Source organism: Novosphingobium sp. SG751A (assembly GCF_013149295.1).
Taxonomy (GTDB): domain Bacteria; phylum Pseudomonadota; class Alphaproteobacteria; order Sphingomonadales; family Sphingomonadaceae; genus Novosphingobium.
On record NZ_JABGCB010000016.1, the window covers coordinates 1 to 115,343 of the forward strand.

Below are 115,343 nucleotides of genomic sequence, written 5' to 3' on the forward strand. Positions count from 1 at the left end.
GGCTTCATCTGCATTCCTTCGTCATTACGACGAAGCCCCAATCCTCCTTAAATCACAACATCAAATCTGTGCCATGGGTGCTGACGGGGGACAGAAGCCAGCAGTACCACTGTCAAATATGACAACTTTTACTTGACTATCCTGCGACAGCTTCAGGACGACGTCGTTTAGCTGAACCAACGTCTCCGGCTCAATGAAATTGAAAGGCCCATTGAGATAAGTCACCTCACGTATTTCCGGCGAGATGGATTTTACGGTGAACAGGCTTTTGTCCGCCTTGCTGGTAGTAGTTGACACTGCGGGCTGCTGAGCTTGAGCTGGCGCGGTTGAACTGAGCGCAGCCGCTGACAACAGCATGACGGTAAACGCAAGGCGCTTCATGAACGTCTCCATTTAATCTGTATGAGGCACTCGCATTTGCACAGCGCGAAAGACTTTCGGTATTGCAATGCGACAGGACATCGATCGCGAGCCTGGGAGACGTTATGACCGCTGACAGAGAAAAACTCTCTAGCTGATCACGCCAACCAACGCGCAGATGGCGCCAATTCTTTCAAATGGAGCTCATTATTTAGGCAGATCCGCAGGCAAGGCGCTCAGTCCCTGAAGAGGTTGCAAGCTGCAAAACACTCTCGAGCGTGACGCAGGCCGTTTCGTCGGTCGTTGCCTACTCATCCGGTGAAGCGCAGCATTCCACGGCGACCCAACACGTCCGAATTGCACGCTATGGCACGATATCACCGCACCCGGTCATTCCAGGTCTTCCAAATTTCGATGGCTATCGCTCTCTATTGAAAGTCGAGAAGCGAAAGGACCTGATTTTGAGAACCCAATCCTTGATAAGCGAACTGCGCAGGACCATCAGGCGTCAACAGCTGCGTGAGATGATCCCGCTTGCTGACAGCACTATCTACGAAATGGAACAGCGTGGTGAATTCCCGCAACGCTTTGCGCTTTCTGCCCGATGTGTTGTTTGGGATCTGGCCGAGGTTGAAGCTTGGCTGCAGCAGCGCCGCACCACACCCATTCGTCGAGCTCAGCATCCAGATGTCGCGAAGCGAAAGACACGACCGGTCAAAGGGCGGGATCGAGTTCCATAAGGGGCATGGCTGGCGGCAGGAGAACGGGCGTGTGCTTACGTCCCTCCACCCACGCATCCACGATGTCTGACCATTCCTGCATCATATGACGGCGCTGAACTTCATACTCAGCCTTGTTGTAGACGCCGCGCGACGATCGGCCATCCTCGTGCGCCAAGCACTTTTCGATCCAGTCGCTATTGAAGCCCAACTCGTTAAGTAGCGTCGACCCAGTGCGACGAAGGTCGTGAACGGTAAACGCCTGTAACGGAAGCCCCTCCTTTGCCGCTTGCTCAACGACAGCATAGGTCACCCGGTTAAACGTGGCGCGCGACATGGGCGCGTCGGCATCGTACCTGGACGGCAGAAGGTATCGCGAGTTGCCGGCACAGGTCTTCAACGCAATCATGATGTCGAGGGTTTGGCGCGAGAGATAAACATTATGCGCCTTCGATCGTTTCATGCGCTCCTTCGGGATCGTCCAGACTGCGTTCTCGAAGTCCACCTCGTCCCAGACCGCGTCTTGCAACTCGCTCTTGCGGACCATCGTCAGCAAATAGAGCCTCATCCCCAGTCGGATTGTCGGCAGTGTCGCAACCTTCTCAAGCTGTCGAAACATGATCCGAATCTCGGTGGGAGATAGCGAGCGATCCTTCGGTGTGAAAGTCGCGATCGATGCCGGGCCGACATCGTCGGCCGGGTTTGCGACCTTCTCCCCATGCAGGATCGCGAACCCATAAATTTGCTTCAGGATGTCGCGCACATGGATCGCGGTAGCGGGTGCGCCGCGATCAACTATCTTCCCGCAATGTGCGCGCAGGTCGTCCGGTGTGATCTCAGTGAGAAGCCGATTACGCCATACAGGCAGTAGCTCCCTCTCGAAGATTGATCGTCTCATGGCTCGAGTGCTATCGGCCATCGGCGCATTCACGAGCCATTTCTCGCCGAACTCGCCGAAGCTCTTAGCCTCCTTGATCCGTCGCTTCTCGCGCTGTTTCTCGATCGCGGGAGACCGCCCTTCGCTGACGGCCCTTTTTGCGTCGATGCAGAGTTCGCGAGCACGTGCCAGTGAGATCCCGTCGCGGCCGTACTTTCCAAGGTAGACGGTCTCGCGGCGCCCATTCAGGCGATAATCGAGGCGAAACGATACCGCTCCCGACGGCATAACGCGGACGTACATGCCGTCGCGATCTGAAACTTTGTACATCTTGCTTTGCGGCTTCAGCGCCTTGATCGCAGCATCCGTCAACATTTCCGTATTACCTCCAAAAAGTACCGTCATGCGATTTCGGGCATGCCTAGACGGAGATTTCTGCGTATTTTCAAACGCTTAAATCAAAAAAAGTACCGTCAAGGACCTTCTCTCCCTGACGGTACTTCGGATTTTGGAGCTGATCAATATGAGCAAGGCCCGTCACACGGACCGTCAATGCCGATCTCTACCCACCGATAGCTATCGATAGATGTCGACAGCTTTTTTATTATTTATCATAGGGTTAGAGCGTAATATAGCGTGCTTCTGGATACGCCCGGATAGGCGAAAATCATTCCCACTCAATCGTGCCGGGCGGCTTCGACGTATAGTCATAGACCACACGGTTGATGCCCTTGACCTCGTTGATGATCCGGGTCGCCACGCGCGACAGGAAGGCCGCGTCGAAGGGATAGATGTCGGCGGTCATGCCATCGGTGCTGGTCACGGCGCGCAGCGCGCAGACATGGTCATAGGTGCGCCCGTCGCCCATCACCCCCACGGTCTTGACCGGGAGCAGCACGGCAAAAGCCTGCCAGATGGCGTCATAGAGGCCCGCATTGCGGATTTCCTCAAGATAGACCGCATCGGCCTTGCGCAGAATGTCGGCGCGCTCGCGGCTGACTTCGCCGGGGATGCGGATGGCCAGACCCGGCCCGGGGAACGGGTGGCGGCCCACGAAAATGTCGGGCAGGCCCAGTTCGCGGCCCAGATCGCGCACTTCGTCCTTGAAGAGTTCACGCAAAGGCTCGACCAGCTTCATGTTCATGCGCTCGGGCAGGCCGCCGACATTGTGGTGGCTCTTGATCGTCACGCTCGGCCCGCCGGTGAAGCTGACCGATTCGATCACGTCAGGATAGAGAGTACCTTGCGCAAGGAAGTCGGCGCCGCCGATCTTCTTGGCCTCATCCTCGAACACGTCGATGAAGGTCTTGCCGATGAACTTGCGCTTGGCTTCGGGGTCGGAAACCCCTTCCAGACCCTTCATGAACAGGGTCGAGGCATCGACATGGACCAGCGGAATGTTGAAATGGCCGCGGAACAGGCTGACCACCTGCTCGCTCTCGCCCATGCGCATCAGGCCATGGTCGACATAAACGCAGGTGAGCTGCTCGCCGATCGCTTCGTGGATCAGCACCGCCGCCACCGCCGAATCGACGCCGCCCGACAGGCCGCAGATCACGCGGCCGCTGCCGACCTGTTCGCGGATTTCCGCGATCTTGGTCTTGCGGAATTCCGCCATCGTCCAGTCGCCGGTCAGACCGCAGACGTGACGCACGAAATTCTTCAGCAGCTTGCCGCCATCGGGGGTGTGGACCACCTCAGGGTGGAACTGCATCGCATAGATGCGCTTTTCATCATTGGCGATCACAGCAAAGGGCGCGCCCGCGCTGGAAGCCACCGGGCGGAAGCCGGGGGCAAGGCTGGTCACCTTGTCGCCATGGCTCATCCACACCTGATGCTTTTCGCCCACCGACCACAGGCCGTTGAACAGAGCGCAAGTGTCATTGATGTCGATGAAGGCGCGGCCGAATTCGCCCGAATCGCCGCCGGTCACTTCGCCGCCCAACTGGTGCATCAGGCTTTGCTGGCCATAGCAGATGCCAAGGATCGGCAATCCGCTGTCGAGCAGCACCTGCGGGATGCGCGGGCCATTGGCGTCAAGCACGCTGGCGGGCGAACCCGACAGGATGATGCCTTTTGGCTGCATCCGCGCAAAGGCGGCCTCGGCCATGGTGAAGGGGGCGATTTCGGAATAGACGCCCGCCTCGCGCACGCGGCGCGCGATCAGCTGGGTCACCTGGCTGCCGAAATCGACAATGAGGATGGAGTCGGAGGGCTGGACAGTCATGGCAGGCCCGTAAGGTTTGCGGGGGCAAATGTCCAGATAGGGCGGGACGCAGGCGTCAGAAAAGCGTTGGTGCGGGCCATGCATGCGGCAGTTGCGTAAAACGCAATCGCGTGCGCCCTCTTCGCACGTGCAAAATAAAACTTTGGTCGTATATGCCACCTCACAGACGGCAGTCACTACGCCAAACAGCGTAAGCAGACGCCGCCATAACAACAAACCAGGAGTAATCCCATGTCGCGCAATATCGTGGCTTTTGCCGCAGCTATCAGCGTCAGCGGCCTGTTTTTCGCCGCTGTTCTGGCTTGATCGCCGGCACAAAACTATAGCTTCAATGGTCCTCTCACCCAATGAAGCATCAAAGGGCTGCCCCGCTTCGGCGAGGCAGCCATTCGCATTTGCAGCATAGAAATCCGCCGCAGCGCAACAATCACACCGTCAGGCGCACCGACAGGCGAATGTCACGCCCGGCCAGCGGGGCATAATCTTTCAGGAAACTGGCGGCGCGGCGCGCATCGACATTGAACAGATTGCGCGCGCCCAGCGTAAAAGACACCCGCCCGTCCTTGCCGCCCGGCTTATAGCCAAACTCGGCATTGACCAACGTATAGGCTGCCGTGGGGGTTTCCTGCTCGGCAATGCGGTTTTGCGCCGTCACATGCTCGACCTCGCCGCGCAGATCCCAGCGCGGATCGCTCAGCGTTACGCCGCCCAGCACGCGCAGGGGGGGAATGCGCGGGGCCGGGCCAACGCCCGAAATCGTCGCCTTGACCGCATCGCCCATCGCATCGGCCTGCAAACGCCACGCCCCGATTTCGGCCAGCGTGACCGCGCCCTGCAATTCGAAGCCGTAATAGCGCGCCGGGGCCTGACGCATCTGATAGACGGGCAGGCCATCCTCGACGGCGCCGGTGGGGTCTTCATAGATGAAATTGCCGAACCAGCTGTGATAGACCGAGGCCTCGATCGAATAGCCCTTGCCGCCGCCGCGCAAAATCGCCTCGACGCTGGTTGATCGCTCGGTTTTCAGGTTCACATCGCCGATTTCAAACGCCTGCGTCCCCGCATGCGGCCCATTGGCGAACATTTCCTCGGCCGAGGGCGCGCGCTCGGTGCGCGAGGCCGAGAGGCCCAGCGTCCAGGCCGGATTGACCCGCCATGTCGCCCCGCCCGAGAAGGAGAAAGTGTCAAAACTGCGCTGGCCGCCCCAGAATTGCGTCTGGTCGGGCAGAGGCATCGCGGAGAGCTTGGAATGCTCATAGCGCCCGCCCGCCTCGAATTTCACCGCGCCCGCGTCATAGCTTTGCAGCGTAAAGAGGCCCAGTTGCTGGGTGCTGTTGCGCGGCAGGAAGGCCTCATCACCGATCACGTTAAAATCGCGGTTGACGAATTGCACCCCGCTTGCCCCCTGCCAGCCCCCCATTTTGGTCTGGGTGACTTCGAGACGGCCCTCGATACCGTGATTAAAAAATCGCGTGCCGACCGATCCATCGGGGGCCAATTCGGCATGCTGATAGGCGGCATAGCCGAAACGCGCGGCGATCTTGTCGATTGCGCCGCCGACCGGGCGGATTTCCGCACGCGCGTCCCAGCGGTCCTGTTGCAGCTTGATGCGCGGGCTTTCCTGATCCTGATCCGCCGCCGTGGCCAGACGGCTGGGGACGCCATAGAGGCTGTCCTTGTGGCTATAGGCGATGCCGATGCTGCCCTGCGCGCCAATGTAGGCCAGACCCGCGCCCGCATCCCAGCTTTTCGCCGCCGTATTGGCCAATCGCCCCTTGGCATTGGCATTGGCGGTGTAATCAATGTCGGGATTGCCCGCGCTGCTGGCCGCCGTGGCCAAGGCCTGCGCCCGCAAGGCCGGGGTCAGCGCATAGCCCGCGATCTTCATGTCATCCGACACCGCGCGGCTGCCATCGGCATGGGCCACCCAGCCACCGCCCAGCGGCACATCCACTGTCCCGGCAAACGACTTTTCATTGGCCGCCGAACCATAGGAGGCCAGCGCACCGATATGGATCGGCTCCTTGGGCACTTCGGTCGGGATGCGGCGGTCGATCACATTGACCACGCCGCCCACCGCCGCCGAACCATAGAGCAAAGCCTGAGGCCCGCGCAGCACCTCGATCCGTTCGGCCAGCAAGGGGTTGACCGCAGGCGCATGGTCGGCGCTGGTGTTCGACACGTCGATCGAGCCGATGCCGTCGACCAGCACGCGCACCCGCTCTCCCTGCATCCCGCGCAGCACGGGGCGCGAGGCGGTGGGGCCGAAAGAGGTGGCCGTCACGCCCGGCGTATGGGCCAGCGTTTCGCCGATGGAGGAGCGCAGGGCCTGATCGAGATGGGCGCCTTTCAGCACGGCCACGCCCGAAAGCACGTCCTGCTGGTTGCGGGGCAGCACACCCGAGACGACGATTTCAGCAGGGGGTGCGGAATGGATGGCGTCCTGTGGGGCGTCGGCGGCGGTATCATCCGCGGCAAGGGCGGGAAATGCCAGACCGGCGGCGATGGCCGCAATTGCGCAGGCGGGGGTGTTGCGCGTGAATTTCATGGGGAAAGCCAGACCCTTGTTCTTGTTGCAGCGCAGCTTCGCCGCGCCCTCATGCGCGCCTTCCTAACAGCCCCCCGAAAATGATACAATATTACATATCGTAAAATCTGCCCATTCGCCGCCATCCTGCGGCCAATCGAGGATCGGGGGCGGAATTCGGCCCGCCCCCGGCCCCGCAGATCACTTGTTGGCGTATTCCGTCACCAGTTCGTTGAGGAATTCGCGCCCCGTATAGACCGCCTTCACAATCGCACGTTCGTTGAGCCCATGCGCCCCGCTGCCATCGGGATCGCCATAAAGGCCCGGAGGACCATAGGAGGGAATGCCCACCGCCTCCAGATAGATGCCATCAGTGGCCCCGGTCGACATCACCGGCACCAGCGGCACGCCGGGGTAATATTTGGCCACCAGACGCTCCGCAGGCCCGACGATAAAGGGCGTGAGCGGCGGCGATTTGGCCAGCGGGCCGCGATCATCGACCTGCTTCACCGTCATTTTCGGATCGGCGATCACCTTGGCCAGCGTGGCGCGGACTTCCTCGGCGGGCACGCCGGGGAAGATGCGGCAATTGACATTGGCCCCGGCGCGCTGGGGCAGCGCATTATTGGCATGGCCGCCGTCGAGCAGCGTCGCCACGCAGGTGGTGCGCAGCATCGAGTGATAGGAGCGGTCGGTGTTCAGCAGGGTTTCGGCGGCTTTCGATTCCGGGCTGCCGATGGGGGCGGTGGCGATGGTCACCATGGCCTTGCCCATATCGCCGCCCCGCGCGGGGCCTGCCTTAGAGAAAAACGCCTTGGTCGTGTCGTTCAGCATCAGCGGAAAATCGAAGGCGCGCAATTTAACCAGCGCGTCGGACAATTCATAGATCGCATTGTCGGGGATCGGGATCGAGGAGTGGCCGCCCGGATTGGTCGCCTCGATGCGATAGTTCACGACCGTCTTTTCGCCGACATGCATGTTCTGCACGATGACCTTGCCGCCCGACCCGCTGGTGCGCCCGCCGCCGCCTTCGTTCAGGGCGAATTCGGCGTCAATCAGGTCACGCTTGTTATTGGCCAGATATTGCGCGCCATTAAATGCCCAGCTCGTTTCCTCGCCGCAGGTCAGCGCCAGTTTGAGCGTGCGCTTGTTCTTGGCGCCTTCTTTCTTCATCCGCGCCATCATGTCGATCCAGATGGCGTCCATCGCCTTCATGTCGGACGTGCCGCGACCATAGAAATAGCCGCCCTCCTCGATGAATTCATAAGGATTGCGGGTCCAGTCCTCACGCTTGGCCACCACCACGTCGAGATGGCCCAGCAGCAGGATCGGCTTCAAGGTCTTGGACGTGCCGGGCAGGATCACCACCAGCCCGCCCTCCTTGGGATGATCGGGCACGGCAAAGCGGGTGATGTCGCCGTCGCCATAACCGGCGGCGCGCAGATGCTTTTCCACCTTGTCGGCCAGCAGCGTGCAGGAGCCGGTGGTGATCGAACTGTCGGTTTCCACCAGCTCCTTATAAAGCGCGCGGAAGGCTGCCTGATCGGGGCGCAGAGGCGCTTCCTGAGCCGCAGCGATCCCGCCCGCCATCACCCCCGCCAGAGCCGCCGCGTATCCAAGCCCCTGGGCCAGCAACTGCCTACCATGCTTCATTGATGCCTCCTGCTTCGCCCATTTGCGAGTTTCGCGGCAATTCAGCAGGAAAACTCTGTGGAAGGAAGAGGTGAAAGCGCCTTTCGGTCCTGCGCCAAAATGCCTATAGGCCATCTATGAGCACCGAAAATCCGAACACCGGCCAGTCAGGCACCAATCAGTCCAGCATGGGTCAGCCCAACACCAACGCCTATGGCGCAGACTCGATCAAGGTCCTCAAGGGGCTGGATGCGGTGCGCAAGCGGCCCGGCATGTATATCGGCGACACGGATGACGGCAGCGGCCTGCACCACATGGTGTTCGAAGTGTCGGACAATGCCATTGACGAGGCCTTGGCCGGCCATTGCGATCTGGTGCTGATCGAGATCAACCCGGACGGGTCGGTGTCGGTCGAGGACAATGGCCGCGGCATTCCCACCGGCCTGCACTCCGAAGAAGGCGTCTCGGCGGCCGAGGTCATCATGACCCAGCTGCACGCGGGCGGCAAATTCGAGAACACCAGCGACGACAATGCCTATAAGGTTTCAGGCGGTCTGCATGGCGTGGGCGTTTCGGTGGTCAACGCGCTTTCGGAATGGCTCGAACTGACCATCTGGCGCGAGGGTCTCGAACATTGGATGCGCTTCCGCCACGGCGATGCGGAAAATCCGCTGATCGTCAAGGGCGAGGCGCCGATCTATGACTCGGGCACCCGCAAGGGGCAGAAGAAGAACGGCACCCGCGTGACCTTCCTGGCCAGCGACGAGACGTTCAAGAATGTCACCGTCTATGATTTCGACAAGCTGGAGCATCGCTACCGCGAACTGGCATTTCTGAACAGCGGCGTGCGCATCCTGCTGCGCGATCTGCGCGGCGAGGAGGTCAAGGAACATGACCTCTATTACGAGGGCGGCATCGCAGCCTTTGTGCGCTACCTTGATCGCAACAAGCAGGCGCTGATCCCCGAACCTATCGCCATCACGGCGGACAAGGACGGGATCGGCATCGACGTGGCGCTGCAATGGAACGATTCCTATTACGAAAACGTCCTGTGCTTCACCAACAACATTCCCCAGCGCGACGGCGGCACGCATCTGGCCGCCTTCCGCGCCGCGCTGACGCGCACGCTCAACAATTATGCCGAGCGTTCGGGCATGTTGAAGAAGGAAAAGGTCTCGCTTTCGGGTGAGGATATGCGTGAGGGCCTGACCGCGATCGTTTCGGTCAAGCTGCCCGATCCCAAGTTCTCTTCGCAGACCAAGGACAAGCTGGTCTCCTCCGAAGTGCGTCAGCCGCTGGAAGCGCTGATGGCTGACAAGATGACGCAGTGGCTGGAGGAAAACCCCGCCCATGCCAAGTCGATCATCCAGAAGGTGATTGATGCCGCCGCCGCGCGCGAGGCGGCCAAGCGCGCCCGCGAACTGACCCGCCGCAAGGGGGTGATGGACATCGCCAGCCTGCCCGGCAAGCTGGCCGACTGTCAGGAGCGCGATCCCAGCAAGTGCGAACTCTTCCTGGTCGAAGGTGACTCGGCAGGCGGATCGGCCAAGCAGGGGCGTGACCGCCATTATCAGGCGATTCTGCCGCTCAAGGGCAAGATCCTCAATGTCGAGCGCGCGCGTTTCGACCGGATCATCTCGTCCAAGGAAGTCGGCACGCTGATTCAGGCGATGGGCACCGGCATCCGCGATGAATTCAATCTTGAGAAGCTGCGCTATCACAAGATCGTCATCATGACCGACGCCGACGTCGACGGCGCGCATATCCGCACGCTGCTGCTGACCTTCTTCCACCGGCAGATGCCCGACATCATCCGCGCGGGCCACCTCTTCATCGCCCAGCCGCCTTTGTACAAGGTCGCCAAGGGCAGGTCCGAGGTTTACCTCAAAGACAATGCCGCGCTCGACCGCTATCTGGTCGAAGCGGGTCTGGCGGGCCGGATGCTGGAGACGGGAACGGGCGCGCGCTCGGGCCGCGATCTGGAGGATCTGGTCGAACATGCGCTGCGTTTCCGCAACCTCATGGCCTTTGTTCAGCGCAAATATAACCCCGCCGTCATCGAAGCGATGGCCCTGGCCGGGTCGCTCGAACATGGGATGGCGCCCGATGAACGCAAGGTCGCGCTGGACAAGGCCGCAGCATGGCTGGGCCGCGCCGACCGCGAGGCCAAGTGGGAAGCGGTGCTGACCGAGGATGGCCATGTCGAGTTCCTGCGCCATTGGCGCGGCGTGACCGATTATCACAAGATCGAGGCATCCTTCCTGATCAGCGCCGAAGCGCGCAAGCTGGCGCGCCTCGCCGCAGAGCAGGCCGAAGTCTATTCCACCCCGGCCAAGTTCAGCCGGTCGAGCGCGGCCGTCGCCGAACCCGAACCGGTGGTCGAGGAAAACGAGGATGCCCCCATCGCCGCCCGCCCGGTCGATCTGGACGGATCGATCACGCGCCCCTCGCAATTGCTCGAAGCCGTGCTGGCCACCGGCCGCAAGGGCCTCTCGATCCAGCGCTACAAAGGCCTTGGCGAGATGAACGCGGAACAGCTCTGGGAAACCACGCTCGACCCGAACAACCGCGCCCTGCTTCAGGTCAAGGTCGAAGACGCCGACGTGACCGACGAAATCTTTACCCGCCTGATGGGCGATATCGTCGAACCGCGCCGCGAATTCATTCAGGAAAATGCTCTTAACGTGGCCAATCTCGATGTCTGACGAAGAAACCCCCAAGCGCGACTTCACCCACGCGGAGGCCTATATGCCCAGCGAAAGCAACCGTGCGACCATCGACAATATCCCGTGGGACCAGCCCGCGACGATGATCGACCTCGAAGGCCGCGTGCCGGTGATCGCCCATGTGCGCGAATGCGTGACCCATTTCACGCTGTATAAGCCCCATGCGCGCGAAAACGCCCGCCTGCTGCTGACCGCGCCGGTGCATCGCGCCGGGCGGATCACGCGGACCTGGCTGCTGGAGCCGGTCGAACTGGAGGCTTTGGCCGAGAGGTTGAAGCGGGAGACGCATTAAGGGGTGTGCGGGGATTGGTGTGCCTCCGGCGGGCAAAGGGTCTCGACCCTTTGCAATCCCATTACTGTAAATGTTACGCTATAAATTCGGCCTTGGGTGCCGGACTCAAATGTTTGGTATTGAAAGCCTGCGGCGCCGATCGGCCCGACATGGCGCCGCAGGCTTTATAAACCACTTCAAGCGCCCGTTTCTTCGCCATCCATGCACAACCCATTAACGGGATTGCAAAGGGCCCCGCCCTTTGCCCGCCGGAGGCATAAAACCGCCCCCAAAAATCACCCCTTGGTGAAATCAAACCTGATCCGCACCCATGTTCCGATCTGCGGTTTGCCATCCACGCGCGGCGGCCAGACGAGGAACTGCCACGAGGCGCGACGCAATCCGCGCGCAAGGCCGGAACCCAGCGGATATTCGTCCAGCTCCTGACAATTCTCGACATGGAAATGGTCGATGGTCTGGCAGGCGATGGTGGCCCATGATCCGGGCGGCGCATTGGCCCCGGCCAGAAAGGGTCGCAATTCGGCGTCGTTGGGCTCACGATACCACTGCGCGGCATAGAGATGGACGCCCTTGGGGCCTTCGCCCGGCCCGGTGGCGGCGGCGCGCGCGGCGGCGGCATCGGCGGCCGCGACCGCCTCGGTGCGGCGCCCGATCGCGCCAATGTCCGAGGCCATGAAATCCTCGTGGCTCAGCTTGATATAGTTGGGCGGCGGGGGCGTGGTGGGCACGGGCTGCGGCGGGCTGGGCACCGGGGTTTTGGGCGGCTCGGCCATTTTTGCCACTTTGGGCGATGACACCTGCTGCTGTGCCTTGGCCTGTGCCTGCTGCTTGCCATCGTCCATCTGGATCGAGACCAGACGCGGCTCGCCCGGCTGCTTGTTCGCTCCCGCCAGCCCGAGGCTGAGCAAAGCCGCGATGAACAACGCCATGATCGCCAGCGACAAGCCGATGGCTGTCGCGCGGCTGCGCAACCGCGATTGCTGGGCAAAGGAAGGCTGGGCAGAGATGGCGGGACTTTCGGAGCAGGATTCGGTCGGTAAGCGCGGGAGTCTATGCGCAGGTAAAGCTGTATCGCAGATTTACGAAACCGGCGCAGCAGGCCCAAATCCTGCGCCATCGGGCCATTCGCGCCCCGCCAGCCCCAGCACTTTGAACAAAACGCCCATATGATCGGGCGCGGTCAACCGGTGATAGGCCGCCTCAACCTCCTTGGCCTGATCGGGTGCGGCCCTAGCCAGCGCCGCTGCCCGCTCGGCCATGCCCAGCGCCATCAGCCATCCGCCCTGCCCGGCAATCCCCATCACGCGCGCGCCCTGCACCTGCGCCACCTGCGCCGCGGTGACGAAATCGACCAGACAGGTCAGATCCGCCTCGCCCGGCGCTTTGAACGGATCGACATGGGCATGGGCGCGCAGGGCCTGAAAGGTCGAGCCCATCTGCCTTGGCGCATAGCCATAATCGATAATCAGCGCCGCCCCGCCTTGCGCGGCCAGCCTCGCGCCGATTTCGCCCATCACCGCGCCGGCGGCGGGGCTGGTTTCGACAATCGCCCCCGCCTCGGCCTCGCGCCATGCCTGCGGCACCGCGCTGTCCATCGGCAATCCGCCCGAGACGGGGACGAAACGATCCCCATCCAGCCCGACCATCCGCTCGCGCCAGCCCTGCGGCGTTTTCACCAGTTGGCGCACCGGCAGCGCGTCGAGAAATTCATTGGCCACCAACAGGATCGGCGCATCATCGGGCAGGGTCGAGAGATCCTCATGCCACACCGCCTGTGGGAAAGCGGCAGCCTGCGCGCGGCGCAATTCGGGCGAGCCTTCGATGAAATGCACCTCCGGCACCAATCCAAAACGCGCCGCCACGCGCAAGGCATCGCGCGCCAGCGTGCCGCGCCCCGGCCCCGGCTCGGCATAGATCACGCGCGCGGGCGATCCCGCCCGCCGCCACACATCGGCGATCCACACCCCCACCATCTCGCCAAACATCTGGCTGATTTCGGGCGCGGTGATGAAATCGCCGCCCGCGCCCAACGGATCGCGCGTGGAGTAATAATGGGCATTGGCCTGCGCCATGTAGAGCGCGAGCGGGATCGGCCCCTGCATCGCGATCAGGCGGCGCAGACTGTCCGACAGATCAGCCATCGGCGCCCGACCGCACCGGCACCCGCGCCCCCAGCATCGGCCGCGTCAGCGCCCGCACGATCAGGAACAAGCCCAAGAGGATCATCGGCACCGTCAGCCATTGTCCCATCGACATATGGGTGCGGGCGGCGAAATCCTGCAATTGCTGATCCGGCTCGCGGAAAAATTCGACGATGAAGCGCGCCAGACCATAGCCCAGCGAGAAAGTGCCCATCAGCATCCCCGGCCGCCAGCGCGCCCGCGTCAGCCAGAACAGCGCAAACAGCACCGCCCCAAGCGTCAGCCCCTCAAGGCCCGCCTCGTAGAGCTGGCTGGGATGGCGGGCGAAATTGCCTGCTGCCTCATCGGGAAAGACCATCGCCCAAGGCACATCGGGGCCTGCCACCCTGCCCCACAATTCGCCATTGATGAAATTGGCGATGCGCCCAAAAAACAGCCCTACCGGCGCGCAGGGCGCGACATAATCCATCACCCGGATAAAGGACAGGCCGCCCGCCCGGCACACGCCCCAGACCGCCACCAGCACGCCAATCAGTCCGCCGTGAAAACTCATGCCGCCCTCCCACAAGCGCAGCATTTTCAACGGTTCAGTATAAAGCGTGTGGTCATAGAAGGTGGCATAGCCCAGACGCCCGCCCAGAATGATGCCCAGCGTGCACCAGAAGAACAGGTCATCGACATGGCGCTGCGCCAGCGGGCTGCCCGGTTGGCGGATCATCCGCGTCATGTGCCAATAGCCGAACACGATCCCCGCCAGATAGGCCAGCGAGTAGAAGCGCAGGGTGAAAAACCCCAGACTGATCCCCTTTTTCAGCCCCAGATCGGCCCAGAAGATCGGCTGCTTCACCGCGCTGGCCCCGGCGGACAGGACATCGGCCAGAGGCAGAATATGCGGCAGCGAGGCATGCACAAGGTCGCTCAACATGGGAAACAGGGTCCGTGGCTGGGGCAAAAAGCCCATTTTTTTCCTAATGAGCCGCGCGATACAACAAGGCGATGACAGAAGTCACCTTTTTCTGCGTCAAACCTCTGGCGCGGCCATGGTCCCACGGGGTAGAGTGATAAGTGTCGCTTAAGTAGAGATGTTTAGACTTGGCCTGCAAGCCTCCTGTTGAAAGCCGCCGATGAACGCCATTCGCATCCCCAACCAACGCGCGGTGATCGACCGCCGCGCTTTGACCATCGCCATTGCCGATGCGATGGATGCGGCGGGCAACAAGGCCAGTGCCGCGCGTCAGCCCATCGTCGAACTGTTGCGCAAGGCGCTGGCCGATGGGCGCGAGGAGATCAACCGCCGCCTGATGGAACGCCCCGGCGCGGGCCATGATTGCGCCGAGGCGCAGGCTTTCCTGACCGACCAATTGCTGCGCGTAATCCACGATCATGTGATTTCCGATGTCTATCCTTCGGTCAACCGCACCACGGGCGAGCGGCTGACGATCATGGCCGTGGGCGGCTATGGGCGCGGGGAAATGGCGCCCCATTCCGACGTCGACGTGGCCTTCATCACGCCGTCCAAACAGACCCACTGGTGCGAGCAGGTGATCGAGGCCATGCTCTATTTCCTGTGGGATCTGGGGCTGAAAGTCGGTCATTCCAGCCGCAGCCTGGACGATACGGTCCGCATGGCCAAATCGGACATCACGATCTGCACCGCCCTGCTCGAAGGGCGTTATGTCTGGGGCGATCAGGCGCTGTTCGACGAATCCCGCCGCCGGTTCTTCGCCGAGGTGGTCGAGGGCAGCGAGCGCAATTTCGTCACCGAGAAACTGGCCGAGCGCAACGAGCGGCACAAAAGGCTGGGCGACAGCCGCTATGTGGTCGAGCCCAATGTGAAAGAGGGTAAGGGCGGCCTGCGCGATCTCCACACGCTCTACTGGATCGGCAAATATCTGCACAAGGTGCGCAGCCCGGCCGAGCTGGTCGATGTGGGCCTTTTGACACAGGACGAATATCGCGCCTTCCGCCGCGCCGAGAGCTTTTTCTGGGCCGTGCGCTGCCATCTGCACACGATCACCAACCGCGCCGAGGACCGGCTGACCTTCGACCTGCAACGCCAGGTGGCCCAGCGCATGGCCTTTGCCGACCGGCCGGGCAAAAGCGCGGTCGAGCGTTTCATGCAATATTTCTTCCTTCAGGCCAAACAGGTCGGCAGCCTGACCGGCGTGTTTCTGGCCCAGTTGGAGGAGCAGACCGAGAAGAAGAAGCGCAAGGGCTTCCTTGCCTCGTTTCGCGGGCGCACACGCACGATCAAGGGCTATAAGGTTTCCCATGGCCGCATCGCCGCGCCATCCGACGACTGGTTCGAGGCCGATCCGGTGCGTTTGCTCGAAATCTTCACGATTGCGGACGCGGAAAGTTTCGAGATCCACCCCGAAACCATGCGCCACATCGCCCGCGACGCGAAGCTGATCGACGCCGAGGTGCGCAAAAACCCGCGCGCCAATGAATTGTTCATGGAATTGCTGACCAGCCGCCATGATCCCGAAACGGTGCTGCGCTGGCTGAACGAGGCAGGCGTGTTCGGCCGCTTCATTCCCGATTTCGGCAGGGTCAATGCCCAGATGCAGTTCGATATGTATCACCACTATACGGTGGACGAACATACGATCCGCGCGATCGGCCTGCTGGCCAAGATCGAAAAGGGCGAGCTGGCCGAGGACCATCCGCTGGCCACCGCGATCATCGGCAAGGTGCATCACCGCCGCGCGCTTTATGCCAGCGTGCTGATGCATGACATCGCCAAGGGGCGCGGGGGCGACCATTCGGTGCTGGGCGCGGAAATCGCGCTGCGCCTGTGTCCGCGGCTGGGCATGACCAGCGAGGAGACCGAACTGGTCAGCTGGCTGGTACGCCAGCATCTGTTGATGAGCGCGACCGCGATGAAGCGCGATCTGGCCGACTGGAAGACGATCACCGATTTCGTCGCCGTGGTGCAATCGCTCGAACGGTTGCGGCAATTGACGCTGCTGACCATTGTGGACATTCGCGCGGTGGGTCCGGGCGTGTGGAACGGGTGGAAGCGCCAGTTGCTGACCGAACTCTTCGCCAGCGCCGAGGAACGGTTGCGTCTAGGCCATGTCGAACGCCACCGCGTCGAGCGCATCGCGGCCAAGCAGAAGATCGTCACCGAAAGGATGGGGGAGCAAGGCTCGCTGGTGGCGCGCTATGGCAAGCAGTTCACCGACGCCTACTGGATCGCCGAACCAGACGATGTGATCGCGCGCAACCTTGTGCAATTGCATGAGGCCAAGGGCGCGCCTTTGTCGATCACCACCAGCTATGACGAAACGCGCGGCGCCACGCTGGTCATGGTCATCGCCTCGGATCACCCCGGCCTGTTCTATCGCATCGCGGGCGGCATCCACCTTGCGGGCGGCAACATCATCGACGCGCGCATCCACACCACGCGCAGCGGCACGGCGGTGGACAATTTCCTTGTGCAGGACCCGCTGGGAAGGCCGTTTTCGGAACAGTCGCAGTTGGAGCGTCTGCAAAAAGCCATCGGCGATGCGCTGGCCAACCGGGTCAAGCTGCTGCCTCAACTCGTCGCCCGGCCCCTGCCCCGCCCGCGTCAGGAAGCGTTTGAAGTGCGCCCGCGCGTCGAATTCGACAATGACGCCTCCAACCGCTTCACCGTGGTCGAAATCTCGGCCCGCGACCGGCCTGCGCTTTTGAACAGACTGGCCCGCGCGCTGTTCGAATCGCGCCTCATCGTCCATTCCGCCCATATCGCCACCTATGGCGAGCGCGCCGTCGACACCTTCTATGTCACCGACCTGTTCGGCGGAAAGGTCGATGGCGGCGGACGGCAGAAGACGGTTGAGAAGCGGTTGCTGGAAGCGGCAAGCGAGGAAGTGGTGGAGGTGGTTGCCTGATGATGCCTCCGGCGGGTTAAGGGCGGGGGCCCTTAACAATCCCGATACTGTCATTGTTGCGCCGAGGGATCGGCCTTGAGTGTCGGACGCGACGTTAGAATTTGAAAGCCTGCGGCGCTTTTGGGCTGAGCTTGCCGCGCCGCAGGCTTTCATCCCATCGGATAAACACCCCACCAGCGAACCATCTGCCCCCCATTAACGGGATTGCAAAGGGCCCCCGCCCTTTGCCCGCCGGAGGCAAATCTTACCCCTTCAACCGCGCAACAACCTCATCCCGCCCGATCAGCGGCAAAAGCGCCCCCATATCCGGCCCATGCTCCATGCCGGTGATGGCCAGACGCAGCGGCAGGAACAGGGCCTTGCCCTTGCGCCCGGTGGCTTCCTTCAGCGCGCCGGTCAACGCGGCCCATGGCCCCTCGGCCCAATCGAGCGTGGCAGCAACCCCGGCGGCCTGAGACAGGAACGCGCGGGCTTCATCGTCCTGCGCGGGGGCATTGATCGGTCCCTTGACCACAGCCCACCAATCCGCCGCCTCGGCCACGGTGTTGAGGTTGGGGCGGATCGCCTCCCACGCCTCCTCGCCCACGCCCTCGGGCAGGCGGTCGGCCACGCGGGCATAGGGCATGCGGTGGATGATCTGGGCGTTGAGACGCGCCAGTTCGGCCTCGTCAAAGCGGGCGGGGGCGCGGCCAAAGCGCGAGAGGTCAAACGCCGCGCACAATTCCTCGACCGAGAGCGCCGCATCGACCGGATCGCTGGTGCCAAGGCGGGCCAGCAGGCTGATGATCGCTTCGGGCTCGATGCCCTGCTCGCGCAATTCGGCCACGCCCAGCGACCCCAGACGCTTCGAGAGCTTGCCCTCGGTCCCGGTCAGCAGCGCGCTATGGGCAAAGGCGGGCACGGGCGCGCCAAGGGCGGTGAACATCTGCACCTGCGTTGCAGTGTTCGACACATGGTCCTCGCCGCGCAGGATCTGGGTCACGCCCATGTCGATATCGTCAATGACCGAGGGCAGCATATAGAGCCACGACCCATCGGCGCGGCGGATGACCGGATCGGACATGGTGGCGGGGTCGAAATTCTGCGCGCCGCGCACGCCATCCTCCCACGTGATCGGCTCGTCACGGTCCAGCAGGAAGCGCCAGTGCGGCGCCTCGCCTGCCGCCGCCTTGGCCTCATGATCTGCCTCGGTCAGCGCCAGCGCGCCGCGATCATAAATCGGCGGCAGGCCCCGACTGAGCAGCACCTTGCGCTTGAGATCCAGCTCCTGCGCCGTCTCATAGCAGCGATAGACACGGCCGCCTTCGATCAGCTTGGCAAATTCGCGCTCATACAGGGCAAAGCGCGCCGACTGCCGCTCCTCGCCCTCATAATTCAGGCCCAGCCACGCCAGATCGGCGCGGATACCATCGACATAGTCCTCGCGGCTGCGCGCGGCATCGGTATCATCGATGCGCAGCAGGAACTTGCCCCCGCTCTTTTGCGCCAGCATCCAGTTGTGCAGCGCGGTGCGGATATTGCCGATGTGAAGCATCCCCGTGGGGCTGGGGGCGAAGCGGGTTACGGTGGTCATGGGGGGGCGTATAGGGGGGATCGGAGGGAGAGGGAAGATGCCTCCGGCGGGCAAAGGGCGGGGGCCCTTTGCAATCCCGATACTGTCGATGTTGCGTGTGCGCCGCAGCCTCGTGCAAAATGGAGGTTTTTCGATTTTAAAGCCTGCGGCGCTTTTAAGGATAAGCTCACCGCGCCGCAGGCTTTCAAAACCATCACCAATAGCGCCGTGCCACGAATCAGGCACAACCCATGGACGGGATTGTTAAGGGCCCCCGCCCTTAACCCGCCGGAGGCAAACCTTTCTAAGCCGTCCGAAACGCCTGCGTTATCGGATAGCGCCGATCCCGCCCAAAATTGCGCGAGCCCAGCTTGACCCCCGGAGGCGCCTGCCGCCTTTTATATTCGGCCAGATGGAGCAGACGCTCGATCCGCCCCACCACGTCGCGGTCGAACCCTTCGCTCACCAGTTGCTCGACCGACTTTTCATGCTCGACCAATCCGAGGAGGATCGCGTCCAGCACGTCATAGGGCGGCAGGGAATCGGAATCCTTTTGATCCGGGCGCAGCTCTGCGCTGGGCGGCTTGGAGATGATATTTTCGGGCATCACCGGCCCATCAGGGCCAAGGCCGATGCGCGGCTTGTTCCAGTTGCGCCATTTCGACAGGGCAAAGACGGTCATTTTATAGACGTCTTTCAGCGGGTTATAGCCGCCGTTCATGTCGCCATAGATCGTGGCGTAACCCACGCTCATCTCGCTCTTGTTGCCCGTGGTCAGCAGCATCGGCCCGAACTTGTTCGACAGCGCCATCAGCGTCACGCCCCGAATGCGGCTCTGGATATTCTCCTCGGCCAAATCGGGCGCACGGCCCGCAAAGGGGCTGGAGAGCATCTCGTCAAAGGCCTTTACCGCAGGGACGATCGGCACCGTGTCATATTTCACGCCCAGCATATGCGCGCATTCGGTCGCATCGATCAGGCTCTCGGTGCTGGTATAGCGGCTGGGCAGCATCACGCACCACACGCGGTCCGCGCCCAGAGCATCGACCGCAATCGCCGCGCACAGCGCCGAATCGATCCCGCCCGACAGGCCCAGCACCACGCCGGGAAACTTGTTGCGGTTCACATAATCGCGCAGCGCCAGCACCATCGCGCAATAGACATCCTCGGGATGCTCGGCCTGCGGCTCGATCTCGCCCCGGTCACAGCGCCAGCCCTTGGCGGTCTTGGTCCAACGGGTCAGAACCTCCTGCTCCTCCCAGTCCTTCATCTGGACCGCAAGACTGCCATCGCCATTGACCACGAAACTGGCCCCGTCGAACACCAGCTCATCCTGCCCGCCCACGCGGTTCAGATAGGCCAACGGCACCCCCGCCGCCGAGGCGCGACGCTTGGCCACGCCGTCGATACGGAGCGTGTCCTTGTCGATCTCATAAGGACTGCCATTGGGGCACAGGAAAATCTCGGCCCCGAAATCAGCCAGGTGGCGGCAGACATTGGGGTGCCAGATGTCCTCACAGATCGGCACGCCGATCATCGTCCCGCGAAAGATGATCGGCTCGGGCAAAGGACCGGGCTGAAACAGGCGCATCTCGTCAAACGTGCCGTAATTGGGCAGCTCATGCTTGAAGCGGATCGCCGCCACCTTGCCCTGATCCAGCAAGGCCACGCCATTATGCAGCGCTCCATCGGCCACGAACACGCTGCCTACCAGCATCGCCGGGCCGCCGGCCGCCGTGGTCTCGGCCATCTTCTGCAACTCGGCCGCCGCGCGCTCCACCAGGCTGGGTTTCAGCACCAGATCCTCGGGCGGGTAGCCAACCAACTGCAATTCCGGGAAAGCGATCAGATCCGCCCCCGCCTCTTTCGCACGGTCGCGCGCAGCCAACATGCCTGCAGCATTGCCGGCCAAATCGCCAACGGACTGGTTCAACTGGGCGAGGGTGATTTTCAACGTATCGGGCATAGGCGCAGGTTTAGGAGGGGTTTGCGCGAATGGGAAGGGTGCAAGAGGGATTTATGGGTTCAATGGATTCATGCCTCCGGCGGGCAAAGGGCGGCGGCGCTTCTAAGGACGATTTCGCCGCGCCGCAGGCTTTAAACCACCGCCCAGGACACCCCGCTGCGAACCTGGCGCCACCCCATTAACGGGATTGTTAAGGGCCCCCGCCCTTAACCCGCGGGAGGCAAAACGCCCCCTTTCTCCAAACAACAGAAACCCCGCCGGATCGCTCCAGCGGGGTCTTCTGTTTCAACCCTGAGGGTCAGAACGCTTATTCAGCGCCGTCGTTCAGGTAATCGCCTGCATCGGCGTCCAGACCATGGGTTTCGCCCTCGATCGGCGCCAGCGGATCGACCAGACCAGCAGCCTCAGGCCCCTGTGCCAGTTCGGCCGCATGCTCTTCGGCTGCGGTTGCCGGAGCGATCAGGTGCTCCTGCAGCTTGCGATACGAGGCGCGCAGCGCAGCATCGCGGCTGGAGGCGGCCACGCGGATACGGTTCATGCCCGCGCCGGTACCGGCGGGGATGAGACGACCCACGATGACGTTTTCCTTCAGACCGATCAGGCTGTCCTTCTTGCCTTCGACCGCCGCCTGCGTGAGCACGCGGGTGGTTTCCTGGAACGAGGCCGCCGAGATGAACGAACGCGTCTGGAGCGAAGCCTTGGTGATGCCAAGCAGCACCGGCTTGCCTTCGGCGGGACGCTGACCTTCGGTCAGCTTGCCGTTGGTTTCCAGCATCTCTTCCAGATCGACCTGCTCGCCCGGCAGCAACGTGGTGTCGCCACCAAACGTGATCTCGACCTTTTGCAGCATCTGGCGAACGATCACCTCGATGTGCTTGTCGTTGATCTTCACGCCCTGCAAGCGATAGACTTCCTGAATTTCCGCGACGAGATATTCGGCCAGAGCCTCCACGCCGAGAACTTCGAGAATGTCATGCGGGTTGGGCGAGCCCGAGATCAGGTTGTCGCCCTTCTTGACCCAGTCGCCTTCCTGAACGTCGATCACCTTGCTCTTGGGGATCAGGTATTCGACGGGTTCGCCTTCCTGCGGCACAATGGCGATCTTACGCTTCGCCTTGTAATCGCGAACAAATTCAATGCGGCCGGCGATCTTGGCGATCACCGCATTGTCCTTGGGAATGCGCGCTTCGAACAGCTCGGCCACACGCGGCAGACCACCGGTGATGTCGCGGGTCTTGGCAGCTTCGCGCGAGGCACGGGCGATAACGTCGCCCGATTCCACGAACTGACCATCCTCGACCGAAAGCGTCGTGCCCGGCGCCAGCATATAGCGTGCCGCCTCGCCCGAACCTTCGTCCAGCAGGGTCAGACGAGGACGCAGATCCTCCTTCTTGCCGCGGCTGGTCGAGCGGTTTTCGGTGATGATGCGCTGAGTCATACCCGTCGCTTCGTCCACCTGTTCGGTCAGCGTACGGCCGTCGATCAGGTCCTGATACTTCACGCTGCCCGACTTTTCGGTGATGATCGGCGTGGTGAACGGATCCCATTCGGCCAGACGTTCGCCCTGCTTCACGGTCGCGCCGGTCTTGTGCAGCAGATGCGTACCGTAAGGCACGCGGTGCATAGCGCGCTCGCGGCCGTCGGTGTCGATCAGCGCGATTTCGCCATTACGGGCCAGCGAGAGCAGGCGCCCGCGCTTGTCCACGATGGTCGGAATGTCGCGATATTCGACGTGACCGTCGCACAGCGCCTCAAGGTTCGACTGCTCGTTCACCTGCGCCGCGCCACCGATGTGGAACGTACGCATGGTCAGCTGCGTGCCGGGTTCACCGATCGACTGGGCGGCGATAACGCCGACCGCTTCACCGATGTTGACCGGCGTACCGCGCGCAAGGTCACGACCATAGCAGGTGCCGCAAACGCCCTGAGTCGCCTCGCAGACCAGCGGCGAGCGAATGCGCGCCGATTGGATGCCATGCGATTCGATCAGCGCTACCGCCGGCTCGTCCAGCAGCGTGCCCTTGGCCACGATCACACTGCCGTCCTTGGCAAGGATATCATCGGCCAGAGTACGGCCAAGGATACGCTCGCCCAGCGAAGCGATGGTGCTGCCGCCCTGAACGATCGCGCGCATTTCCAGCGCGCGTTCGGTGCCGCAATCGTTGATGACCACGACGCAATCCTGCGACACGTCCACCAGACGACGGGTCAGGTAACCCGAGTTCGCCGTCTTCAACGCGGTATCCGCCAGGCCCTTACGAGCGCCGTGGGTCGAGTTGAAGTATTCAAGAACGGTCAGACCTTCCTTGAAGTTCGAGATGATCGGCGTTTCGATGATTTCGCCCGAAGGCTTGGCCATCAGACCGCGCATACCGGCCAGCTGCTTCATCTGGGTCGGCGAACCACGCGCGCCCGAGTGGCTCATCATGTAGATCGCGTTGATCGGCTTTTGACGGCCGGTTTCCGGATCAATCGGGCTGGACTTCAGCTCTTCCATCATGGCCGCAGCCACCTGATCGCCGCAACGGCTCCAGGCGTCGATGACCTTGTTGTACTTTTCCTGCTGCGTGATCAGACCGTCCTGATACTGCTGCTCATAGTCAGCCACCAGTTCCTTCGTCTCGGCAACCAGCGCATCCTTGCTGTCGGGGATGATCATGTCATCCTTGCCGAAGGAGATGCCCGCCTTGAACGCGTGACGGAAGCCGAGGCTCATGATGGCGTCGGCAAACAGCACCGTGTCCTTCTGGCCGGTGTGACGATAGACCTCGTCGATCACGTCGCCCACGTCCTTCTTGGTCAGAAGACGGTTGACGACGTCGAAGGGCACCTTGTGGCTCTTGGGCAGGCATTCGCCGATCAGCATACGGCCCGGAGTCGTTTCGAAACGCTTCAGGTAGGTCTTGCCGTCTTCGTCGGTCTGCGGAACGCGGGCGATGACCTTCGAGTGCAGCGTGACGGCCTTGGCCTCCAGCGCCTGATGCACTTCGGCCATATCGGCCAGCAGCATGCCCTCGCCCGGCTCGCCTGCGCGGTCCATCGAGAGGTAATAGATGCCCAGCACCATGTCCTGCGACGGCACGATGATCGGCTTGCCGTTCGCGGGGCTCAGGATGTTGTTGGTCGACATCATCAGCACGCGCGCTTCCAGCTGGGCCTCAAGGCTCAGCGGAACGTGAACGGCCATCTGGTCACCGTCAAAGTCGGCGTTGAAGGCCGAGCAGACCAGCGGGTGAAGCTGGATCGCCTTGCCCTCGATCAGCACGGGCTCGAACGCCTGAATGCCCAGACGGTGCAGCGTGGGCGCACGGTTGAGCATGACGGGGTGTTCGCGGATCACCTCGTCCAGGATGTCCCAGACTTCCTTGCGTTCCTTTTCCACCCACTTCTTGGCCTGCTTCAGGGTCATCGACAGACCCTTGGCATCCAGGCGGGCGTAGATGAACGGCTTGAACAGTTCGAGCGCCATCTTCTTGGGCAGACCGCACTGGTGCAGCTTCAATTCCGGACCGGTCACGATGACCGAACGGCCCGAATAGTCCACGCGCTTGCCAAGCAGGTTCTGACGGAAACGGCCCTGCTTGCCCTTGAGCATGTCGGACAGCGACTTCAGAGGACGCTTGTTGGCACCCGTGATGACGCGGCCGCGACGGCCATTGTCAAACAGGGCGTCAACCGCTTCCTGCAACATGCGCTTTTCGTTACGCACGATGATGTCGGGCGCGCGCAGTTCGATCAGGCGCTTCAGGCGGTTGTTACGGTTGATCACGCGGCGATACAGATCGTTGAGATCCGAGGTCGCGAAACGGCCACCGTCCAGCGGCACCAGCGGGCGCAGATCTGGCGGAATGACCGGCACCACGTCGAGGATCATCCATTCGGGGCGGTTGCCCGAATCGATGAAGCTTTCCACGACCTTGAGGCGCTTGATGATCTTCTTGGGCTTCAGTTCCGACTTCGTCTCGGCCAGTTCCTTGAGAAGGTCTTCCTTCTCCTGAACCATGTCGAGGCTCATCAGCATGTGCTTGACCGCCTCGGCGCCGATCCCGGCGCTGAACGCGTCCTCGCCATACTCGTCCTGATAGTCGAGCAGCTCGTCTTCGGTCAGCAACTGGTACTTTTCAAGCGGGGTCAGGCCCGGCTCGATCACCACATAGGATTCAAAGTACAGGATGCGTTCCAGCTGCTTCAACTGCATGTCAAGCAGCAGGCCGATGCGCGAGGGCAGCGACTTGAGGAACCAGATATGCGCAACCGGGGCGGCCAGTTCGATATGACCCATGCGCTCGCGGCGCACCTTGGTCACGGTCACTTCGACGCCGCACTTTTCGCAGACGACGCCCTTGTACTTCATGCGCTTATACTTACCGCAAAGGCACTCATAGTCCTTCACGGGGCCGAAGATGCGCGCGCAGAACAGGCCGTCACGTTCGGGCTTGAACGTGCGATAGTTGATCGTTTCCGGCTTCTTGATTTCGCCGAAGGACCAGCTGCGGATGCGCTCGGGCGAGGCCAGACCGATCTGGATCTGGTCGAAGGTTTCCGGCTTCGCCATCTGATTGGTAAATTTGGTCAGGTCGTTCATATGTCGTCCCTCTAAGGGGTCAAATCTCTGGGGCAAAGGACGGGCGGCCCGTTAAGGCCGCCCGGTCCCCTCACTCCGCCGCGTCGGCCAGATCGTCGCCATCCTCGTCAGTCAACGAAGACAGTTCCACGTTCAGGCCCAGCGAGCGCATTTCCTTGACGAGCACGTTGAAGCTTTCAGGGATACCGGCCTCGAACGTGTCGTCGCCCTTGACGATGGCTTCATACACCTTGGTGCGGCCCACCACGTCGTCCGACTTGACGGTGAGCATTTCCTGAAGCGTGTAGGCGGCGCCATAAGCCTGAAGCGCCCACACTTCCATTTCACCAAAGCGCTGACCACCGAACTGCGCCTTACCGCCCAGCGGCTGCTGGGTAACAAGCGAGTAGGGCCCGATCGAACGGGCGTGGATCTTGTCGTCGACAAGGTGGTGCAGCTTGAGCACATACTTCATGCCCACGGTCACCTTGCGGTCGAACGCCTCGCCGGTGCGGCCGTCGAACAGGGTCACCTGACCCGATTCATCCAGCCCAGCCTTGCGCAGCATCGCGGTCACATCAGCTTCCACCGCGCCGTCGAACACCGGCGAACCCATCGGCACGCCGTTGCGCACGCTCTGGGCCAGCTCGACGATTTCCAGATCACTGCGCGAGCTCAGCTCGGCCGTGTAGTTGTCGCCATAGATGTCCTTGAGCAATTCGCGCACCGCTTCGGGGGGCTCGCCCGCCTGCGGGTTCGGATTGGCTTCGCGCCATGCATCCAGTGCAGCACCGATCTTGCGACCCAGACCGCGAGCGGCCCAGCCCAGATGGGTTTCGAAGATCTGACCCACGTTCATGCGCGAAGGCACGCCCAGCGGGTTGAGCACGAAGTCCACCGGAGTGCCGTCCTCGAGGAAGGGCATGTCTTCCTGCGGCAGGATGCGGCTGATGATACCCTTGTTGCCGTGACGGCCGGCCATCTTGTCGCCCGGCTGAAGCTTGCGCTTCACGGCCACAAAGACCTTGACCATCTTGAGGACGCCCGGAGCCAGCTCGTCGCCGCGTTCCAGCTTTTCCTTGCGATCTTCGAACTTCTCGACGATCGCCTTGATGGCCGTGTCATACTGCGCCTTGGTCGCTTCCAGCTGCTGCTGGCGCGCATCATCGGCCACGGCGAACTTCCACCATTCGTAGCGCTCGACCTCGGCCAGCACTTCTTCGGTGATCTCGATGCCCTTCTTCAGCCCCTTGGGAGCAGCCGCAGCCACCTGGCCCAGCAGCATGTCCTTGAGACGGTTGAAGGTGGCGCGGTTCAGAATCGCGCGCTCGTCCTCACGGTCCTTGGCGAGGCGTTCGATTTCCTCGTTCTGGATCGCGCGGGTACGGTCGTCGATTTCGATACCGTGACGGTTGAAGACGCGAACGTCGACAATGGTCCCTGCCACGCCCGGCGGCAGACGCAGCGAGGTGTCGCGCACGTCGCTGGCCTTTTCACCGAAGATCGCGCGCAGCAGCTTTTCTTCCGGCGTCATCGGGCTTTCGCCCTTGGGCGTGATCTTGCCGACGAGGATATCGCCCGGATGCACTTCGGCGCCGATATAGACGATGCCCGCTTCGTCGAGGTTGCGCAGCGATTCTTCGCCCACATTCGGGATGTCGCGGGTGATGTCTTCAGGCCCAAGCTTGGTATCGCGGGCCATGACTTCAAATTCCTCGATATGGATCGAGGTAAAGACGTCTTCCTTCACGATGCGTTCGCTGATCAGGATGGAGTCTTCGTAATTGTAGCCATTCCAGGGCATGAACGCGACCAGCACGTTGCGGCCCAGCGCCAGTTCACCCAGCTCGGTGCTGGGGCCATCGGCAATGATGTCGCCCTTTTCGACGCTGTCGCCAACCTTCACCAGCGGACGCTGGTTGATGCAGGTCGACTGGTTCGAACGCTCAAACTTCTGCAGCGTATAGATGTCCACGCCAGACTTGCCCGGCTCGATATCGCCCGACACGCGGATCACGATACGGGTGGCGTCCACCTGATCGACGATGCCCGCGCGGGCAGCAGCGATCGCGGCACCCGAATCGCGCGCCACGGTTTCTTCCATGCCCGTGCCGACGAAAGGCGCATCGGCCTTCACCAGCGGCACAGCCTGACGCTGCATGTTCGAGCCCATGAGCGCGCGGTTGGCGTCGTCATTTTCCAGGAAGGGAATGAGCGAGGCGGCCACCGAAACGAGCTGCTTGGGGCTGACGTCCATCAGCGTGATGGTTTCACGCGGAGCCATCACGAATTCGCCGTTCTGACGTGCGCTGACCAGTTCCTCGACGAACGAACCATCACCGTTGGTCGCGGCCGAAGCCTGCGCCACCGTGTGCTTCTGCTCTTCCATCGCGGACAGGTAAACCACGTCCTTGGTCACATGACCGTCGATCACCTTGCGATAAGGCGTTTCGATGAAGCCATACTTGTTGACCCGCGCGAAGGTCGAGAGCGAGTTGATCAGACCGATGTTCGGGCCTTCAGGCGTTTCAATCGGGCAGATACGGCCATAGTGGGTCGGGTGAACGTCGCGGACTTCAAAGCCTGCGCGCTCACGCGTCAGACCGCCCGGCCCGAGCGCCGAAACGCGGCGCTTGTGGGTGACTTCCGAGAGCGGGTTGGTCTGGTCCATGAACTGCGAGAGCTGCGAGGAGCCAAAGAACTCGCGCACAGCCGCCACGGCGGGCTTGGCGTTGATGAGGTCGTTGGGCATCACGGTCGAGACGTCAACCGAGCTCATGCGCTCCTTGACGGCACGCTCCATGCGCAGCAGGCCGACGCGATACTGGTTTTCCAGCAGTTCGCCCACCGAACGCACGCGGCGGTTACCAAGGTTGTCGATGTCGTCGACTTCGCCCTTGCCATCCTTCAGGTTCACCAGTTCCTTCACAACGGCAAGAATGTCGTTGGTTTCCAGCGTGGTGACCGTATCTTCGACGTTCAGGCCAAGACGCATGTTCAGCTTGACGCGGCCCACGGCCGAGAGGTCATAGCGGTCGGCGTCAAAGAACAGGCCTGCAAACAGCGCTTCGGCGGTTTCGCGCGTCGGCGGCTCGCCGGGGCGCATCACGCGATAGATGTCGGCCAGAGCGTGATCGCGGTCCTCGGCCTTGTCGGCCTTCAGCGTGTTGCGGATCCACGGACCGGTCGACACGTGATCGATGTCGAGCAGTTCGAAAGCGTCGATCCCGGCAGCGTCGAGCGCCGCGACATTCTCCGCCGTCACTTCCTCGCCGGCCTCAATATAGATGCGGCCGGTCGATTCGTTGATGACGTCATTGGCGCTGTAACGGCCAAAGATTTCCTCGGTCGGGATCAGCAGGGTCTTGAGACCATCCTTCTCGGCCTTGTTGGCAGCGCGAGGAGAGATCTTGGTTCCGGCGGCAAACACCACCTCGCCACTGGTCGCATCGACAATGTCGAAGGTCGGCTTGGCGCCGCGCCATGCTTCGGCCACGTAGGGGATCTTCCAGCCACCGCTCGCGCGGTTCCAGACGATCGTCTGATAGAAGTAATGCAGGATCTCTTCGTCGTTCAGACCCAGCGCATGCAGCAGCGCCGTCACGGGCAGCTTGCGCTTGCGGTCGATACGGACGTTGACGATGTCCTTGGCGTCAAATTCAAAGTCCAGCCACGAACCGCGATACGGGATCACGCGGGCGGCGAACAGGAACTTGCCCGACGAGTGCGTCTTGCCGCGGTCATGGTCGAACAGAACGCCCGGCGAACGGTGCATCTGCGACACGATCACGCGCTCGGTGCCGTTGATGACGAAAGTGCCGTTCTCGGTCATGAGCGGCATGTCGCCCATGTACACGTCCTGCTCCTTGATATCGAGCACCGACCGGGTTTCGGTCTCGGCGTCGACTTCAAACACGATCAGGCGCAGCGTCACCTTCATCGGAGCGGCATAGGTGATCCCGCGCTGACGACATTCGGTGATGTCGTACTTGGGCTCTTCCAGCTCGTAATGCACAAAGTCCAGCTCGCTGGTGCCGGCAAAGTCGCGGATCGGGAACACCGAACGCAGCGTCTTTTCCAGACCCGAGACGTAACCCACAGCGGGGTTCGAGCGCAGGAACTGCTCATAGGATTCGCGCTGAACCTGAATCAGGTTCGGCATCTGCGTCACTTCGTGAATATCACCGAAGATCTTGCGGATCCGGCGCTTGGCCGAAGCGCGGGAGATGGGCTGGGTTGCCATAGGGCTTGACTTTGCCTCTTTCGTTGGTGGCCTTCGCGGATCTTTTTCGCGGAAAAAAGAGCCGTTAAGCCGAAAAATAATGCCATGCGCGGGGTAAATGGCGGCACCGTTAAACGCACAAAAGGCCGCTGGCGAATCACCCCGCAATCGAGATGAAGGCCCGCAGCCCCTGGCGTCAGATGCAACACCACCGCCTCCTTTCGTGGATGACCCCCGCGCTGGGCCGCCCTTGCTCGAAGCGATGGAACCGGCGGGCATTAGGCGCGTGGGGGCGGTTTGTCAATTGTCGGAGGAAAGGAAGGGTTGCCTCCGGCGGGCAAAGGGCGGGGGCCCTTTGCAATCCCGTTATTTGGGGGTGTGCCCGGTTGGCAGGGTGGCTTTTATCCCATCAAAGCCTGCGGCGCGGGCAAGCAGCGCTGATCGGCGCCGCAGGCTTTCAAATTCAAACGCCGCGCCCAACACCAAAGGCCGAACCCATAACGCGACATCGACAGTAACAGGATTGCAAAGGGTCGAGGCCCTTCGCCCGCCGGAGGCAAACCTTCACCCCCCCAAAAAAACCTACCCCCGCAAATCCTCGATCATCAGCCCAGCGGTCGCCTTGGCGCTGCCCACAACGCCCGGAATCCCCGCCCCCGGATGCGTCCCCGCGCCCACCAGATAGAGGTTGGGGATCACATCGTCGCGATTATGCCCCCGGAACCACGCGCTTTGCGTCAGGATCGGTTCGAGGCTGAAGGCGCTGCCCATATAGGCCGAGAGGTCGGTTTCGAAATCGGTGGGGGCATAGTGGAACTTGGTGGCGATGCGGTCGTGGATGTCGGGGATCAAGCGGCGCCCCACCTCGTCCAATATCCGCTTTTCCAGGATCGGCCCGACCTGATCCCAATCCACCGCCAGCTTGCCGCGATGGGCCACCGGCACCAGCGCGTAAAAGGTCGAACGCCCCTCCGGCGCCATGGACGGATCAGACGCGGTGGGATGGTGCAGATAGATCGAGAAATCGCGCGGCAGCACGCCATTCTCGAAAATATCCTCCAGCAGGCCCTTATAGCGCGGCCCGAACAGGATCATGTGGTGGGGGATATGGGGAAATTGCCCCTCCAGTCCGAAATGGACGACGAACAGGCTGGGCGACCAGCGTTTGCGCGCCAGCGACCGAGCATATTCCACCCCGCGCGGCGTATCGCCCAGCAGGTCGCGATAGGTGTGCATCAGATCGCCATTGCTGGCCACCGCATCAAATCTTTCGCGCCACCCGCTCTTGGTTTCGACCTCATGCGCGCGATTGCCGATCGTGTGGATCTTGACCGCCCCATCGCCCAGCCGCACCGTTCCGCCCAGCCGTTCAAACAGCGCGACCATGCCCGCCACCAGTCGATTGGTGCCGCCCCGTGCCCACCACACGCCGCCATCCTTTTCCAGCTTGTGGATCAGAGCATAGATGCTGCTGGTGCTCATCGGATTGCCGCCGACCAGCAGGGTGTGGAAGGACAAAGCCTCGCGCAGCTTTTCCGACTGAACAAAGCCCGAAACGCGCGAATAAACGCTGCGCCACGCCTGATGCTTCATCAGCGCGGGGGCCGCCTTGATCATGCTCTTGAAGTCAAGGAAAGGCACATGGCCCAGCTTGACGTAGCCCTCGCGATAGACCTCGCCCGCGAAATCGAGGAATTGCTGATAGCCGGCCAGATCGCCCGGCGCCACGCGGTTGATCTCGCTGCGCAATTTGGCTTCATCGTTGGAATAGTCGAAATGGCTGCCGTCGGTCCATTGCAGGCGATAAAAGGGCATCACCGGCATCAGATCAACATCGCCCGCCATGTCCTGACCCGTCAGCGCCCACAGTTCCGACAGGCAGGACGGATCGGTGATCACCGTGGGGCCCGCGTCGAACGTATGCCCTTCACGCTCCCACACATAAGCGCGCCCACCCGGACGCTCGCGCGCCTCGACCAGCGTCGTGGCAATTCCGGAGGATTGCAACCGGATGGCCAGAGCCAGACCGCCGAATCCGGCGCCAATCACACAGGCCTTTTTCATGTTCCCTCGGTTTCCCCGGCAAAGGCCGGTATCGTGGTATCGTGCGAAAGGCGCCCGGGCGCCCCCAGATCAGCCAGCACCCGCCCCCGCCCGACCAGACAGGCCAGCGCCGCGATCAGCGGCACCGGCGGACGCCCGATCAGCAGACGGAGCCGGTCCTTCCAGGTCGATTGCCCGGCATAGAAACGTTCAATCAACCTGTCATTGAGGCGATAGAAGCGGGCGAACACCCGGTACCGCTTGTCCGGCGGCGCCGCGCCAAACAGCATCCGAGCCAGCAGCCGATAAAACCGCCCCGAGCGCCAATGGGCCCGCGCATAATTCTCGACCGCCCCGGCAATCGCCTCGCCCGACATATCGGGCAGATCGGCAATCATCATCGCCACGCGCACCGCCGTAGGCAGCGAATAGCCGGTCAGCGGATGAAACAACCCAGCCGCCACGCCGATCCGCGCCGCGCCATGCATGCCCTCGATCAGGGCATGAGGCTCGCCATCGGCCACCACCGGCAAAACGCCCTGCTCCTCATCCAGCACCTCGGCAATGGTCCAGCTGCGACTGCGCGCATAGGCCGCGATGCGTTCGCGCAGGGCCGGGGCATCAATGTCGGGCGTGTCGGAATAATAGGTGTCCTCGATGAACACCGTATCCTCCGAAAAGGGCAGGACATAGACAAAGCGGAACCCGTCATATTGGGCCCGGTTGCCATCCATGATGATCGGCGAGGTGAGGCCATGGGGGGCCCCGGTCCGCACCATCTGGCCCACGAATTTCTGCCATCCGCCGCGCAGCCCCGGAAAAGCCGCCGCGCCGCGCGCATCGATCACCGCCCCGGCGCGAAACTGCCGCCCATCGGCCAGCGTAAAGCCGCGTCGGTCAAAAGCCGTCACCGTCGCTCCGGTCAGGATCGAGCCGGCGGGCAAAGCCTCTCGCAGGGCCGCATCGAAGCGAGGGCTGGAAATCGTGCGATAGGGATTGCCCAGATGGCGGCGGTTACCGGAAAAGCGCACGCTGTGGCTGTTCCATTTTCCCGCCACTAAAGGTTTGAGCAACCAACGCGCAGCCACCGGAATATCACTGAGAAAAAAGGACCAGAGGTGATGCCCCCCCAGCTTCTCCTCACGCTCAACCAACAGGATGCGCAAATCGGGCCGTCGCGCCGCCAGAGCCAGCGCTACCAGCCCGCCTGCCAATCCCCCCCCGAGGATGGCAATATCCGTGTCATTTCCCGCCATGGCCCAAGTCTATGTTAGCAACCGCTTTCCGGCAACCGACCATACGGGCATATCCGGGAGAAATTTCCCGATGGCCGGACCAGCGCCAAAACCGCGCCCAAAACCGGGAGCCGGCGCTTGCCAAGGCCATCGCCTTCGCATAACCTGCCCTGCATATCCCCGGGGAGCCATGTGGCTGAGAGGTGGGCGTCACGCCCCACGACCCGCTGAACCTGAACCCGTTAATCCGGGCGTAGGGAGGGAAGCGTCTGTCGGCCCGGTATGGTGCCCCCCGCTCCTCCTCTCCTGACGCCGCAGAACATGAAGGCGAGATAAAACGATAAAAAACAGGAGAAGGTATGCAAGAAGCTGGAGATCCGACTGCATGGAGCGCCCTCATTCTTGGTCTGGCCGCGCTGGCCGCGGGAGCAGGGGCACTTAGGCAACCGGGAGTTTGGCAAACCATGATCGGCGAGGTGGAAGGCTCGCCCGCCCTGCAATTCCTATGCGGAATGCTCGAATTGCTGGTGGGCAGCGTGGTCTATCTGGCCAACCCATGGATACCGCATGACCTTCTCACCTGCATCATCAAGGCGCTGGGCGGATTGATGATGGCCGAAAGTCTGGCCATCCTGTTCGCTTGTGATCTTTACACCCAGATGTGGCTGAAAACCCTTGGCAATTTTCACAAGGGCTGGGCCGGCATCACCACTCTCATCGGGCTGGCTCTGACCGTGATTGGCATGGCCCGCTTCGGATAAACAGCAGAAAGCACCCCATGGCCGACATCAACTCCCCCCTTGAAATAGGCGTCACCACCGGCGCGATCCGTGGCTCGAAAAAGATCTACGTCCCCTCGCCCAGTCACCCCGAAATCAAGGTTGCCATGCGCGAAATCGCGCTGGAGTCGTCGGCCAAGGAACCAGCCGTGCGCGTCTATGACACGTCCGGCCCCTATACCGATCCCAATGCCACGATCGACATTTCGGCGGGCCTTGCCCCGCTGCGCCGCGAATGGATCATCGCGCGCGGCGATGTTGAGGAATATGACGCCCGTGCGGTCAAGCCCGAGGACAATGGCCTGAAAGGGCCTGATCGCAGCGGCGGTGTCCCCGCCTTCCCGGCGGTTAACCCCCGCCCCCTGCGCGCCAAGGCGGGCGCCAATGTATCGCAGATGCATTATGCCCGCCGCGGCATCGTCACGCCCGAAATGGAATATGTGGCGCAGCGCGAAAACCTTGGCCGCGCGATCCTGAAGGAAAAGCTGGAGCGGGACGGCGAAAGCTGGGGCGCGGAAATCCCCGATTTCGTCACCGGCGAATTCGTGCGCGATGAAGTGGCCCGCGGCCGCGCCATCATCCCCAACAACATCAACCACCCCGAATCCGAACCGATGGCGATTGGCCGCAATTTCCTGGTCAAGATCAACGCCAATATCGGCAATTCGGCGGTGGCCTCCGATGTCGCCGCCGAAGTGGACAAGATGGTCTGGGCCATCCGCCACGGCGCGGACACGGTGATGGACCTGTCCACCGGGCGCAACATTCACGACACGCGCGAATGGATCCTGCGCAATTCGCCCGTTCCCATCGGCACCGTGCCGATCTATCAGGCGCTGGAAAAGGTCGGCGGTATTGCCGAAGACCTGAACTGGGAAATCTTCCGCGACACGCTGATCGAACAGGCCGAGCAGGGCGTCGACTATTTCACCATCCATGCGGGCGTGCGCCTGCCCTATATCCCGCTGACCGCCAAGCGCGTGACGGGCATCGTGTCGCGCGGCGGTTCGATCATGGCCAAGTGGTGTCTGGCGCATCACAAGGAATCGTTCCTTTACGAGCGTTTCGACGAAATCACCGAGATCATGAAGGCCTATGACGTGGCCTATTCGCTCGGCGATGGTCTGCGCCCCGGCTCGATTGCCGATGCCAATGACGAGGCGCAGTTTGCAGAACTCTATACCCTTGGCGAGTTGACCAAGCGCGCTTGGGAGCAGGACGTTCAGGTGATGATCGAAGGCCCCGGCCACGTGCCGATGCACAAGATCAAGGAAAACATGGACAAGCAGCTTAAGGCCTGCGGTGAAGCTCCGTTCTACACGCTCGGGCCGCTCGTCACCGACATTGCGCCGGGTTATGACCACATCACCAGCGGCATTGGCGCGGCGATGATCGGCTGGTTCGGCACGGCGATGCTCTGCTATGTCACGCCCAAGGAGCACCTTGGCCTGCCCGACCGCGATGACGTCAAGGTCGGCGTGGTGACCTACAAGCTGGCCGCCCATGCAGCCGACCTTGCCAAGGGCCACCCGGCGGCCAAGCTGCGCGACGACGCTCTGTCGCGCGCGCGCTTCGAATTCCGCTGGCGCGATCAGTTCAACCTGTCGCTCGACCCGGATACCGCCGAGCAGTATCATGACCAGACCCTGCCCGCCGAAGGGGCTAAGACCGCCCACTTCTGCTCGATGTGCGGGCCCAAGTTCTGCTCGATGAAGATCACGCAGGAAGTGCGCGAATTCGCCGCCAAGCAGAACGCTCCGATTGAAACGTTTGCCGCCGCAGAGGACGCCGAAGCGGGCATGGCGCAGATGAGCGAGAAGTATAAGGAAGCGGGCGATCTCTACATTCCGGCTGCGGAATAAGGGCACGTTTGGGATTAACGGAAGGGTCGGGGGCCGGGGTGGCTCTCGGCCTTTTTTTGGGGGCGAAAGGGGGCCTCCGGCGGGCAAAGGGCGGGGGCCCTTTGCAATCCCATTAATGTCTAGGTTACGCTATGGGTTCGACCTTTTGTGCTGGGTGCGGCGTTGGGGAATTTAAAGCTTGCGGCGCTTTTGGCGCTTCTTGGCCGCGCCGCAGGCTTTATGAACCATCGCGCATGGCGCCACCTCGCAAACCTGCCCCACCCAATTAATGGGATTGCAAAGGGCCCCCGCCCTTTGCCCGCCGGAGGCAAACCTGCCCCCCCCAAAAAAACACCCCTTTCATAAACCCGAAAAATCGCGCAGCGATGACACCCATGCATAGCCCCACCGCCGACCTCGCCATCCGCCTTGCCCGCGCGGAATTCAACCGCGCGCTGGAACAGGGCGATCTCAACGCTATTACGCCTTTGCTGGCCCCGAATGTGACGCTGATCACGGGGACGGACAGCGCGCTGCTGAACGGGCGCAAGGCGCAATTGCTGGCATGGAAGCGCGAGTTTTCCGCTCCGCTTGCCCAGCGTACGACCTATGCACGAACCACTGAGGCGATTACAATTAGCCGAGTTGAACCAATCGCGATGGAGCATGGCGCATGGCAGGGCGTGGGCGCTAATGGCAAAATTCAGGCTTCGGGCACTTATGCGGCGAAGTGGCGCAATCTGGCGGCCAATGCCCCGCAACCGCGCTGGGTGCTTGAGGCCGAGATTTTCGTTACGCTGAAGTGATCAATCGGCTCGCGCGGCCCTTCAACCAACCCCGTCATAAAAATTCATAAAATTCGCCAATGTGGCCATTTCATTCATGGATTTGTCAGACGCGCCCTGCCATATCGACCTCGCGGCCTAGCCGGCTCTTTTAGAAGAGGCTACCAACCCGGCTGGGCCGCAACTCCCCCATATGCGCATATGCAAAAGGGCGGCCGGAATGATCCAGCCGCCCCTTGCGTATCTCAGCATTCAGAACCGGCCCAGTGACGGGCCTAGCCCTTACTGGCCTTCAACAACGTCCTTGTTGTCGAGGTGCTGGACTTCGTGCATGTCGAAGTTGACGGGAGCGCGGTTGAACGTGCCCGACACGCCGTTCTTGGTCACCTTCAGTTCGAAAGGCACCTTGCCGTTATAGGCCGAGCCCTTGAGAACCTTGACGCCGTTCTGCACTTCCGAGGTGTAGGTGTAGGTCACGCCCTGATAGGTGAAGCTCTGCTTGGGTGCTTCTTCAGCGAAAGCGACGGTGGGCAGAAGAGCGAAAGCAGCGGCAGCGATAACAGTCTTGATCATGGCAATATTCCCTATTTGGTTAGGAGCAATTGCCTCGAAGCACCCTTTATGTTGTTGAATACCGTTTAACGTGAATGGTGGGAATGTAGCAATTGCATTCACCAACGATATGATTGCATTTTTTGCAATTTTGTCAAAGCTTACCGATGAAGAATCTCCACCTATCCCATTATAATTCGGCATATTTCCGCTAAATGCCCGAGATTGCGGGCCTGAAACGCCCCACCGCCCCGCATCGACCTTGAATAGGAATGCATACAAGTTCGCCCTGCCTGTTCCGACGAAAAGTGCCAGAACCACCCCGACATTCCTGCGGCGAATCACACCACAGGGATCATCGAAAAACCATTATGGAATGATGAGGCGCAACATCGAACCATTACCCACCCGGATGCCACCCCGGCGGCGCCAATTCGAACCCGTCAAAGGTGAAACCCGGCGCCACCACGCAACTGACCAACGCCCAGCCATCGCCCGCCCGCGCCGATTGCCAATGCCCGGTCGGGATCACCCCCTGCGGAGCCTCGCCGTTCAGCACATCGCCGCCCAGACGAATCCAGCGTACCGGCCCTTCATCCCCCGGCGCCACGCCCAGATCCAGCGCCGAGCCGCCATGCCACAGCCAGAGCTCGGCCGCGTCGATGCGATGCCAATGCGAGGTCTGCCCCGCCTCCAGCAGGAAATAGATCGTGCTGACGCTCCCTCGCCCATCGGCCCCGCGATCCGCGCCCTCGCGCCATAATTCAACATACCATCCGCCTTCGGGGTGCGGCTGCATCCCCAATCGCTCGATAATCGCCACAGCCTGCGGATCACGCATCTCCCAAAGCCTCCCACATCTGCCGCACCGCCTCCGGGTGGCACAGGTCGGTGCCCGGCGACATCACCGCCGCCGTCCCCGCCGCCATGCCCCAGCGGAATGCGCCCGCCGCATCCTCGCCGCGCAAAAAGCCATGGACCATCCCGCCCACGAAACTGTCGCCCGCCCCGGTCGCGCTTTTGACCGGCACGTCCAGCGCAGACCGTACAATCACCCCGCCTGCGTGGGCCAGCACCGCGCCCTCATGCCCCATGGACACGGCTACATGCGCCGCCTTGCCGCTGCGCACCATCTCCATCGCCGCCTCGCCCACGGCCTGCGCATCGGGCAACTTGCGCCCGATCAGCGCCTCAAACTCGCCCTGGCTGGGCTTGACCAGATAGAGCCCGCCCTGATCCAGCGCCGCCGCCAGCGCCGGGCCGGACGTATCGACCACCACCCGCACATCGCGCCCGGCCAGAGCCGCCGCCATCCGCGCATAGAAATCCACCGGCACCCCGCGCGGCAAAGACCCGCTGGCCACCAGCCAGCCATGACCGAGCCGACTCACATGATCGAAAGCCGCCTGCCACTCTGCCTCATTCACCAGCGGGCCATCGGGGACAAAGCGGAACTCCTTGCCGCTCGACCTTTCATAGACCGCCAGCGATTGCCGCGTATGGTCATGGATGGCGATGCGGTGCCGATCCAGCCCATGCTGGTCCAGCAATTCGTCAAGCAAGGCCCCGGTGGCCCCGCCCGCCAGATAGATCACCTCGACCGCGCCAAGAGATGAAGCATGGCCCATCCGCGCCAGCACGCGCGCCACATTGATCCCGCCCCCGCCCGGATCGTAACGCTCGTCATGCGTACGGATCTTGTGGGTGGGAAACACCGCCTCGGCCTCGCAGGCGCCGTCGATGGCGGGGTTCATCGTCAATGTGGTGACGCGCATCCTTACCTCTTGCGCCTTATCTCTTGCGGACGAATTCGGCGCGCAGCACCAGACCCTTGATCCCGTCATAGCGGCAGTCGATCTCCTGCGGGTCGCCCGTCAGGCGGATCGATTTGATCAAGGTGCCGCGCTTCAACGTCTGGCCCGCGCCTTTAACCTCCAGATCCTTGATCAGCGTCACCTGATCGCCATCGGCCAGCAGATTGCCCACCGCATCGCGCACCTCGACCGTATTGGCGGCGGCCTGTTTCGCAGCCAGTTCGGAAGCCGACATCCATTCGCCGCTTTCTTCGTCATACACATAGTCTTCATCAGCGCTCATCGTCTGGCTCCTTTCATTCGGCCCTTGGCACGCCATCGCGGCCTTGGCCATCGGCTCCTTAATCATCCGGCCTCTAACGGGTAACAAATTGTCGCGCTTTGCGCTGTGTCAGCCTGTGTTCACGCGGATCATGGCAAATGTTACAGCAGAATTTCAGACAGGCCACCAATGGCCGATCACCGAGGATAGGCACATGACCCATTCTTTGCAAAAAACCCTGATCGCCGCCAGCGCGATTGCGGTCGGCCTTTCGCCGTTCGCGGCCAGCTATGCCTCGGCCCAGATCGGCGCGCCCTATCCATCCGCGTCGACGGGCCAGCCCTATTCCAATCAGGGGACCTATTCCAATCAGGGCAACTATCCCACTCAGGGCGGTTATCCCAATCAGGCCCCCTATCCCAATCAGGGCGCCAATGCCCAGCAGGGCGGTTATGATTACCGCAATCCCCCGCCCGAACCCGGCGAGCCGCAGGGCTATGACGGCCGCACCCCGCCCCCGCCCCCGCAAGGCTATGTCTCGGGCGGCGAGGATTATGGCGCGGATGCCCGCTATGCCGCCGACGCGGAAAACTGGGCGCGCAACAATTGTGTGAAGTCGCGCGGAAACACCGGTGCGGGCGCCTTGGTGGGCGGCGTGCTGGGCGCGATCATCGGCGGCGGATTGGCCGGGCGCCATGACACGGGCGTGGGCATGGCGGCGGGCGCAGCCATCGGCGCCGTGGGCGGCGCGGCCGTGGCCAGCAGCAGCGGCGGAGAAACCAGCCCCGGTTGCCCTCCGGGCTATGTCACGCGCAATGGCGCCCCCGCCTATGCCTATGCCCAAAGCGATTATGTCTATGCCGCGCCGGGCTGGTATCGCCCGTGGGTCTATGTCGACAATGCCTGGGTCTATCGCCCCTATCCCTATCACAGCTGGTATGCCCGTACCTATCGCCCGATGCCGCGCGCCTATTATGGCGGGCCGGGCCGGGGCTATTATGGCGGGCGCGGCGGATATGGCTGGCGCGGCGGTTATGGCGGCCATCATCGCTGATCGTTGAAAGCCAGTTCGTCAGAAGGCGGAGGGCCGGTCATCGCGCCCTCCCCCTTTTTGTATCATCCCTTGGTTGCTCCCCGATTGCTATCGCGCAGGCCATGGTTTGGATTGGCCGCGCAATGCCTGTATCCCTAACGCTCCCCCCTTGCCCGATCCGTGATGAGGGGGCCATCATGGCCGGATCGGCACAGTTCCTCCTCGACGCGGCCTGCCCGCGCTGATAGCCGGACGACCATGACGCAAGCGCCAAAGCATCCGCTGCATTACCGCGATTTCCAATTCTACTGGCTGGCCCGGCTGACCGCCATGCTGGGGCATAATGCGATGGTGATGGCGCTGGGCTGGGCGGTCTATGACGTGGCGCGCAGCACGTATGGCGTACGCGCCGCCGCGCTGCGGCTGGGGCTGGTTGGGTTGGCCCAATTCCTGCCTTTCCTGATCTGCAACCCGATGGCCGGGCTGGTGGCCGACCGGCATGACCGGCGCAAAGTGGTGCGCGGCGCGCTGATCGGGCAATTGTGCTTTCTGATCCCGCTGTGCCTGCTGGCGGCGCGGGGCGGCCTGTCGTTGATGGTGCTCTATATTGTCGCTGCGGGCTTTGCCGCCTCGCGCGCCTTTTACATGCCGGCGATGAATGCGCTGCTCTCGGCCACGGTGCCGCCCGAAACATTGCCGCGCGCGATTGCGCTGGGGGCGATTGCCGGGCGCGTGGGGGGCATTCTGGGGCCGGTGCTGGGCGGCTATGCCTATGCGGTGTCACCCGGCGCAGCGTTTGGCTTTGCCGCGGTGCTGCTGGTGCTGTCGCTGGCCGCGCAAATGCTGATCAGCGCGGACGCCAGCCATTCGCGCGGTTCGCGGGGGCGCCCGCTCGACCTGATGCGCGAGGGGCTGGCCTATGTCCGTTCGAACCGGCTGCTGTTCGGCACGATCACGCTCGATATGTTCGCCACGCTGCTGGGCGGGGTGACAGCGCTGCTGCCGGTCTATGCGCGCGATATTCTCCATGTCGGGCCCGACGGGCTGGGACTGCTGCGGGCGGCCTCGTCGGTGGGGGCGCTGGGCACGGCGCTGTTCGTGTCATGGCGGCCGGTGGGCAGCCATGTCGGGGCCAAGATGCTGGGGGCCGTGGGCATTTACGGGGCGGGCACGGTGGTGTTCGGCCTGTCCACCTCGTTTTGGCTCTCGGCGGGCTGTCTGGCGCTGCTGGGGGCGGCCGATATGGTCTCGGTGCTGATCCGGCAGACCTTGATGCAGCTTTCCACCCCCGATGAGATGCGCGGGCGGGTGGGGGCGATCTCGACGCTGTTCGTTTCGGCCTCGAATGAATTGGGAGAGATGGAATCGGGTCTTGCCGCCGCGCTGCTGGGGCCGGTGGGGGCGGTGGTGTTTGGCGGGATCGCCTCGATCGCGATTGCGGCGGGATGGGCGCGGCTGTTCCCCTCGCTGCTCGGCGCCCATGGGTTTGAAAACCGCCCGGTGGCCTAGGACCGGGCGGTTTCCCGCCTTATTTCAACACGCCATCAAAAAACGGGATCAATGTCTGCCAATGGCGCTCGGCCTGCTCCGGGTTATGCACGGGCATATCCTCGGGCACCCAGCCATGGCGCGCGGGATAGGTTTCCACCGTAAAATCCGCCCCGGCCTGCTCCATCGCGGCGATCAGGCGGGCCTTTTGCGCATCGTCGAAATTGGCATCCTCAATGGCGCCCGCGACATAGATCTTCGCCCTGATCCGCCCGGCCAGCAGATGCGGGCTGGTGGGCGTGTCATTGGCCAATCCGCCGCCGTGAAACGAGGCCACCGCCGCGATCTGCTCCGGATAGGTGCCCGCCGCGATCAGCGCCAGACGCCCGCCCATGCAATAGCCGGTCACACCATAGCCGCCCGGTGCCACATCGCCGCGCGCATCCAGAACCGCAAGGAAGGCCGGAAAATCGGCCATCACCGCCTTGGGCCCGGCCTTGGCCATGAAACGCTCGCGATGCGCCTCGCGCAGGGTCTTGTCGGTGAACACCACCTTGGGATCGACCGGATCATAGGGCCCCGAACGATAGAACAGATCGGGCAGCAACACGACATAGCCATGGCCCGACAATCTTTGCGCCATATGATGCACCGCAGGGCGCATGCCCGGCCCGTCCATCAACAGGATCACCCCCGGCCATGGGCCTTTGCCCTCGGGGGTATAGGCCCATGCCGGGGCGGTTCCCTCCGCCGCTGTCACCGCGATCTGTTCAACAGCCATGTCTTGCGCCTTCCTCATGAAACCTTGCGGGCGGAATATCGATCAGCCCGCCCGCAGAAGCGATAAGGTTGCCAAAGCGCGCGCGCTCATAGACACCGCCCCACGAGCTATTGAATCTGCGAAGGAGCCATCATGTCGTCTGCCTATCTGATCGGGGCGCAGCGCCGCACCGGTGCCGCCAGCTTTACCGGAATCGAGGCCGCCACCGGCAAGGCGCTGGACGGCGATTTCGCGATCACCACCCCCGATGATATTGCCGAGGCCTGCGCGCTGGCCGGGGCGGATTTCGACGCCTATCGCGAAACCACCCCCGAGGCGCGGGCCGCATTCCTTGAAGCCATCGCCGCCGCGCTGGAGGCCCGCGCCGAGGCGATCGTGGCCCGCGCAATGCTGGAAAGCGGATTGCCGCAAGGCCGCCTGAATGGCGAACTGGGCCGCACCACCGGCCAATTGCGTATGTTTGCCAAGGTCTTGCGCGAAGGCGACTGGGCGGGCGCGATCATCGAACCGGCGCTGCCGCAACGCCAGCCCCTGCCCCGCCCCGACCTGCGCGCGCGCCAGATTGCCGTCGGCCCGGTCGCGGTTTTCGGCGCCTCGAACTTCCCTCTGGCCTTTTCGGTGGCCGGCGGCGACGCGGCTTCGGCGCTGGCCGCCGGTTGCCCGGTAGTGGTCAAAGCCCATCCGGCCCATCCCGGAACCTCGCTTCTGGCGGGCGAGGCGATTGCCGAAGCGGTCGCCGCCTGCGGCCTGCCCGAAGGCGTTTTCAGCCTGATCCAGGGGCCGGGCAACGACATCGGCACCGCCCTTGTCGCGAATCCCCATATCAAGGCAGTGGGCTTTACCGGCTCGCGCGGGGGCGGTTTGGCGCTGATGACGGTGGCTGCAAGCCGTGCGGAGCCCATTCCGGTCTATGCTGAAATGTCATCGATCAATCCGGTTTTGCTCTTCCCCGCCGCTCTGGCCGCTCGCGCCGAAGATCTGGGCCGCGCCTATGTCGGCTCGCTCAGCCTGTTTGCGGGCCAGTTCTGCACCAACCCCGGCGTGGTGGTGGCGCTAGACAGCCCCGACCTCGACCGCTTCCTTGGCGCGGCCTCCGAAGCGCTCAAGGGCGTTGCCCCTCAGGTGATGCTGACGGGCGGGATCGCGGCCGCCTATGCGCGCGGGATCGAGGCGCTGAGCGGGGCCGATGGTGTGGCCGTGCTGGCCGCAGGGCCGGATGGGGATACGCAATGCGGCGCGGCGCGCCTGCTGGCGGTCGATGCCGATGATCTGCTGAGCAATCCGGTGCTCACGCATGAGGTTTTCGGCCCCTCCTCGCTGGTCATCCGCTGCAAGGATGCAGAACAGATCGTCGCGGTTCTCGAAGGGCTGGAAGGGCAGTTGACCGCCACGCTGCATATTGACGAGGCCGACTATCCGCTGGCCGCCCCCCTGCTGCCCATTCTTGAGCGCAAGGTCGGGCGCATCCTTGCCAATGGCTGGCCCACGGGGGTCGAGGTTTCGCGCTCCATGGTTCATGGCGGGCCGTTCCCGGCCACGTCCGACCCGCGCACAACATCGGTGGGGGCCATGGCGATCCACCGCTTCCTGCGCCCGGTCTGTTATCAGGCGCTGCCCGATGCGTTGTTGCCCGATGCGTTGAAGGCGGCCAACCCCCTGGGCCTGCCCCGCCGCCAGTTCGATTGATAGAGAGAGGCCCCGCAACGCCAATTGCGGGGCCTTTTTTTAGATACTTTCCATTTCCAGCGCGGCGGCGGCATTAAGCCGGGCATTCACACTCGACACCGCCATCTGATCGCGGATGATCTGCATGAACATGGCATGGGCGCGCGTGGGCAGCCACCCCGCGCGAGTGGTGATGCCAAAGGCGGGCACCGGCACGATCGGCCCAAAAGGCAGCGCGACCAGACCTTCGCCCTCATGCTGGATCTCGAAAGATGTCATCAGCGTCAGCCGGTCGCTGCCCTTTAACAGATGTTTGATGATTGAGAGGGCCGAAGTCGCCACCGGCGCGCGCGCCTCGGTCCGCCCTTCGAACAGATTGGCGAAACAGGTGCGGCGGCTCGACCCCGGCGCGCCGACCAGCCATTCATAACCGGCCAGATCATCGAGCGTCACCTTCTCACGCGCGGCCAGCGGGTGGTCCTTGCGCGCAACAATCGCATGGGGGGTCCGCGTCAGCGCCTCATGCGCCAGATCATCGGGCGTGTCGGCCGGGATCAGGCCCACCACCATATCGACATCGCCCGCGCGCAGGCTCTTGATCATTTCCACCGCGCTTTCATTGCGCACCAGCACCTGCGCGCGCGGCTCGCGCGCCAGATAGGCCTCCAGCACCGCCCCCAGCAGCACATTGCCGCCCAACGGCATCGCGCCCATGGTGATCGGGGTGATCGCCTCGCCCTGCGCGGCGTTCAGCTCGCGGATGCCCCATTCGATTTCCTGAAGCGCCAGTTTGAAGCGGCGGCCCAGTTCGATCGCCTCGACCGTGGGCACGGTGCCCGCTGCCGTGCGATAGAACAGGGGCTTGCGCAGATTGCTTTCCAGATCGCGCGCGGCGCGTTGGAGCGTGGCGGGTGAAAGGCACAACTGTTCGGCGGCGGGGCCGATATTGCCCGCCTCGACAATGGCGATCAGCACGCGCACCTGCGAGCGCAGCAGCCGGGCCGCTGCCGAGCGCGCTCCGTTGCGCCCGCCCTCGACGTTGAACACGCTGAGCGCTTCCTCGAACTGGGTCAGAAAGCGCGAGACGCGGGCGTAGAAGGCCTCGCCCTCTTTGTTGAGATAGCTGCCGCTGGCCCGCCTTTCGACCAGTCGCGCGCCCACCAGCACCTCCAGCTTGGACAAGGATTGCGTGACCGCCGGCTGCGATAAGTTGCAGTCCTCCGAGGCCCGGCGGACACTCTGCAATCTGCCGATGCTTTCGAACAGTCGCAACTGCCTGAAACTGATCGCATCAATGGCCCCAAAATCATAATTTTTTGTGCTTTTCATGGCCTAAACAACCTGACTCCCCACATCCTTTTTATACCTATTCAAAAGAATGCGCCAGCCCCGATGCGTAAACATCCCGATGGGCGGTTTCGGCAAGGGACGGGAATTGGCAACGAATTGAATTTGCGAAACATCTTTTTCCACCCCTTCGCGCGCCATGCGCAAGGCCCCGCGTCGGCCCGGTCGATTCTCCCCATCCGCGATAAGGATCATTCCCTGAATCGCAACGCCTCCCACGCGCCCGCGCATCACGCGCCTTTCGACGCACCAGAGCGAAACCAGCGAAAATCAGCGCCTAAACGCAGAGGCCCTCGTGCCTACCTCGCGCATTACGGGCCATAATAGGGTGATTGAAAATCCGCCGCGGGTCTTTGGTATCGAGGCACCCACGATTGCCTTTGACGCGGGCTGAGAGGAAGGCATTCTGCAAGTCAGATCAGGAGAGCCTCGTGTCTAAAGTCCACCTGAAAATCGCGGTTGCCGAACATCCGCACACCGCCGCGATCCGCAGCGGCGAAATCGCCATCGAAGGCGTCGATGCCGAAATCGTCACCGTCAAGCCGCAGATCGGCGCGTTCCGCCGCATGGTGCGCGACCTTGAATTCGACGTCTGCGAAATCGCGCCCACGACCTATATTATCGCGCGCGCCTATGGAAAGAAGTTCAAGGCGCTGCCGATCTTTGTCGTGCGCCGTTTCCACCATTCGGGCCTGCTGGTGCGCCCCGATGCGGGCATCAAGACCCCCAAGGATCTGGAAGGCAAGAATGTCGGCGTGCGCGCCTATTCGGTGACCACGGGCGTGTGGACCCGTCAGGTGCTGATCGACGAATTTGGCGTCGATAACAACAAGATCAACTGGTTCGTTGACGACGAAGAACACGTTCAGGAACTCCAGCTCCCCGCCAATGTTTCCCATGTGGCCGCAGGCGACAGCCTTGCCGACATGATGGCGCGCGGCGACATCGTCGCCGGTTTCGATGCCGCCGCCGGCATCGGCCGCACCGGCGCGCCCACGGGCGGATGGCAGGAAGTGGAAACCAACTATCCCGACCTGTTCCCCAATGCGGTCGAACTGGAAGCGGAATATTACGCGCGCACCAAGATCTATCCGATGCACGGCACGATCGTGGTCAAGGATTCGGTGCTGGAGGAACACCCCTGGGTCGCCCGCTCGATCTATGACGCCTTCACCAAGGCCAAGAACGCCTATCTGGAAAAGCTGAATTCGGGCGAGGCCACCGGCCCCACCGCCGACAAACATCGCGCGATCCAGAGCATCGTCGGCCCCGACCCGCTGCCCTATGGCATCGAGGAAAACCGCGCGACCATCGAGGCGCTGGAAAAGACCGCCTTCGATCAGGGCCTGACCCCGCGCCGCATGAGCATGGACGAACTCTTCGTCGATCCCACCAAGATTGCGGCGCTCGCCTAAATTCGGGGCGTAAATTCGGAGCCTTTCCCAATGATTATCGATTGCCACGGCCATTTCACCACCGTGCCCAAGTCGTTCCGCGATTTCCGGGCGGCGCAGGTGGCCAATGCCGAAACCCCCAGCAGCGCCCCGCCGCTCTCGGCAGCCCATGTCTCGGACGATGAAATCCGCGAAGGCGTGGGCAATGGCCAGTTGAAGCTGCAACAGGAACGGGGGTCCGACATCACCCTGTTCTCGCCCATCGCCGGCCTGATGAGCCACCATCTGGGCAATGAACGCACCAGCCTTGAATGGGCCACGATCAGCAATGATCTGGTCCGCCGGGTGTGCGACATCTATCCCGAGAATTTCGTGCCGGTGGGCATGTTGCCCCAGTCGCCCTATGCCCCGCCCAAGAATTCGGTGCCGGAATTGAAACGCATCGTGAATGAGCTGGGCTTTGTCGGCGTCAATGTGAACCCCGATCCCACGGGCGGCTACTGGACCGGCAAGCCGTTCACCGACAAGGAATGGTATCCCCTGTTCGAGGCTCTGTGCGAGCTGGACGTACCCGCGATGGTGCATGTGGCGGCCTCGTGCAACCCGAACTTCCACGGCACGGGCGCGCATTATCTGAACGCCGATACCTCGGTGTTCATGCAGATCCTGCAATCGAACCTGTTTCAGGATTTCCCGACGCTGCGTCTGGTGATCCCGCATGGCGGCGGCGCGGTGCCCTATCACTGGGGGCGCTATCGCGGCATGTCGCTGGAGATGATGGACCGCCCGCTTGAAGGGCTGCTCGACAACATCTTCTTCGACACCTGCGTCTATCATCACCCGGGCGTTGAACTCCTCACCAAGGTTGTTCCCACCAGCAACGTGATGTTCGGCAGCGAAATGATCGGCGCGGTGCGCGGCAAGGACCCCTGCACCGGCCATTATTTCGACGACACCAAGCGTTACGTGGACGCCTGCGAGGCGCTCTCCGAAGCCGACCGCCACGCGATCTACGAGGGCAATGCCCGCCGCGTCTATCCGCGCCTCGACGCGCATCTCAAGGCCAAGGGCCTGTGATGAACCGGGCGGGGCGCGCGATAGCCGCCCCGCCCCACACCATAATTTCCGGGAGGGAAATTCCATGTCCTCTATCTGCGATATTCACCCGCATATCATCTCGGACGATGAAAACCGCTATCCGCCCGCGCCTCTGTTCGGCAAGCGTTCGGACTGGTCGCAGGAGCGGCCCAATACGGTGGAAGCCCTGATCGCGGCGATGGATGAGGCCGGCGTGCACAAGGCCGCCGTGGTCCATTCCTCGACCACCTATGGTTTTGACAATGCCTATGTGGTCGATGGCTGCAACGCATACAAGGACCGCCTGATCGCGGTGGGCAGCGTGGATGTGGCCGCCCCCGATGCGGTGGCCACGATCAAGGACTGGGTGGGCAAGGGGCTGAAGGGCCTGCGCATCTTCACCGGCGGTTCGACCAAGGATTTCGACCCCACCGAGCTGGAAAACCCCACCGCCTATCCCGCATGGGAATTGCTGGGCGAGTTGGGCATTCCGATGTGCATCCAGACCGGCCCCATCGGCCTGCCGCAGGTGCGCGATCTGGCCACGCGGTTTGGCAATGTGAACATCATCCTGGACCATCTGGCCCGCCCCGATGTGCTCGACGGCCCGCCCTATGCCAATGCGCAGAGCCTGTGGGACATGGGCGACCTGCCCAATATCTACATGAAGCTGACGCCGCGCATCATGGGCGATGTCAAAAAGGGCGAGGCCAGCCCCGAGACTTTCTTCCCCAAGGTGGTGGAAGTGTTTGGCGCGGACCGACTGGCATGGGGCTCGAATTTCCCCACTTCGCCCGGCACGCTGAGCGAAATTCGCGCCACGGCTGAAAATCGCCTCGCCTGCCTGTCGGATGAGGATCGCACATGGATCTTCGGCAAGACCGCGCAGAAGCTCTATCCCGATCTGGCCGACTGAACATAACACAAGAGAGGTCCTGCAATGGCTGCGTCCCTTAATTCCCCGGCAACGGAAACGACAGAAACGGACGAAGCCGCAGGCCTCTCCGAAACTTCATCCGGCCCGCGCTGGTTCATCCTGTTCCTGCTGGCGCTGGGGGTGCTGATCTCCTTCATCGACCGCACCAGCATCGGTTCGGCCATTGCCGACAAGGGGTTCGTCAAGGAATTCGGCCTGTCCAACGTGGGCCGGGGCTGGATCAATTCGGCCTTCTTCTGGTCCTATGGCATCGCGCAGGTGCCGATGGGCTGGCTGGTGGACCGCTATGGGGTCAAGCGCCCCTATGCGATCTTCTTTGCCCTGTGGTGCGTGATCAGCGCGATCACCGGCACGATCACGCTGCTGCCGGTGCTGTTCGGCGCGCGCCTGCTGGTGGGCGTGGCCGAGGCCATCGTGATCCCGGCCTCCTATCGCTGGATCCGCAACAATTTCGAGGAAGGCCGCAGCGGTCTGGCCGTGGGCATCTTTGCCATGGGCAACAAGTTCGGCCCGGCGATCGGCGCTCCGGCGGCGGCATGGCTGATCTATAATTATTCTTGGCGCGCGGTGTTTTACGCCATGTGTGCGGTGGGCGTGCTGTGGCTGGCCTCGTGGGTGTTTCTGGTGCGCGATGACATGCCGCGCCCAGAGGAGCGCGCCGCCATCGCCAAGCGCGCCTCGGGCATCACGCTGGGCGGGGCGCTCAAAAGCCCGGTCGTGTGGGGCGGGATGCTCACCAATTTCTGCTATGGCTATTTCACCTTCTACTGCATGACCTGGATGCCCGCCTATCTGGTGGAAAAGCGCGGGCTTTCCTTGGCCAAATCGGGCGTGTTCACCTTCTTCAGCTTTGCCGGGATCGCCATCATGGCGGCCATCGCGGGCTGGGCGGCGGATTACCTGATTTCCAAGGGGCGCGATCCGGTGCTGGTGCGCAAGGGCTTTGTCATCGCCGGTTTCTTCGGCGGCTGCACCGTGCTGCTGGGGTCCACAGCGTCTGACCTCAACACCGCGCTGTTCTGGAATGTCACCTCGCTCACCCTGCTGGGTCTGGCCACGGCCAACAATCTGGCGCTGTGCCGCCTGACGCTGATCCCCAAGCAGGCGGTCGGTCTGGTGACGGGCATTCAACAGGTCGCCACCAGTCTGGCGGGCGGCGTTTCGGCCAGCCTGTCGGGTTGGCTGCTGGCGATCAGCGGCTCCTATGATCTGCCGATGAAGGTGATCTTCGTGTTCCTGCTGATCGGAGCGGCGGGCACATGGGTTCTGCTGCGCCCCGAATGGGCGCCCAAAGTGACCGAAAACTGATCCCCCACAAGCCAATCGCGCCCGCAGGCCCATCGACAGGTGCCGGGCGCGCCCAAGATCAAACAAGAGGATATCATGGCCAAGATCGTATTTGGTATGGCGGTGCCGCACAGCGGGATGCTGGGGCAAAAGCCTGAAGACTGGCTGACCAATGGCGACCGGGACCGCAAAAACCCGGCGCTGTGGTACAAGGGCAAGACCTATACCTATCCCGAGCTGGAGGCCCTGCGCGGGGCCGCCTTTGCCCCCTTCCTGACGCTTGAGGAACGCACCGAGCGCGCCGCCCGTTGCCGCGCCGCTCTGGATGAAATGGCCGAGGCCTATGCCCGCGCAAACTGCGATGTGGTGATCGTGCTGGGCAAGGATCAGAAGGAAATCTGGCCCGACCAGTCGCCCTCGATCACCATCTATTCCGGCGAGGAAGTGCATAACGGCCCGCCCCAGCGCCCGGTCTATGCGCCCGACCACCATGTCGTGCATCAGGCCTATCCCGAATTTGCCACCTATCTGATCAACAAGTTTCAGGCCGAGAGCTTCGACCTCAACGATCTGATGGCATGGCCGCAGAACACCTGGATGGAAGCGCGTCAGGGCTATGCCCCCGATTATCCGGTCGTGCCCCATGCCTACAGCTTCGTCTATCACCAGATCATGGGCGATGATGTGCCGCGCCATGTGCCGGTGCTGTTCAACCTGTTCTATCCGCCCACCCAGCCTTCGATGAAGCGCTGCATCGAATTTGGCCGCGTCTTGCGTGAGGCCATCGAGGCATGGCCCGAAGATGTCCGGGTGGGCGTGATCGCATCGGGCGGCCTGACCCACTTCGTCAACGATGAAGAGTTCGATCGCGATGTGATGGGTAAGCTGGCCGCCTATGATTACGAAGGCCTGATGACCTATGACGACAGCTGGTATCAGTCCGGCACGTCGGAAGTGAAGATCTACTCCATTGTCATGATGGCCCTGCAAGCCACTGGCGCCCAGATGACGCTGGTCGATTACGTCCCCTGCTGGCGCACCGAGGCCGGCACCGGCGAGGGCATGGGCTTCATGTACTGGGCCGCGCCCGAAACCAACTGATCTTCAAGGAACATTCCCATGACCACCCGCCTCAACGGCATCATCCGCGCGTTCGAATCCGGCAAGCCCGCCTTCACTTGCTTTGCCAAGTCGGACAAGCAGAGCGCCATCGACCTTCAGGACAGCCCCTATGACGGCCTCGTCGTCGAAATGGAGCATAATCCTTTCGACATGAACGCGCTGGGCGATTTCCTCCAGTATCTTCTGAACCGCAAGCAGATCTTCAAGGCCGAGAGCCTCACCCCCGCCGTCACGCCCATCGTCCGCATCCCCGCCAATGGCGCCGAGATGGACCAGTGGCAGGCCAAGCAGGCTTTGGACCGCGGCGTTTATGGCGTCATCACGCCCCATGTCAAAACCGTGGAGCAGGCCTATAATGCGGTCGCCGCCTGCCGCTATGCGAGGCCCAAGAACGTGCCTTTGTATGAACCCAAGGGCCTGCGCGGCGATGGTCCGGCCACGGCTGCGCGCTATTGGGGCGTGTCTCAGGCCGAATATTACGAGCGCGCCGATGTCTGGCCGCTGGCCCCCCAAGGCGAATTGCTGGTGGGCCTGATGATCGAAAGCACCGAGGCCATCGAGAACCTCGACGATATGCTGGCCAATGTGCCCGGCATCGGCTTCTGCCTGATCGGCGAGGGCGATCTGTCTCAGGAACTGGGCTATGCGCGCCAGTATGAGCACCCCGAAGTGCTGGGCGCGATGGCCAAGATCGTTGAGACCTGCAAAAAGCACAATGTGGTGGTGGGCAATCCCCACACCAATGCCAAGAATGTCGAACGCCTGATTTCCGAAGGCTATGGCTTCCTGATGTCGGCGCCCCAGCGTTCCTATGGCGTCATCGGTCAGGCGCGCGAAATGGCGGGGTATTAACGCCATGACCCAGCCCCGGAACGGCGCGACAACGCTGGTCAACACGCTGGTCGATGGCGGCGTCGACATCTGCTTTGCCAATCCCGGCACGTCGGAAATGCATTTCCTCGCCGCCCTCGACAATCCCCGGATGCGCTCGGTGCTGTGCCTGTTCGAAGGCGTGGCAACCGGGGCGGCGGACGGCTGGTATCGCATGAAGGAAACGCCCGCCTCCACCCTGCTTCATCTGGGGCCGGGTCTGGCCAATGGGCTTGCCAATATCCACAATGCCAAACGCGCCAACAGCGGCATGGTCAATATCGTGGGCGAGCATTCGATCTCGCACCTCAAATATAACCCGCCGCTGTCTTCGGATATCGAGGGTCTGGCGCGCCCGCTCTCGCACTGGGTCCGCCGCGCCGACAGCGCCGACACCATCGCATGGGACGCAACGCAGGCCGTGCAGGTGGCCAGCGAGCATCCCGGCAAGATTTCCACGCTGATCCTGCCCGGCGATGTCTCGTGGCAGAGCGTAAACAACCCCATCGTGCCTCCGGCGCGCGGGCCCTCGCGCAAGGCCCCGCTTCAGGCCCGCATCGACCATATCGCAAAGGTGCTCAAATCGGGCGAACCGGCGATGATCATCCTCGCCAATCGCGCCACGCGGGGGCGGGCTTTGGATCTGGCGGGCCGGGTCGCACGGGCCACCGGCGCGCGTCTGGGTTCGCAATTCTTCACCGCGCGGATCGAGCGCGGCGCGGGCCGCACGCCTATCGAGCGCATCCCCTATGCCGTCGCGCAGGCCACTGCCTTCCTTTCCGATTTCCAGCACCTGATCACCGTGGAAACGGTAGAGCCGGTCGCCTTCTTCTCCTATCCCGACAAGCCCAGCCTGATGAAAAAGGAAGGCACCAGCGTCCACGCGCTGGCCGAGGCCGATGAGAACAGCGAGCTGGCGTTTGAAATGCTGCTCGACGCGCTGGGCGTGAGCGCGGATGCGCCGCAACTGATCCAGCCGGCGCTGGAAACCGTGCCGCCCACAGGGCCGCTCAACCCGATCAGCATCGCCCATGCGCTGGCCGTAGCGATCCCGGAAAACGCCATTGTGGTGGACGAAAGCCTGACCACCGGGCGCGAGAGCATGGGCCTGACCATGGGCGCGGCGCCGCATGATCTGATCAACAATATGGGCGGCTCGATCGGCTATTCGACGCCGGTTGCCACCGGCGCGGCGCTGGCCTGCCCGGACCGGCCCGTCATCTGCATGGTGGGCGATGGGTCCGCGATGTACACGATCCAGTCGCTCTGGACGCAGGCCCGCGAGGGGCTGAACATCACCACGATCATCTTTGCCAACAACAGCTACGCCATCCTCAAGGCCGAATATGCCAACATGGGCGCCGGTACGCCGGGGCCTCAGGCGATGGCGATGATCGACATCGGCAATCCGCGCATTGACTGGCTGGCCATGGCCAAAAGCATGGGCGTGCCTTCGCAGCCGGTGGAAACGGCCGAGGATTTCACCCGCGCGCTGGCCGATGCGGTCCGGCAGCCGGGGCCGAAACTGATCGAAGTTCGACTGTAATTTCAGGGAGAGACAAACCATGGCAACCGTGGAAAACGGCATGCTGAGCCTGCGCACCAATCTGGCGGAATCGCCCTATACCAAGGCGATCCACGATGGACGCGTGATCTCGGATATCGTGAAGCTGGATCTGTGCGGGCCCAACCCCGCGCAGGGCGGGTTCAAGGACATGCTGCGCCGCAATATGTACGATTGCGGCGAACTGGCCATCGTCACCTATCTTCAGGCCAAATGCTACAACAAGCCATGGGTGCTGCTGCCCGCGCCCGTTTCGGGCCGGTTTCAACACCATTGCGCGGGCTTCAACCGCGAGCTTGGCCATCTGAACCCCAAGGATATCGAGGGCCGCAAGGTCGGCGTGCGCACCTATGCCCAGACCACCGGATTGTGGGTACGCGGCATTTTGCAGCATGAGTATGGTGTCGATCTCAACAAGGTGAATTTCTACACCGTGGGCGAGGGCCACCTTGAAGAATATACCGACCCGGAAAACTGCACCCGCCTGCCCAAGGGCAGCGACATCGGCCAGATGATGCTGGACGGCGAACTGGCCGCCACGCTGCAGGGCGTCGACCTGCCCAAGGATCCGCGTGTCGAACGCCTCATCCCAGATCCCTTCAACGCGGCCAAGGCATGGTTCGCGCGCGAAGGCGTGGTGCCCATCAACCACATCTTCGTCGTCCACCAAGACCTGACCCGCGACAACCCCGAGGCCGTGCGCGAAATCTATCGCATGATCTGCGAAAGCCGCGATCTGACCGAGGGTGGCCTGCCCGATCCCTTCCCGCCGATGGGCGTGGAGGCCAATCGCAAGGGGCTGGAACTGGCCGTGGAATGGGCGTTTGAGCAAAAGATCATTCCACGCAAGCTGAGCGTGGATGAATTGTTCGACGATGTGACGGCGGCTTTGGGGTGATTTTGGGGGTGATTTTTTGATGCCTCCGGCGGGCAAAGAGACTTGTCCCTTTGCAATCCCGTTACTGTCCTTGCCCCGCTGTGAATTCGGCCAAGGCTGATCTGCGCAGCGTTGAATGTTCAAAGCCTGCGGCGCCAAACAGTGTAACCTCGCCGCGCCGCAGGCCATCAAACCCCCGCCCCATGCGCGCCATGGCCAATCCGGCCCCACCCCATAACGGGATTGCAAAGGGCCCCGCCCTTTGCCCGCCGGAGGCCCCCTTCCTCCCTTTTTAAACCCACACCTCACAAGACAGGTAATCAATCCGTCCCGCCGTCAAATTGATCGGCCCGCAACCGCGTGAGCGGATATGTAACGTTTCAAGGGCGGGTCGCCGCTCTGGAGGCAAACGGGCCATGGAGGCGTCATCCAAAGCGATGGCGATGGCCCACAAGATATAAACACAGGTAGAGAGAGCAAAATGCCGAAAATTCTAGCCGCCCTGATGGCGGGCACCAGCTTTGTGACGCTTGTCGGCGCCGCGCAGGCGCAGGACGCCACCCCGGCACAGGATATCATCGTCACCGGTTCGCGCGTGGTCAAGAATGGCGATAACAGCCCGACCCCGGTAACCGTGGTCAGCACCGAGAGCCTTAGCAATCTGCGCCCGACCAGCCTGACGGAATCGATCAACACGCTGCCGGTTTTCTCCGGTTCGCGCGGTCAGTTCAGCAATCCGGGCGTATCGGGCGGCGTTTCGGGCGGCAATGGCAGCGCGGCCCAGCTGAACCTGCGCAATCTGGGCGGGGTGCGCAACCTGGTGCTGCTCGACGGGCGCCGCGTGCCGCCCACGTCCTATACCAACATCGTTGACGCCGACGTGATCCCGCAATTGCTGGTCAAGCGCGTCGACACGGTGACGGGCGGCGTTTCGGCGGTTTACGGTTCGGACGCGGTTTCGGGCGTGGTCAATTTCGTCACCGACACGAAGTTCGAAGGGCTCAAGGTTCAGGCGCAATATGGCCTTTCAACCTATAGCGACGACCCTTCAATGAATGCGGCCATCGCATGGGGAAGCAAGTTTGCCGGCGGGCGCGGCCATTTCGAGATCAGCTATGAATATCGCAACGATGACGGCATCATGCGCCGCTCGCAGCGCAGCTGGTTCAACCGCGCGGTCGTCGTGGGCAATGGCACGACCATCCCCTATTCGCTGATTACCAACGGCACGCTTTCGGCCCAGCCCTTTGGCGGCAAGATCATCTCCTGCGGCACGGGCTGCGCGCTGGCGGGGCAATATTTCGCCAGCAACGGGGTGCTCTCCAGCTTTACCAACGGCACGACCTATAGCGGCACGACCACGCAGAGCGGGGGCGCGGGCGGCTATCTCGACATGTCGCTCAAGGCTTCGCAGCGTTCGCATCAGGTCTATGCCCGCACCGATTATGATTTCAGCGACAATGTGCACGGCTTCCTGACGCTGAGCGGCAATTTCAAGAAGAACGTGTCCTATGGCAGCGACATCAGCCTGGCCAATTACACGCTCTCGACCGGCAATGCCTTCCTGCCCTCGGCCTATGCCTCGCAGATGACCGGTTCGACCTTTGTGCTGAGCGAGATCAACACCCAGATCGAACGTGCCCGTTTCGAGCCGCAAACCCGCCAGTTGATGGCCATCGCGGGCCTCGAAGGCAAGCTGGGCGAGTATAACTGGAACGTCTCCTATGTGTATGGAGACTCGCGCCTGTCGACCACCAGCTATAACACCGTCAACAACCAGAAGCTCTCGGCCGCGCTTGACGCGGTCAGCACCGCCAGCGGCCCGGCCTGCTATGCCGCAACACAGGCCGCCACCGCATCGGCCTATGCCAATTGCGTGCCGCTCAACCTGTTCGGCCCCAGTGCGTCCAGCCAGGCCGCGCTCAACTACATCATGGACACCACCCATTATGTGGCCACCACGCGCCAGAACGACCTCAACGCCGCCATTTCGGGCAGCCCCTTCAGCACATGGGCGGGCGAGGTAACCGCCGCGCTCTCGGGCGAATGGCGCGCGCAGTCGTTTATCTCGCAGAGCGACGCGACGCCCTCGATGTATGCCGACTGCACCAATCTGCGCTACAATTGCGTGGCGACCGGATCGCGCACCCTGCTCTATGCCGGGACGCTGGCGTCGAACCCGCATGTCTCGCAATCAGTGTGGGAGGTCGCGGGCGAAGTGAACGTGCCGCTGCTCAAGGACGTGGCGCTGGCCAAATCCCTGGCGATCAATGCGGCGGCGCGCTACACCAAATATAACACGGTCGGCACCTACTGGACGTGGAAGCTGGGCGCGGACTGGCACATCATCGAGGGCCTGCGTTTTCGCGGCACGATTTCGCGCGACATCCGGGCGCCCACTCTGAACGACCTGTTCTCCTCGACCGCGATCACCATGGTCAACAATCAGGATCTGAAGACCGGCGCCACCAACCTGCTGCCATCGGTCAATGTGTCGAACCCGAACCTGACGGCCGAAATCGGCAATACGTGGACGGCGGGCCTTGTGGCCAAGCCCTCCTTCCTGCCCGGTTTCAGCCTTGCGGTCGATTATTACGACATCAAGGTCAGCAATGCGATCACCACGGTTCAGGGTTTCCAGCCCACGATCCAGCAGGGCTGCAACACCGGCGGCCTGTCGATCTATTGCAACCTGATCCAGCGTGACAGCAGCGGCAATGTGACGGCATGGTATGTCCAGCCGATCAACCTGTCGAAGATCACCACCTATGGTCTGGATGTCGAGGCCAACTATGTCGGCGCGATTGCCGGGCATAAGCTGGCCCTGCGCGGTCTGGCCGCCTATCAGCCCCATATCCGCTATATCCAGCCCGGCGTTGCCACGGTGGATCAGGGCGGCGTGGCCTTTGGCACCAATGGTCTGACGGCCAGCCCCTCGTGGCGCCTGACCGGCACGGCCAGCTTCAACGTCACCGACACCCTGCGCGTCGATGCCATCTATCGCTGGCGCAATGCGATGAAGCTGTGGGGCGACCCCTCGGTGATCTGGGCCACGGGTCAGGGCACGGTGGCGCCCTTCGGGCAACTGGGCATGAACATTTCCAAGACCGTCACCCTGCCCCACAATGGCAAGGCGGATCTGTTCTTCAACGTCCAGAACCTGTTCAACGCCACCCCGCCCGCGGCCAATGCGCCGGGCACCTCGACCGCGCCGGGCGGCTTTGGCGGCTTCTCGGTGGTGGACGATGCGGTGGGCCGCTACTTCACCGCCGGTTTCCGCGCCAAGTTCTAACATAGCCCCTAGGCCCCCCGGTCCCATCGCGGATCGGGGGGCGCTTTTTGTCTTTTATTCTGATGCGGGGCCCTTTCGGCATTGCCCATGGCCCTTGCCGAAAGGGCCTTTTCTATGTCCGCCTTTAAACATGGCCTGCGCCGCGCGCTCCTGCCTTTAAGCCTCGCTCTGGCCGCCCCTGCCGCCGCGCAAACGCCCATGGCCGCGCCCATCACCACACAGTTCATCCGCATCGCGCCGGGCGTTCCGGGCGTGCTTTATGCGCCCGCGCAATCGGGGCCGAAATCCTCCACCGGCGTGCTGATCATGCATTCGGCGGCCGATTATCTGGCTTTTCCCGGCTGCACCGAACTGGCGCGGCGCGGCTATCGCGCGCTTTGCGTCAACAACAGCACCAGCAAATCGGGCGCCTTCAACGATGGCATGATCGATCAGGTGGTGCTGGAGATCAAGGCGGCGATGCTGGCCCTGCGCGCCCAGCCGGGGATCCGCCGCGTGGTCCTGCTGGGCCACAGCGGCGGCGGCACGGTGATGAGCGCCTACCAGATGATAGCCGAGGGCGGGGTCAAATCCTGTCAGGGCGCGGAAAAGATCTGGAAATGCCCCGATACGCTGGCGGGCCTGCCTGCGGCGGATGGGTTAATGCTGGTCGATTCCAATTGGGGCCTTGGCGCGATGACGCTCTTCAGCCTCGACCCGGCGGTGACCAGCGAGGAGGACGCCACCCGGCTCAACCCCGCGCTGGATATGTTCAATCCGGCCAATGGGTTCAAACCGGCCGGATCGACCTATTCCCCCGCCTTCGTCCAGACATTCCTGCGTGCCGAGGGCCAGCGCAGCCGCGCCATCACCGCCAAAGCGCAGGCCGCCTTGGCCAATATCACGGCGGGCAAAGGCCCCTATCAGGATGACGCCCCCTTCACCGTGGCCGGGGCCAGCCTGTTGGGCGGCAACAACAAGCTGTTTTCGCAGGATATCACCCTGATGGCCCAGACCAGGGCGCCCCATCCCCTGATCCATCCCGATGGCTCGGTCACGACGCAGGTGGTCAAAACCGTGCGCGTGCCGGAAAACACCGAAAATCTCTCGCCCTCCTATCGGCGCGGGGCGCTGCGCACCTCGGTGCGCTCCTATCTGTCGACCTATGCGATCCGCGTCGGCGAGGATTTTGCCTATGATGCCACCGGGGTGAAGGGCGTGGACTGGGCCTCGACCTATGCCGGCCCGCCGGGCAATGTTCAGGGGATTTCCGCGCCCCTGCTGGTGATGGGTATGACCGCGCATTGGGAATTTCTGGCCGCCGAAACGATCTACAATCTGGCCGCCTCGCGCGACAAATCGCTCGCCTTTGTCGAGGGGGCCGATCACCTCTATGCCACCTGCCGCCCTTGCGAAAAGGTGCCGGGCCAATATGGCGATACGCAAAAGACCACCTATGATTACATCGACCGCTGGCTGAGCGCGCCCGGCCGGTTCTGATATAGTGGGGCGCTGCCTTCAACGGGCAGCGCCCTTTCCTCATGCCGCCCGGCGGCGCCAGACCGGATAGCCCAGCAGGCTGAGCACCCCGCCGACAAGGAAGAAGGCAAGCAAGCCGCGAGACCCCAGTCCTAAACTGGCAAAGGCAGCGGGCGGGCCGAACAGGACGCCCAGCAGTGTGATCTGCGTCACCATCCCGCTGGTCGCCCCCATCGAGGCAGGCGAAGGCGCCACCAGCGGCAAAAGCGCCCACATCCCCACCAGAATGCCCAGCCCCACCATCATCCCGCAATCGAGCAGCACCGCGCCCGCCAGACCCGTGCGCAGCAACACCAGCCCCGCCCCGCAGCCCAGCACCAGCCCAACCGCGCCAAAGCCCAGCACAGCGGCCCGCGCCCCGCGCCCATAAGCCACGCCAAACAGCGCCGCCCCGGCAATATTGGCCGCCATCGCGGGCAGGGTGAAGGAATGCACCACCGCCTCGTCCACGCCGGTGGTGGCCCCCAACAGGCGCGGCAAGGTGGCCACCAGCCCGGTCTGGACAAAGGCCGCTGCCGCGAAACACAGGCCCAACTGATACGTGCCGCCGCTGCGCAGCACCGCGCCCAGACCATCGAGCCGCGAGGCCCGCGCCCCGCCCTCACGCGCAGGCAGCAGCAGCCGCGCCATCAGCCCCAGCATCGCCACCAATGCGGCATGGACGCCAAAGCCCATCCGCCAGCCCACATGCGGCCCCACCAGCGCGCCATAGAGGCCCGAGACGATGAAGCTGGCCGGGATGACCGTGGACCACAGCGTCAGCGCGGCCACTCTCTGGCGGCCCTGCGTCAGGCGCAGGATCATCGCCACCGCGCCCACCACCATGCAGACATAGCCCAGCCCGCCGACCACGCGCCAGGCCAGCAACGTCGCCAGCCCGCCCGCCATCATCACCCCCGCCCCGGCCAGCGCCACCAGCGCGGCCCCCGCGATCATCACCGGGCGGTCGCCGATCCGGTCCACCATCGCCCCGATCAGCAACGAGGCCAGCGCCGCCGCCAGCGCCGGGATCGACATCACCCAGCCGATGATCGCGGGGGAGCGGGGATGAAACTCCGCCGCGATCCCGCCCAGCGCGGGCACGGCGATGCTGACCACCAGCATGCCGAAAACGCCGATCAGATAGATCAGGATGATGCGCGGCCATGGCGCGGCTTGCGCGCCTTCCTGTTGCAACCTGGCCGATTGCGGCGCCGTTATATATGCCTCTGTCACGGACAGAATTCTCCCAAGGATAATGTTCTTGGCGCGCAGCGTCGCCCGGCGCGGCGCGCGTGGCAACCGGGCGTGCCCTCACCGCAGTGTCGCGGAATCCGCAACAATGTGCCGCTTGCGCGCGGCCCCCCGCTTTGTCACGCTTTGGGCGAAAATGCGGGCGCCGATGTTGGGCATGGGCCCCGCGCATGACCATCGCCAAGGCGCGATGCGGGAGAAATAATGTGAGCGAGCGTTTGTCGGCCCTTGTCGGGGGGAAATCCATGCTGGTTTCCCTGATCGTGGCGATTGCCTTTTTCATGGAGACGCTGGACGCGACGATCATCGTCACCGCCCTGCCGCAAATGGCGCGGGATTTCGGCGTCGATCCGGCGCGGATGAGCATGGGGATCACCGCCTATCTGATGGCGGCGGCCTGTTTCGTCACGGCCTCCGGCTGGCTGGCGGATCGGGTGGGCACGCGAACTTTGTTTGCGGGGGCGATCGGCCTGTTTGCCATCGCCTCGCTGATCTGCGGCTTTGCGGGCGATTTCACGGTCTTTGTCGGCGGGCGGGCGTTGCAGGGGGCAGCAGCAGCCATGATGTCGCCGGTCGGGCGGCTGGTGGTGCTGCGAACCTCGGAAAAGAAGGATCTGATGCGCGCGCTTTCGGCGCTGATCTGGCCGGGACTGGTGGCGCCGGTGCTGGGGCCGCCGCTGGGCGGGTGGATCATGGCAATGGCATCGTGGCACTGGATCTTCTTCGTCAACGTGCCGGTGGCGCTGGTGGGCATTGCGCTGGTGCTGGCCTATGTGCCCAATGAGGTGCAGACGCGCACCAAGTTCGACTTCAAGGGCTTTGTCCTGACCGCGCTGGCGCTGGCATGCCTGACCTATGGGTTCGATCTGCTGGGGCTGCGCGATATGCGACATCTGGTGATCGGGCTGGGGCTGATGACGATGGCAGGCGCGATCGGGGTGGCGGCGCTGCGGCATATGCGCGCGGCGCCTGCGCCGCTGGTGCGGCTCGATGCGTTGCGGGTGCGTTCCTTTTTCATCTCCAGCGTGACGGGCGGCGTCCTTTCGCGCGCGGCGATCAGCGCAACACCCTTTCTTCTGCCGCTGATGTTCCAGCTCGCCTTTGGCCTGTCCCCGCTGGAGGCAGGGGGCATGCTGATGCTCTATATGCTGGCCAATCTGGCCATGAAGACGATCACCAATCCGATCATCGCACGCTATGGCATCCGTGCCGTGCTGGTATGGAGCAGCCTGATCGCGGGGGTCACCATCGCGCTTTGCGCCTTTATCGTGCCGGGCAACCATTATGCCTTCAACGCGGCGGTGCTGGCGCTGGCGGGCGCGGGGCGCTCGATGCAGCTGACCGCGATCACCATGGTCAATTTCGCCGATATTCCCCCGCCCCAGCGCCAGCCCGCATCGGTGCTGTCATCCCTGACCCAGCAGATCGGCATGGGCGGCGGGGTGGCCGTGGGGGCGCTGCTGCTCACCCTGTCTCAGGCCGCGCGGGGAGCCCCCGTATTGGGCATCGAGGATTTCCGCATCGCCCTGGTGCTGGCAGGCGTCATGAGCGCGAGCGCGGCGATCTTCTACCTCTCGCTGGCCCATGATGTCGGCGATGAAATCAGCGGCCACGGCAAACGAAAGGGACAGGGCGCCTGATCCGGGCTAAGAGCATGTTTGAAAATCCGCCGAAAAAGGCGGATTTTACCCGGCACCATAATAAAAACGGGAGAGAGCGATGGACCGGCTGACCACGATGACGACCTTCCTCAAAGTGGTGAAATGCGCCAATTTCACCAGCGCGGCCGAGGAATTGTCGATCTCGCGCACGCTGGTCTCGCGCCATGTCGCCGATCTGGAGGCGCATCTGGGCATCAAACTGCTCAACCGCACCACGCGGCAGGTGACGCCCACCGAGGCCGGGATCCGTTATAGCGAACTGTGCCAGCGGGTGCTGGGCGATATACGCATGGGCGAGGAGCAGATTTCGGCCATCAAGAACGAGGTCGAAGGCGAAATCTCGATCCTCTGCCCGATCTGGTTGGGCAGTTTTGGGATCTCCTCGGCCACAGCGGAATTTTGCGCGGCCTATCCCAAGGTCTCGATCAGACTGCATTTCGAGGAACCATCGGCCAATCCGCATGAATTCCTCACGCTTGGCCATGACCTGTGCATCCAGCCCAACGCGCTGCGCGACAGCTCGATCATGGTCAAGAAAATCGGGCGGATCGAACATCTCCTCGTCGCCTCGCCCGCCTATCTGGCCGCGCGAGGCACGCCCGAAACCATTGCCGATCTGGAAAGCCACGAATGCCTCGGCAAGCTGGGCGATACGCAATGGGTGCTGGCCAATGGCGACAGGCTGCCCCTGCGCCTGCCCCCGAAATTCGCCTCCAACAGCGTCTTTGCCCTGCGCGAGGCCGCCGAGGTGGGGCTGGGCATCGCCATGCTGCCGCGCGGGATCATGTGGCGCGCGCTCGAACAAGGCGCTCTGGTCGAAGTCATGGCGCATAATCCGCCCGAGTTGCGTCCGCTCTATGTCGCCTTTCCGCCGGGCGGGGATGCGCCGCGCAAAACGCGGGCATTGATCTCGTTTCTGGGCGAGAAGTTTAAGGGGCGGGGGTGAATTAAGTTCAGGTGCCTCCGGCGGGCAAAGGGACTCGGTCCCTTTGCAATCCCGCTACTGTCTGTGTTGTGCATCGATTTCGGCCAAGGCGCTCTATAGCGGCGTCTGAATGTAAAAGCCTGCGGCGCGGATAGGGATCACCTTACCGCGCCGCAGGCTTTTCAACCATCAGGTCAACACCCCGTCCTCCAACCAAACGCCACCCATTAACGGGATTGTTAAGGGCCCCCGCCCTTAACCCGCCGGAGGCCCCTTAAACCTAAAAAAGGGGGAACCGAAACCGGTCCCCCTCCCCAATTTAATCCTTCCGATACTCCCCCCGCGCATGGTCATTATAGGGAGAAGGCGCCACGGTGACTTTCAACCGCTCGAACCCGTAATCGCCGCCCGCATCATGCCCCGGCCCCGGATGCTCGCCCCAGACAAACTCGAGCTGCGTGCCGGGGGCGGCATGTTCCTTGTCCACCAGCCCCAGCGAGAGGATCGTGTTCAGCGGCCCGATCAGGCCGGTCTGGAAGGACATGCCGACCATCTTGCCATCCTTCTCGACACGATAGCGGCCATAGGTGTTGAGATAATCGGGCCGGCCGAACACGCGGGCCAAATCGGCCTCGTCGAACACGAAGGTCACCTTGCGGCGGCGATAATCGCCCTTGGCCTTTTCCAGCGCCTCGCGGCCAAGGTAATCATGGGTAAAGCTGATCGACTTGCCATAGCCCAGTTCGAAGGGCGAGACGTAGTAATCCTCGATATTGTCGGAATAAAAGCTGCCGTGGAGCGGCTTTTGCCCTTCATAGGAAAAGACCGAGAGCCATTCGCGGTAATCGCGCAATTCGGGATCGGTGAACACGCCGGGCGTAGGCGTGGGGATCCATCCGCTCTCGATACCATTGGTGTAATAGGCCTTGCCGCCCACGTGATGCAGGCCAAACTCTTCGCCTGCCTTCAGGATGGCTTCCTTAACGGCGGCGGCATCCTTCCAGTCGCCGATGAATTCATAGCCCGGCATGCCCGCCATGCCATGACGAAACGCGCGGAAATGCGCCCCGCCCAGCTCGACCGGCGTCGAGTGGAAGAACTTGGTCGAGGGTAGCGGCCCGCCAAACAGCTTTTCCGACAGCGCCATGGCCAACGGCCCCTGAATCTGGAAGCGGAAGATAAGCGGATCGCCTTCCTTGCGCAGGCCCGAATCCGGGTCCACCGTCATGGCCACATCATAGCCGCCCTTTTCGCCCTGATACCGGATCCAGCTTTGCGAAGCAGGCACGCCCGACAGGTTGAAGCGTTCGGGCGCATCGCGCATCAGGATGCCATCGGTGATCAAATTGCCCCGCGCCGTGACGGGCACAAATTGCTTGGCCTGACCCACCACGAAATTTTCGTAATTGTTGGCGCTGTAGTCTTTCAGCAGGCGCAGTGCGTCCGGCCCCTCGATCCACAGATCCCACATATGATGCGACAGATCCGACAGCGCCACGCCATCGCGCCACGCCGCCTGTTCGGCCCGCCATCCGGCATATTCGGGCGCAATCACCGGCACGCTCCACGCCTTGGCATCGGGTTTCCACACCACGCCCATCGGCGAACCGGCATCGTCAATGGCCTGTTGCAGGCTCTTGGGTTTCATCGGGCAATCCTCTTGTCTTCACGGGGCCGCAAGAGCGCGGCGCAAGCCAAGGATTAGCAAGCCCCACCGGGGCCAAGGTATTGCCTAAATCGGGGCAACATTGTCGCGGGAACGGGCACAATCGTCCCCGGCCCAAAAGCGCGAAATTGCGCCACTTGCCGTCATGGCGGCACGGGATTGTTGCAGGTTCGGATGCTACCGCCCCGCCCGCAACAATGGCAGGCGAAAAGGATCAACCCAAGGAACGATCCTAGCCATGAACGCCCTTTTCAACGCCTATAGTATCGAAGCCACGACAAAGGATGTCGCCACGCTGGGCGCGCTGGATGCCGATGGCCTGCGCCCCGCGCAGGTCTTTGTCCCATGGCTGCCCGAGGAAGGCGATGAGGCCCGCATTGCCGCCTGCGCCGCTGTGGCGCGGGCCGGTTTTGCGCCTGTGCCGCATCTCTCGGCCCGCCGCATTGCCGGCCTTGATGCGCTCGATGGCCTGCTGGCCGCGCTGCGCCCGCATTCCTCCTCGCTGTTCCTGATCGCGGGCGACCTTTCCGCGCCCATCGGCCCCTTTACCGACAGTCTCTCGGTCATCCGTTCGGGCCTGATCGAGCGGCATGGCTTCGCCCATGTCGGCCTTGCGGGCCACCCCGACGGCCATCCCGATGTTGCCCCCGCCATCCTGTGGGCCGCGATGGAGGATAAGATCGAGGCCCTGCGCCAGCACGGGATCGAGGCGCAGATCGTCACGCAATTCTCCTTTGACGCGGGCCAGGTCCTGCGCTGGCTCCACGAACTGCGCGCGCGCGGGATCACCGCTCCGGTACGCATCGGCATTCCGGGCCCAGCCAGCGTACGCACCCTGCTGCGCTTTGCCGCGCGCTGCGGGGTGGCGGCTTCGGCCGGGGTGGTGGGCAAATATGGCCTCTCGCTCACCCGCCTGCTGGGCAACGCCGGGCCGGACCGCTTTCTGGGCCAGTTGCAGGACGGGCTGAGCGCACAGGCTCTCGGCCCGGTCCATCTGCATGTGTTTCCCTTTGGCGGCTTTGCCCAATTCGCAGGCTGGCTCGACGGCGCCCGCGCGCCGCTGGCCCGTTCGGCCTGATCCCCCATTCAGACATAATATTCAGGAGAGAGAGCATGACCCAGTCCTTCACCCTCACGCTGAGCTGTCCCGACCGGCCCGGCATTGTCCATGGCGTATCGGGCGCGATCCTGACGCATGGCGGCAATATCCTCGATTCGCGCCAGTTCGATGATCGCGAAACAGGGCGGTTCTTCCTGCGCGTGGTGTTCGAGGCAGAGGGCGATGGCGCAGGGCTGGAGGCGGCGATGCGCGATCTGGCGGCGCAATTTGCGATGGACTGGCGCCTGACGCCCAGCGAACGCCCGGTTCGGACGCTGATTCTGGTGTCGAAATTCGACCATTGCCTTGGTTATCTGCTGTATAAACAGCGCATGGGCGAATTGCCGATGGAGATCGTCGCCATCGCGGGCAACCATCCCAAGGACGCGATGACCGTCAGCCAGATCGGCGACATCCCCTTCCACCACCTGCCCATCACCCGCGACACCAAGGCGAGGCAGGAGGCCCGCATCAAGGCGCTGGTCGAGGAAACCGGGGCCGAACTGGTCATCCTTGCCCGCTATATGCAGATCCTGTCGGACGATCTGGCCGCCTTCCTCTCGGGCCGCTGCATCAACATCCACCATTCCTTCCTGCCCAGCTTCAAGGGCGCCAAACCCTATCATCAAGCCCATGCGCGCGGGGTCAAGATGATCGGCGCGACGGCCCATTATGTCACCGCCGACCTGGACGAGGGGCCGATCATCCATCAGGCCGTCGAAGCGGTATCGCATGAAGACACGCCCGAGGATCTGGTGCGCAAGGGCCGCGAAATCGAAAGCCGCGTGCTGGGCCGGGCGGTGGGCTGGCATCTGACGCATCGGGTGTTCCTCAACGGCGCGCGCACCGTGGTTTTCGGAAACTGACGATGGTGCAGGTGCTCAGGGGCGACCTTCTGGCCCGCGAGATCGAGGAGGAATTGCGCGGCATCGTGGCAACGATGGATACGTCCCCCGCGCTGGCGGTGGTGCTGGTGGGCGATGATCCCGCCAGCCACATCTATGTATCGCGCAAGCGCAAGGCGGCGGCGCGGGTGGGGATTGTCTCGATCGAACATCGCCTGCCCGCCACCACCGATGAGGCGCGATTGCTGGCGCTGATCGGTGCGCTCAATGACGATCCGGGGGTGCATGGCATTCTGGTGCAATTGCCGCTGCCAGCCGGAATGGCGGCAGACCGGGTGCTGGATGCCATCGCGCCGGGCAAGGATGTCGATGGGTTCCATCCGGTCAATGTCGGGCGCCTCTCCACCGGCAAGCAAGGCGGACTGGTGCCCTGCACGCCTCTGGGCTGCATGTTGCTGCTCGAACAGGTGGTGGAGGATTTCCGGGGTTTGAAGGCCGTGGTGATCGGCAAATCGAACATCGTGGGCAAACCTGCCGCGCTGCTGCTGCTCGAACGCGAATGCACGGTAACGGTGACGCATATTCACACGCGCGGATTGCCGGAGATATGCCGGGGCGCCGACATCATCATCGCAGCGGCAGGCGTTGCACATCTGGTGCGGGGGAATTGGGTGAAGACCGGCGCGATCATCATCGACGTGGGCATCAACCGCACTCCCGGCCCGGATGGCCGCGCGATGATCGTGGGCGATGTGGCGGCGGATGAATGCGATCACGCCGCCGTCATCACCCCGGTTCCGGGCGGCGTGGGGCCGATGACCATCGCCTGCCTGCTGCGCAACACGCTGGATGCGGCCCGACGCCTTACCCCAGCGGGATTTCCAGCAGATCGCGCCCCAGAATAATCTCACCCTTGGGGAAGGCACGGCGCAGCGGTGCAAGCAGGCTTTCCCCCTCTCCACCTTTGCCCATCACGAAATGGGTCAACACCAGCTTCTTCACCCCCGCCGCGCTGGCCATCGTGCCCAAGGCCTCGGGGGTCAGGTGTTGATGCGCCATATGCTGCATCAACATATCCAGCGCCGCGCCAGCCGTGCCATTGGCCACCAATCCCGCACGGATCGATTCCAGATCGACGATTTCCGACACCATCACATCGGCCCCCCTGGCCAGTTCGCCCAGCGCAGGCGAAGGCCCGGTGTCGCCGGTGAACACCACGCTGCCGGCCGACGTGTCGAAGCGATAGGCATAGGCCTTGTCCACGCCGTAATCATGGGGGGCGCTGCGGATCTGCGCAAAATGGCTGTTGGCCACCGCGCTGATCTTTACCCCGTCCTGCTCGGCAATCACCTGCGGCGCGCTCACATCGAACTCGCGCGGAGGATAGAGCCCGGCCAAAGGCGGGCGGGCGGCGGCCTGCGCGCGGAAAATATCCTCGCCAACGCCAATGGCCAAGGCGGTGCGTTCGACCAGCTTGCGCGTGCCGGGCGGGCCCCAGATCGGCATGGGCACGCTGCGCCCCAGCATCCAGCCCGTCGCCATCAGATAATCCAGCCCCAGCGTGTGATCCCAATGCAGATGGGTCAGCAAGGTCAGATCCACCTTCGAGGGCTGGACCCCGGCGCGCAGCAATTGCTGGCCCGCATTCTCGCCCGCATCGATCAGGTATCGCTTGCCGCCCACCTCCAGCAGGGTTGCGGGCTGGCTGCGCGCCAGATGCGGCGGCGGGCCGCCCGCCGTGCCGAGCAGGACGATGCGGGCCTTGGGGCTTTGTGCCCGTAATCCGCCCGCCATCATGGCCAGAGCAACACCCCCGGCCTTCAACATCATCCGACGCTGCATCACGTCCTCTCCAAATCTATGCTCTGATTGCGGCCCTCATCCAGATAGGGAAAGCGCGCGATTCTGGCTCTCACCTCCTTGATAGGCCCGCCATGATCGCCCCACAGCACCGTGACCGCGTTTCCGATCACCGCCTGCGCCCTATCGATCGTGGCGTGGGAAATGACCTTGCGGAAATGATAGCTGTAGACCGTGCCGGAGGAGACGCCCACGGCCCGATCCCCCTTCATCACATGATCGGCATGGCCGCAGACCCCACGATTGGCGGGGGAAACCGGGATCTCCAGATATTTATACTCCGCCCCTTCGCGAAAATGCGAGGCATAGATGTCGATCACATCGTCCGCTTCCCATTCCAGCGTCACCACCGTGCGGCGTGGGTTGGCCAGTTCCTCTTCCACCGCCGAGCGGCCGGTGAAATCATGGTCGAGCCGCACCGACTTTTCCCAGCCCACCTCGACGGGCGTGCGGCAACGGGCGCGTGTGTCATCAGGCGCAATGCTGCCCGCCATCTGCGGATCGGGGAAACGGCCCCCCATAAACGCCCGCCAACCTGCGTCCCAATGCATCGATGAGGAAAAGGTCCAGAACTGCTGGGGAAAGCCGCCCTCGACATGGTTCACCTGAAACGTCTGCCAGCCGAGCGGCTCGATGCCATGGGGGGCGCCTGCACGCAGGATCGCATCATAGATTTCGGGCGAATGGGCCATGGGGCCATGCAGTTCAAACGCCAGCGTCCCCGCCATGCCCAACCGCATGATCTGCACGCCGTGCCCCGCCACCTGCGTCTGGCGATAGCGTAGGAAGGCAATGTCGCGCAGGGATTCGCCCGTTGCCGCCTCCAGCGCCGCCAGCGCGGTCGGCCCGGCGATCTGGAACAGGAAATCATCGCTGACCACCTGCTCCACATCGCCCGAAAAGCGCGAAAAGGCATAGGGCGCCCAAGCCCCGGCAACATAGAGTTTGAACTCCTCCTCGCCCAATTTCTGCAACACGCCATGACCCGCGATTCTGCCATTCCCATCGCAGGCGATCGCATGTTTGGCCGTGCCCACCCGGAACTTGGCAAAGCCGTTCACAAAGGTCTGCGCCAGGAACGCCCCGGCATCGCGCCCGCGATAGGTGATCTGGCCCATGCCCGAGAGGCCTGCGTGGATATAGCAGGAGCGCTTCCACGACAGGCTTTCCGGCTTCCAGCCATTATACTCCCATTGCCGCACCAGCCCGCCCGCCACGCTGAACAGGCCGAATTGCGGATAGAAGGGGATCGCGGCGGGCAAAGCGAAAGGATTATGCACGAGAGCCCCCCCGATCAGTATTTGAAGCCCAGCGTCACCCCATAGGTGCGCGGCGGAGCAGCCACCCGGTTATCGCCCACATCCAGTGCATTCTGCTGCTGCGAGTAAAAGGCGTCGGCCAGATTCTTGCCCCATGCCTTGGCGTACCAGCGATCCCCCGGCGCGCTATAGGTCAGCGAGGCGTCAAGCAGGGTATAATGGCGCTGTTGCAGCCGGTTTTGCGGATCATCGTAATAGCCGCCATTGTAATAGGCATTGCCCGCAAGGCTGATCGTGCCATTGCCCAGTGCGGTGGTGTAATCGAACCCGGCGTTGAGCGTGACATCAGGCGTGTTCTGCACATGGCGCCCCGATGCATCGCAAGGGGCAAAGACCGTGCCCGCATAATTCGTCCCCGCCACGCACTGGATCACCGAATTGCCGCCCACCGCGTGGAAGAACGGATTGGCATTCGAGGCCGCATTGGGAATCGGCACCGACCAGAAGGGCGTGTTGAACCCGTTCTTATACCGCGCATGCAGCCATGCCGCGCTGGCGGTCAGCGTCAGCTCGGGCGTGACCTTCACCGCCAGATCCGCGTCGAGGCCATAATTGATCGAGCCGGGGGCGTTATAGACGTAGAGCTGACCCTGAATGATCTGGTTCGCCTGAATATTGGTGTAATCGTAATAGAAGGCCGAAAGGTTCAACCGCACCCGGCGATCCATCAGATCGGTTTTCAGCCCCACCTCGAAAGCATCGACCGTTTCGGGCTGCAACACCTGCGGCGGGAAGCTGTCGGGCTGATAGGACCCGCTCTTGAAGCCGCGATTATAAGAAGCGTAAGCCATGGCCTGCGGCGAGAAGCGGTGATCCAGCGCCGCCCGCCATGTCAGCTTGGGAAAAGTCTTGCTGACCAAGGGAGCGTTGACATTGACCACGCTGGTCGCGCCGAAGAAGGGGACGGTGGTGATGGTCTGGCTTTCCTCCATCTGGCGCCGGTCGCCGGTATAGCGCAGGCCCAGCGTCAGATTGGTGGCCGGGTCGATGGCATAGGAGCCTTGCGCGAAGGCAGCATAGGAGTTGAGCGTCTGTTTGACCTTCTGGTTGATGCTGAAATCGGCGCAGGCATAGCCGCAGGCCAGTACGCCGCGCGTGGTGATCGGGTCATATTTGCCCTGTGACCACATATAAAACCCGCCCAGCACCCATTTGAACGGCCCCTTGGCGGTGGAGAGTAATTGCACCTCCTGCGTGAACTGGCGGTCCTTCTGGATCTCGCTGAAGGTCAGGCTGCCCGCCGGTGTTTGATCCGCATCGATGATGGTGAAAAGCTGGGCCTCGCGATAGGCGGTGATGCTGACCAGTTGCATGGCCGCGAAATCATGGCGGATGTTCATCATCCCCCCGCCCTGCCGCGTGTTGACGCGCGGATCGACGTTCAGGTTGATGTCGCGCGGCCCGCCCGGCGTCGGCGTTCCCAGGATGGTCAGCCCCTGATAGGTGCGGATCGCCGGATCGCTGCGGCTCAGTTTGGCATAATCGCCCGCCAGCGTGATCGAGGTGGCGCCATCCTCGGACGCCCAGTGCAGCTTGGCGCGCAACCCGTAATCCCAGCCCTTCTGCACCTGATGGCCGGTGGCAAGGTTCATGCCATAGCCTTTGTCCTGCTGGTTGAAGACGCCCGCGATGCTGGCGGTCAGCCCCTGCGCCAGCCCGCCCGACAGATAGGCCGACCCGCCCCACGTATCGTAATTGCCATAACGGATCTGGCCCGAGGCGTGGAAATCCTGACTGGGCGCCTTGGTCGTCACCTGTATCACGCCGCCCGTGGCGTTGCGGCCGAACAGCGTGCCTTGCGGGCCTTTCAAAATATCGACCTGCTGTACATCGGCCAGTTGAAAGATCGCACCGGTGGATGATCCGATATAAACCCCGTCCACATAGGTCGCGACCGGGTTTTCAATGCCCGGCCCGGTGGCGGTGGTGCCGATGCCGCGAATGCGCGGTTGGCCAAACCCGCCAAGGTTGGTGTTGAAATTGAGCGCGGGGCTAAGCTGCTTCAACTCGGTCGTATCGGTGATCGAGGCGCGCTCCAGCCGGACGGGATCGAGCGAGGAAATCGCCACCGGCACATTCTGCGCGGTTTCGGACCGCTTTTGCGCGGTGACGATGATCTCGCCCAATTGACCGCTTTGCTGCGCGTGGGCAGCGATGGGGGCGGCGACGGGCGCGATCAACATGGTGCAGGACAGCGCAAGGCTGCGCATGCGCGAAATGGCGCTCTGATGGCTCATAAACTCTCCCATTGTTCGTCTCTTTGCCCGGCGCCATGGCAGCGCGGGTGGACGGTTCCGATCATGGGAGAATGCTTAACCGAGCGCCCCGCCCGGTTCGATAGCCGCGCCTGCAATGCACTGTCGCGGGTTTAGCGACAATCCATGTCACGCCGCGGGTTTGGCGACAATCCATGTCGCGCCGCAGGTTTGCCGACAAGGGCGCGCCTTGGGCGTGCGGAATGCGCAACATTGCCGTTCGGAACCGCGCCTTTTTCACGCGGAAGCGCGCGCCTATCCTTGGCCCATATTCGAATAATGGGACGAGGAAATGCTATGTCGATCAAGGCCGATTTCACGCAGGGCTTTGTCCGCAACCACTGGTACGCCGCGGCATGGAGCCAGGAGATCACCGAACGCCCGCTGGCCCGCCGGTTGCTGGGCGAACGCATCGTGCTGTTTCGCGCGCCCGATGGCGCGGTGGGCGCGCTGGAGGATCGCTGTCCGCACCGGCTTGCCCCGCTGTCCATGGGCGAGTGCGCCGATGGGGGCCTGCGCTGCGGCTATCACGGCATGGTGTTCGACACACAGGGCGCCTGTATCGCCATCCCCGGACAGGACATCATCCCCCCCACCGCGCGCACCCGCGCCTATCCGGCGGTCGAACGCTATGGTCTGGTCTGGATCTGGACCGGGGTGGGACGGGCCGATCCGGCGCGCCTGCCCCGGATCGCAGGGTATGGGGAAGAAGGCTGGGCCGCGATCACCGGGGGCTATCAGCATCACAATGGCAATTACCGGATCGAGATCGAAAACCTGATGGACCCGGCCCACACCACCTTTCTGCACAAGGAAACCATCGGCAATCGCGCGGCCAAGGATGTGCCGGTGCAGGTGGCGCAGGGCGAGCATGGGTTGAAAGCCTATCGCTGGATCGAGGATGTGCCGCCCACCCCGCTCGACCGCAAAAGCCGCGATTTTGGCGATTCCCATGTAGACCGCCAAGTCTCGTTCCATTTCGAACTGCCCGCCACCAGCTTTGTCGATATTGCCGTGATCCCGGCGGGCATGGAGCGCTCCGAGCATAATCTGATGCATGGGGGCCTGCGCAATTTCAGCTATAAGTTCCTCACCCCCGAAACCGACAGCTCGACCCATTTCTTCTGGCTCCACCTGCGCAATTTCCGGCAGGATGACGCCGAATTCGAGGCGGGTTTGCGCGCCAGTCTGGAAAAGACCTTCAACGAGGACAAGGACATGGTGACCGCCATCCAGCGCGAGCAGGAGGAAACCGGATTGCGCCAGCGCACCGCCATCGCCATCGACCGCGCGCCGATCATGGCGCTGCGCATGATCGACCGGATGATCGAGCGGGAAAAGAACCCGCAACTGGCGCACTAGAGCGCGGCCCCGGCCTCCGGCGGGCGATCCAAAGGTGATGCAACGGGATAAGATCGCCGCCATGGGGGGTGCAATTCCCCCCGCACTCTGCCCATAGATCATCCACGGCCCGGACAACGGGCGCCCGATGCGGCATAAATTCGGAGACATGTCTGATGGATCGACGTAAATTTCTGGGCGCCTCGCTGGCGTCTCTGGCCACGGCGGCCGGCGGCGCGGCGCAGGCCGCCGTGGCGGGCAAAAAGGGCGTGATGTTCATGAACCGCATCGCCCCCTCGATCTCGCAGCTTTTCATCGCCAATCTCGACGGCACGGGCGAACGCAAGCTGCTGGGCGAGAGCCAGTATGATTACAATGGCGCCCCCAGCGCCAAGGGCGATTTCGTGACCTTCACCTCCGAACGCCGGGGCGATGGGCAAAGCGATATCTATCGTGCCAAAATCGACGGCACGGGTATCGAGCCGCTGGTCGCCTCGGACAATGTGGATGATGCGGGCGTGCTTTCGCCCGATGGGACGAAGCTGGCCTTTGTGTCCACCCGCAATGGCTATCGCGCCAATATCTGGGTGCTGGACATCGCCAGCGGCGCGCTCAGGCAATTGACCGGCATTGGCGACATCCATGGCGAGCTTGGCATGCCCGATGGCTATTTCCGCCCGGCATGGTCGCCCGACGGGCAATGGCTGGCGTTCTCGTCCGATCGCAACACACGCTGGTACGGCCATGATGGCGGCGCGGGATGGGAGCATACGCAGGAGCTGGCGATCTATCGCATCCGCGTCGATGGCACCGGCTTTGAAAAGCTGGCCCAGCGCCCCGAATATTGCCTCGGCTCGCCCAAATTCTCGCCCGATGGCACGCGGATTGTTTTCCACGAACTCAGCCGCGAGGCGACATGGGGCGCCCGCCGTCCGAACTATGTCGGCAAGACGCCCTCGCAGATCGTCTCGATGGATCTGGCCAGCCGCGAATGGACCTATCACACCAGCGGCAACGATCTGAAGCTGCAACCGCAATTCATCAATGACACCGAGATCGGCTATCTGGTCAAATACGGGCCGAACGAAGGGCTGCATTACACATCGGACCGCGCGCCGGTGCTGGGCAAGTTCCGTTCGCCCCGCTGGAGCGCGGATAGCAAGAGCGTGATCTACGAAAAGACCTCGTTCCAGCCGATCCGCCCGCTGGGCAAGGAGCTGTTCAGTTGGGACAAGGACTGGGATTACCGCCACATGGACGTGTTCCCGATTATCGGACGCGATGGCTGGCTGGTCTATACCGAAAAGCAGTTGGGCAATTCCTCGATCTTTATCATGCGCCCCGATGGCAGCGGCAAATTGAAGGTGTTTGAATCCTCCGGCCACGGGCTCGACATTGCCCGCGTCAAAATGGGGCTGGCGGGCGCGTTTCAGCCCAGTTGGTCGGGTGACGGCAAATGGATCGTCTTCGGCCTCGGCTATTGGTTTGCCGAGCGGGGCCATGAGACCGCCGCCATCTGGCGCGTGCGCCGCGACGGCACCGGGGCCGAACAGATGACCGACGGCACCGTCCATTCCGGCTTCCCCAGCGTCGATCCCACCAACCCCAACCGCATCGTGTTCCGCGTGTGGAGCGAGAAGGAGAAGGGCCTGCGCCTGATGGACCTGACCACCAAGAAGGTCACCGTGCTGACGCAGGAGGCCGACAATCTTCCCGGCTGGTCGCCCAACGGCAAGTGGATCGTGTTCACCCGCAAGCGCGCCGACAGCAATTTCGACGTTTACACGATCGAACCCGACACCGGCAAATTGCACCGCATCACCACCCATGAGGGTTCGGACGGCCATGCGGTGTGGTCCTATGACAATCGCATCCTGTGGTCGGGATCGGAACAGGGCTTCCGCGACGAGGCGGCGCTCTATGAAATGACCTTCCAGCAATATGGCCAGATCTGGGTGTGCGACTGGGATGGCGGCAACAAGCGCATCGTCACCGACAGCAAATGGGAGGATTCGATGCCCATTTACGTGCCGGGCAATTACTTCCCCCGGAAATGATGATCGGGGCGGCCTGCGACCATCCGCAGGCCGCCCGAATGAGATTGCTCCATGGTTTGTTGTTTTTTCCCGAAGTGCCGGGGGGCCCTTGCCCCGGCGCTGCTGGCCCTTGCCTGCTCTACGCTTGCCTGGCCCGTCCATGCGCAGGAAGCCAGTCCCACCCCGCGCGACCTGCTGGCCCGCGAATTTGGCGCCTCGGGCCTGACCGTGGATATGAACAGCGACGAATTGTTCGGCGCGGTTCAGGCGCGGCTGGGGGCCTATGGCGCGCCGGGGGCTCCGGCCAGCCCCGCGCTGTCGCTGAGCAATCTGGTGCTGCCCAGCCATGTCACCCTGCCCATAAGCGAAGATGGCCACTGGTTCATCAAACTGGGCGCGGCCGAGATTGTGGGCACGGCGGCCGATCATGGCATCCGCATCAGCGACAGCGCCAGCACCACCAGTCTGGCCCAGATCCAGTATCGTCCATGGGCCGGAACGCTGATCGGCATCGGCGCGACCTATGAAAGCAATGTGGTCCATACCAGCGGCGGCGCGCGCATCACGATGGCAGGCGCGGGGGTCCGCTTCGATCTGCTGCAAAGGCTGCGCGCCAATGTCGCCGAATTGCTGGCCGGCTTCACCTTTTAATCCCGCCTCTGGAATTAGGCGCCCGCCGCGCTACATGGGAGGGATGACAAGCGAGATCGTGATCTGTCCGCATTGCGGGGGCGCCAACCGCGTGGCGCGCGAAAGGCTGGGCGATGGGCCGCAATGCGGCAAATGCCACAAGGGCCTGTTCACCGGCCATCCTTTGGCATTGGACGCCGCCGGTTTTGCGGCCCATGTCCATCGCGGCACGCTGCCGGTGCTGGTCGATTTCTGGGCGCCGTGGTGCGGGCCGTGCCGGGCGATGGCGCCCGCCTATGAACAGGCCGCCGCCGCGCTCGAACCCTTTATCCGCGTGGTCAAGGTCGATACCGAGGCCGAACAGGGACTGGGCGCGACCTATGGCATCCGCTCGATCCCCACGCTGATGCTGATCCGCGGCGGGCGCGAGATCAAGCGGCAGGCGGGCGCGATGGATGCGCGCCGGATTATCGAATGGGCGCGCGCATGAGCCAGACACCTTACGATGCCTTTGGCGGCGAGCCGGTCGTGCGGGCGCTGGTCGCGCGTTTCTATGCGCTGATGGACACGCTGCCCGAGGCCAAGGCCTGCCGCGATGTGCATCCGCCTTCCCTTGCGCGGGCGGAGGAGAAATTGTTCGAATATCTGACCGGCTGGCTGGGCGGACCGCCGCTTTATACCGACAAATATGGCCATCCGCGCCTGCGTATGCGCCATTTCGTCGCCCCCATCGGCGCGGCGGAGATCGAGGGCTGGCTTTTGTGCTTTCACCGCGCATGGGGCGAGGTGATCCCGCCATCGCCTCTGGCCGACACTATTTTGGAAAAGGTCGAGGCGCTGGGCTGGCATATGGCGAACAAGCCGGAGCAGGCCGGGTGAGCTAATTTACGCCTATCTCCCTGCGCGATACCGGATTATCACCCTTGGTCTGCCCATCACCGGGCGCAAAGGCTGAACCGATGACCGATCTTGCCGGGCTGATCGCCCCTCTGGTGGCGCTGCGCCGCGATATTCATGCCCATCCCGAACTGGGCTTTGCCGAACATCGCACGGCTGGGGTACTGGCGCAGCAATTGCGCGCCATCGGGCTGGAGGTGCATGAGGGCATCGGCGGGACCGGGGTGGTGGCCAGCTTGCGCGCAGGGAATGGCCCCCGCTCGATAGGCCTGCGCGCGGATATGGACGCGCTGCCCATCGATGAGAAAACCGGCCTGCCCTATGCCAGCACCATTCCGGGATGTTTCCACGGCTGCGGGCATGATGGGCATATGGCGATGCTGCTGGGCGCGGCGCAGGCTTTGGCCGCCGATCACAGCGGCATCAACGGCACGATCCATTTCATTTTCCAGCCCGCCGAGGAAGGGCAAGGCGGCGCCAAGGCGATGATCGAGGACGGGCTGTTCGAGCGTTTCCCCTGCGATCGGGTCTATGCGCTGCACAATTGGCCCAGCCTGCCCGCAGGCACGATCGCCACGCGCGCCGGGCCGATCATGGGCGCGGCGGACCGGTTCACGATTGTGCTGTCGGGCAAGGGCGGCCATGCGGCCATCCCCCATGACGCCCATGACGTGGTGCTGGCCAGCGCCGCTCTGGTGCAGCAATTGCACTCCATCGTCGCGCGCAACATCCCGGCCAGCGCGAATGCCGTTCTCTCCATCACCCAGATCCGCGGCGGACAGGCGTTCAACGTGATCCCCGATGAGGTGAGCGTGGGCGGCACCGTGCGGACCTTTGACCCGGCTGTGCAGGACCGGATCGAACAGCGCCTGCGTCAGATCGCGGCGGGCATTGCGGCCAGTTTCGAGGTCGAGGCCAGCGTGGACTATACCCGCTATTACCCCGCCACGATCAATGATCCCGCCGCCGCGCAGGATGCTTTGGCCGTGGCTGCGACCGTGGGAACGGCCCTGCGCGCGCCTGAACCTGCGGCGACCTCGGAGGATTTCTCCTTCATGCTTCAGGTCCGCCCCGGCGCCTATATCTGGCTGGGGCAAGGGGTGGGCGACAATCCGCCGCCGCTGCACAATCCGCATTATGATTTCAACGATGGGGTGATGGAAACCGGCATTCGGCTGCATCTGGCGCTGGTTCGGCATTGGTTGGGGCCATTGGGGTTGGAGGATGCTGCGTGAGCCGCAAGCAGGGCAGCATCGCCGCGATTGTCGCGGCCTCCAGCGGCAATCTGGTCGAATGGTTTGATTTTTACATCTACGCCTTCTGCTCGATCTATTTCGCCGGAGCCTTCTTTCCAAAGGCCGACCCCACCGGGCAATTGCTCAACACGGCGGGGGTGTTTGCGGCGGGCTTTCTGATGCGGCCCATCGGAGGCTGGTGGTTTGGCCGCTTTGCCGACCGGCATGGGCGCCGCCTGGCGCTGGTGATCTCGGTGGTGACGATGGCGGCCGGGTCTTTGGCCATCGCCTGCCTGCCCACCTATGCCAGCATCGGCACGCTGGCGCCCGCCCTGCTGGTGGCCGCGCGACTGGTGCAGGGTTTTGCGCTGGGCGGCGAATATGGCACGGCGGCCACTTATATGAGCGAGATCGCGACAGAAGGGCGGCGCGGTTTTCTCTCATCCTTTCAATATGTCACGCTGGTGGGCGGACAATTGCTGGCCGCGCTGCTGGTAGTGATCCTGCAATCGCTCCTGCCTGAGGCGGAGTTAAAGGCATGGGGCTGGCGCATTCCCTTTGTGATCGGGGCGCTGGCGGCGCTGGTGGCCTTGGCGGCGCGATCAAGGCTGGAGGAAAGCGGCAGCGCCGAGGCACGCCAAGCCCAAGAGGCGGGCAGCCTGATCGCTCTGCTGCGCCAATATCCGCGCGCGTTCCTTTCGGTGCTGGGGTTCACGGCGGGCGGGTCTTTGGCCTTTTACACCTTCACCACCTATATGCAGAAATATCTGGTCAATTCCGCAGGTCTGCCGATCACCACGGCCAGTCGGGTGATGACGGTCAGCCTGTTTCTGTTCATGATTATCCAGCCGGTGATGGGTGCGCTGTCGGACCGGATCGGGCGGCGGGCCAATATGCTGATTTTCAGCGGCGGGCTGGCGGTACTGACGGTGCCGCTGATCGCGCTGCTGCAAAAGGCCGGATCGCCGGTGATGGCGGGGGCGCTGATCTGCGTCGCCATGCTGCTGATGAGTTTCTACACCTCGATTTCGGGCATCATCAAGGCCGAGCTGTTCCCCACGCAGGTGCGCGCGCTGGGCGTGGGATTTTCCTATGCGCTGGCCAACGCGATCTTTGGCGGGACGGCCGAATATGCCGCGCTCTGGGCCAAGCAGGCGGGCCATGAGGGCGCGTTCTACTGGTATGTCAGCGCGATGATGGTGATGGTTTTCCTCGTCAGCCTGAGCCTGCCGCGCCGCGCGCCCTATCTGGGTGATTGAGCAGAGCTCATAAGCGTAACCAAAACGCAAAAGATAGCTTTGGGCCGCGATAGAAAAGCCATGGGGCCAATTGCGCCTTGCCGCGTGTAGTAGGCTGCCCAAGCCGTTTGGCGCCTTATTGCAATTCCCGGAGTGAACCCATGTCCCAAGGTTTGGCCCGATCCACGCTCACGCATTTGGAGCGTCTGGAGGCCGAGAGCATTCACATCATCCGCGAGGTGGTGGCCGAGGCGGAAAACCCGGTGATGCTCTATTCGGTGGGCAAGGATTCGGCCGTGATGCTGCATCTGGCGCGCAAGGCGTTCTATCCCGCGCCGCCGCCCTTCCCGCTGCTGCATGTGGACACGACGTGGAAATTCCGCGCCATGTATGATTTGCGCGACAAGATGGCGGAACTCTCAGGGATGGACCTCCTGGTCTATCACAACCCCGAGGCGCAGGAGCGCGGGATCAACCCGTTTGACCATGGCGCGCTGCACACCGACATGTGGAAGACCGAAGGGTTGAAGCAGGCGCTGGACAAGTATGGTTTCGACGCAGCCTTTGGCGGCGCGCGGCGCGACGAGGAAAAGAGCCGCGCCAAGGAGCGCATCTTCTCCTTCCGCACCGCTTCGCACGGCTGGGACCCGAAGAACCAGCGCCCGGAACTGTGGAACCTTTACAACGCCAAGAAGGCCAAGGGCGAGTCCATCCGCGTCTTCCCGATCAGCAACTGGACCGAGCTGGACGTGTGGCAGTACATCCATCTCAACGACATCCCCATCGTGCCTTTGTATTTTGCGGAGGAGCGCCCGACCGTTGAACGCGACGGGATGCTGCTGATGGTGGACGATGATCGCTTTCCCCTTCAGCCGGGCGAGACCCCGGTGATGCGTTCGATCCGGTTCCGCACACTGGGTTGCTATCCGCTGACGGGCGCTGTGGAGAGCAGCGCCAAGACCCTGCCTGAGGTCATTCAGGAAACCTTGCTGACCACCACCAGCGAGCGGCAGGGGCGCGCCATCGACAAGGATGCAGGCGGCGCAGGCATGGAAGTCAAAAAGCAGCAGGGGTATTTCTGATGACCGACACCACCCATCCGGAACCGGTTTACGTCGTCGACTCGCTGATTGCCGAGGACATCGACGCCTATCTCGACACGCATCAGCACAAGACGATGCTGCGCTTCATCACCTGCGGGTCGGTGGACGACGGCAAATCGACGCTGATCGGGCGGTTGCTCTATGATTCGAAGATGATCTTTGAGGATCAGCTCGCCGCCCTTGAGGCCGATTCCAAGCGCGTGGGCACGCAGGGTCAGGGCATTGACTTTGCCCTGCTGGTCGATGGTCTGGCCGCCGAGCGCGAACAGGGCATCACGATCGATGTGGCCTATCGCTTCTTCAACACCGAAAAGCGCAAGTTCATCGTGGCCGATACGCCCGGCCATGAACAATATACGCGCAACATGGTGACGGGCGCCAGCACCGCCGACCTCGCCGTGATCCTGATCGATGCGCGCAAGGGTGTGCTCACGCAAACCCGCCGCCACTCGTTCCTTGCCCATCTCATCGGCATCCGCAACATCGTGCTGGCGGTCAACAAGATGGATCTGGTCGATTATTCCCAGACCCGCTTTGACGAAATCGTCGCCGATTACCGCGCCTTTGCCTCCAGCATCGGCATCGAGGATTTTGTCGCCCTGCCGATCTCGGGCTATATGGGCGACAATATCACCACCCTGTCGGACAACACACCGTGGTATCAGGCCCCCGCCTATTTCGGGCGCAGTCTGGTCGATCATCTCGAAACGGTCGAGGTGGACACCACGCGCGATTCCGCCAAGCCTTTCCGCATGCCGGTGCAATGGGTCAACCGCCCCAACCTCGATTTCCGCGGCTTTGCAGGCCTGATCGCCAGCGGCAGCGTGAAACCGGGCGACGCCATCCGAGTCCTGCCCAGCGGCAAGACCAGCACGGTCGAACGCATCGTCACGCTGGACGGCGATCTGGATCAGGCGGTCGCGGGTCAATCGGTCACGCTGACCTTTGCCGATGAGATCGACTGCTCGCGCGGCGATGTCATCGCGCTGGCCGGCAATCCCCCGCAGGTGGCCGATCAGTTCGAGGCCAGCGTGGTGTGGATGGCCGATCATGCGCTGATCCCGGGCCGCGCCTATTGGCTGAAGATCGGCACCCAGATGGTTTCGGCCACGGTGCAGGCGCCCAAATACACCATCAACGTCAACACGATGGAACATTGCGCGGCCAAGACGCTGGAGCTGAATGCCATCGGCGTGGCCGAAATCACCACCGACCGCCCGATCACCTTCGAACCCTATGCGGAAAACCGCGCGCTGGGCGGCTTCATCCTGATCGACAAGATCGGCAATGGCACGGTGGCCGCCGGCATGCTGCATTTCAGCCTGCGCCGCGCCCAGAACGTCCATTGGCAGGCGCTGGACGTGACCCGCGAGGCCCGCGCCGAAATCAAGAACCAGCGCCCCGGCGTGCTGTGGTTCACCGGCCTGTCGGGTTCGGGCAAATCGACCATCGCCAATCTGGTCGAAAAGAAGCTGCACGCGCTGGGCAAGCACACGTTCCTGCTCGATGGCGACAATGTGCGCCATGGCCTGAACAAGGATCTGGGCTTTACCGAGGCCGACCGCATCGAAAACATCCGCCGCGTGGGCGAGGTGTCGCGTCTGATGACCGATGCGGGCCTGATCGTGCTGACCGCCTTTATCAGCCCGTTCCGCGCCGAACGCGATCTGGCGCGCAGCCTGACGCCCGAAGGCGAATTCTTCGAGGTCTTCATCGACACGCCGCTGGACGTGGCCGAGGCGCGCGATGTGAAGGGCCTGTATAAGAAGGCCCGGTCGGGGGCGCTGAAAAACTTCACCGGGATCGACAGCCCCTATGAAGCACCGGAAAACCCCGAAATCCGCATCGACACGACCAAGATCAGCCCGCAAGATGCCGCCGAAATGATCGTGGCAAAATTGCTCGGCGATTACTGGATGCCGGAAATCTGAGCCGCTATGGTCAAAGCCGGTGCGGCGCATGAGCCTTTCCAAGGCTTGATGCGCCAGCATCTCGGAGCCTTGGCAAAAACGCGATAAAATAACGCTGGGAGTGAAGTAGAAGATGTTGCTCTTCAATGGCCATGAAACCCATAGCCGCTCGCTGATCAAGGGCATCAGCTGGCGCGTGTTGGGCAGCATCGACACCTTCATTCTCAGTTGGCTGTTTTCCGGCAATGCCAAAACGGCAGGCGCCATCGCCAGCACCGAGATCATCACCAAGGTGGCGCTCTATTATTTCCACGAACGCGTGTGGAGCTCGATCAACTGGGGCGCAGAGCGCGCTGCCCCCAACGATCCGGCGGCGGAAATCTGATGTTGAACGATGCCGATCTGGCCGCCCAACTGGCGCATGTTGCCGGGCAATTGCTGATCACCGTGCGCGACAGCGGGCTGGTGACGGGCAAGGATCTGGGCAAGGCGGGCGACGCCACGGCCAACCAGTTCCTCGTCCACGCCCTGCGTCAGCAGCGGGCGGAGGACGGGTTGCTGTCCGAAGAGGAAAAGGACAATTTCGAGCGGCTCGACCAGTCGCGCGTTTGGATCGTCGATCCGGTCGACGGCACCCGCGAATATGGTGAGGCGCGGGCCGATTGGGCGGTGCATGTGGGTCTGGCGGTCAATGGCGCGCCGGTGCTGGGCGCGGTGGCGCTGCCGGGCGCGGATGGAGGCCAAGGCGTGGTGTATCGCAGCGATGCGCCCGTCGCCGTCCCCCCCGCCCCTTCGGTCCTGCGCATGGTGGTCAGCCGCACCCGCCCCGCCGCCGAGGCAGTCTTCGTGGCCAAGGAACTGAGCGCCGAACTGGTCCCCATGGGCAGCGCGGGCGCGAAGGCCATGGCCGTGATTCGCGGCGAGGCCGACATTTACCTGCATTCGGGCGGACAATTCGAATGGGACAGTTGCGCACCGGTCGCCGTCGCTCTGGCCCATGGTTTCCATTGCAGCCGGATCGACGGATCACCGCTGGTCTATAATCAGCGCGACACCTATCTGCCCGACCTGCTGATCTGCCGCCCCGAACATGCGCCGCGCGTTCTGGCCGAAGTGGCGCGCTTTCAGGCTGAGGGCTGAAGCACCACCAGCCGGAAATCGCCGCGCTCGACCTCGGCCAAAGTGTGCTGGGTAAAGCATAGCGCCCCGTGCGTGGGGTGCTGGAATCGGCGCGCGCCGCCCTCGCGCGCCAGCACCTTTTGCTGTGCCCAAGCCTCGCGGAAATCGGCGCTCTGGGCCATCAGCGCCTCCACCATCGCCCCCACGCGCGGATCGCCCAGCACCCGCCCGTAATCGCGCCGAAATTCGGCCAGCGCCCGGTGGCACCGCTCGTCCCAATCGGGCAGCAGCGCGCGCGCCTGGGGATGGGTGAAGATATAGCGCAGCAGATTGGCCGGTTCGGTCTCAAACAGACCCACGAACAGATCGCGCGCGCCCGAATTGGCGCAGCACACGCTCCACGCCGGGTCCAGCCCATAGGCGGGCCAGGGCAGCGCCTCGACCATGGCCGCAATTGCCGCCGGGGCCTGCGTGGCGGGCATAAAGGGATCGCGCGGGTCCTCCCGCCCGGCCAGCGTGAAGAGATAGGCCCGCTCCGCCCCGGTCAGGCTCAGCCCCTCGGCCAGGCGCGCCAGCGTTGGCGCTGAAGCGCGCACCTCGCGGCCCTGCTCGATCCACGTCACCCATGTCACGCTGATCCCAGCGCGCGCGGCCAGTTCCTCGCGGCGCAGGCCCGGCGTACGGCGGCGGCGCTCTGGCATGGCGGGCGTATCGGGCGCGATGCTCTCCCGGCGAGCGCGGACAAAGGCGCCCAGCAGATTGCGATGTTCATCATCCAGCATGGCAAGCTTTATAACAGGATAATTATGTCCATTGTAACAGGTTAAATCCCGCGCCATCCCGGCGGCGAAGGAGAAAGTCATGACCACCCGCCACGACACTTTGGTCCAGCACCAGTTCGGCGCCACCGCGCAGGATTACGTTTCCAGCACCACCCATGCGCAGGGCGCGGACCTGATCCATATCGCCGCCATGGCCGCCGAGGCGCGCCCTGTTCACGCGCTCGATCTGGGCTGCGGCGGGGGGCATGTCGCCTATGCGATGGCGCCCCATGCCGCGCGCGTCACCGCCTGCGACCTGTCGGCCGACATGCTGGCCGCCGTGGAGGCGGAAAGCGCCCGGCGCGGCATCGCCCATATCGTCACCGCCCGCGCCGCCGCCGAAGCCCTGCCCTTTGCCGATGCCAGCTTCGATTTCATCGGTTGCCGTTTTTCCGCGCATCATTGGCGCGATGTGGCGCGCGGTCTGGCTGAGGCGCGCCGTGTGCTGCGACCGGGAGGGCGGGCGGTGTTTGCCGATGTGATCGCCCCGTCGCCGGCCGCCGCCGACACCCATTTGCAGGCCATCGAAGTGCTGCGTGACCCCTCGCACGGGCGCAATTACAGCGCGCACCAATGGGCCGCAATGCTGGCCGAGGCGGGCTTCACGGTGACGGATGAGCAGCAAGGCCGCCTGCGCATGGAATTTGCCGCATGGACCGCCCGGATGCGCACCCCCACGTCGGCCATCTCCGCGATTCGCCTCATCCAGGCGCGCGCCAGTCAGGAAGTGGCCGATCATTTCGGGATCGAGGAGGACGGGTCCTATACGCTGGACACGATCATGCTGACCGCGGCCTGAGGCCGGGAATGTTGTCACTGATTTGAGAAGAACTGGATGCCCTGCAAGGATTCGAACCTCGATAGACGGAATCAGAATCCGTAGTCTTACCATTAGACGACAGGGCAATGCCGTTCGGTGGAGCGGGCCTCTAATGCCCTGTTATCAACCCGTCAAGAGGAAAATGACAGGGCATCGCCCCCCCATGCGACAATCCTCCTTATCAACCATTGCTCCGAAGGCCGCTCGGCGCTAGCATGGAGGGCAACATTACCCGCGTATCTCGCGGGATACAGATTTTTGAGAATTACACATGGCGGATCACACTCCGCCGGACACGCCAGCAAAGGTTCAAAGGCGCGGGGAAAAAGCAAGGCGCCGGGCACGCAAAAGTCGCGCTGCCGCCCCGCGCAAGGACCAGAGAGTAGACGTAACCGGCGGTAAGCCCGAAGGCGCAGTCGTGCCTGCGGAGCAGAGCAATTCCGGGGCGGCAGCGCCCCCCACTTCGCGGCGCGGCGCAAGGCGCAGGCGCGGGGCAAAGGCGCGCGAACGCGGCGTGGCGGCAAAATCGGCACAAGCGAAATCGGCACAGGCAAAATCCGGCGCCAAGGCTCCTGCCAAAACGCCCGATGCCTCCGCCCCCCGGCCCGCGCCCTATTTTCATGGGCCGTTTGGCCAATCCTATGCCGCCATCGACCTTGGCACCAACAATTGTCGCCTGCTGATCGCGCGGCCTGCGGGCGACAGTTTCGTGGTGGTCGATGCCTTCAGCCGGGTCGTACGCCTTGGCGAAGGGCTGGCGCAAACCGGGCAATTGTCGGATGCGGCGATGGAGCGGGCAATGGGCGCGCTGCGGATCTGTGCAGATAAATTGCGCCGCCGGGGCGTAGCGCTGGCCCGCTCGGTCGCCACCGAGGCATGCCGCCGCGCCACCAACGGTCCGGAATTCATCGAGCGCGTGCGCCGCGAAACGGGGATCGCGCTCGACATCATTTCGGCGCGTGAGGAAGCGCGGCTTGCGGTGCTGGGCTGTCATATCCTGATCGAGCCCGGCCCCGGCCCGGCGCTGGTGTTCGACATTGGCGGCGGCTCGACCGAATTGGTGCTGATCGAGCATCAGGACGATGGCGGCGTGCCGCTGATCCGCGATTTCGTGTCGATCCCCTATGGCGTCGTCTCGCTGACCGAAAGCTGTCGGCCCGAACTCGATTCGCCGCAGGACCGGGCCGAGCGCTATGCCGAAATGCGCGCGCTGGTGGACGATGGCTTTGCCGCTTTTGCCGCGCGCATCGCTCCTTTGCGCGAAGAACTGGTCCACGATCACCTTGAGCATAAAGGGGGGCCCTTGCGCCTGCTGGGCACCAGCGGGACGGTGACCACGCTGGCCAGCGTCCATCTCGACCTGCCCCATTATGACCGCAGCGCGGTGGACGGCTGCATCGTGCCCGCCACCAGCATGCGCGCGATCAGCCAGCGTCTGTCGAGCCTGAGCGTGGCCGGGCGGCGCGAAGTGGCGTGCATCGGGCGCGAGCGGGCCGATCTGGTGGTGGCGGGTTGCGCTATCCTCGAATCGATTCTCGATCTATGGCCGGCGGCGCGCCTCGGCGTAGCCGACCGCGGCATCCGTGAAGGCATTTTGCGCAGCCTGATCGGCATCACTCACAATAAAGGAGGCCCGGCATGAGCCGTTCCGGCCGCGATCCCGGCACCCGACTGAAAAGCGCCAAGGGCCGTACCGCGTCGCAGACCCGCTGGCTGCAACGCCAGTTGAACGACCCTTATGTGAAAAAAGCCAAGGCGGACGGCTATCGCAGCCGCGCCGCCTATAAGCTCATCGAACTGGACGATAAATTCGGTCTGGTGAAGGGCTCTCGGCGGGTGGTTGACCTTGGCGTGGCGCCCGGCGGGTGGACCCAGGTGGTACGCCAGCGCGCGCCTCAGGCGGGCGTGGTCGGCATCGACCTGCTGCCCACCGACCCCATCGAGGGCGCGATCCTGTTCGAAATGGACTTCATGGCCGACGAGGCCCCCGATGCGCTGATGGAGGCGCTGGGCGGGCGGCCGGATCTGGTGATCTGCGATATGGCCGCCAACACCGTGGGTCATAAGCAAACCGACCACCTGCGCACCATGGGCCTTGTGGAAACGGCTGTGGACTTCGCTGTGCATAACCTGTCGAAAGGCGGTGCATTCGTGGCGAAAGTCTTTGCAGGCGGGACCGATCCGGGGCTTTTGAATATCCTCAAGCGCCATTTCACCGCCGTGAAGCACGCCAAACCGCCTGCGAGTCGGAAGGATTCGTCGGAGTGGTATGTGATTGCTCAGGGGTTCAAGGGGACGGTTGAGGAATTGGAGGCCGGTAAGGAAGAAGGATGAAATGCGAGGGTCTAGGCCCTCGCGCTCCCGTTACTGTCTTTGTCGCGCTATGGGTTCGACCGATGGCTATCGGACGCGGCGTTGAATTTCTAAAGCCTGCGGCGCCAAAACGGCGTGAGGCCGCCGCGCCGCAGGCTTTAACACAATCACACACCTGCGATTCTGCCCCACCCCATTATCGGGATTGCAAAGGGCCCCCGCCCTTTGCCCGCCGGAGGCAAAACTCCCTTAATCCTCAATCCCCCCATGGCTGTCCGCCACCCCGCGCGTCCAGTAACCGGCGGCCTTCACCCATTCGCGCGGATGGCCGAGTGTATCGACGACATAAGCCTTCAAGGCCCGCGCCATTTCGGTTTCGCCCGCGATAAAGACGAAGCCATCGCCAGCGGGCAGATCCACCCCGCCCAGCGCCGCGATCAGGCGGGCGGCGTCTTCCTTGCCCCCGCTTTGCGCGCTCCCGTTTTGCACACCGCCGCGATGGGCCCAGAGGCCCTGCCAGGCCGATTTGGCCTCGAACACCTGCTCGCTGTCGGGCCCATCGACCACCACGGCGGTGATGACGGGAACGCCTGCGCGCAATTCCTCGGTGCGGCGGCCGATGGAGGGGAGCGCGGCCTCGTCGCCGATCAGGAGATACCAGTCGAAATCGTCAGGGACGACCGCCGAGCCGCGCGGGCCGCCGATGTCCAGCGTGTCGCCGGGCTTGGCGTCAATGGCCCATTGGGTGGCCGGGCCTGCCTCGTGGAGGGCAAAGTCGATGACCAGCACGCCTGCGGCCTTGTCGAAGCGGCGGGGGGTGTAATCGCGCATCAGCGGTTTTTCTTCACCGGGCGCGGGGAAGAACAGCTTGATGTGGTCGTCCGGCGAGGCGCTGGCGAAATCATGCAGGTCCTCGCAGGAGAAGGTGATGCGGCGCATGTTGGGACCGAGCGCTTCGATGGTTTGGACGGTCAGCATGCGGCGGCGGATTTCGTGGCGCATGCGGGTGATCTGGTGGCGGGGGGCGGTTTCTGTGCTCATGATGGCTTTCCCTTTTGGCGGAAGGTGGGAGGGCAGGTGGCGGCGGCGCAAGATTTCGAGATGAGTCATCATGGAGCGGCCTATTCCCGAATCGCTATGTTGCGGTCAAGATATATCTTACTGCACAAAACACAAGTCCCCCCGCGCGGTTTTTTGCGATGGACTCGCAAAAACAAAAACGGCGCCCGAAGGCGCCGTTCCCGTGTCCTGTAAAAATTTTTTTCCGATCAGCGCAGATCGGGCGGGGTCGCCTCGCCCTTCAGCATGGCAATCGCCTCAGCCAGCGGCATGAACTTCTGCTGCTGCTCGCCAAGGATGCGGACCGCCACGGTGCCTTCCTCGGCCTCGCGCTTGCCCACAACCAACAGATAAGGCACCTTTTTCAAGGAATGCTCGCGCACCTTGTAGTTGATCTTCTCGTTGCGCAGATCGCTTTCCACGCGGATGCCGGCCGCCTTCAATTGCGCCACCGCATCCTGCGCATAGTCGTCGGCGTCCGAAACGATCGTGGCCACCACCGCCTGCACCGGGGCCAGCCACACCGGCAGCTTGCCCGCGAAATGTTCGATCAGGATGCCGATGAAACGCTCATATGAGCCAAGGATCGCGCGGTGCAGCATGACCGGGCGATGCTTTTCGCCATCCTCGGCAATATAGGCGGCGTCGAGTCGCTCGGGCAGCACGCGGTCCGACTGGATCGTGCCGCACTGCCACGTACGGCCGATGGCGTCGGTCAGATGCCATTCCAGCTTGGGCGCATAGAAAGCCCCCTCGCCCGGCAGCTCTTCCCAGCCATATTCCTCGGTGGCAAGACCCGCATTGACCACCGCATTGCGCAGTTCCGTCTCAGCCAGATCCCACATTTCCTCGCTGCCGAAACGCTTTTCAGGGCGCAGCGCCAGCTTGATTTCATAGCGGAAGCCGAAATCCTTATACACGCGGTCGGCCAGTTCGCAGAAGGCGCGAACCTCCTCGACGATCTGGTCCTCGCGGCAGAAGATGTGGCCATCGTCCTGCGTGAACTGGCGCACGCGCATGATGCCGTGCAGCGCGCCATGCGGCTCGTTGCGGTGGCAGCAGCCCATTTCGGCCAGACGCAGCGGCAATTCGCGGTACGACTTGATGCCCTGACGGAAGATCAGCACATGCGCCGGGCAATTCATCGGCTTGAGCGCCATCCAGTCGGCGTCCTTCGAGACGATGGGGCCATCGTCCTCGGTGTTGGGCGCCTCGTCGGGGATGACGAACATGTTTTCGCGGTACTTGCCCCAGTGGCCCGATTGCTCCCACTGCTTGGCGTCCATCACCTGCGGGGTCTTGACCTCCTGATAGCCCGTGCCGTCAATGGCTCGGCGCATATAGGCCTCCAGCTCGCGCCAGATGAGATAGCCCTTGGGGTGCCAGAACACGCTGCCATGCGCTTCGGATTGCAGGTGGAACAGGTCCATTTCCGCGCCCAGCTTGCGGTGGTCGCGCTTGGCCGCTTCCTCAAGGCGCAGCAGATGCGCATCGAGCTGCTTCTTGTTGAGCCAGCCCGTGCCATAGATGCGGCTGAGCATCGCGTTCTTCTGATCGCCGCGCCAATAGGCGCCCGACACGCGGGTCAGCTTGAAGGCCGCCGGGTCCAGCTTGCCGGTGCTGGGCAGATGCGGCCCCTTGCACATGTCCAGCCAGTCGTCGCCCGACCAGTAAACAGTCAGTTCCTCATCCTCGGGCAATTCGGCGGCCCATTCGGCCTTGAAGCTCTCGCCTTGCTGCTTCCAGCGGCTGATCAATTGCTCGCGGCTCCACACCTCGCGGCGCAGCACCTTGTTGGCGGCGATGATCTTGCGCATCTCCGCCTCGATCAGCGGCAGGTCTTCATCGGTAAAGGGACGCGCCTTGCCATCCACAACGGCGGGCGCGAAATCATAATAGAAGCCATCATCGGTCGAGGGACCAAACGTGATCTGCGTGCCGGGAAACAGCGCCTGCACCGCTTCGGCCAGAACGTGGGCGAAATCGTGGCGCGCCAGTTCCAGCGCGTCCTTTTCATCCTTGCCCGTCACCAGCGCCAGCGCCGCATCGCCCGTGAAAGTTCGGGTGAGATCGACCAGTTCGCCATCGATGCGCGCCGCAATCGCGGCCTTGGCCAGGCCAGGACCGATCGCGGCGGCCACATCATAGGGGGTCGAGCCCGGCGCCATCTCGCGCACAGAGCCATCGGGAAGGGTGATCTTGAGCATGGTGGACATGGGCCAAGCCCTTAGCGCCCGCGCGGCCAAGGCTCAACAGCAAAGGCGCATGGCTTGTGCCGCGGGAAAAACAGGCCCATCTGATGCGCCATGATCCAGACCCATGTGATGCCCGACGGCCGTGCCATCGCCTATCGCCACACGCCCGGAACGGGGCCGACCATCGTCTTCCTGCCGGGCTATATGTCCGATATGGCCGGGAGCAAGGCCAGCGCCGTGTTCGACTGGGCGGCAACAAACGGGCGGGCTTGTCTGTTGGTGGACTATTCGGGATGCGGGCAATCACCGGGAGATTTTGCCGATGGCACACTCTCTCGCTGGCGCGATGAAGTGCTCTCGATCATCGCGGCCCATATCGCGGGGCCTGTCGTGTTGGTCGGGTCCAGCATGGGCGGATGGCTGATGCTGCTGATTGCCCGCGCAATTCCGGACCGCATCGCCGGATTGGTGGGCATTGCCGCCGCGCCCGATTTCACAGCATGGGGCTATAGCGAGGCGCAAAAGGCGGAGCTCACCGCAGGGCAAACCATCCTGGAACCCAACCCCTATGGCCCCGAACCCACGCCGACCCACGCCGCCTTCTGGGCCGATGGCCAATCGCAGTTGCAGCTCGACGCCCCCATCCCCATCGACGCCCCGGTCCGTCTGCTGCACGGGATCGAGGATGCCGATGTCCCGCCCGCCATCGGCCATCGCCTGCTGGAGGCGCTGCGTTCGGGCGATGTTCAGCTAACGCTTGTCAAAGGCGGCGATCATCGTCTCAGCCGGGATGAGGACATCGCCCTGCTGCTGCGCACCCTTGCTTCTTTTGCAGATTGATCGCCCATGGCTCTCGTTTTCCTGATCCCCCTCGTCGCTCAGGCCGCCGCTCTCAATGGTCAGGGCGTGGCCGGGCTGAACCTGCCCCAGATCGACCGGCCCAAGCCCGCAGCGCCCCGCCCGCGCGGCATTGTTTTCGACTGGCCCACGCAGACCAGCCATTTCCGCAAATGCATGGATGCGGCCGAAAGCGATCCGGTCGGCGGTCTGGCCGATGCGCGCCAATGGGTCAAGGACGCGGCCAAGGAGCATGAGATCGCCCGCGCGCAGGCCAATGTCTGCCTGGGCAGCGCGCTGGCCCGGCAGGAGCAATGGAGTTCGGCCCGCGCCGCCTTTGTCGCCGCGCGCGAGGCGACCACCGATCAGCTCTGGCGCGCGCAGGCGGGCGCCATGGCGGGCAATGCCGCGCTGGCGCAGGGGGTGGCCGATGATGCGCTGCCGCTGCTTGATGCGGCGCTGGCCGATGCGCGCGCGGTGAACAAGCCGGTGCTGGCGGGCGGCATTATGGTGGACCGCGCCCGCGCGCTGGTCGCGCTGAACCGCGCGGTCGAGGCCGAGCCGGTGCTGGCCGATGCCCGCGCCGCCCTGCCCGATGATGCGCAGGTCTGGCTGCTTTCGGCCACGCTCTCGCGCCGGATGAACAAATTACCCGAGGCGCAGGTCCAGATCGAGAATGCCGCGCGGATCGAGCCGCGCGACGGCGAAATCGGGCTCGAGGCGGGCGTGATCGCCATGCTCTCCGGCCGCGAGGATGCGGCGCGCAAAAGCTGGGAGTCGGTGGTCAAGACCAGCCCCGATTCGGACAGCGCCGCACGCGCAAAAGCCTATCTGGCGCAGATCGGCCCGCAAACCCCACCCCAAACGGCAGGAAAATAAAGTGTATAAGTGCGATCCTGTCTTGGCGGCATTACGGTAATAAAATAACACAAATGCGTAACCTCTGATGGCTAGACCAGAAGGGGCGAAACAAGACCTAGTCGTATAATACAGGCCCGGGCAGCCGGGAATCCCCCCCTGCCCCGGCCGCATCCCCGGCTACGGGGGGAGAGTGTGTCCGACAATGACCAAAACTGTTCGTAAGCCCGAATCCCTTTCACAAACCTCTGCTATCGACCCGCGCGAGGCCGCGCTGGCCCGCCATCTGGCCGAGGCGCAATTGCCCGGCGACGGCGATCTGGACGCCGATGGCCTGATCGCGGCGGCGCGTTTCCTGCTCTCTGCCGGGGGGCGGCGCGAAAGGGCGCGTACCGCGCTCTCCATCGAAAATGTCGGGCGCGAGGGCGGCGGACGCTTTATGCGCATCGCCATCGTTAACGAGGACATGCCGTTTCTCGTCGATTCGATCGCCACGACGATCTCGGCCCATGGGCTGGTGATCGACCGCCTGCTGCATCCGGTGGTGCCGGTGCTGCGTGACGGGCGGGGCGAGATCAGCGAGATCCCCGAGGATCACGGCCCGGGCATTCCGCGCGAATCGATGATCTATCTGGAAACTGCGCGGGCGGACGCGCGCACGCGCTCGGCCATTTCGGCAGCATTGGGCGTGACGCTGGGCGATGTCCGCGCGGCGGTGGGCGACTGGGGCGCGATTCAGCGCGCGATGGTCGATGATGCCGCCACATTGAACGCGATGGATCGGAACGAGGGCGCGGCCCTGCTGCGCTGGTTCAACGATGGGATGCTGACGCAACTGGGCCATGTGATCCGGCGGCGCGACGGCACGCAGACCGGCGCGTTGGGCATTTGCCGCAAGAGCACATGGGAATTGCTCTCCTCGCCCGCCTATGATCGCTGTTTTGCCTGGTTCGATCAGTTTCTGGCGCGGGGCGGGGCGGGGCGCCTGCCGCTGATCGTCAAATCGAACCGGATCGCTCATGTGCATCGTCGGGTGCCGCTCGACCTGTTCATTCTGCCGGTGATAGAGAATGGCAAACTGGCCGCGCTTTCGGTCCATGCCGGCGTGTGGACCAGCGCCGCGCTGGCGACCGCGCCGGGGCAGGTACCGCTGATGCGCGCGCAACTCTCCGCGCTGCTGGAAAAGCACGAGTTCAGCTCCAATGGCCATGCGGGCAAGGTGCTGACCCATGCGATGACCAGCCTGCCCCATGACCTGCTGATCGCCTTTGGCGATGCGGATATGGAACGCGTGGCGCTGGCGCTGATGAGCCTGATCGACCGGCCGCGCCCGCGCATCGCACTGGTCTGCGCGCCGCTCGAAAGGCACATCCATGCCTTCGTCTGGCTGCCGCGCGATGCGGTGGCCACCGAGGTCCGCCACGAAATCGCCCAGATGCTGAGCGAGGCCACGCAGGGCCACGTGATCGACTGGAGCCTTGAGGTCGAGGGATCGAATCTGGCCCAGTTGCGCTTTACGCTCTCGGTGGACGAGAGCCACGAGGCCTGCCCCGAACCCGATGAGGCGGCATTGGACGCGCGCCTTCGCGCGATGCTGCGCGGATGGGGCGATGCGGTCGAGGCCGAGATCGCCCGCACCGAGGAACCGGGCCGCGCCGCCGCGATCGCCGCGCGCTATGCGGGGGCATTCCCCATCGCCTATCGCAACACCTATGGCGCCGCCGAGGCCGCGCAGGACATCGCCCATCTGCGCCGGATCGCCGCCGCCCCCGATGACGAGGCCCATCAGCGCGGCGTGCGCCTCTATCGCCTGCCGGGCGACGAGGAAGGGCAATTGCGCCTCAAGCTCTATCAGCGTCACGGTTCGCTGGTCCTGTCCGATGTCGTGCCCGCGCTGGAAAATTTCGGCTTCCGCGTGATCGACACGATCCCCACCGCACTGGGATCGGGCGATGGTTCGCTGGGCTCGATCCACGATTTCGTGCTGACGCTGCGCGGCGGCCAATCGCTGGGCGAAGTGCTGGGCCATGCGCCGATCATCGAGGATGCGTTAACCGCCATGCTGCATGGCGCGGGCGAGAATGACGGGTTCAACCGGCTGATCGTGGGCGTGGGCCTGTCCGCGCGCGAAGCCAACTGGCTGCGCGCCTTCTATCGCTATCTGCGGCAAACCGGCCTGTCCTATGGCATAGACACCGCGGTTGACGCGCTGCTGGGCGCGCCGATGGTCACGCTGGGCTTGGTCGATCTGCTGCGCGCGCGACATCAGCCGGGCATCGAGAACCGCGACAAGGCCGAAGCGCTGGCCGAAGAATCGATCCGCGACGGTCTGGCGGGCGTGACGGCGATCAATCAGGACCGCCTGCTGCGCGCGTTCCGTGCGGTGGTCCATGCGTGCCTGCGCACCAATGCCTTTGTCGATGCGGGACGCGAGGCGCTGGCCTTCAAATTCGATTCCGAACTGGTGCCGGGCCTGCCCAAGCCTGTGCCGTGGCGCGAGATCTTCGTCTATTCACCGCGCGTCGAGGGCATCCACCTGCGCGCCGGGCCGGTGGCGCGCGGGGGCCTGCGCTGGTCCGACCGGCGCGACGATTTCCGCACCGAGGTGCTGGGCCTGATGAAGGCGCAGCGGGTGAAGAACGCCGTGATCGTGCCCACCGGGGCCAAAGGCGGTTTCTATCCCAAGCAATTGCCCGATCCGGCGCAAAACCGCGATGCATGGGCCAATGAAGGGCGCGAAAGCTACAAGCTCTTCATCCGCACCCTGCTCTCGCTCACCGACAATATCGTCGATGGCGCGGTGGTGCATCCGGCGGGCATGGTGGTGCGCGACGGCGAGGACCCCTATTTCGTGGTCGCCGCCGACAAGGGCACCGCGACCTTCTCCGACACGGCCAACGCGCTGGCGGCGGAAAAAGACTTCTGGCTGGACGATGCCTTCGCCAGCGGCGGGTCCAAGGGCTATGACCACAAGGCAATGGGCATCACCGCGCGCGGGGCATGGATTTCGGTCCAGCGCCATTTCCGCGAAATGGGCGTGGATGTGCAGACCGACCCCGTCCGCGTGGTGGGCGTGGGCGATATGTCGGGCGATGTGTTCGGCAACGGGATGCTGTTGTCGCGCTCGATCCGGCTGGTGGCGGCCTTTGACCACCGGCATATCTTTATCGACCCCGCGCCCGATGCGGAAAAATCGTGGGAGGAGCGCAATCGCCTCTTCGCCCTGCCCCGGTCGAGCTGGGACGATTATGACAAGAGTCTGATTTCGCAAGGCGGCGGGGTTTTCCCACGCACCCAGAAGTCGATCCCCCTTTCCCCCGAAATCTGCGAGGCCTTAGGCATCGAGGGCGAGAGCATCGACCCCGACAGCCTGATGACCGCGATTCTCAAGGCGCCGGTCGATCTGCTCTGGTTTGGCGGCATCGGCACCTATGTAAAGGCCCCGCATGAGGCCCATGCCGATGTGGGCGATCCGGCCAATGATGCGATCCGGGTGAACGGCGCGGATGTGCGCGCCCGCGTGATCGGCGAGGGCGGCAATCTGGGCTGCACCCAGGCGGGACGCATCGACTATGGCCTGCATGGCGCGCAGGGTGTTGGCGGACGCGACAACCCGGACTTCATCGACAATTCGGCGGGCGTCGATTGCTCGGACAAGGAGGTCAACATCAAGATCGCGCTGGCCAGCGCCAAGCGCGCGGGCCGGCTGGACGAGGATGGCCGCGTGGCCCTGCTCTCCTCGATGACCGACGATGTGGCGGCCCTCGTGCTGGAGGATAACCGCTTGCAGGCGCTGGGCCTCTCGATCGCCGAAAGCGGCGGGGCCGCCGCGGTGCCGGGCTATGTCCGGCTGATCGAGGTGCTGGAGGATGGCGGCCATCTGGACCGCCGCACCGAGGGACTGGCGGACGCTGACACATTCCACCGCCGAGCCGAGGATGGTGATGGCTTTACCCGCCCCGAACTGGCCGTGCTGCTCTCCAGCGCCAAGCTGGTGCTTCAGGATGCGCTGGAACGCTCGGGCGTGCTGGACGATCCGGGGCTGGAGGAGGATCTGATGGCCGCCTTCCCGCCCGCCATGCGCGAGACATACCGCGAGGACATCCTGAACCACCGCCTGCGCCGGGAAATTCTGGCCACGCGGATCGCCAACCGGCTGGTCAACAGGATGGGCTTTATCCACCCCTTCGAACTGGCCGAAGAGGAAGGCGTGAGCCTTGCCGATGTGGCCGCCGCTTTCCTTGCCGCCGAAAGGCTGTTTGCCATGGGGCCGGTGTGGAACGATATCGAAAGCGGGCAAATGGAGGAACCCGCGCGCATCCTGCTGTTCGAACGCGCGGCCCATGCATTGCGCGGGCATATGGCCGACCTGCTGCGCGCGGGCGCGGCGCAGGAATTCCCCTCGGTGCTGGCCCATGCGCTGGCCCCGGCGTTGGAGGAAATGGCCAATGCGCTCGACGGACTGCTGGTGTCCGAGGCGCGCAGCGGTTCGGCCCGCCTGCGCGCCGAACTTTCGGTGGCGGGGGCCAATGAGGCCGAATTGAGCAGCGTCGTGCGCCTGTTCGACCTTGACGGCGCGGTGGGCATTGCCGCGCTGGCCCATGGCGCCGGGCTGGAAGCCGTCTCGCTGGCCCGGGCCTTTACCAGCCTTGGCGCGGCGCTCGGCCTCGACTGGGCGCAGGCCACCGCCGCGCGCCTCTCGTCCTCCGATCCGTGGGAACGTCTGCTGGTGGGAGGCCTCGCGCGCGATTTCCAGCAGATGCGGCTCGACGCGCTGCGCCGCTGGAATGGCGGTGATCCCCAGGAAGCGGTCAATGGCTGGCTGGTCGCGCAGACCGAAGGCGTGGCGCGTTTTTGCGGCATGATCGACCGGGCACGCAAGGTGGTGCCCACCAGCCCCGCCCTCTTGGCGCAGATTGCCGGGCAGGCGCGCGGGTTGTTGATGCGGTGAGGTTTTAAGAAAAGGGGTGATGCGAGGGTCTAGACCCTCGCGCTCCCATTACTGTCTGCGTTGCGCAAGGGGTTCGGTGTTTGGTGTCGAACTCGCCATTTGAGATTTCAAAGCCTGCGGCGCGGACAGGAATGCCTTCGCCGCGCCGCAGGCTTTATTTTTATCAACGCCGCCAACCACACCCCCATTAACGGGATTGCAAAGGGCCCCCGCCCTTTGCCCGCCGGAGGCATAAGCCCTCAAAACTCTACCTCAACCTCTCCAAAGCCCACACCGCCGCCTCGGCCACCGCCTCATCCTCATCGCCCAGCAAAGCCTCGACCGCCCCGATCAGCGCCGCATCCCCGCTGTTCCCTGCCGCATAGAGACAGTTGCGGACGAAGCGATTGCGTCCGATCCGTTTGATCGGCGAGCCGGAGAAGAGCAGCCGAAACCCGGCATCATCGAGCGCGAGCAGTTCGCCGATGCGCGGCGCGACCAGTTCGGCGCGGGGCAGGAAGGCACGGTGGCGCGCGGCGGCATCGGCAAATTTGTTCCACGGGCAGACGGCGAGGCAATCGTCGCAGCCATAGATGCGATTGCCCAGCGCCGCACGGAATTGCTCCGGGATCGGCCCTTTATGCTCGATGGTCAGATAAGACACGCAGCGCCGTGCATCCAGTTGATAGGGCGCGGGAAAGGCCGCGGTGGGGCAGGCATCCTGACAGGCATGGCATGATCCGCAGCGGTCGCGCCCCTGCTTGTCCGGCTCAAAGGTCAGCGTGGTATAGATCGCGCCGAGGAACAGCCATGAACCATGCTCGCGGCTGACCACATTGGTGTGCTTGCCCTGCCACCCCAGCCCTGCGGCGGCGGCCAGCGGTTTTTCCATCACCGGGGCGGTATCGACAAAGACCTTGACCCCGATCTCGCCCAATCCTGCCTTGGCCGCCGCATCGACCAGCCAGCGGGCCAGCGCCTTGAGCGCCTTTTTGACCACATCGTGATAATCGGTCCCTTGCGAATAGACCGAAATCCGCGCCCGATCCCTATGTTCGGCCAGCGCGAGCGGATCATGGGCAGGCGCATAGCTCATGCCCAGCGCGATCACGCTTTGCGCCTCGGGCCACAATCCTTGCGGGGATCGGCGGTGGTGCAGTCGGTCCGCCATCCAGCCCATCTGGCCATAGGCCCCGGCCTCCAGCCATTGTTCGAGGCGGGCCGCGCGGGTTGCATCCTCCTGCGCCGCCGCCACGCCAAACGCGGCAAAGCCCAGACGCGCCGCTTCTTGGCTCAAGGCTTTTTGCAGAGAGGGGATGGCATTGTTAATCAAGGGAAGGCTAGATCCTGTTACGGGCATGACCCGGAGGCTTAGGGGAACCGCAAGTGCTGAGCAATGATTGGGCCATTGAGGCACGCGGCCTCGTCAAACGATTTGACGGGTTCACCGCCGTCGATGGCGTCGATCTGTCCGTGCCGCAAGGGGCGATTTACGGTATCCTTGGCCCCAATGGCGCGGGCAAGACCACGACCTTGCGCATGTTGCAAGGCATCATCGACCCCGATTCGGGGATGCGCCGCATTCTGGGGGCCGACCGGCCGCATGATGTGGCCCATCGCATCGGATACCTGCCCGAGGAGCGCGGGCTTTACCCCACGATGAAGACCTATGAGGCGATCGCCTTCATGGGCGCGCTGCGCGGCCTGCCTCTGGCCGAGGGGCGCAGGCGGGGCAAGGCGATGATGGAAGAGCACGGCCTGTCCTATGCCATCGACCGCCAGATCCGCCAGCTTTCCAAAGGCATGGCGCAACAGGTGCAGATCCTTGGCACGCTGGTTCATAATCCCGATCTGGTGATCTTTGACGAACCTTTCTCCGGCCTCGACGCGCTCAATCAGGGCAAGCTGGAAAAGATGATCCGCGCGCTGGCCGCGGGTGGGACGACGGTGATCTTTTCCACCCATGTCATCGCCCATGCCGAAAGATTATGCGACGAAGTGGCGATCATCGCCGGGGGCCGGGTGCCTTTCGCTGGACCGGTGGACGTGGCGCGCGACCGCATCCCGGCACAGGTGCGCCTTGAAACCCGCCAGACGCAAGGGCCGTGGCGCGCCGCCTTGCCGCCCGATGCGCGCCCGGACCATAAGGCCGACCGGGGCGCCTTGTGGTCCTTCCCCCTGCCCGACAGCGGGGTCGAGCCCTTGCTGCGCGCGCTTATCGAGGGTGAGGCGGGCATTCTCTCGCTCTCCATCGAGCGCGCAGGGCTCCACGACGCCTTCGTCGCCATTGCCGGAGAGGCCGCCGCCCGCGCCCTTGGCCAATCGAGCGAAGAGGAAGCGGCATGATGCATCCCCCCCGCCATCAGGGTCGCCTTTCCACCCTTGCGGGCGCCTTCGTCGTCGCCCGCCGTGATTTCGTCGCCATCCTGTGGAGCCGCAGCTTCATCTTCTTTCTGCTGGGGCCTTTATTCCCGTTGTTTGTGGGGGCCATGGCGGGCAGCATCGGAGCCCATGTAGAAAATGCCGTCGATACGCCGCAAATCGGCCTGATGATGGCGGGCGAGGATATTGATGCGATGCTGACCGCGCGCCATGCGCTTGAACCGGCGCTGCGCGATGATCTGCCCGATCTGGTGGTGGTGGCGCGGCTGCGCCCGGGCGAAAAAGCCGATCCACGCGGGGCGCTGGCGGATAAGAGCATCAATGGCGGGAATCTCTCGGCCATCATCTCCGGCACGGCCAAGGCGCCGGTGCTGACCGGTACGCCGGGGCGTCTGGCCGCATGGCAGGGGCCGGTGGCCCTGATCGCGGCGCGCGCCACGGGCCATGGGCCGGATGTGCTGCCCGATGTGGCGCTGGCCCCCACGGCCACCTCCACCGCCGCGCAGGCGCATAATCGCGTACTGACCGCGCAGGGCGGGCAGACCTTGCTGTTCCTTTTGACCATGCTGCTGGCGGGCATGGTGCTGTCCAATCTGATGGAGGAAAAGGGCAACAAGGTCATCGAGATACTGGCCGCCGCCATCCCGATGGAATCGGTGTTTTTCGGCAAGCTCTTCGCCATGCTGGCGATCAGCTTTGTCGGGATCGGCGTCTGGGCGGTGTCGGGGGCGGCGCTCTCGATGCTGGGCTGGGTGCATATTCCCGAGCTGGTGACGCCTGCTCTGGGCTGGCCTTTGTTCATCGCGCTGGGGGTGGCCTATTTCGCCATGGCCTATCTGGTGCTGGGCTCGATCTTTCTGGCCATCGGCTCGATGGCCAATTCAGTGCGCGAGATCCAGACGCTGAACATGCCCGTCACGATGGGGCAGTTGATGGTGTTCTTCTTTGCCTCCTATGCGATGGCGCGCCCCGGATCGGGGATCGAGATCGCGGCGATGGTGGTGCCCTTCTCCTCGCCCTTTGCCATGCTGGCGCGCGCGGCGATGCAGGAGGGGCTGTGGCTGCATCTGGCGGCCTTGGGCTGGCAGGCTTTGTGGGTGGCGATCTTTGTGCGCGGCGGTGCGGCGCTGTTCCGCAAGCGGGTGATGAAAAGCGGGCCGCAGGGGACGGGGCAAAAGCGAGGCCTGATCGCGGCCTTGCGCGGAAAAAAGTGAGCGCTTGAAACTTTCTCGCTTTCCACCACGTATAAGAAGCAAAGGGAGAAATGCCATGCGCCCCACCCGCCGCCAACTGATGATCGGCCTTGCCGCCGCCGCGCTGATGCCCGCGCGCGCATGGGCTGCTTTTCCGCTGACCCTGCCCGATGCCGAATGGCGCAAGCGGCTGACGCCCCAGCAATATAATGTGCTGCGCGGCAAACAGACCGAATATCCCTTCACTTCGCCGCTGCTGAAAGAGCATCGCAAGGGCACCTTCGTCTGCGCGGCGGACAATCACCCGCTCTTCGCCTCCTTCACCAAATTCGATTCGGGCACAGGCTGGCCCAGTTTCTGGAAACCGCTCGACGGCGCGGTGGGCACCAGCACCGATCACGAACTGGGCTATGCCCGCACCGAGGTCCATTGCGCGCAATGCGGGGGCCATCTGGGCCATGTGTTCGACGATGGGCCGCGCCCCACGGGGCTGCGCTATTGCATGAACGGTGCGGCGATGAAATTCGTCCCGGCCTAGAGAACCCGCCAGACCTGCAAGCCATCGCCCCGCGCCGCCGCCGGCACCAGCCATGACGGCACCCGCCCCGCCAGCAATTGCGCCGCCAGCCCCTGTGGAGCCTCGCGCGCATAGATCTGCGGCTCGCCCAGATCGGGGCAGAGCGCGACATAAGCGATATGATTGGCCCGGATGATGCCGCGCGCCTGATCGGGCGCGGCGACAAAGGCGGCAATCACATCATGCATCCCGCGCGCGCCGCGATGATGGCCGGTGGCCAGCACGCTGTCCCGGCTGCCCAAGAGCAGGTCCGGCCCGATGTCGAGCGGGGCCAGAATGGTCCCCTGCGGCAAGGCGTTCAGCACGGCGGCATGGCGCCGCGCCTCGCAGGCCGAAACGCGCTGCGCCGATGGAGCCGCAGGGCCTGACACCTTATGCGGCACCATGCCCCAGACCGTGATCGGCGCGGATGGCACCATGGCCGCGACAATCCCCAAAACCGCGATCGGCCGCCCCCGCCGCGCCGCACTCAACCATTCTCCCACCAGCCAGGCCAGCGGCACCGCCGCAAAGGCCCCCGCCACAGCCCCGGCCCGCGTCACCAGCAAGGCCACGCCCAGCGCCCCGCCAAGGAGCAGCGTATATTCCTGCCACCATACGCGCTCCTCGCCCGCGCTGCGCCGGATCAGTTGCACGCAGGCGAAAAGCGCGAAGAGCGGCGGCACCACGGTCTGTAAAGCGGTCGCCCAATCCTGCCGCCATACCGGCAGCCCCTCGGCCACCTGCTGATACCACAGGCGCTGGACCAGCGGGTCGAGCATGTTGAAACTGCCCCCCCGGCATTGCGGGGCAAGGCCGAAATAGAGCGCCAAAGCGCCCGCGCCCGTGACGGCAAAGCCCATCAGCGCCGGGCCGCGCCACACACGCAAAACCACCGCAGCCCAGACGAACATGGCCAGATGCACCGGCGCAATCGCATCGCAATGCTGCGCCCAGTCGCCCCAGCGCGTGACCGCGAAGCAAGCCAGCGACGCGCCCGCCAGCCCGGTGGCGAAATGCGCCAGCCAATATTTCGTCTCGCCAGCGCGCAGCCAGCGCCACGCGCCCAGCGCGCCAAACACCACCGTCAGCGGCAATCCCTCAAGGCTGATCGACAGGCCGATGGCCAGCGCCGCGCCCGAAATCCATCCGCCGATCCGCGCATGGCGCGTCATCAGCCCTTGCAGCGCCAGCATCGCGGCGGCCACCTGCCAGCCATGATGGTCGATCCGCATGGGCCTGATCTGCGTCACCACCGGCACCGACATGGCCAGCGTCAGGCAAGAGAGCGTCGCGGCTTCCGCCCCCAGCCTTTCCCACGCCACCCGCGCCACCAGCACCAGCACCACAGCCAAAGTCACCATCGGCACGATCAAAAGCGCCGCCATTTCCGCGCCCACCCCGCCCAGCAGGGGTCGCAAGGCCAGCACCACCATCGCCAGCGGCACATCGACAAGGCGCGACCAATGCATCGCCACCCCGCCATGGGCCGGGTCGATCCGGTGCTGGGTAACGTCAAACCAGCCTTGTCCGCCCAGCCAATCGCGCAATTCGACCAGCCGCAACGCATCGTCAGGATCGGGGAAACGCCCCGCCGCAATTGCCCCTGCATTGGTCAGCAGCAGCAGCAAAACCACCAGCCCGTAGGCCAGCGCCGCCCGTTTCAGGAAATCGCGAATATCGCCCCTCATGCCGCCGCCAACCGGGGTTTGAAGATCACCAGCGAACGCAGCAGCCATGTGGCGATAAAACTGACGCCCACCGCCACGATTTTGGCGAGGCGCGGATCGAACCCGGCCCTTGCGCCGATCCCGACAATCCCCACCGTCAAGCCCAGCCCGACCAGCGCCGAGCCCACAAAAAGCAGCTTTTGCACCCAGCGCGCCGGGCCATCCGCCACCGCAAACACCGCCCGCGCGCAAAGGCACCAATGCACCGCCACCCCCAGCCCATAGGCCAGCGCCGAGGCTGGAGCCGCCATCACGCCAAGATGCAGCAGCAGCATAAAACTGCCCATATCCGCCCCCAGCGCCACCACGCTGACCCCCAGATAGCGCAGCGCCCGCGCCCCCAAGAGGACAGGAATCAGGTCACGCATCAGGCCGCACGTTGCCTGTCATCGGCCAGCCTTTGCGGCACATCGCGGACCGAGGCCAGCGCGGCGGCCTGATCGGGGGTCGGGGCCACGCTGGTCTGCGCGCCTTCATCGCCCGCTTCGTGATATTCGGCATCCTCATTCACGCGCCAGATGTCATAGACCCGCGCGCCCGCCTTGATATTTTCCACTGTCAGCATCGCGGTCATCATCGCGTGATCCTGATTGTTGTATCTGTGCATGCCGTTGCGCCCCACCATATGCAGCGTGGGGAAGCGCGCCTCAAGATCAGCGCGCATGGCGGACACATGCTCGGCATAAGTCTCGTCATAGACCGGATAGGCCTTTTCCTGACGCACGACCGCGCCGCCGATCACCTGATCCGCGCGGACAAGGCCAAGGATCTCCATTTCGCGCGTGGCAAGGGCGATCAGATCCTCATCGCTTTGCGACCACAGGCCATCGCCTTCAAAACAGAAATATTCCAGGCCCACGCAGGCCACCCCGGCATCGGGCACCATTTCTGGCGACCAGCTGCGGAAATTCTGGATGCGACCGACCTGAACCTTGGAATCATGGATATAGATCCAGTTGTCCGGAAACAGATCGTCCGACCGGATCTTCAGCGCCACGGTCAGGAAGTCGCGATATTTCAGCTCCATTGCCTCAGGCAGGCTGACAGGCAGAGGATGGATGCGCCCGGCCAGTTCGCGCATCGGCGCGCTAGAAATGACATGGGCGGCATGGATCACCGTTTCGCCCTCGCCGTGGCCGGCCGAAACGCGCCATCGCCCGTCGGCGCCTTGCGAAAGCTGTTTGAGGCTATGCCCCATCAACACCTGCCCGTTCCCGCTGGCGATCACATGGTCGCGCGCGGCCTCCCACATCATGCCCGGCCCAAGGCGGGGATAGCGGAAGCTTTCCAGCAGCGTCTTGGTCGCCATCCCGTCATTGGGGCGCCGGTTCAGGCCAAGGCTGCGCTTCAGCCCATCGACCACCGCCCCCCAGAGCGACAGCCCCTTGATCCGCTGGGCCGCCCAATCCGCGCTCATCTCGTCGCAGGGCATGCCCCAGACCTTTTCGGTATAGGTCTTGAAGAAGATCGAGAACAGCTTCTGCCCGAACTGGTTGACGGTCCAGTCCTCAAAGGATTTGACACTCTTGCGCGGAAACACCTGCGCCCGCGCGAAGCTGGCCATGCAGGCCGCGCTGCGCCAGAGGCCCAGATTGCGCAAAGCCTCAAACGCGCGCAGCGGATAGGAGTAGAATTTGCCCTCGTAATAGATCCGGCTCATGCGCGGGCGCTGGATAAAGTCATCAGGCAGGATCTCGTTCCACAGATCGACCACCGCCTGCGATTTCGAAAAGAACCGGTGGCCGCCGATGTCGAAGCGATAGCCTTCATGCTCGACCGTGCGCGAAATGCCGCCGACATAGCGCTCATCCTTTTCGATGACCGCCACGCGAAACCCCGCCTTGGTGAGCAGATAGGCAGAGGTCAGCCCGGCCGGACCTGCGCCGATGATCGCCACATCGACCATCGCGCCCTTGCCAGTCCCACCCGTTTCAAGGCCGCCCAAAACCATCTGATTCCCCAATTTCCGTCCTCTTTCGGGGTGAAGGAAAATGGGAAACATTTCGTTAAGCAGCCCCTTGGACCCACGCAAATATGCCTAATTCCGCCGCCGCAAGCGACCGCTGGCCATTTGCCCCGCGCTGGGGCAGGATGGGGTCGGTTGGGTAATATAGGGCGGGTCGGATGGGGAATGATGCCGCGCCGGGGGGCCGATGGCTGCCGGTGTTGATGGTTGGGTGGGCGCTGGTGGTGGCGGGCCTGTGGCTGGCCGCGCCGCCCGCGCATCCCGAAATCACCGTGTTCTATCGCAAGCTGCAGGATCAATGGCTGCTGCTGGCGATGCTCTGGGCATGGGCCGGGGCGGGACTGGCAGTGTGGCGCGGGCCGATCGCAAAGCCGTGGCGGATCGGCGCGCGCGGGGTCTGGGCATTGGCGGCGCTGGCCGCGCTGACGGCGGCGGCGGGGCATTATATGGTGCTGTCGGGCTATGACCTGAGCCGCGATGAGCAGATGGTCAGTTTCGATGCTGCGATCTATCGCGCGGGGCGACTGGCATGGCCGGTGCCGGTGGAATGGCGGGGCGATATCCCCGCGCTCAACACTTTGTTCATGATGCCGCTGGCGCGGCCTGCGGCATGGGTTTCGACCTATCTGCCGGGCAATGCGATGCTGGAGGCGCTGCTGGGCCCGATCAAGACGCCGCTGTTGATGGCGGTCTCGGTGCTGGCGCTCTGGCGCGTGGGGCGACGGTTGCTGGGGCCGGATCAGGACGCGCTGGCGGTCATGATGGCGCTGTTCCTGCTTTCGGGTCAGGTGCTGTTTTCGGCCATGAGCCGCTTTGCCATGCCCGCCCATCTGGCCTTCAATCTGGTCTGGCTGTGGCTGTTCCTGCGCGACACGCGGCGCTGTGATCTGGCGGCGCTGGCGGTGGGCTTTGTCGCCACGGGGCTGCACCAACCGCTGTTTCATCCGATGTTCGTGGCGCCATGGCTGGCGCTCCTGCTGTGGGAGCGGCGCTGGGGGCGGCTTGCACTGTTTGTCGGGGGCTATCTGGCGGCGGGCCTGTTCTGGCTGTGGTGGCCGCATATTACGCTCGATGCGGTGCGCGGGCCGGATTCGGTGCTGGTCGAGGCCGGCAGCGATTATGTTTCGCGCCTGATGGAAACGCTGGCGCAGAACAGCGACAATGGCACGCTGATGGCGGCCAATCTGCTGCGCATGGCGGCTTGGACACATCCCGCGCTCTGGGTGCTGGCGGCTATCGGCGCATGGGCTGGGCGGCGCGACGGGCGGGTGCTGGCGCTGCTGGGCGGGGCGGTGATCGTGGTCGCGGTGATGGGGCTGATCCTGCCCTATCAGGGCCATGGCTTTGGCTATCGCTATCTGCACCCCATGCTGGGCAATGTGGCGCTGCTGGGCGCGCTGGGCTGGCAAAGTCTGGGGACGGCGTGGCGTGACCGGCTGCGCGGGGGGTTGGTGGCCCTGTCGGCGCTGACGCTGCTGGTGCTGATCCCGATGCAGGGCTGGTTTGCCCATCGCCTTTATGGCGCCTTTGCCGATGCCAGCGCGAAGATCGACGCGGTCCATGCCGATTACATCATCATCGGCAATTATGACGCGCCGCTCGCGCTCGATCTGGGGATCAACCGGCCCGATCTGTCAAACCGCCCGCTGCGGCTGATCGAATATGGCTATGACGATCTGGAAGAGATGGCCCCGCGCCTTTGCGCCCATGGCGAGACGGTGGCCCTGCCCGCGCGCAGCTTCTATTTCGGCATCGGCCGCGCTCTCAACATGATGCCCGGTCGCACCACGGAGCGTCGCCGCGCATGGCACACGCAGGAATTCACCGATGCCGGGTGCAAGGTGGTCAGCCTGCCATAAGCCTCATGATCGCGCGCGCCATCGCCGCCCATGAATAGCGCTCGGCCGCCCATGCCGCCATTTGCGCGCGTTCGGGCAAGGTAAGGCCGGGCGCATCCAGCATCGCGGCCATGCGCGCCGCGCTGCCGTCAGGATCGCCCAGATCGACCGCAACCCCGCGCAGGAATTGCCCCGCCTCCGGGTCGGCCAGATGCGTGGGCGCACCGCAGATCACCGGCAGACCGCAAGCCATCGCCTCCTGAATCACCAGCGGATAGCCCTCGCCCACGCTGGGCAGCAGCAGGCAATCGGCGCTGCGATAAAGCGCGGCCAATTGCGCAGGGCTTTGCGGCCCCAGATCATGGACATTGGCCAGCCCCCATGAAGATGGCTGGATCGGTCCGGCGCCTGCCAGCATAAAGCTGATGTCCGGGCGCATCGCCGCCACCGCGCGCAGGATCGAGAGGCCCTTCTTTTCCACAAAGCGGCCCACGAACAGCACCCGCCTTTTGCCTTCGGGCAGGCCCTGCGCCGCCGCGCCAAGGCGCGAAAAGACCTCGCCATCCACTCCGTTGAACAGCAACGCATAATCGCGCCGCGCCGGATCGCCCAGCAAATCGCGCCGCACCGTGTCCGAAATGAACACCACCCGGTCCGCCGCGCGCAGCATCGGGCGGGTCACCACCGCATTGGCCAGCGCCATCACCCCCCGCATCACGCGCGAGGCAAAGGGAATGCCCGCAATATGCTGGATCAGCACGGTGCGGCGCCCGCGCAACTTGGCCATCACCATCGCCAGTATCGAAGTCACATAAAGCGCATCATGCACCACCACCGCATCGGAGCGCCCCACCGCGCGCCACAGCGCCGCCATAGCCCCCGGCCCCGGAATCGGCATGGGCAGGCCCGTCAGCTTCTCCGTGGGGTTTGCGCAGGCCAGAGAAAGAGCGGGAATATCCGCAGGCGGCGCATCCTGCGCGCTGGCCGCCCATGTCACACCCGCCCCCTGCGCCGCCATCTGCCGCGACAGATGCCCCGCCACGCGCTCTATCCCGCCAAGGTGGCTTTCGAAAAAATGGCTGACCATGAGGATGTGCATATGTGGGCTTTAATCGGTTTGCCTCCGGCGGGCAAAGGGACTTGTCCCTTTGCAATCCCGTTAATGGAGTGGCGCATGGTCGGCGGCGATAGGTTTGAGCCATTGTTGATAAAGCCTGCGGCGCCAGTCAGCGCAATCTCTCCGCGCCGCAGGCAGTAAAACCCTTGCGCAGCACGCAACAACCCAGCGCATCCCCATAATGGGATTGCAAAGGGCCCCCGCCCTTTGCCCGCCGGAGGCAAAACCTACTTCTTCACAATCGCCCACCGCGAGAGCAGAAAATTCGCCCCCACCATCAGACAGGAGGCCAAAGGCGCGGCATAAACCATGGCCAGCCCCACCGGCCCACGCAACACCCATGTCACGCCAAGGGCCAGCGGGGTGTTGGTGCTCATGGCCAGAGCATAGCGGCCATAGCGGCCAAGGCTCATCGGTTCACGAAAGGTCAGATGGGAGTGGAGCGCATAGCCGACGAGGGAAACGAGGACGAAGGACAAAGCAAACCCCACGCTGGAGATGGCCAGCGGCCCCTGCCCTCGCATCGCCCAATCGGTCGCGATCATTACACCGTTATGCAGGGCAAGGCATGTGGCCGCGACAAAACCATAGGCCAGCCCGGTCCGAAGGCTCATGAAGCCACATGCGCCCGGACAAGATAGACGCAGGCATTGTCATCACGCATGGTCGCAGGCGTAATCGCATCCTCGACCACGGCGCGCGCGTTCATCACCACCGCCAGCGCGCCCGCGATCAAAGGCCCGACCACCGGCACTTTCTTCAGCACAAAGGCAAAGGCCGTCAGCCGGATCATCGTCGTAGTGGCCAGCGGGCCGCAGATCGAGTGCATTTCCTCGGTCACGATGCCGCGCGTTTCAAGGTCCAGCACAAGGCCCGTGCGGGTCCAGCGGCGGTGGTCCTCCGGGTGCGGGTGATAGAACCAGCTGCCATGAGTGGACAGGATGAGCGTGCCGCCGTGCTTCAGCAAACGGCGGATTTCCGCGCAATAGGCGTCCAGATCAGGCACATGCTCGAAAACCTGCGCCGAAAGGATTGCGTCCACGCTGTGATCGGGCAATGGCACCCGCCCGTCCGGCCCGATCGGCAGCTTGCCCTTGGCCACGGCGTCCGCGTCAATATCGGCCGGGAGATAATCCAGCCCCAGCCCGCGCAGCAGCGTGGCATAGGGCATATCGCCACAGCCCAGATCGACGATGCTGGCCCCCTTGGGCAAACGTTCGGCCTGCGCCCGGATCAGTTTCGACAAAGGCCCCAGTTGCAGCCAGTCGGTATGCCACATCGAGGGCGAAACGCGGCGCGCATCATGCATCACAGATCTTCCTCACCCGGCACAAAGGCCGCATCATGGCCCGCGATGATCGCCAGCAGAAACCCGCCCAGCGCGGTCTGCACCCCGATGGCGCCCGCCGCTGCCGCCACCACCAGCGGCAGCACCGAGGGCAGCGGCAGATAGCCCCCCGCCCGCCAGTTGATGCCGATCACCGCCAGCGCCGCGCCCGAAAACACCATCAGCCCCAGCCCCAGCACCAGCGCATGTTCGAGCGTCAATATCGGGCTGAACCGGTCGAACCAGTTGTTGAGATCGCGATAGCCGGTGCGTACGCCATAGAAATGGGTGGCCATGGCCATGATCGCGGCAAAATGGCCCACCGTCAGCAGGAACCCGGACAGAATGGTCCAGCCTGCGCCCACCACCGGATTGCCCGCCAGCCAGCCCATGTCAAAAGCCATGGCCACGCCCAGAATGACCACCGCCGCCAGCATCGCGATCAGCGCGGGCACGCCAAACACCCATGTGGGGCTGAGCATCAGCAGATAGCGCAAATGCCGCCACCCATCGCGCCAAGGCCGCAAATGCGGCGCCCGGTCGCGCAGATCGGGTTGCAGCTTGGCCGGCACCTGTTCGATATGCAGCCCGCGCAAAGAGGCCTTGATCACCATCTCGCTGGCAAATTCCATGCCGGTCGAGGAAAGCGCGCATTCCTGAAAGGCGCGCTTCGTGATCGCGCGGATGCCGCAATGCGCGTCATCAATCCCGCTGCGATAAAACAGGTTCAAAATGCCCGTCAGCACCGGATTGCCGATATAGCGGTTTTTCCATGGCATCGCGCCCTTGGCGATGCCCCCGGCAAAGCGCGACCCCATGCAAAGGTCCGCGCCCTCGACCAGTTGCCCGATCATCGCCACGCCATCGTTGAAATCATACGAGCCATCCGCATCGCCCATCAGCAGATAGCGGCCATAGCCCCCTTCGCATCCGCCGATCAGCGCCGCGCCATAGCCGCGCCGGGGCACTGCCACCACGCGCGCGCCCTGCGCCGTGGCATAGGCCTGCGACCCATCAGTGCTGCCATTGTCGGCGATCACGATTTCGCTGCGCAATCCATAGGCCACCTCGATCCGGTGGGCGGCTTCCTTGGCATTGGCGATGCAATGCGGCAGGCTCTGAATCTCATTGAGACAGGGCATGATGATCGAAACATCCACGCCCCCATCGGCTACTGATCTACCCGCCGCTGGATCGCCCGCCACCGGGCCGCCTGCTTGCTCGTTCACCGCATCACCCCGACCCTTATGGCGCATCTGCGCTGGTACGGACGGCGGGACTCGAACCCGCACGAGCAAAGCTCAAGGGATTTTAAGTCCCTGGCGTCTACCATTCCGCCACGTCCGCAAGGCAGGACCACGGCTCTGGCAGATCGGCGGGCAAACGGCAAGGGGGCCAAGATCACCCACCCATTCGACCAAATAAAAAGCGCAGGCACGCCCCCCGGCCGCCTGCGCCTTTTACATCCCTGTGCGGTTACGCTGTCTCAGACGTTGAGCCGCGCGCGCATTTCCTTACCCGGCTTGAAGAAGGGCACCTTCTTGCCCGGTACATCCACCGCCTCGCCGGTGCGCGGGTTGCGCCCCTTGCGCGGATCGCGTTCGCGCGTCGAAAAGGCGCCAAAGCCGCGCAATTCCACCCGGCCGCCATCGGCCAGACGCTGGGCGATTTCATCAAAAAACACATCCACGATGCGTTCCACATCGTCGGTGCGCAATTCAGGATTGGCCTTTGCCAGTGCCTGCAACAGTTCAGATCTGATCATGAACAAACCCCCTCTGGGCCGCGGTCCCATTCCAATGGCCCGACCGTTCAAACAACCTCTCTCCGGCGCGAGTCTTTTTGCCCGGCTCGGAAGGGTTTATGTACAGAACTTCAAGACTTTGTACAATAGCGCCCCTAGGTGCAATACGGTAGGGCGCCTTTGGCCAGCGATGATCCCGGCGCGGCGCGTCAGGCCAAAGGAACGCTATCGTCCAACAGGTCGTTAACGCGCAGGCCCAACCGGGCGATCCGCGCCATCACCTCGGGCCATTCATTCTGCAAAAACCGTTTTTTTTCAGCCGCAAGCAGCCATTCGCGCGCGCCCGGCGCAACAATCATGCCCACCCCGCGCTGCACCTCGACCAGGCCATCAAGCTGAAATTGCTGATAAGCCTTGGCCACGGTCAGCGGATTGGCCCCCTGTTCGGCCGCCAGCGCGCGCACCGATGGAAGCATCGCCCCTTCGGGATAGGTGCCGTCGATAATGGCCGCGGCGATCATGTCGCGCAGCTTGAGATAGACCGGGCGGGTGCTGGCTGTCATGGCGCATCACTGCCATAATACAGCGCCTCACACAAGCGCGACCATCGCAGACACCGGGCAACTTGGCGCTTTCCTTTGCTTACTTCGATGTTAATTTGCGCCCCCATGACGACACCTTCCGACGCCGCCCCATCAGGCGCCACAGGCCCGACCGCCGGCCCCACATGGATGGGCCATCCGCGCCCGCTGGCCCGCCTGTTCGCCATCGAGATGTGGGAACGCTTTGGCTATTACGGCATGCGCGCGCTGCTCATGCTCTACCTTACCAAACACTTCCTGCTGGGGGATCGGGTCTCGGCGGGGATCTATGGCGGCTATACCGCGCTGGTTTACCTGACGCCGCTGATCGGGGGGCTGCTGGCGGATCAGTATCTGGGGTCGAAACGGGCGGTCAAATTCGGCGCGCTGATTATGGCGGCGGGCTATTTCGCGCTGGCGCTGGGGGGGGCTCCGGCCCGGCCATGGGCCGAATATGACGGCGTGCGCCACCCGATCGAGGTGGCCCATTACCGCGACGGGCCGACCAGCGCGGCCAATGAAACCCGCGCGGTGATCGACCATGGCCGCCCCCTGCTCATCAAAGGGCAGGAGGACGGCAGCATCGACCTGATCGCGCCCGATGGTTCGCCAGAGGGTTTGATCGTGCGCCATCTGGCCCCCGGCGTGCTGCACGAAGGCGCGGACCGCGACGAGCTGCGTCTGGCGATCACGCTGATGGCGCTCTCGGCGGTGGCGGTGGGCAATGGCTTTTTCAAACCCAATATCGCCACCATCGTCGGCCTGCTCTATGCCGATGGGGACCAACGCCGCGATGCGGGTTTCAGCATCTTCTATATGGGCATCAACCTTGGCTCATGGCTGGGGCAAATGGCCTGCCCTATACTGGCCGACCATTTCGGCTGGGGGACGGGGCTGGCCTCGGCAGGCGCAGTGATGCTGATCGCATGGGCGATGATGCATTACAGCCAGCGCAGCCTTGGCGGATTGGGCGAGCCGCCCGTGACAGCGGGGCGCGATCCGGCGCTCTGGATCTATCCGGCGGCGATATTGGCGATTCCGGCCTGCTATTTCCTCTTCACCAATCTGATGCATGCCCCGGCCCCGGCGGCGGGCGAAGGCTTTGTCGGCTATCTGATGGGCCTGCCGGTGATGGGCAAATTGCTCTGCGCCACATTCGGCATCAGCCTGCCCGCGATCCTGATCTGGTCCTGGCGCGCGGGCAGCCGGGCCGAATTCGAGATGATGCTGGCCGCGATCATCCTGATGGTGTTCAACACCGTGTTCTGGAGCCTGTTCGAACAGGCTGGATCGTCGTTAACACTGTTTGCCGACCGCAATGTGGATCGCTCGGTGTTTGGCTGGTTCGAAATGTCAGCGCCCGGCACCCAACAGTTCAATGCCATCGGCATCATCTCGCTGGCCCCGGTGATGGGAGCTTTGTGGTCGGTGCTGGCCCGGCGCGGGTGGGAGCCTTCGATTCCGGTCAAGTTCAGCATGGGGCTGATCGGCGTGGGGGCGGGGTTTCTGTTCCTCGTGCTGGGCACGCATTTTGCCGGGGCCGATTACCGGGTCGGGCTGGGCTGGCTGGCGGGGCTTTATCTGATTCATTCGGTGGCCGAATTGTGCATCTCGCCCGTCGGCATGTCGATGATCACCAAACTTTCCATCGCGCGCGTGGTGGGGCTGATGATGGGGGCGTGGTATCTCTCGCTGGCCATGGGACAATATGGCGCGGGCCTCTTGGCGCAAATGGCGACGGTGGAAACCGTGGGCGGTCAGGTCACCAATCTGAAGCTCAGCCTCGATACCTATGTCGGCGTGTTTACCCAGATCGGGATCGTGACCATCGGCGTGGGGCTGGTGCTGCTGGCTCTGTCGGGGGCGATCAGGAAATTGATGCATGGGGTTAGCTGAGCGGGAGTGAGCTGAGATGGATCAGGCGTTTTCATGGCTGCTGACCGGGGCGATGGCCTTTGTCGGATCGCATCTGCTGATGTCGCACCCGTGGCGCGCGGGACTGCTGGCGCGGCTGGGCGAAAAGGGCTTTATGGGGCTCTACTCAGTGACCTCCTTTGCCACGCTGGGCTGGACGATTGCCGGTTTTCGCAGCGTCGGGCCGGGCGGCGTGCCGCTCTGGGACGGCACGGGCGAGGCGCTCTGGATCATCGCCAGCCTGCTCTCGCTGATCGGCATCACGCTGCTGCTGGGGTCTTTGCACGGCAATCCCGCCATGCCCCAGGTGCCGGGCGAGAAAATCGCCGCCGCGCGCGCCACAGGCGTGTTCGCCGTCACCCGCCACCCGATGATGTGGGGCATCGCGCTCTGGGCGCTGGCGCATATTCTGGTGGCGCCCACGCCCCGCGTCATCGTGCTGATGGTGGCTATGGCCGCGCTGGCGCTGATCGGCGCGCGGCTTCAGGATGGGAAAAAGGCCCTGCTGCTGGGCGCGGCATGGGAAAGCTGGAGCGGGCAGACATCCTACTGCCCGCGCTGGGTCGCTTTGGCGCGGATTTCTCCGCTGCTGTGGGGGATCGGGATCGTGGTCTGGCTGGGGGCTACGTTTGGGCATGTGCATGCCAACCATGTGCTGGCGGGGGTTTGGCGGTGGGTTTTGTGAGGTTTATGCCTCCGGCGGGCAAAGGGCGGGGGCCCTTTGCAATCCCGTTACTGTCGGCGTGGCGTAATGGCTCGGGGTTTGGTGTCAGACGCGGCGTTTGAATTTTTAAAGCCTGCGGCGCCAATCAGCGCAACCTCGCCGCGCCGCAGGCTTTCAAACCCATCACGCCCCGCCGCAAACCTCACGCCACCCCATTAATGGGATTGCAAAGGGACGAGTCCCTTTGCCCGCCGGAGGCACCTTAAAACCCCTCACTCCGCGCCTGAAGAACACTCCCCACACATCCCCCGCAATTCCACCACCGGCCGTACATCGGCAAACCCGGCCTCGCGCGCGGCCTGAATCAGCGCCCCGGTCAGGCGGTCATCGTCGATATGCACGGCCTTTCCGCATCCGTCGCAGATGAGGAAGATGCAGTCGTGGCGGCATCCGGGGTGGGGGTTGGCGATATAGGCATTGGCGCTTTCGACCCGGCGGGCCAGATTGGTGCGCACGAACAGGTCGAGGATGCGATAGACGCTGTTGGCGGCCACGCGCTTGTCGCGGGCTTTGGAAACGGCCTCGGCGATGTCATAGGCGCTGGCGGGTTTGGCACGTCCGGCAAGGGCGTCGAACACATCGCCGCGCATTTCGGTCCATTGCTCGCCTGCGGTTTCCAGCGCGTTGCGCGCGGCGATGACAAGGCCCTCGCCACTGTATTCGCGATGGCGGGGATGCTCGTGGGCCTGTTCGTGGGCGTGATCGTGGGTAGCGCTCATGACGCACCTATAGCCCAAATCAGTTGCGGGTGAAATCAGCCTTATATTCGTCCGGGAACATCTGTTTGAGCGCAGCCACCTTGGGCACGTCCCAATAGGCG

Annotated in this window: 89 protein-coding genes, 2 tRNA genes and 1 riboswitch (1 of these 92 running past the window's edge); of the genes, 48 read left to right on the plus strand and 43 right to left on the minus strand. The window is 63.6% G+C overall.

What is annotated here, in order from left to right; genetic code table 11:
* Nucleotides 1–60 precede the first annotated feature (60 nt).
* Nucleotides 61–381 (minus strand): hypothetical protein, encoded by a 321-nt coding sequence (locus FHW96_RS19575; RefSeq protein ID WP_172342270.1) that lies wholly within the window; start codon nucleotides 379–381, stop codon nucleotides 61–63.
* Nucleotides 382–836: 455 nt separating this feature from the next.
* On the opposite strand from FHW96_RS19575, the gene FHW96_RS19580 reads away from it, so the two are divergent.
* Nucleotides 837–1,100 (plus strand): helix-turn-helix transcriptional regulator, encoded by a 264-nt coding sequence (locus FHW96_RS19580; RefSeq protein WP_371815766.1) that lies wholly within the window; start codon nucleotides 837–839, stop codon nucleotides 1,098–1,100.
* Here the strand turns inward: FHW96_RS19580 and FHW96_RS19585 are convergent.
* The 4 genes from FHW96_RS19585 to FHW96_RS19600 form a co-directional block, all read right to left on the minus strand.
* Nucleotides 1,075–2,331 (minus strand): site-specific integrase, encoded by a 1,257-nt coding sequence (locus FHW96_RS19585; protein WP_172342352.1) that lies wholly within the window; start codon nucleotides 2,329–2,331, stop codon nucleotides 1,075–1,077. The two genes, FHW96_RS19580 and FHW96_RS19585, sit on opposite strands and share 26 nt — an antisense overlap.
* Before the next feature lie 292 nt (nucleotides 2,332–2,623).
* Complete coding sequence (gene guaA / locus FHW96_RS19590) at nucleotides 2,624–4,183, minus strand: glutamine-hydrolyzing GMP synthase (RefSeq protein ID WP_172342271.1); 1,560 nt, start codon at nucleotides 4,181–4,183, stop codon at nucleotides 2,624–2,626.
* A 427-nt stretch (nucleotides 4,184–4,610) separates the two neighbouring features.
* Nucleotides 4,611–6,731: a TonB-dependent receptor gene (locus FHW96_RS19595; protein WP_172342272.1), complete on the minus strand. Its 2,121-nt coding sequence runs from the start codon at nucleotides 6,729–6,731 to the stop codon at nucleotides 4,611–4,613.
* A gap of 180 nt (nucleotides 6,732–6,911) precedes the next feature.
* A complete protein-coding gene (locus FHW96_RS19600) occupies nucleotides 6,912–8,363 on the minus strand; it encodes a M20/M25/M40 family metallo-hydrolase (protein WP_371815762.1) in 1,452 nt (483 codons plus the stop codon).
* Nucleotides 8,364–8,530: 167 nt separating this feature from the next.
* Between FHW96_RS19600 and gyrB the strand changes: the two genes are divergently transcribed.
* Entirely contained in the window at nucleotides 8,531–11,047 is a 2,517-nt protein-coding gene (gene gyrB, locus FHW96_RS19605; RefSeq protein WP_253951096.1) for a DNA topoisomerase (ATP-hydrolyzing) subunit B, read from the plus strand.
* Nucleotides 11,048–11,090: 43 nt separating this feature from the next.
* Nucleotides 11,091–11,360 carry a hypothetical protein gene (locus FHW96_RS19610; protein WP_172342355.1) on the plus strand — a complete coding sequence of 90 codons (270 nt, stop codon included), beginning with the start codon at nucleotides 11,091–11,093 and terminating at the stop codon, nucleotides 11,358–11,360.
* Nucleotides 11,361–11,635: 275 nt separating this feature from the next.
* Here FHW96_RS19610 and FHW96_RS19615 read toward each other — a convergent pair whose 3' ends face one another.
* From FHW96_RS19615 to lgt, 3 genes are all read right to left on the minus strand, one after another.
* Nucleotides 11,636–12,331, minus strand: a complete 696-nt coding sequence (locus FHW96_RS19615) for a hypothetical protein (RefSeq protein ID WP_172342274.1) — start codon at nucleotides 12,329–12,331, stop codon at nucleotides 11,636–11,638.
* A 108-nt stretch (nucleotides 12,332–12,439) separates the two neighbouring features.
* The gene (locus FHW96_RS19620) at nucleotides 12,440–13,501 is read right to left on the minus strand and encodes a class I SAM-dependent methyltransferase (RefSeq protein ID WP_172342275.1); all 1,062 of its coding nucleotides are present in this window, start codon (nucleotides 13,499–13,501) and stop codon (nucleotides 12,440–12,442) included.
* Complete coding sequence (gene lgt, locus FHW96_RS19625) at nucleotides 13,494–14,426, minus strand: prolipoprotein diacylglyceryl transferase (RefSeq protein WP_172342276.1); 933 nt, start codon at nucleotides 14,424–14,426, stop codon at nucleotides 13,494–13,496. Before lgt ends, FHW96_RS19620 begins: the two co-directional genes overlap by 8 nt.
* 199 nt (nucleotides 14,427–14,625) lie before the next feature.
* Between lgt and FHW96_RS19630 the strand changes: the two genes are divergently transcribed.
* Complete coding sequence (locus FHW96_RS19630) at nucleotides 14,626–17,379, plus strand: [protein-PII] uridylyltransferase (RefSeq protein ID WP_172342277.1); 2,754 nt, start codon at nucleotides 14,626–14,628, stop codon at nucleotides 17,377–17,379.
* A 244-nt stretch (nucleotides 17,380–17,623) separates the two neighbouring features.
* On the opposite strand, the gene gltX is transcribed toward FHW96_RS19630, so the two are convergent.
* From gltX to crtY, 6 genes are all read right to left on the minus strand, one after another.
* Entirely contained in the window at nucleotides 17,624–18,952 is a 1,329-nt protein-coding gene (gene gltX / locus FHW96_RS19635) for a glutamate--tRNA ligase (RefSeq protein WP_172342278.1), read from the minus strand.
* A gap of 283 nt (nucleotides 18,953–19,235) precedes the next feature.
* Nucleotides 19,236–20,897 (minus strand): NAD+ synthase, encoded by a 1,662-nt coding sequence (locus tag FHW96_RS19640; protein ID WP_172342279.1) that lies wholly within the window; start codon nucleotides 20,895–20,897, stop codon nucleotides 19,236–19,238.
* A gap of 307 nt (nucleotides 20,898–21,204) precedes the next feature.
* On the minus strand, nucleotides 21,205–25,482 hold the full coding sequence (gene rpoC / locus FHW96_RS19645) for a DNA-directed RNA polymerase subunit beta' (protein WP_172342280.1): 4,278 nt from the start codon (nucleotides 25,480–25,482) through the stop codon (nucleotides 21,205–21,207).
* Between the two features lie 70 nt (nucleotides 25,483–25,552).
* Nucleotides 25,553–29,704: a DNA-directed RNA polymerase subunit beta gene (rpoB, locus tag FHW96_RS19650; protein ID WP_172342281.1), complete on the minus strand. Its 4,152-nt coding sequence runs from the start codon at nucleotides 29,702–29,704 to the stop codon at nucleotides 25,553–25,555.
* Between the two features lie 561 nt (nucleotides 29,705–30,265).
* Nucleotides 30,266–31,747, minus strand: a complete 1,482-nt coding sequence (locus FHW96_RS19655) for a phytoene desaturase (protein WP_172342282.1) — start codon at nucleotides 31,745–31,747, stop codon at nucleotides 30,266–30,268.
* Complete coding sequence (gene crtY, locus FHW96_RS19660) at nucleotides 31,744–32,982, minus strand: lycopene beta-cyclase CrtY (RefSeq protein ID WP_172342283.1); 1,239 nt, start codon at nucleotides 32,980–32,982, stop codon at nucleotides 31,744–31,746. Before crtY ends, FHW96_RS19655 begins: the two co-directional genes overlap by 4 nt.
* A 150-nt stretch (nucleotides 32,983–33,132) precedes the next feature.
* Nucleotides 33,133–33,238, plus strand: a riboswitch (TPP riboswitch).
* Between the two features lie 82 nt (nucleotides 33,239–33,320).
* On the opposite strand from crtY, the gene FHW96_RS19665 reads away from it, so the two are divergent.
* The 3 genes from FHW96_RS19665 to FHW96_RS19675 all read left to right on the plus strand — a co-directional run bounded on the left by FHW96_RS19665 (nucleotide 33,321) and on the right by FHW96_RS19675 (nucleotide 36,387).
* Complete coding sequence (locus FHW96_RS19665) at nucleotides 33,321–33,722, plus strand: hypothetical protein (protein ID WP_172342284.1); 402 nt, start codon at nucleotides 33,321–33,323, stop codon at nucleotides 33,720–33,722.
* 17 nt (nucleotides 33,723–33,739) lie between these two features.
* Nucleotides 33,740–35,602: a phosphomethylpyrimidine synthase ThiC gene (gene thiC / locus FHW96_RS19670; protein WP_172342285.1), complete on the plus strand. Its 1,863-nt coding sequence runs from the start codon at nucleotides 33,740–33,742 to the stop codon at nucleotides 35,600–35,602.
* A gap of 374 nt (nucleotides 35,603–35,976) precedes the next feature.
* Complete coding sequence (locus FHW96_RS19675; RefSeq protein WP_172342286.1) at nucleotides 35,977–36,387, plus strand: DUF4440 domain-containing protein; 411 nt, start codon at nucleotides 35,977–35,979, stop codon at nucleotides 36,385–36,387.
* 261 nt (nucleotides 36,388–36,648) lie between these two features.
* Here the strand turns inward: FHW96_RS19675 and FHW96_RS19680 are convergent, their stop codons facing one another.
* The 4 genes from FHW96_RS19680 to FHW96_RS19695 form a co-directional block, all read right to left on the minus strand.
* A complete protein-coding gene (locus FHW96_RS19680; protein WP_168603106.1) occupies nucleotides 36,649–36,939 on the minus strand; it encodes a hypothetical protein in 291 nt (96 codons plus the stop codon).
* Nucleotides 36,940–37,318: 379 nt separating this feature from the next.
* Entirely contained in the window at nucleotides 37,319–37,759 is a 441-nt protein-coding gene (locus tag FHW96_RS19685) for a cupin domain-containing protein (protein ID WP_172342287.1), read from the minus strand.
* Nucleotides 37,752–38,693 (minus strand): 1-phosphofructokinase family hexose kinase, encoded by a 942-nt coding sequence (locus FHW96_RS19690; protein ID WP_253951092.1) that lies wholly within the window; start codon nucleotides 38,691–38,693, stop codon nucleotides 37,752–37,754. The genes FHW96_RS19685 and FHW96_RS19690 overlap by 8 nt, the downstream gene beginning before the upstream one ends.
* Before the next feature lie 16 nt (nucleotides 38,694–38,709).
* The gene (locus FHW96_RS19695) at nucleotides 38,710–39,015 is read right to left on the minus strand and encodes an alkylphosphonate utilization protein (RefSeq protein WP_172342288.1); all 306 of its coding nucleotides are present in this window, start codon (nucleotides 39,013–39,015) and stop codon (nucleotides 38,710–38,712) included.
* Between the two features lie 193 nt (nucleotides 39,016–39,208).
* Here FHW96_RS19695 and FHW96_RS19700 point away from each other — a divergent pair, with 193 nt between their 5' ends.
* Both FHW96_RS19700 and FHW96_RS19705 read left to right on the plus strand, forming a co-directional pair.
* Nucleotides 39,209–40,048: a hypothetical protein gene (locus tag FHW96_RS19700; RefSeq protein ID WP_172342289.1), complete on the plus strand. Its 840-nt coding sequence runs from the start codon at nucleotides 39,209–39,211 to the stop codon at nucleotides 40,046–40,048.
* Nucleotides 40,049–40,285: 237 nt separating this feature from the next.
* Nucleotides 40,286–41,536 (plus strand): MFS transporter, encoded by a 1,251-nt coding sequence (locus FHW96_RS19705; RefSeq protein ID WP_172342290.1) that lies wholly within the window; start codon nucleotides 40,286–40,288, stop codon nucleotides 41,534–41,536.
* 19 nt (nucleotides 41,537–41,555) lie between these two features.
* Here the strand turns inward: FHW96_RS19705 and FHW96_RS19710 are convergent, their stop codons facing one another.
* On the minus strand, nucleotides 41,556–42,296 hold the full coding sequence (locus FHW96_RS19710; RefSeq protein ID WP_172342291.1) for a dienelactone hydrolase family protein: 741 nt from the start codon (nucleotides 42,294–42,296) through the stop codon (nucleotides 41,556–41,558).
* 129 nt (nucleotides 42,297–42,425) lie between these two features.
* Here FHW96_RS19710 and FHW96_RS19715 point away from each other — a divergent pair, with 129 nt between their 5' ends.
* Nucleotides 42,426–43,982, plus strand: coding sequence for an aldehyde dehydrogenase (NADP(+)) (locus FHW96_RS19715; protein ID WP_371815767.1), 1,557 nt, complete (start codon nucleotides 42,426–42,428; stop codon nucleotides 43,980–43,982).
* A gap of 39 nt (nucleotides 43,983–44,021) precedes the next feature.
* On the opposite strand, the gene FHW96_RS19720 is transcribed toward FHW96_RS19715, so the two are convergent.
* Nucleotides 44,022–45,290, minus strand: coding sequence for a LysR family transcriptional regulator (locus tag FHW96_RS19720; protein WP_172342293.1), 1,269 nt, complete (start codon nucleotides 45,288–45,290; stop codon nucleotides 44,022–44,024).
* 449 nt (nucleotides 45,291–45,739) lie between these two features.
* On the opposite strand from FHW96_RS19720, the gene FHW96_RS19725 reads away from it, so the two are divergent.
* The 8 genes from FHW96_RS19725 (at nucleotide 45,740) to FHW96_RS19760 (ending at nucleotide 54,457) form a co-directional block, all read left to right on the plus strand.
* On the plus strand, nucleotides 45,740–46,723 hold the full coding sequence (locus tag FHW96_RS19725; protein ID WP_172342294.1) for a PhnD/SsuA/transferrin family substrate-binding protein: 984 nt from the start codon (nucleotides 45,740–45,742) through the stop codon (nucleotides 46,721–46,723).
* A gap of 30 nt (nucleotides 46,724–46,753) precedes the next feature.
* On the plus strand, nucleotides 46,754–47,779 hold the full coding sequence (locus FHW96_RS19730; protein ID WP_172342295.1) for an amidohydrolase family protein: 1,026 nt from the start codon (nucleotides 46,754–46,756) through the stop codon (nucleotides 47,777–47,779).
* 64 nt (nucleotides 47,780–47,843) lie between these two features.
* Nucleotides 47,844–48,695: an amidohydrolase gene (locus FHW96_RS19735; protein ID WP_172342296.1), complete on the plus strand. Its 852-nt coding sequence runs from the start codon at nucleotides 47,844–47,846 to the stop codon at nucleotides 48,693–48,695.
* A gap of 24 nt (nucleotides 48,696–48,719) precedes the next feature.
* Nucleotides 48,720–50,024 carry an MFS transporter gene (locus tag FHW96_RS19740; protein WP_172342297.1) on the plus strand — a complete coding sequence of 435 codons (1,305 nt, stop codon included), beginning with the start codon at nucleotides 48,720–48,722 and terminating at the stop codon, nucleotides 50,022–50,024.
* 75 nt (nucleotides 50,025–50,099) lie between these two features.
* The gene (locus FHW96_RS19745) at nucleotides 50,100–51,104 is read left to right on the plus strand and encodes a protocatechuate 3,4-dioxygenase (RefSeq protein ID WP_172342298.1); all 1,005 of its coding nucleotides are present in this window, start codon (nucleotides 50,100–50,102) and stop codon (nucleotides 51,102–51,104) included.
* Nucleotides 51,105–51,122: 18 nt separating this feature from the next.
* Complete coding sequence (locus FHW96_RS19750; RefSeq protein WP_172342299.1) at nucleotides 51,123–51,977, plus strand: HpcH/HpaI aldolase/citrate lyase family protein; 855 nt, start codon at nucleotides 51,123–51,125, stop codon at nucleotides 51,975–51,977.
* 4 nt (nucleotides 51,978–51,981) lie between these two features.
* Nucleotides 51,982–53,541 (plus strand): acetolactate synthase large subunit, encoded by a 1,560-nt coding sequence (locus FHW96_RS19755; protein ID WP_172342300.1) that lies wholly within the window; start codon nucleotides 51,982–51,984, stop codon nucleotides 53,539–53,541.
* 19 nt (nucleotides 53,542–53,560) lie between these two features.
* Nucleotides 53,561–54,457 carry a phosphate ABC transporter substrate-binding protein gene (locus FHW96_RS19760; RefSeq protein ID WP_172342301.1) on the plus strand — a complete coding sequence of 299 codons (897 nt, stop codon included), beginning with the start codon at nucleotides 53,561–53,563 and terminating at the stop codon, nucleotides 54,455–54,457.
* Between the two features lie 61 nt (nucleotides 54,458–54,518).
* Here FHW96_RS19760 and FHW96_RS26520 read toward each other — a convergent pair whose 3' ends face one another.
* On the minus strand, nucleotides 54,519–54,650 hold the full coding sequence (locus FHW96_RS26520) for a hypothetical protein (protein ID WP_256432879.1): 132 nt from the start codon (nucleotides 54,648–54,650) through the stop codon (nucleotides 54,519–54,521).
* A 267-nt stretch (nucleotides 54,651–54,917) separates the two neighbouring features.
* On the opposite strand from FHW96_RS26520, the gene FHW96_RS19765 reads away from it, so the two are divergent.
* Both FHW96_RS19765 and FHW96_RS19770 read left to right on the plus strand, forming a co-directional pair.
* Nucleotides 54,918–57,728, plus strand: a complete 2,811-nt coding sequence (locus FHW96_RS19765; RefSeq protein WP_172342302.1) for a TonB-dependent siderophore receptor — start codon at nucleotides 54,918–54,920, stop codon at nucleotides 57,726–57,728.
* A 114-nt stretch (nucleotides 57,729–57,842) separates the two neighbouring features.
* The gene (locus FHW96_RS19770; protein WP_216650975.1) at nucleotides 57,843–59,207 is read left to right on the plus strand and encodes a hypothetical protein; all 1,365 of its coding nucleotides are present in this window, start codon (nucleotides 57,843–57,845) and stop codon (nucleotides 59,205–59,207) included.
* Between the two features lie 39 nt (nucleotides 59,208–59,246).
* On the opposite strand, the gene FHW96_RS19775 is transcribed toward FHW96_RS19770, so the two are convergent.
* Nucleotides 59,247–60,461, minus strand: a complete 1,215-nt coding sequence (locus FHW96_RS19775) for an MFS transporter (RefSeq protein WP_172342303.1) — start codon at nucleotides 60,459–60,461, stop codon at nucleotides 59,247–59,249.
* 224 nt (nucleotides 60,462–60,685) lie between these two features.
* On the opposite strand from FHW96_RS19775, the gene FHW96_RS19780 reads away from it, so the two are divergent.
* Entirely contained in the window at nucleotides 60,686–62,119 is a 1,434-nt protein-coding gene (locus FHW96_RS19780; RefSeq protein WP_172342304.1) for an MFS transporter, read from the plus strand.
* Nucleotides 62,120–62,198: 79 nt separating this feature from the next.
* Nucleotides 62,199–63,086, plus strand: coding sequence for a LysR family transcriptional regulator (locus tag FHW96_RS19785; protein ID WP_172342305.1), 888 nt, complete (start codon nucleotides 62,199–62,201; stop codon nucleotides 63,084–63,086).
* 298 nt (nucleotides 63,087–63,384) lie between these two features.
* Here FHW96_RS19785 and FHW96_RS19790 read toward each other — a convergent pair whose 3' ends face one another.
* The gene (locus FHW96_RS19790) at nucleotides 63,385–64,713 is read right to left on the minus strand and encodes an aminomethyl transferase family protein (RefSeq protein WP_172342306.1); all 1,329 of its coding nucleotides are present in this window, start codon (nucleotides 64,711–64,713) and stop codon (nucleotides 63,385–63,387) included.
* A 256-nt stretch (nucleotides 64,714–64,969) separates the two neighbouring features.
* Between FHW96_RS19790 and FHW96_RS19795 the strand changes: the two genes are divergently transcribed.
* The 3 genes from FHW96_RS19795 to FHW96_RS19805 are packed head-to-tail and all read left to right on the plus strand — an operon-like array spanning nucleotide 64,970 to nucleotide 67,580.
* Nucleotides 64,970–65,809: a methylenetetrahydrofolate reductase gene (locus FHW96_RS19795; RefSeq protein WP_172342307.1), complete on the plus strand. Its 840-nt coding sequence runs from the start codon at nucleotides 64,970–64,972 to the stop codon at nucleotides 65,807–65,809.
* A gap of 35 nt (nucleotides 65,810–65,844) precedes the next feature.
* Nucleotides 65,845–66,696 carry a formyltetrahydrofolate deformylase gene (purU, locus tag FHW96_RS19800; protein WP_172342308.1) on the plus strand — a complete coding sequence of 284 codons (852 nt, stop codon included), beginning with the start codon at nucleotides 65,845–65,847 and terminating at the stop codon, nucleotides 66,694–66,696.
* Nucleotides 66,697–66,698: 2 nt separating this feature from the next.
* Nucleotides 66,699–67,580, plus strand: a complete 882-nt coding sequence (locus FHW96_RS19805; protein WP_172342309.1) for a bifunctional 5,10-methylenetetrahydrofolate dehydrogenase/5,10-methenyltetrahydrofolate cyclohydrolase — start codon at nucleotides 66,699–66,701, stop codon at nucleotides 67,578–67,580.
* Here the strand turns inward: FHW96_RS19805 and FHW96_RS19810 are convergent.
* Genes FHW96_RS19810 through FHW96_RS19820 form a run of 3 tightly spaced genes read right to left on the minus strand, consistent with a single transcriptional unit; the run spans nucleotide 67,540 to nucleotide 72,091 of the window.
* Entirely contained in the window at nucleotides 67,540–68,517 is a 978-nt protein-coding gene (locus FHW96_RS19810; protein ID WP_253951099.1) for an MBL fold metallo-hydrolase, read from the minus strand. The genes FHW96_RS19805 and FHW96_RS19810 overlap by 41 nt on opposite strands.
* Nucleotides 68,517–69,815: an aminomethyl transferase family protein gene (locus FHW96_RS19815; protein ID WP_172342311.1), complete on the minus strand. Its 1,299-nt coding sequence runs from the start codon at nucleotides 69,813–69,815 to the stop codon at nucleotides 68,517–68,519. Before FHW96_RS19815 ends, FHW96_RS19810 begins: the two co-directional genes overlap by 1 nt.
* Nucleotides 69,816–69,829: 14 nt before the next feature.
* Nucleotides 69,830–72,091, minus strand: coding sequence for a TonB-dependent receptor (locus tag FHW96_RS19820; protein WP_172342312.1), 2,262 nt, complete (start codon nucleotides 72,089–72,091; stop codon nucleotides 69,830–69,832).
* Between the two features lie 315 nt (nucleotides 72,092–72,406).
* On the opposite strand from FHW96_RS19820, the gene FHW96_RS19825 reads away from it, so the two are divergent.
* The 11 genes from FHW96_RS19825 to FHW96_RS19875 all read left to right on the plus strand — a co-directional run bounded on the left by FHW96_RS19825 (nucleotide 72,407) and on the right by FHW96_RS19875 (nucleotide 83,639).
* Nucleotides 72,407–73,471, plus strand: a complete 1,065-nt coding sequence (locus FHW96_RS19825; protein WP_172342313.1) for an aromatic ring-hydroxylating dioxygenase subunit alpha — start codon at nucleotides 72,407–72,409, stop codon at nucleotides 73,469–73,471.
* A gap of 155 nt (nucleotides 73,472–73,626) precedes the next feature.
* A complete protein-coding gene (locus tag FHW96_RS19830) occupies nucleotides 73,627–75,507 on the plus strand; it encodes a PD40 domain-containing protein (RefSeq protein WP_172342314.1) in 1,881 nt (626 codons plus the stop codon).
* Between the two features lie 51 nt (nucleotides 75,508–75,558).
* Nucleotides 75,559–76,137 carry a hypothetical protein gene (locus FHW96_RS19835; protein ID WP_172342315.1) on the plus strand — a complete coding sequence of 193 codons (579 nt, stop codon included), beginning with the start codon at nucleotides 75,559–75,561 and terminating at the stop codon, nucleotides 76,135–76,137.
* A 43-nt stretch (nucleotides 76,138–76,180) separates the two neighbouring features.
* Nucleotides 76,181–76,606, plus strand: a complete 426-nt coding sequence (gene trxC / locus FHW96_RS19840; protein WP_172342316.1) for a thioredoxin TrxC — start codon at nucleotides 76,181–76,183, stop codon at nucleotides 76,604–76,606.
* The gene (locus tag FHW96_RS19845; RefSeq protein WP_172342317.1) at nucleotides 76,603–76,995 is read left to right on the plus strand and encodes a group II truncated hemoglobin; all 393 of its coding nucleotides are present in this window, start codon (nucleotides 76,603–76,605) and stop codon (nucleotides 76,993–76,995) included. The genes trxC and FHW96_RS19845 overlap by 4 nt, the downstream gene beginning before the upstream one ends.
* 80 nt (nucleotides 76,996–77,075) lie before the next feature.
* Nucleotides 77,076–78,248: a M20 aminoacylase family protein gene (locus FHW96_RS19850; RefSeq protein WP_172342318.1), complete on the plus strand. Its 1,173-nt coding sequence runs from the start codon at nucleotides 77,076–77,078 to the stop codon at nucleotides 78,246–78,248.
* On the plus strand, nucleotides 78,245–79,507 hold the full coding sequence (locus FHW96_RS19855; RefSeq protein WP_371815764.1) for an MFS family transporter: 1,263 nt from the start codon (nucleotides 78,245–78,247) through the stop codon (nucleotides 79,505–79,507). Before FHW96_RS19850 ends, FHW96_RS19855 begins: the two co-directional genes overlap by 4 nt.
* A gap of 140 nt (nucleotides 79,508–79,647) precedes the next feature.
* Nucleotides 79,648–80,568: a sulfate adenylyltransferase subunit CysD gene (cysD, locus tag FHW96_RS19860; RefSeq protein ID WP_172342320.1), complete on the plus strand. Its 921-nt coding sequence runs from the start codon at nucleotides 79,648–79,650 to the stop codon at nucleotides 80,566–80,568.
* Nucleotides 80,568–82,520, plus strand: a complete 1,953-nt coding sequence (gene cysN / locus FHW96_RS19865) for a sulfate adenylyltransferase subunit CysN (RefSeq protein ID WP_172342321.1) — start codon at nucleotides 80,568–80,570, stop codon at nucleotides 82,518–82,520. The genes cysD and cysN overlap by 1 nt, the downstream gene beginning before the upstream one ends.
* A gap of 112 nt (nucleotides 82,521–82,632) precedes the next feature.
* The gene (locus tag FHW96_RS19870) at nucleotides 82,633–82,884 is read left to right on the plus strand and encodes a DUF2061 domain-containing protein (protein ID WP_172342322.1); all 252 of its coding nucleotides are present in this window, start codon (nucleotides 82,633–82,635) and stop codon (nucleotides 82,882–82,884) included.
* Nucleotides 82,884–83,639, plus strand: a complete 756-nt coding sequence (locus FHW96_RS19875) for a 3'(2'),5'-bisphosphate nucleotidase CysQ (protein ID WP_172342323.1) — start codon at nucleotides 82,884–82,886, stop codon at nucleotides 83,637–83,639. The genes FHW96_RS19870 and FHW96_RS19875 overlap by 1 nt, the downstream gene beginning before the upstream one ends.
* Here FHW96_RS19875 and FHW96_RS19880 read toward each other — a convergent pair.
* Nucleotides 83,624–84,400, minus strand: a complete 777-nt coding sequence (locus FHW96_RS19880) for a helix-turn-helix transcriptional regulator (RefSeq protein WP_172342324.1) — start codon at nucleotides 84,398–84,400, stop codon at nucleotides 83,624–83,626. The two genes, FHW96_RS19875 and FHW96_RS19880, sit on opposite strands and share 16 nt — an antisense overlap.
* Before the next feature lie 79 nt (nucleotides 84,401–84,479).
* On the opposite strand from FHW96_RS19880, the gene FHW96_RS19885 reads away from it, so the two are divergent.
* Nucleotides 84,480–85,238 (plus strand): class I SAM-dependent methyltransferase, encoded by a 759-nt coding sequence (locus tag FHW96_RS19885; protein WP_172342325.1) that lies wholly within the window; start codon nucleotides 84,480–84,482, stop codon nucleotides 85,236–85,238.
* Nucleotides 85,239–85,271: 33 nt separating this feature from the next.
* Here FHW96_RS19885 and FHW96_RS19890 read toward each other — a convergent pair.
* A tRNA-Gln gene (locus FHW96_RS19890) sits at nucleotides 85,272–85,345 on the minus strand.
* Nucleotides 85,346–85,530: 185 nt separating this feature from the next.
* On the opposite strand from FHW96_RS19890, the gene FHW96_RS19895 reads away from it, so the two are divergent.
* A complete protein-coding gene (locus tag FHW96_RS19895; protein WP_172342326.1) occupies nucleotides 85,531–86,901 on the plus strand; it encodes a Ppx/GppA phosphatase family protein in 1,371 nt (456 codons plus the stop codon).
* Nucleotides 86,898–87,593, plus strand: coding sequence for an RlmE family RNA methyltransferase (locus FHW96_RS19900; protein WP_172342327.1), 696 nt, complete (start codon nucleotides 86,898–86,900; stop codon nucleotides 87,591–87,593). The genes FHW96_RS19895 and FHW96_RS19900 overlap by 4 nt, the downstream gene beginning before the upstream one ends.
* 228 nt (nucleotides 87,594–87,821) lie before the next feature.
* Here FHW96_RS19900 and FHW96_RS19905 read toward each other — a convergent pair whose 3' ends face one another.
* Nucleotides 87,822–88,613 carry a siderophore-interacting protein gene (locus tag FHW96_RS19905; RefSeq protein WP_172342328.1) on the minus strand — a complete coding sequence of 264 codons (792 nt, stop codon included), beginning with the start codon at nucleotides 88,611–88,613 and terminating at the stop codon, nucleotides 87,822–87,824.
* A 227-nt stretch (nucleotides 88,614–88,840) separates the two neighbouring features.
* Nucleotides 88,841–90,847: a threonine--tRNA ligase gene (thrS, locus tag FHW96_RS19910; RefSeq protein ID WP_172342329.1), complete on the minus strand. Its 2,007-nt coding sequence runs from the start codon at nucleotides 90,845–90,847 to the stop codon at nucleotides 88,841–88,843.
* Nucleotides 90,848–90,937: 90 nt separating this feature from the next.
* Here thrS and FHW96_RS19915 point away from each other — a divergent pair, with 90 nt between their 5' ends.
* The 3 genes from FHW96_RS19915 to FHW96_RS19925 all read left to right on the plus strand — a co-directional run bounded on the left by FHW96_RS19915 (nucleotide 90,938) and on the right by FHW96_RS19925 (nucleotide 97,472).
* Entirely contained in the window at nucleotides 90,938–91,666 is a 729-nt protein-coding gene (locus FHW96_RS19915; RefSeq protein WP_172342330.1) for an alpha/beta fold hydrolase, read from the plus strand.
* Between the two features lie 6 nt (nucleotides 91,667–91,672).
* Entirely contained in the window at nucleotides 91,673–92,542 is an 870-nt protein-coding gene (locus FHW96_RS19920) for a tetratricopeptide repeat protein (RefSeq protein WP_172342331.1), read from the plus strand.
* A gap of 184 nt (nucleotides 92,543–92,726) precedes the next feature.
* Entirely contained in the window at nucleotides 92,727–97,472 is a 4,746-nt protein-coding gene (locus FHW96_RS19925; RefSeq protein ID WP_172342332.1) for an NAD-glutamate dehydrogenase domain-containing protein, read from the plus strand.
* Nucleotides 97,473–97,719: 247 nt separating this feature from the next.
* Here FHW96_RS19925 and queG read toward each other — a convergent pair whose 3' ends face one another.
* A complete protein-coding gene (gene queG / locus FHW96_RS19930; protein WP_253951093.1) occupies nucleotides 97,720–98,784 on the minus strand; it encodes a tRNA epoxyqueuosine(34) reductase QueG in 1,065 nt (354 codons plus the stop codon).
* A 53-nt stretch (nucleotides 98,785–98,837) separates the two neighbouring features.
* Between queG and FHW96_RS19935 the strand changes: the two genes are divergently transcribed.
* From FHW96_RS19935 to msrB, 3 genes are all read left to right on the plus strand, one after another.
* Nucleotides 98,838–99,797 carry an ATP-binding cassette domain-containing protein gene (locus FHW96_RS19935; protein ID WP_172342334.1) on the plus strand — a complete coding sequence of 320 codons (960 nt, stop codon included), beginning with the start codon at nucleotides 98,838–98,840 and terminating at the stop codon, nucleotides 99,795–99,797.
* Nucleotides 99,794–101,047 (plus strand): ABC transporter permease, encoded by a 1,254-nt coding sequence (locus tag FHW96_RS19940; RefSeq protein WP_253951094.1) that lies wholly within the window; start codon nucleotides 99,794–99,796, stop codon nucleotides 101,045–101,047. Before FHW96_RS19935 ends, FHW96_RS19940 begins: the two co-directional genes overlap by 4 nt.
* A 106-nt stretch (nucleotides 101,048–101,153) precedes the next feature.
* Nucleotides 101,154–101,564 (plus strand): peptide-methionine (R)-S-oxide reductase MsrB, encoded by a 411-nt coding sequence (gene msrB / locus FHW96_RS19945; protein ID WP_253951101.1) that lies wholly within the window; start codon nucleotides 101,154–101,156, stop codon nucleotides 101,562–101,564.
* Here msrB and FHW96_RS19950 read toward each other — a convergent pair.
* Genes FHW96_RS19950 through FHW96_RS19960 form a run of 3 tightly spaced genes read right to left on the minus strand, consistent with a single transcriptional unit; the run spans nucleotide 101,561 to nucleotide 105,218 of the window.
* The gene (locus FHW96_RS19950) at nucleotides 101,561–103,273 is read right to left on the minus strand and encodes a hypothetical protein (RefSeq protein ID WP_172342336.1); all 1,713 of its coding nucleotides are present in this window, start codon (nucleotides 103,271–103,273) and stop codon (nucleotides 101,561–101,563) included. The genes msrB and FHW96_RS19950 overlap by 4 nt on opposite strands.
* Nucleotides 103,270–103,680: a GtrA family protein gene (locus FHW96_RS19955; protein ID WP_172342337.1), complete on the minus strand. Its 411-nt coding sequence runs from the start codon at nucleotides 103,678–103,680 to the stop codon at nucleotides 103,270–103,272. The genes FHW96_RS19950 and FHW96_RS19955 overlap by 4 nt, the downstream gene beginning before the upstream one ends.
* Nucleotides 103,680–105,218, minus strand: coding sequence for an NAD(P)/FAD-dependent oxidoreductase (locus FHW96_RS19960; protein ID WP_172342359.1), 1,539 nt, complete (start codon nucleotides 105,216–105,218; stop codon nucleotides 103,680–103,682). The genes FHW96_RS19955 and FHW96_RS19960 overlap by 1 nt, the downstream gene beginning before the upstream one ends.
* Before the next feature lie 218 nt (nucleotides 105,219–105,436).
* Between FHW96_RS19960 and FHW96_RS19965 the strand changes: the two genes are divergently transcribed.
* Complete coding sequence (locus FHW96_RS19965; RefSeq protein ID WP_172342338.1) at nucleotides 105,437–107,137, plus strand: hypothetical protein; 1,701 nt, start codon at nucleotides 105,437–105,439, stop codon at nucleotides 107,135–107,137.
* On the opposite strand, the gene FHW96_RS19970 is transcribed toward FHW96_RS19965, so the two are convergent.
* From FHW96_RS19970 to FHW96_RS20000, 7 genes are all read right to left on the minus strand, one after another.
* Nucleotides 107,124–108,215, minus strand: a complete 1,092-nt coding sequence (locus FHW96_RS19970) for a glycosyltransferase family 4 protein (RefSeq protein WP_172342339.1) — start codon at nucleotides 108,213–108,215, stop codon at nucleotides 107,124–107,126. The two genes, FHW96_RS19965 and FHW96_RS19970, sit on opposite strands and share 14 nt — an antisense overlap.
* 245 nt (nucleotides 108,216–108,460) lie before the next feature.
* On the minus strand, nucleotides 108,461–108,847 hold the full coding sequence (locus tag FHW96_RS19975; protein WP_172342340.1) for a GtrA family protein: 387 nt from the start codon (nucleotides 108,845–108,847) through the stop codon (nucleotides 108,461–108,463).
* Nucleotides 108,844–109,542 (minus strand): class I SAM-dependent methyltransferase, encoded by a 699-nt coding sequence (locus tag FHW96_RS19980; RefSeq protein WP_172342341.1) that lies wholly within the window; start codon nucleotides 109,540–109,542, stop codon nucleotides 108,844–108,846. The genes FHW96_RS19975 and FHW96_RS19980 overlap by 4 nt, the downstream gene beginning before the upstream one ends.
* The gene (locus tag FHW96_RS19985) at nucleotides 109,542–110,789 is read right to left on the minus strand and encodes a glycosyltransferase family 2 protein (protein ID WP_371815765.1); all 1,248 of its coding nucleotides are present in this window, start codon (nucleotides 110,787–110,789) and stop codon (nucleotides 109,542–109,544) included. The genes FHW96_RS19980 and FHW96_RS19985 overlap by 1 nt, the downstream gene beginning before the upstream one ends.
* A 33-nt stretch (nucleotides 110,790–110,822) precedes the next feature.
* A tRNA-Leu gene (locus FHW96_RS19990) sits at nucleotides 110,823–110,907 on the minus strand.
* A gap of 139 nt (nucleotides 110,908–111,046) precedes the next feature.
* Entirely contained in the window at nucleotides 111,047–111,325 is a 279-nt protein-coding gene (locus FHW96_RS19995; protein WP_172342343.1) for an integration host factor subunit beta, read from the minus strand.
* A 188-nt stretch (nucleotides 111,326–111,513) separates the two neighbouring features.
* Nucleotides 111,514–111,867, minus strand: a complete 354-nt coding sequence (locus FHW96_RS20000; RefSeq protein ID WP_172342344.1) for a GntR family transcriptional regulator — start codon at nucleotides 111,865–111,867, stop codon at nucleotides 111,514–111,516.
* A gap of 105 nt (nucleotides 111,868–111,972) precedes the next feature.
* On the opposite strand from FHW96_RS20000, the gene FHW96_RS20005 reads away from it, so the two are divergent.
* Both FHW96_RS20005 and FHW96_RS20010 read left to right on the plus strand, forming a co-directional pair.
* On the plus strand, nucleotides 111,973–113,781 hold the full coding sequence (locus tag FHW96_RS20005; RefSeq protein WP_172342345.1) for a peptide MFS transporter: 1,809 nt from the start codon (nucleotides 111,973–111,975) through the stop codon (nucleotides 113,779–113,781).
* A gap of 16 nt (nucleotides 113,782–113,797) precedes the next feature.
* The gene (locus tag FHW96_RS20010) at nucleotides 113,798–114,484 is read left to right on the plus strand and encodes an NnrU family protein (protein WP_172342346.1); all 687 of its coding nucleotides are present in this window, start codon (nucleotides 113,798–113,800) and stop codon (nucleotides 114,482–114,484) included.
* A 251-nt stretch (nucleotides 114,485–114,735) separates the two neighbouring features.
* On the opposite strand, the gene FHW96_RS20015 is transcribed toward FHW96_RS20010, so the two are convergent.
* Together FHW96_RS20015 and msrA are read right to left on the minus strand one after the other, a co-directional pair.
* Nucleotides 114,736–115,242 carry a Fur family transcriptional regulator gene (locus FHW96_RS20015; protein WP_172342347.1) on the minus strand — a complete coding sequence of 169 codons (507 nt, stop codon included), beginning with the start codon at nucleotides 115,240–115,242 and terminating at the stop codon, nucleotides 114,736–114,738.
* 19 nt (nucleotides 115,243–115,261) lie between these two features.
* A protein-coding gene (gene msrA, locus FHW96_RS20020; RefSeq protein ID WP_172342348.1) for a peptide-methionine (S)-S-oxide reductase MsrA crosses the window boundary here: on the minus strand, nucleotides 115,262–115,343 show its 3' portion. 596 nt of this gene lie beyond the right edge of the window; 82 of the gene's 678 nt are visible here — the last part of the coding sequence; the start codon falls outside the window, past its right edge; it ends in the stop codon at nucleotides 115,262–115,264.

Excerpts from the sequence above, each read along its gene's own strand:
- FHW96_RS19900 (WP_172342327.1), top strand. The coding sequence starts at position 86,898 with ATGAGCCGTTCCGGCCGCGATCCCGGCACCCGACTGAAAAGCGCCAAG.
- FHW96_RS19950 (WP_172342336.1), bottom strand. The coding sequence starts at position 103,273 with ATGAGGGGCGATATTCGCGATTTCCTGAAACGGGCGGCGCTGGCCTAC.
- FHW96_RS19970 (WP_172342339.1), bottom strand. The coding sequence starts at position 108,215 with ATGCACATCCTCATGGTCAGCCATTTTTTCGAAAGCCACCTTGGCGGG.
- FHW96_RS19830 (WP_172342314.1), top strand. The coding sequence starts at position 73,627 with ATGGATCGACGTAAATTTCTGGGCGCCTCGCTGGCGTCTCTGGCCACG.
- FHW96_RS19765 (WP_172342302.1), top strand. The coding sequence starts at position 54,918 with ATGCCGAAAATTCTAGCCGCCCTGATGGCGGGCACCAGCTTTGTGACG.
- FHW96_RS19665 (WP_172342284.1), top strand. The coding sequence starts at position 33,321 with ATGCAAGAAGCTGGAGATCCGACTGCATGGAGCGCCCTCATTCTTGGT.
- FHW96_RS20000 (WP_172342344.1), bottom strand. The coding sequence starts at position 111,867 with ATGACAGCCAGCACCCGCCCGGTCTATCTCAAGCTGCGCGACATGATC.
- msrB (WP_253951101.1), top strand. The coding sequence starts at position 101,154 with ATGCCCGCGCGCGCATGGGCTGCTTTTCCGCTGACCCTGCCCGATGCC.
- FHW96_RS19735 (WP_172342296.1), top strand. The coding sequence starts at position 47,844 with ATGTCCTCTATCTGCGATATTCACCCGCATATCATCTCGGACGATGAA.
- FHW96_RS19920 (WP_172342331.1), top strand. The coding sequence starts at position 91,673 with ATGGCTCTCGTTTTCCTGATCCCCCTCGTCGCTCAGGCCGCCGCTCTC.
- cysN (WP_172342321.1), top strand. The coding sequence starts at position 80,568 with ATGACCGACACCACCCATCCGGAACCGGTTTACGTCGTCGACTCGCTG.
- FHW96_RS19710 (WP_172342291.1), bottom strand. The coding sequence starts at position 42,296 with ATGGCTGTTGAACAGATCGCGGTGACAGCGGCGGAGGGAACCGCCCCG.
- FHW96_RS19755 (WP_172342300.1), top strand. The coding sequence starts at position 51,982 with ATGACCCAGCCCCGGAACGGCGCGACAACGCTGGTCAACACGCTGGTC.
- FHW96_RS19695 (WP_172342288.1), bottom strand. The coding sequence starts at position 39,015 with ATGAGCGCTGATGAAGACTATGTGTATGACGAAGAAAGCGGCGAATGG.
- crtY (WP_172342283.1), bottom strand. The coding sequence starts at position 32,982 with ATGGCGGGAAATGACACGGATATTGCCATCCTCGGGGGGGGATTGGCA.
- FHW96_RS19810 (WP_253951099.1), bottom strand. The coding sequence starts at position 68,517 with ATGCAGCGTCGGATGATGTTGAAGGCCGGGGGTGTTGCTCTGGCCATG.
- FHW96_RS19600 (WP_371815762.1), bottom strand. The coding sequence starts at position 8,363 with ATGAAGCATGGTAGGCAGTTGCTGGCCCAGGGGCTTGGATACGCGGCG.
- guaA (WP_172342271.1), bottom strand. The coding sequence starts at position 4,183 with ATGACTGTCCAGCCCTCCGACTCCATCCTCATTGTCGATTTCGGCAGC.
- FHW96_RS19825 (WP_172342313.1), top strand. The coding sequence starts at position 72,407 with ATGTCGATCAAGGCCGATTTCACGCAGGGCTTTGTCCGCAACCACTGG.
- FHW96_RS19880 (WP_172342324.1), bottom strand. The coding sequence starts at position 84,400 with ATGCTGGATGATGAACATCGCAATCTGCTGGGCGCCTTTGTCCGCGCT.
- FHW96_RS19925 (WP_172342332.1), top strand. The coding sequence starts at position 92,727 with ATGACCAAAACTGTTCGTAAGCCCGAATCCCTTTCACAAACCTCTGCT.
- FHW96_RS19965 (WP_172342338.1), top strand. The coding sequence starts at position 105,437 with ATGGGGAATGATGCCGCGCCGGGGGGCCGATGGCTGCCGGTGTTGATG.
- FHW96_RS19955 (WP_172342337.1), bottom strand. The coding sequence starts at position 103,680 with ATGCGTGACCTGATTCCTGTCCTCTTGGGGGCGCGGGCGCTGCGCTAT.
- lgt (WP_172342276.1), bottom strand. The coding sequence starts at position 14,426 with ATGTTGAGCGACCTTGTGCATGCCTCGCTGCCGCATATTCTGCCTCTG.
- FHW96_RS19845 (WP_172342317.1), top strand. The coding sequence starts at position 76,603 with ATGAGCCAGACACCTTACGATGCCTTTGGCGGCGAGCCGGTCGTGCGG.
- FHW96_RS26520 (WP_256432879.1), bottom strand. The coding sequence starts at position 54,650 with ATGGCGCGCATGGGGCGGGGGTTTGATGGCCTGCGGCGCGGCGAGGTT.
- FHW96_RS19960 (WP_172342359.1), bottom strand. The coding sequence starts at position 105,218 with ATGGTCGATGTGGCGATCATCGGCGCAGGTCCGGCCGGGCTGACCTCT.
- FHW96_RS19685 (WP_172342287.1), bottom strand. The coding sequence starts at position 37,759 with ATGCGTGATCCGCAGGCTGTGGCGATTATCGAGCGATTGGGGATGCAG.
- FHW96_RS19750 (WP_172342299.1), top strand. The coding sequence starts at position 51,123 with ATGACCACCCGCCTCAACGGCATCATCCGCGCGTTCGAATCCGGCAAG.
- FHW96_RS19835 (WP_172342315.1), top strand. The coding sequence starts at position 75,559 with ATGGTTTGTTGTTTTTTCCCGAAGTGCCGGGGGGCCCTTGCCCCGGCG.
- FHW96_RS19730 (WP_172342295.1), top strand. The coding sequence starts at position 46,754 with ATGATTATCGATTGCCACGGCCATTTCACCACCGTGCCCAAGTCGTTC.
- FHW96_RS19640 (WP_172342279.1), bottom strand. The coding sequence starts at position 20,897 with ATGCCCGATACGTTGAAAATCACCCTCGCCCAGTTGAACCAGTCCGTT.
- FHW96_RS19690 (WP_253951092.1), bottom strand. The coding sequence starts at position 38,693 with ATGCGCGTCACCACATTGACGATGAACCCCGCCATCGACGGCGCCTGC.
- gltX (WP_172342278.1), bottom strand. The coding sequence starts at position 18,952 with ATGACCACCGTAACCCGCTTCGCCCCCAGCCCCACGGGGATGCTTCAC.
- FHW96_RS19905 (WP_172342328.1), bottom strand. The coding sequence starts at position 88,613 with ATGAGCACAGAAACCGCCCCCCGCCACCAGATCACCCGCATGCGCCAC.
- rpoB (WP_172342281.1), bottom strand. The coding sequence starts at position 29,704 with ATGGCAACCCAGCCCATCTCCCGCGCTTCGGCCAAGCGCCGGATCCGC.
- FHW96_RS20005 (WP_172342345.1), top strand. The coding sequence starts at position 111,973 with ATGACGACACCTTCCGACGCCGCCCCATCAGGCGCCACAGGCCCGACC.
- FHW96_RS19595 (WP_172342272.1), bottom strand. The coding sequence starts at position 6,731 with ATGAAATTCACGCGCAACACCCCCGCCTGCGCAATTGCGGCCATCGCC.
- FHW96_RS20010 (WP_172342346.1), top strand. The coding sequence starts at position 113,798 with ATGGATCAGGCGTTTTCATGGCTGCTGACCGGGGCGATGGCCTTTGTC.
- FHW96_RS19805 (WP_172342309.1), top strand. The coding sequence starts at position 66,699 with ATGGTGCAGGTGCTCAGGGGCGACCTTCTGGCCCGCGAGATCGAGGAG.
- FHW96_RS19785 (WP_172342305.1), top strand. The coding sequence starts at position 62,199 with ATGGACCGGCTGACCACGATGACGACCTTCCTCAAAGTGGTGAAATGC.
- rpoC (WP_172342280.1), bottom strand. The coding sequence starts at position 25,482 with ATGAACGACCTGACCAAATTTACCAATCAGATGGCGAAGCCGGAAACC.
- FHW96_RS19575 (WP_172342270.1), bottom strand. The coding sequence starts at position 381 with ATGAAGCGCCTTGCGTTTACCGTCATGCTGTTGTCAGCGGCTGCGCTC.
- FHW96_RS19820 (WP_172342312.1), bottom strand. The coding sequence starts at position 72,091 with ATGAGCCATCAGAGCGCCATTTCGCGCATGCGCAGCCTTGCGCTGTCC.
- FHW96_RS19770 (WP_216650975.1), top strand. The coding sequence starts at position 57,843 with ATGTCCGCCTTTAAACATGGCCTGCGCCGCGCGCTCCTGCCTTTAAGC.
- FHW96_RS19655 (WP_172342282.1), bottom strand. The coding sequence starts at position 31,747 with ATGAAAAAGGCCTGTGTGATTGGCGCCGGATTCGGCGGTCTGGCTCTG.
- FHW96_RS19915 (WP_172342330.1), top strand. The coding sequence starts at position 90,938 with ATGATCCAGACCCATGTGATGCCCGACGGCCGTGCCATCGCCTATCGC.
- thrS (WP_172342329.1), bottom strand. The coding sequence starts at position 90,847 with ATGTCCACCATGCTCAAGATCACCCTTCCCGATGGCTCTGTGCGCGAG.
- FHW96_RS19850 (WP_172342318.1), top strand. The coding sequence starts at position 77,076 with ATGACCGATCTTGCCGGGCTGATCGCCCCTCTGGTGGCGCTGCGCCGC.
- FHW96_RS19995 (WP_172342343.1), bottom strand. The coding sequence starts at position 111,325 with ATGATCAGATCTGAACTGTTGCAGGCACTGGCAAAGGCCAATCCTGAA.
- FHW96_RS19675 (WP_172342286.1), top strand. The coding sequence starts at position 35,977 with ATGCATAGCCCCACCGCCGACCTCGCCATCCGCCTTGCCCGCGCGGAA.
- thiC (WP_172342285.1), top strand. The coding sequence starts at position 33,740 with ATGGCCGACATCAACTCCCCCCTTGAAATAGGCGTCACCACCGGCGCG.
- FHW96_RS19795 (WP_172342307.1), top strand. The coding sequence starts at position 64,970 with ATGAACGCCCTTTTCAACGCCTATAGTATCGAAGCCACGACAAAGGAT.
- FHW96_RS19680 (WP_168603106.1), bottom strand. The coding sequence starts at position 36,939 with ATGATCAAGACTGTTATCGCTGCCGCTGCTTTCGCTCTTCTGCCCACC.
- FHW96_RS19870 (WP_172342322.1), top strand. The coding sequence starts at position 82,633 with ATGTTGCTCTTCAATGGCCATGAAACCCATAGCCGCTCGCTGATCAAG.
- FHW96_RS19940 (WP_253951094.1), top strand. The coding sequence starts at position 99,794 with ATGATGCATCCCCCCCGCCATCAGGGTCGCCTTTCCACCCTTGCGGGC.
- FHW96_RS19705 (WP_172342290.1), top strand. The coding sequence starts at position 40,286 with ATGACGCAAGCGCCAAAGCATCCGCTGCATTACCGCGATTTCCAATTC.
- FHW96_RS19740 (WP_172342297.1), top strand. The coding sequence starts at position 48,720 with ATGGCTGCGTCCCTTAATTCCCCGGCAACGGAAACGACAGAAACGGAC.
- FHW96_RS19895 (WP_172342326.1), top strand. The coding sequence starts at position 85,531 with ATGGCGGATCACACTCCGCCGGACACGCCAGCAAAGGTTCAAAGGCGC.
- FHW96_RS19885 (WP_172342325.1), top strand. The coding sequence starts at position 84,480 with ATGACCACCCGCCACGACACTTTGGTCCAGCACCAGTTCGGCGCCACC.
- purU (WP_172342308.1), top strand. The coding sequence starts at position 65,845 with ATGACCCAGTCCTTCACCCTCACGCTGAGCTGTCCCGACCGGCCCGGC.
- FHW96_RS19980 (WP_172342341.1), bottom strand. The coding sequence starts at position 109,542 with ATGCATGATGCGCGCCGCGTTTCGCCCTCGATGTGGCATACCGACTGG.
- FHW96_RS20015 (WP_172342347.1), bottom strand. The coding sequence starts at position 115,242 with ATGAGCGCTACCCACGATCACGCCCACGAACAGGCCCACGAGCATCCC.
- FHW96_RS19610 (WP_172342355.1), top strand. The coding sequence starts at position 11,091 with ATGCCCAGCGAAAGCAACCGTGCGACCATCGACAATATCCCGTGGGAC.
- trxC (WP_172342316.1), top strand. The coding sequence starts at position 76,181 with ATGACAAGCGAGATCGTGATCTGTCCGCATTGCGGGGGCGCCAACCGC.
- FHW96_RS19630 (WP_172342277.1), top strand. The coding sequence starts at position 14,626 with ATGAACGCCATTCGCATCCCCAACCAACGCGCGGTGATCGACCGCCGC.
- FHW96_RS19875 (WP_172342323.1), top strand. The coding sequence starts at position 82,884 with ATGTTGAACGATGCCGATCTGGCCGCCCAACTGGCGCATGTTGCCGGG.
- FHW96_RS19585 (WP_172342352.1), bottom strand. The coding sequence starts at position 2,331 with ATGTTGACGGATGCTGCGATCAAGGCGCTGAAGCCGCAAAGCAAGATG.
- FHW96_RS19790 (WP_172342306.1), bottom strand. The coding sequence starts at position 64,713 with ATGAAACCCAAGAGCCTGCAACAGGCCATTGACGATGCCGGTTCGCCG.
- FHW96_RS19975 (WP_172342340.1), bottom strand. The coding sequence starts at position 108,847 with ATGAGCCTTCGGACCGGGCTGGCCTATGGTTTTGTCGCGGCCACATGC.
- FHW96_RS19700 (WP_172342289.1), top strand. The coding sequence starts at position 39,209 with ATGACCCATTCTTTGCAAAAAACCCTGATCGCCGCCAGCGCGATTGCG.
- FHW96_RS19760 (WP_172342301.1), top strand. The coding sequence starts at position 53,561 with ATGGCAACCGTGGAAAACGGCATGCTGAGCCTGCGCACCAATCTGGCG.
- cysD (WP_172342320.1), top strand. The coding sequence starts at position 79,648 with ATGTCCCAAGGTTTGGCCCGATCCACGCTCACGCATTTGGAGCGTCTG.
- FHW96_RS19720 (WP_172342293.1), bottom strand. The coding sequence starts at position 45,290 with ATGAAAAGCACAAAAAATTATGATTTTGGGGCCATTGATGCGATCAGT.
- gyrB (WP_253951096.1), top strand. The coding sequence starts at position 8,531 with ATGGGTCAGCCCAACACCAACGCCTATGGCGCAGACTCGATCAAGGTC.
- FHW96_RS19620 (WP_172342275.1), bottom strand. The coding sequence starts at position 13,501 with ATGGCTGATCTGTCGGACAGTCTGCGCCGCCTGATCGCGATGCAGGGG.
- FHW96_RS19745 (WP_172342298.1), top strand. The coding sequence starts at position 50,100 with ATGGCCAAGATCGTATTTGGTATGGCGGTGCCGCACAGCGGGATGCTG.